The organism is Kribbella sp. NPDC051952 (genome assembly GCF_040680855.1).
Lineage (GTDB): Bacteria > Actinomycetota > Actinomycetes > Propionibacteriales > Kribbellaceae > Kribbella.
In genome coordinates this window covers 1-113,063 of record NZ_JBFAXQ010000018.1, presented here as the reverse complement: position 1 = coordinate 113,063, position 113,063 = coordinate 1, and the positions used below count along the sequence as shown (strand labels likewise).

At 68.1% G+C, this 113,063-nt stretch carries 110 protein-coding genes (1 of these 110 running past the window's edge); 67 read left to right on the top strand and 43 right to left on the bottom strand.

Going from position 1 to position 113,063, the window contains the following annotated elements; genetic code table 11:
• Together AB0L70_RS29240 and AB0L70_RS29235 are read right to left on the bottom strand one after the other, a co-directional pair.
• Positions 1-424, bottom strand: partial view of an SDR family NAD(P)-dependent oxidoreductase gene (locus AB0L70_RS29240; protein ID WP_363689732.1) — the 5' portion only. 362 nt of this gene lie to the left of the window's left edge; the window shows 424 of its 786 coding nt (coding positions 1-424); the start codon lies at positions 422-424; its stop codon lies beyond the left edge, outside the window.
• Position 425: 1 nt separating this feature from the next.
• Positions 426-1,106 (bottom strand): TIGR03089 family protein, encoded by a 681-nt coding sequence (locus tag AB0L70_RS29235; protein ID WP_363689730.1) that lies wholly within the window; start codon positions 1,104-1,106, stop codon positions 426-428.
• A gap of 66 nt (positions 1,107-1,172) precedes the next feature.
• On the opposite strand from AB0L70_RS29235, the gene AB0L70_RS29230 reads away from it, so the two are divergent.
• From AB0L70_RS29230 to AB0L70_RS29205, 6 genes are all read left to right on the top strand, one after another.
• A complete protein-coding gene (locus AB0L70_RS29230; RefSeq protein WP_363689728.1) occupies positions 1,173-1,382 on the top strand; it encodes a twin-arginine translocase TatA/TatE family subunit in 210 nt (69 codons plus the stop codon).
• Between the two features lie 174 nt (positions 1,383-1,556).
• Positions 1,557-2,894 (top strand): hemolysin family protein, encoded by a 1,338-nt coding sequence (locus AB0L70_RS29225; RefSeq protein WP_363689726.1) that lies wholly within the window; start codon positions 1,557-1,559, stop codon positions 2,892-2,894.
• Positions 2,891-3,961, top strand: a complete 1,071-nt coding sequence (locus AB0L70_RS29220) for a hemolysin family protein (RefSeq protein ID WP_363689724.1) — start codon at positions 2,891-2,893, stop codon at positions 3,959-3,961. The genes AB0L70_RS29225 and AB0L70_RS29220 overlap by 4 nt, the downstream gene beginning before the upstream one ends.
• A 65-nt stretch (positions 3,962-4,026) precedes the next feature.
• Positions 4,027-5,094, top strand: a complete 1,068-nt coding sequence (locus tag AB0L70_RS29215; RefSeq protein WP_363689722.1) for an NAD(+)/NADH kinase — start codon at positions 4,027-4,029, stop codon at positions 5,092-5,094.
• Between the two features lie 11 nt (positions 5,095-5,105).
• On the top strand, positions 5,106-6,203 hold the full coding sequence (locus AB0L70_RS29210; protein ID WP_363689720.1) for a mannose-1-phosphate guanylyltransferase: 1,098 nt from the start codon (positions 5,106-5,108) through the stop codon (positions 6,201-6,203).
• Positions 6,204-6,728: 525 nt separating this feature from the next.
• The gene (locus AB0L70_RS29205; protein WP_363689718.1) at positions 6,729-7,271 is read left to right on the top strand and encodes an ATP-binding protein; all 543 of its coding nucleotides are present in this window, start codon (positions 6,729-6,731) and stop codon (positions 7,269-7,271) included.
• A gap of 78 nt (positions 7,272-7,349) precedes the next feature.
• Here the strand turns inward: AB0L70_RS29205 and AB0L70_RS29200 are convergent, their stop codons facing one another.
• The 3 genes from AB0L70_RS29200 to AB0L70_RS29190 all read right to left on the bottom strand — a co-directional run bounded on the left by AB0L70_RS29200 (position 7,350) and on the right by AB0L70_RS29190 (position 10,135).
• Positions 7,350-7,919 (bottom strand): dienelactone hydrolase family protein, encoded by a 570-nt coding sequence (locus AB0L70_RS29200; protein WP_363689716.1) that lies wholly within the window; start codon positions 7,917-7,919, stop codon positions 7,350-7,352.
• Between the two features lie 326 nt (positions 7,920-8,245).
• Positions 8,246-8,833, bottom strand: coding sequence for a GNAT family N-acetyltransferase (locus tag AB0L70_RS29195; RefSeq protein WP_363689714.1), 588 nt, complete (start codon positions 8,831-8,833; stop codon positions 8,246-8,248).
• Positions 8,834-8,911: 78 nt separating this feature from the next.
• Positions 8,912-10,135: a phosphotransferase gene (locus AB0L70_RS29190; RefSeq protein WP_363689712.1), complete on the bottom strand. Its 1,224-nt coding sequence runs from the start codon at positions 10,133-10,135 to the stop codon at positions 8,912-8,914.
• Between the two features lie 162 nt (positions 10,136-10,297).
• On the opposite strand from AB0L70_RS29190, the gene AB0L70_RS29185 reads away from it, so the two are divergent.
• The 4 genes from AB0L70_RS29185 (at position 10,298) to AB0L70_RS29170 (ending at position 13,022) form a co-directional block, all read left to right on the top strand.
• A complete protein-coding gene (locus tag AB0L70_RS29185; protein ID WP_363689710.1) occupies positions 10,298-10,657 on the top strand; it encodes a YciI family protein in 360 nt (119 codons plus the stop codon).
• Between the two features lie 123 nt (positions 10,658-10,780).
• Positions 10,781-11,548 carry an aminoglycoside phosphotransferase family protein gene (locus AB0L70_RS29180; RefSeq protein WP_363689708.1) on the top strand — a complete coding sequence of 256 codons (768 nt, stop codon included), beginning with the start codon at positions 10,781-10,783 and terminating at the stop codon, positions 11,546-11,548.
• Positions 11,549-11,589: 41 nt separating this feature from the next.
• On the top strand, positions 11,590-12,357 hold the full coding sequence (locus AB0L70_RS29175; RefSeq protein WP_363689706.1) for an MBL fold metallo-hydrolase: 768 nt from the start codon (positions 11,590-11,592) through the stop codon (positions 12,355-12,357).
• Positions 12,357-13,022: a Type 1 glutamine amidotransferase-like domain-containing protein gene (locus AB0L70_RS29170; RefSeq protein WP_363689704.1), complete on the top strand. Its 666-nt coding sequence runs from the start codon at positions 12,357-12,359 to the stop codon at positions 13,020-13,022. The genes AB0L70_RS29175 and AB0L70_RS29170 overlap by 1 nt, the downstream gene beginning before the upstream one ends.
• A gap of 6 nt (positions 13,023-13,028) precedes the next feature.
• Here the strand turns inward: AB0L70_RS29170 and AB0L70_RS29165 are convergent, their stop codons facing one another.
• The 3 genes from AB0L70_RS29165 to cofD all read right to left on the bottom strand — a co-directional run bounded on the left by AB0L70_RS29165 (position 13,029) and on the right by cofD (position 15,783).
• Positions 13,029-13,709, bottom strand: a complete 681-nt coding sequence (locus AB0L70_RS29165) for a DUF3105 domain-containing protein (RefSeq protein WP_363689702.1) — start codon at positions 13,707-13,709, stop codon at positions 13,029-13,031.
• 125 nt (positions 13,710-13,834) lie between these two features.
• Positions 13,835-14,809, bottom strand: coding sequence for a coenzyme F420-0:L-glutamate ligase (locus AB0L70_RS29160; RefSeq protein WP_363689700.1), 975 nt, complete (start codon positions 14,807-14,809; stop codon positions 13,835-13,837).
• Positions 14,806-15,783: a 2-phospho-L-lactate transferase gene (gene cofD, locus AB0L70_RS29155; RefSeq protein WP_363689698.1), complete on the bottom strand. Its 978-nt coding sequence runs from the start codon at positions 15,781-15,783 to the stop codon at positions 14,806-14,808. The genes AB0L70_RS29160 and cofD overlap by 4 nt, the downstream gene beginning before the upstream one ends.
• Before the next feature lie 116 nt (positions 15,784-15,899).
• Here cofD and AB0L70_RS29150 point away from each other — a divergent pair, with 116 nt between their 5' ends.
• From AB0L70_RS29150 to AB0L70_RS29135, 4 genes are all read left to right on the top strand, one after another.
• Complete coding sequence (locus AB0L70_RS29150; protein WP_363689696.1) at positions 15,900-17,156, top strand: hypothetical protein; 1,257 nt, start codon at positions 15,900-15,902, stop codon at positions 17,154-17,156.
• 348 nt (positions 17,157-17,504) lie between these two features.
• Positions 17,505-17,768: a WhiB family transcriptional regulator gene (locus tag AB0L70_RS29145; protein WP_130382502.1), complete on the top strand. Its 264-nt coding sequence runs from the start codon at positions 17,505-17,507 to the stop codon at positions 17,766-17,768.
• Between the two features lie 148 nt (positions 17,769-17,916).
• A complete protein-coding gene (locus tag AB0L70_RS29140) occupies positions 17,917-20,832 on the top strand; it encodes a glycosyltransferase family 2 protein (protein ID WP_363689693.1) in 2,916 nt (971 codons plus the stop codon).
• Complete coding sequence (locus AB0L70_RS29135; protein ID WP_363689691.1) at positions 20,829-22,313, top strand: DUF5719 family protein; 1,485 nt, start codon at positions 20,829-20,831, stop codon at positions 22,311-22,313. Before AB0L70_RS29140 ends, AB0L70_RS29135 begins: the two co-directional genes overlap by 4 nt.
• On the opposite strand, the gene AB0L70_RS29130 is transcribed toward AB0L70_RS29135, so the two are convergent.
• A complete protein-coding gene (locus tag AB0L70_RS29130; protein WP_363689689.1) occupies positions 22,314-22,700 on the bottom strand; it encodes a DUF3499 domain-containing protein in 387 nt (128 codons plus the stop codon).
• Positions 22,701-22,731: 31 nt separating this feature from the next.
• On the opposite strand from AB0L70_RS29130, the gene AB0L70_RS29125 reads away from it, so the two are divergent.
• The 8 genes from AB0L70_RS29125 (at position 22,732) to AB0L70_RS29090 (ending at position 30,289) form a co-directional block, all read left to right on the top strand.
• Positions 22,732-23,178 (top strand): metallopeptidase family protein, encoded by a 447-nt coding sequence (locus tag AB0L70_RS29125; protein WP_363689687.1) that lies wholly within the window; start codon positions 22,732-22,734, stop codon positions 23,176-23,178.
• A gap of 416 nt (positions 23,179-23,594) precedes the next feature.
• A complete protein-coding gene (locus AB0L70_RS29120; protein WP_363689685.1) occupies positions 23,595-24,683 on the top strand; it encodes a Gfo/Idh/MocA family oxidoreductase in 1,089 nt (362 codons plus the stop codon).
• Positions 24,676-25,413 carry a ThuA domain-containing protein gene (locus tag AB0L70_RS29115; protein ID WP_363689683.1) on the top strand — a complete coding sequence of 246 codons (738 nt, stop codon included), beginning with the start codon at positions 24,676-24,678 and terminating at the stop codon, positions 25,411-25,413. The genes AB0L70_RS29120 and AB0L70_RS29115 overlap by 8 nt, the downstream gene beginning before the upstream one ends.
• A gap of 55 nt (positions 25,414-25,468) precedes the next feature.
• Positions 25,469-26,857: a phosphomannomutase/phosphoglucomutase gene (locus AB0L70_RS29110; RefSeq protein WP_363689681.1), complete on the top strand. Its 1,389-nt coding sequence runs from the start codon at positions 25,469-25,471 to the stop codon at positions 26,855-26,857.
• Complete coding sequence (locus AB0L70_RS29105; protein WP_363689679.1) at positions 26,858-27,061, top strand: Trm112 family protein; 204 nt, start codon at positions 26,858-26,860, stop codon at positions 27,059-27,061.
• Positions 27,061-28,137, top strand: coding sequence for an SIS domain-containing protein (locus tag AB0L70_RS29100; RefSeq protein WP_363689677.1), 1,077 nt, complete (start codon positions 27,061-27,063; stop codon positions 28,135-28,137). Before AB0L70_RS29105 ends, AB0L70_RS29100 begins: the two co-directional genes overlap by 1 nt.
• The gene (gene manA / locus AB0L70_RS29095; protein ID WP_363689675.1) at positions 28,131-29,297 is read left to right on the top strand and encodes a mannose-6-phosphate isomerase, class I; all 1,167 of its coding nucleotides are present in this window, start codon (positions 28,131-28,133) and stop codon (positions 29,295-29,297) included. Before AB0L70_RS29100 ends, manA begins: the two co-directional genes overlap by 7 nt.
• A 32-nt stretch (positions 29,298-29,329) precedes the next feature.
• Positions 29,330-30,289, top strand: a complete 960-nt coding sequence (locus AB0L70_RS29090; RefSeq protein ID WP_363689673.1) for a cation diffusion facilitator family transporter — start codon at positions 29,330-29,332, stop codon at positions 30,287-30,289.
• Here the strand turns inward: AB0L70_RS29090 and AB0L70_RS29085 are convergent.
• Both AB0L70_RS29085 and AB0L70_RS29080 read right to left on the bottom strand, forming a co-directional pair.
• Entirely contained in the window at positions 30,286-31,230 is a 945-nt protein-coding gene (locus AB0L70_RS29085) for a fatty acid desaturase (RefSeq protein WP_363689671.1), read from the bottom strand. The genes AB0L70_RS29090 and AB0L70_RS29085 overlap by 4 nt on opposite strands.
• A 95-nt stretch (positions 31,231-31,325) precedes the next feature.
• Entirely contained in the window at positions 31,326-31,685 is a 360-nt protein-coding gene (locus AB0L70_RS29080) for a MerR family transcriptional regulator (RefSeq protein ID WP_363689669.1), read from the bottom strand.
• Between the two features lie 121 nt (positions 31,686-31,806).
• Between AB0L70_RS29080 and ahcY the strand changes: the two genes are divergently transcribed.
• Positions 31,807-33,243, top strand: coding sequence for an adenosylhomocysteinase (ahcY, locus tag AB0L70_RS29075; protein ID WP_363689667.1), 1,437 nt, complete (start codon positions 31,807-31,809; stop codon positions 33,241-33,243).
• Positions 33,244-33,295: 52 nt separating this feature from the next.
• Here ahcY and AB0L70_RS29070 read toward each other — a convergent pair whose 3' ends face one another.
• Positions 33,296-34,243, bottom strand: coding sequence for an RDD family protein (locus tag AB0L70_RS29070; RefSeq protein ID WP_363689665.1), 948 nt, complete (start codon positions 34,241-34,243; stop codon positions 33,296-33,298).
• A gap of 91 nt (positions 34,244-34,334) precedes the next feature.
• Between AB0L70_RS29070 and AB0L70_RS29065 the strand changes: the two genes are divergently transcribed.
• Both AB0L70_RS29065 and AB0L70_RS29060 read left to right on the top strand, forming a co-directional pair.
• Positions 34,335-35,330 (top strand): stage II sporulation protein M, encoded by a 996-nt coding sequence (locus AB0L70_RS29065; RefSeq protein WP_363689663.1) that lies wholly within the window; start codon positions 34,335-34,337, stop codon positions 35,328-35,330.
• Positions 35,331-35,384: 54 nt separating this feature from the next.
• A complete protein-coding gene (locus AB0L70_RS29060) occupies positions 35,385-36,134 on the top strand; it encodes a DUF1206 domain-containing protein (RefSeq protein ID WP_363689661.1) in 750 nt (249 codons plus the stop codon).
• A gap of 41 nt (positions 36,135-36,175) precedes the next feature.
• On the opposite strand, the gene AB0L70_RS29055 is transcribed toward AB0L70_RS29060, so the two are convergent.
• The 4 genes from AB0L70_RS29055 to AB0L70_RS29040 are packed head-to-tail and all read right to left on the bottom strand — an operon-like array spanning position 36,176 to position 40,065.
• Positions 36,176-36,916, bottom strand: a complete 741-nt coding sequence (locus AB0L70_RS29055) for a DUF899 family protein (protein WP_363689660.1) — start codon at positions 36,914-36,916, stop codon at positions 36,176-36,178.
• Positions 36,917-36,968: 52 nt separating this feature from the next.
• Positions 36,969-38,558, bottom strand: coding sequence for an ABC transporter permease (locus AB0L70_RS29050; protein ID WP_363689658.1), 1,590 nt, complete (start codon positions 38,556-38,558; stop codon positions 36,969-36,971).
• Positions 38,555-39,457: an ABC transporter ATP-binding protein gene (locus tag AB0L70_RS29045; RefSeq protein ID WP_363689656.1), complete on the bottom strand. Its 903-nt coding sequence runs from the start codon at positions 39,455-39,457 to the stop codon at positions 38,555-38,557. Before AB0L70_RS29045 ends, AB0L70_RS29050 begins: the two co-directional genes overlap by 4 nt.
• A gap of 2 nt (positions 39,458-39,459) precedes the next feature.
• The gene (locus AB0L70_RS29040; RefSeq protein WP_363689654.1) at positions 39,460-40,065 is read right to left on the bottom strand and encodes a helix-turn-helix domain-containing protein; all 606 of its coding nucleotides are present in this window, start codon (positions 40,063-40,065) and stop codon (positions 39,460-39,462) included.
• Positions 40,066-40,673: 608 nt separating this feature from the next.
• On the opposite strand from AB0L70_RS29040, the gene AB0L70_RS29035 reads away from it, so the two are divergent.
• The 8 genes from AB0L70_RS29035 to AB0L70_RS29000 all read left to right on the top strand — a co-directional run bounded on the left by AB0L70_RS29035 (position 40,674) and on the right by AB0L70_RS29000 (position 48,211).
• The gene (locus AB0L70_RS29035) at positions 40,674-41,162 is read left to right on the top strand and encodes a hypothetical protein (protein ID WP_363689652.1); all 489 of its coding nucleotides are present in this window, start codon (positions 40,674-40,676) and stop codon (positions 41,160-41,162) included.
• A 257-nt stretch (positions 41,163-41,419) separates the two neighbouring features.
• The gene (locus tag AB0L70_RS29030) at positions 41,420-43,219 is read left to right on the top strand and encodes an ABC transporter substrate-binding protein (protein ID WP_363689650.1); all 1,800 of its coding nucleotides are present in this window, start codon (positions 41,420-41,422) and stop codon (positions 43,217-43,219) included.
• Positions 43,216-44,238, top strand: a complete 1,023-nt coding sequence (locus AB0L70_RS29025) for an ABC transporter permease (RefSeq protein WP_363689648.1) — start codon at positions 43,216-43,218, stop codon at positions 44,236-44,238. The genes AB0L70_RS29030 and AB0L70_RS29025 overlap by 4 nt, the downstream gene beginning before the upstream one ends.
• Positions 44,235-45,119, top strand: a complete 885-nt coding sequence (locus AB0L70_RS29020; RefSeq protein WP_363689646.1) for an ABC transporter permease — start codon at positions 44,235-44,237, stop codon at positions 45,117-45,119. The genes AB0L70_RS29025 and AB0L70_RS29020 overlap by 4 nt, the downstream gene beginning before the upstream one ends.
• A 23-nt stretch (positions 45,120-45,142) precedes the next feature.
• Positions 45,143-46,072, top strand: a complete 930-nt coding sequence (locus AB0L70_RS29015) for an ABC transporter ATP-binding protein (RefSeq protein ID WP_363689644.1) — start codon at positions 45,143-45,145, stop codon at positions 46,070-46,072.
• The gene (locus AB0L70_RS29010) at positions 46,065-47,009 is read left to right on the top strand and encodes an ABC transporter ATP-binding protein (protein ID WP_363689642.1); all 945 of its coding nucleotides are present in this window, start codon (positions 46,065-46,067) and stop codon (positions 47,007-47,009) included. Before AB0L70_RS29015 ends, AB0L70_RS29010 begins: the two co-directional genes overlap by 8 nt.
• A 75-nt stretch (positions 47,010-47,084) precedes the next feature.
• Positions 47,085-47,420, top strand: coding sequence for a metalloregulator ArsR/SmtB family transcription factor (locus tag AB0L70_RS29005; protein ID WP_363689640.1), 336 nt, complete (start codon positions 47,085-47,087; stop codon positions 47,418-47,420).
• Complete coding sequence (locus AB0L70_RS29000; RefSeq protein ID WP_363689638.1) at positions 47,417-48,211, top strand: VOC family protein; 795 nt, start codon at positions 47,417-47,419, stop codon at positions 48,209-48,211. Before AB0L70_RS29005 ends, AB0L70_RS29000 begins: the two co-directional genes overlap by 4 nt.
• A 28-nt stretch (positions 48,212-48,239) precedes the next feature.
• Here AB0L70_RS29000 and AB0L70_RS28995 read toward each other — a convergent pair whose 3' ends face one another.
• From AB0L70_RS28995 to AB0L70_RS28975, 5 genes are all read right to left on the bottom strand, one after another.
• Positions 48,240-49,469 carry a DUF58 domain-containing protein gene (locus AB0L70_RS28995; protein WP_363689636.1) on the bottom strand — a complete coding sequence of 410 codons (1,230 nt, stop codon included), beginning with the start codon at positions 49,467-49,469 and terminating at the stop codon, positions 48,240-48,242.
• 112 nt (positions 49,470-49,581) lie between these two features.
• Positions 49,582-50,553, bottom strand: coding sequence for a MoxR family ATPase (locus tag AB0L70_RS28990; RefSeq protein ID WP_363689634.1), 972 nt, complete (start codon positions 50,551-50,553; stop codon positions 49,582-49,584).
• Positions 50,550-51,683 carry a DUF4350 domain-containing protein gene (locus tag AB0L70_RS28985; protein WP_363689632.1) on the bottom strand — a complete coding sequence of 378 codons (1,134 nt, stop codon included), beginning with the start codon at positions 51,681-51,683 and terminating at the stop codon, positions 50,550-50,552. Before AB0L70_RS28985 ends, AB0L70_RS28990 begins: the two co-directional genes overlap by 4 nt.
• Positions 51,680-52,306, bottom strand: a complete 627-nt coding sequence (locus tag AB0L70_RS28980; protein WP_363689630.1) for a DUF4129 domain-containing protein — start codon at positions 52,304-52,306, stop codon at positions 51,680-51,682. The genes AB0L70_RS28985 and AB0L70_RS28980 overlap by 4 nt, the downstream gene beginning before the upstream one ends.
• A complete protein-coding gene (locus AB0L70_RS28975) occupies positions 52,303-53,319 on the bottom strand; it encodes a hypothetical protein (protein ID WP_363689628.1) in 1,017 nt (338 codons plus the stop codon). Before AB0L70_RS28975 ends, AB0L70_RS28980 begins: the two co-directional genes overlap by 4 nt.
• 236 nt (positions 53,320-53,555) lie before the next feature.
• Here AB0L70_RS28975 and mtrA point away from each other — a divergent pair, with 236 nt between their 5' ends.
• The 5 genes from mtrA to raiA all read left to right on the top strand — a co-directional run bounded on the left by mtrA (position 53,556) and on the right by raiA (position 59,370).
• Positions 53,556-54,233 carry an MtrAB system response regulator MtrA gene (mtrA, locus tag AB0L70_RS28970; RefSeq protein ID WP_131345780.1) on the top strand — a complete coding sequence of 226 codons (678 nt, stop codon included), beginning with the start codon at positions 53,556-53,558 and terminating at the stop codon, positions 54,231-54,233.
• Between the two features lie 74 nt (positions 54,234-54,307).
• Positions 54,308-56,032 (top strand): MtrAB system histidine kinase MtrB, encoded by a 1,725-nt coding sequence (gene mtrB / locus AB0L70_RS28965; protein WP_363689625.1) that lies wholly within the window; start codon positions 54,308-54,310, stop codon positions 56,030-56,032.
• Complete coding sequence (locus AB0L70_RS28960; RefSeq protein WP_363689623.1) at positions 56,029-57,816, top strand: LpqB family beta-propeller domain-containing protein; 1,788 nt, start codon at positions 56,029-56,031, stop codon at positions 57,814-57,816. The genes mtrB and AB0L70_RS28960 overlap by 4 nt, the downstream gene beginning before the upstream one ends.
• A 113-nt stretch (positions 57,817-57,929) precedes the next feature.
• Positions 57,930-58,511, top strand: a complete 582-nt coding sequence (locus tag AB0L70_RS28955) for a phosphoribosyltransferase family protein (RefSeq protein ID WP_363689621.1) — start codon at positions 57,930-57,932, stop codon at positions 58,509-58,511.
• A gap of 238 nt (positions 58,512-58,749) precedes the next feature.
• The gene (gene raiA, locus AB0L70_RS28950) at positions 58,750-59,370 is read left to right on the top strand and encodes a ribosome-associated translation inhibitor RaiA (protein WP_363689619.1); all 621 of its coding nucleotides are present in this window, start codon (positions 58,750-58,752) and stop codon (positions 59,368-59,370) included.
• Between the two features lie 67 nt (positions 59,371-59,437).
• On the opposite strand, the gene AB0L70_RS28945 is transcribed toward raiA, so the two are convergent.
• A complete protein-coding gene (locus tag AB0L70_RS28945) occupies positions 59,438-60,247 on the bottom strand; it encodes a serine protease (RefSeq protein ID WP_363689617.1) in 810 nt (269 codons plus the stop codon).
• 180 nt (positions 60,248-60,427) lie between these two features.
• On the opposite strand from AB0L70_RS28945, the gene AB0L70_RS28940 reads away from it, so the two are divergent.
• From AB0L70_RS28940 to AB0L70_RS28925, 4 genes are all read left to right on the top strand, one after another.
• Positions 60,428-61,381, top strand: a complete 954-nt coding sequence (locus tag AB0L70_RS28940; protein ID WP_363689615.1) for a BTAD domain-containing putative transcriptional regulator — start codon at positions 60,428-60,430, stop codon at positions 61,379-61,381.
• Between the two features lie 33 nt (positions 61,382-61,414).
• The gene (locus tag AB0L70_RS28935) at positions 61,415-62,626 is read left to right on the top strand and encodes a crosslink repair DNA glycosylase YcaQ family protein (RefSeq protein ID WP_363689613.1); all 1,212 of its coding nucleotides are present in this window, start codon (positions 61,415-61,417) and stop codon (positions 62,624-62,626) included.
• A gap of 187 nt (positions 62,627-62,813) precedes the next feature.
• A complete protein-coding gene (gene secA, locus AB0L70_RS28930; protein ID WP_363689611.1) occupies positions 62,814-65,720 on the top strand; it encodes a preprotein translocase subunit SecA in 2,907 nt (968 codons plus the stop codon).
• A 60-nt stretch (positions 65,721-65,780) separates the two neighbouring features.
• A complete protein-coding gene (locus AB0L70_RS28925) occupies positions 65,781-66,686 on the top strand; it encodes a nitronate monooxygenase (protein WP_363689609.1) in 906 nt (301 codons plus the stop codon).
• Here AB0L70_RS28925 and AB0L70_RS28920 read toward each other — a convergent pair.
• From AB0L70_RS28920 to AB0L70_RS28895, 6 genes are read right to left on the bottom strand one after another with little or no spacing between them, the layout of a single operon-like run.
• The gene (locus AB0L70_RS28920; RefSeq protein ID WP_363689607.1) at positions 66,650-67,945 is read right to left on the bottom strand and encodes an alpha-glucosidase/alpha-galactosidase; all 1,296 of its coding nucleotides are present in this window, start codon (positions 67,943-67,945) and stop codon (positions 66,650-66,652) included. The two genes, AB0L70_RS28925 and AB0L70_RS28920, sit on opposite strands and share 37 nt — an antisense overlap.
• A complete protein-coding gene (locus AB0L70_RS28915) occupies positions 67,942-68,871 on the bottom strand; it encodes a carbohydrate kinase family protein (protein ID WP_363689605.1) in 930 nt (309 codons plus the stop codon). The genes AB0L70_RS28920 and AB0L70_RS28915 overlap by 4 nt, the downstream gene beginning before the upstream one ends.
• A gap of 1 nt (position 68,872) precedes the next feature.
• Positions 68,873-69,691, bottom strand: a complete 819-nt coding sequence (locus AB0L70_RS28910) for a carbohydrate ABC transporter permease (RefSeq protein ID WP_363689603.1) — start codon at positions 69,689-69,691, stop codon at positions 68,873-68,875.
• Positions 69,688-70,617: a sugar ABC transporter permease gene (locus AB0L70_RS28905; RefSeq protein ID WP_363689601.1), complete on the bottom strand. Its 930-nt coding sequence runs from the start codon at positions 70,615-70,617 to the stop codon at positions 69,688-69,690. Before AB0L70_RS28905 ends, AB0L70_RS28910 begins: the two co-directional genes overlap by 4 nt.
• The gene (locus AB0L70_RS28900; RefSeq protein ID WP_363689599.1) at positions 70,617-71,918 is read right to left on the bottom strand and encodes an ABC transporter substrate-binding protein; all 1,302 of its coding nucleotides are present in this window, start codon (positions 71,916-71,918) and stop codon (positions 70,617-70,619) included. Before AB0L70_RS28900 ends, AB0L70_RS28905 begins: the two co-directional genes overlap by 1 nt.
• A 38-nt stretch (positions 71,919-71,956) precedes the next feature.
• Positions 71,957-72,766 (bottom strand): endo alpha-1,4 polygalactosaminidase, encoded by an 810-nt coding sequence (locus tag AB0L70_RS28895; RefSeq protein ID WP_363689598.1) that lies wholly within the window; start codon positions 72,764-72,766, stop codon positions 71,957-71,959.
• Between the two features lie 289 nt (positions 72,767-73,055).
• On the opposite strand from AB0L70_RS28895, the gene AB0L70_RS28890 reads away from it, so the two are divergent.
• The 10 genes from AB0L70_RS28890 to AB0L70_RS28845 all read left to right on the top strand — a co-directional run bounded on the left by AB0L70_RS28890 (position 73,056) and on the right by AB0L70_RS28845 (position 86,157).
• Entirely contained in the window at positions 73,056-73,625 is a 570-nt protein-coding gene (locus AB0L70_RS28890) for an OsmC family protein (protein ID WP_363689596.1), read from the top strand.
• Positions 73,626-73,656: 31 nt separating this feature from the next.
• Positions 73,657-74,859: an NAD(P)-binding domain-containing protein gene (locus AB0L70_RS28885; RefSeq protein WP_363689594.1), complete on the top strand. Its 1,203-nt coding sequence runs from the start codon at positions 73,657-73,659 to the stop codon at positions 74,857-74,859.
• Entirely contained in the window at positions 74,856-75,953 is a 1,098-nt protein-coding gene (locus AB0L70_RS28880; protein WP_363689592.1) for an NAD(P)/FAD-dependent oxidoreductase, read from the top strand. Before AB0L70_RS28885 ends, AB0L70_RS28880 begins: the two co-directional genes overlap by 4 nt.
• A gap of 33 nt (positions 75,954-75,986) precedes the next feature.
• On the top strand, positions 75,987-79,022 hold the full coding sequence (locus tag AB0L70_RS28875; protein ID WP_363689590.1) for an AAA family ATPase: 3,036 nt from the start codon (positions 75,987-75,989) through the stop codon (positions 79,020-79,022).
• Positions 79,023-79,130: 108 nt separating this feature from the next.
• Entirely contained in the window at positions 79,131-80,156 is a 1,026-nt protein-coding gene (locus AB0L70_RS28870) for a LacI family DNA-binding transcriptional regulator (RefSeq protein ID WP_363689588.1), read from the top strand.
• Between the two features lie 15 nt (positions 80,157-80,171).
• Positions 80,172-81,461: an extracellular solute-binding protein gene (locus AB0L70_RS28865; RefSeq protein WP_363689586.1), complete on the top strand. Its 1,290-nt coding sequence runs from the start codon at positions 80,172-80,174 to the stop codon at positions 81,459-81,461.
• Positions 81,458-82,363, top strand: coding sequence for a sugar ABC transporter permease (locus tag AB0L70_RS28860; protein ID WP_363689584.1), 906 nt, complete (start codon positions 81,458-81,460; stop codon positions 82,361-82,363). Before AB0L70_RS28865 ends, AB0L70_RS28860 begins: the two co-directional genes overlap by 4 nt.
• Complete coding sequence (locus AB0L70_RS28855; RefSeq protein ID WP_363689582.1) at positions 82,363-83,178, top strand: carbohydrate ABC transporter permease; 816 nt, start codon at positions 82,363-82,365, stop codon at positions 83,176-83,178. Before AB0L70_RS28860 ends, AB0L70_RS28855 begins: the two co-directional genes overlap by 1 nt.
• Before the next feature lie 28 nt (positions 83,179-83,206).
• Entirely contained in the window at positions 83,207-84,265 is a 1,059-nt protein-coding gene (locus AB0L70_RS28850; RefSeq protein WP_363689580.1) for a glycosidase, read from the top strand.
• The gene (locus AB0L70_RS28845; RefSeq protein ID WP_363689578.1) at positions 84,262-86,157 is read left to right on the top strand and encodes a hypothetical protein; all 1,896 of its coding nucleotides are present in this window, start codon (positions 84,262-84,264) and stop codon (positions 86,155-86,157) included. Before AB0L70_RS28850 ends, AB0L70_RS28845 begins: the two co-directional genes overlap by 4 nt.
• Here the strand turns inward: AB0L70_RS28845 and AB0L70_RS28840 are convergent.
• Positions 86,138-87,172 carry an aminoglycoside phosphotransferase family protein gene (locus AB0L70_RS28840; RefSeq protein WP_363689576.1) on the bottom strand — a complete coding sequence of 345 codons (1,035 nt, stop codon included), beginning with the start codon at positions 87,170-87,172 and terminating at the stop codon, positions 86,138-86,140. The genes AB0L70_RS28845 and AB0L70_RS28840 overlap by 20 nt on opposite strands.
• Positions 87,173-87,201: 29 nt before the next feature.
• Positions 87,202-87,909, bottom strand: a complete 708-nt coding sequence (locus AB0L70_RS28835; RefSeq protein ID WP_363689573.1) for a helix-turn-helix domain-containing protein — start codon at positions 87,907-87,909, stop codon at positions 87,202-87,204.
• A gap of 93 nt (positions 87,910-88,002) precedes the next feature.
• Between AB0L70_RS28835 and AB0L70_RS28830 the strand changes: the two genes are divergently transcribed.
• The gene (locus AB0L70_RS28830; protein WP_363689571.1) at positions 88,003-88,410 is read left to right on the top strand and encodes a cupin domain-containing protein; all 408 of its coding nucleotides are present in this window, start codon (positions 88,003-88,005) and stop codon (positions 88,408-88,410) included.
• 3 nt (positions 88,411-88,413) lie between these two features.
• Here the strand turns inward: AB0L70_RS28830 and AB0L70_RS28825 are convergent, their stop codons facing one another.
• The 3 genes from AB0L70_RS28825 to AB0L70_RS28815 all read right to left on the bottom strand — a co-directional run bounded on the left by AB0L70_RS28825 (position 88,414) and on the right by AB0L70_RS28815 (position 91,433).
• Positions 88,414-89,394, bottom strand: coding sequence for a VanW family protein (locus AB0L70_RS28825; protein WP_363689569.1), 981 nt, complete (start codon positions 89,392-89,394; stop codon positions 88,414-88,416).
• Between the two features lie 181 nt (positions 89,395-89,575).
• Complete coding sequence (locus AB0L70_RS28820) at positions 89,576-90,265, bottom strand: Rv3235 family protein (protein WP_363689567.1); 690 nt, start codon at positions 90,263-90,265, stop codon at positions 89,576-89,578.
• 1 nt (position 90,266) lies between these two features.
• Positions 90,267-91,433 carry a LysM peptidoglycan-binding domain-containing protein gene (locus AB0L70_RS28815; protein ID WP_363689565.1) on the bottom strand — a complete coding sequence of 389 codons (1,167 nt, stop codon included), beginning with the start codon at positions 91,431-91,433 and terminating at the stop codon, positions 90,267-90,269.
• Positions 91,434-91,533: 100 nt separating this feature from the next.
• Here AB0L70_RS28815 and AB0L70_RS28810 point away from each other — a divergent pair, with 100 nt between their 5' ends.
• Positions 91,534-92,082: a hypothetical protein gene (locus AB0L70_RS28810; RefSeq protein ID WP_363689563.1), complete on the top strand. Its 549-nt coding sequence runs from the start codon at positions 91,534-91,536 to the stop codon at positions 92,080-92,082.
• Between the two features lie 12 nt (positions 92,083-92,094).
• Here the strand turns inward: AB0L70_RS28810 and AB0L70_RS28805 are convergent, their stop codons facing one another.
• A complete protein-coding gene (locus AB0L70_RS28805; protein WP_363689561.1) occupies positions 92,095-92,343 on the bottom strand; it encodes a helix-turn-helix domain-containing protein in 249 nt (82 codons plus the stop codon).
• Between the two features lie 181 nt (positions 92,344-92,524).
• Between AB0L70_RS28805 and AB0L70_RS28800 the strand changes: the two genes are divergently transcribed.
• The 5 genes from AB0L70_RS28800 (at position 92,525) to AB0L70_RS28780 (ending at position 97,319) form a co-directional block, all read left to right on the top strand.
• Positions 92,525-93,184, top strand: a complete 660-nt coding sequence (locus AB0L70_RS28800) for an SAF domain-containing protein (protein ID WP_363689559.1) — start codon at positions 92,525-92,527, stop codon at positions 93,182-93,184.
• Positions 93,184-94,449, top strand: a complete 1,266-nt coding sequence (locus AB0L70_RS28795; RefSeq protein WP_363689557.1) for a hypothetical protein — start codon at positions 93,184-93,186, stop codon at positions 94,447-94,449. Before AB0L70_RS28800 ends, AB0L70_RS28795 begins: the two co-directional genes overlap by 1 nt.
• Positions 94,450-94,535: 86 nt before the next feature.
• Positions 94,536-95,324, top strand: a complete 789-nt coding sequence (locus tag AB0L70_RS28790) for a DUF4097 family beta strand repeat-containing protein (RefSeq protein WP_363689555.1) — start codon at positions 94,536-94,538, stop codon at positions 95,322-95,324.
• A gap of 109 nt (positions 95,325-95,433) precedes the next feature.
• Positions 95,434-96,093, top strand: a complete 660-nt coding sequence (locus AB0L70_RS28785; RefSeq protein WP_363689553.1) for an HAD family phosphatase — start codon at positions 95,434-95,436, stop codon at positions 96,091-96,093.
• Positions 96,090-97,319: a glycosyltransferase 87 family protein gene (locus tag AB0L70_RS28780; protein ID WP_363689551.1), complete on the top strand. Its 1,230-nt coding sequence runs from the start codon at positions 96,090-96,092 to the stop codon at positions 97,317-97,319. Before AB0L70_RS28785 ends, AB0L70_RS28780 begins: the two co-directional genes overlap by 4 nt.
• Here AB0L70_RS28780 and AB0L70_RS28775 read toward each other — a convergent pair.
• From AB0L70_RS28775 to AB0L70_RS28765, 3 genes are read right to left on the bottom strand one after another with little or no spacing between them, the layout of a single operon-like run.
• Positions 97,285-98,022 (bottom strand): nucleotidyltransferase domain-containing protein, encoded by a 738-nt coding sequence (locus AB0L70_RS28775; RefSeq protein WP_363689549.1) that lies wholly within the window; start codon positions 98,020-98,022, stop codon positions 97,285-97,287. The genes AB0L70_RS28780 and AB0L70_RS28775 overlap by 35 nt on opposite strands.
• The gene (locus AB0L70_RS28770; RefSeq protein ID WP_363689547.1) at positions 98,022-99,353 is read right to left on the bottom strand and encodes a hypothetical protein; all 1,332 of its coding nucleotides are present in this window, start codon (positions 99,351-99,353) and stop codon (positions 98,022-98,024) included. Before AB0L70_RS28770 ends, AB0L70_RS28775 begins: the two co-directional genes overlap by 1 nt.
• Positions 99,350-99,847: a cupredoxin domain-containing protein gene (locus AB0L70_RS28765; RefSeq protein ID WP_363689545.1), complete on the bottom strand. Its 498-nt coding sequence runs from the start codon at positions 99,845-99,847 to the stop codon at positions 99,350-99,352. The genes AB0L70_RS28770 and AB0L70_RS28765 overlap by 4 nt, the downstream gene beginning before the upstream one ends.
• Positions 99,848-100,020: 173 nt before the next feature.
• Here AB0L70_RS28765 and AB0L70_RS28760 point away from each other — a divergent pair, with 173 nt between their 5' ends.
• The 5 genes from AB0L70_RS28760 (at position 100,021) to pruA (ending at position 105,282) form a co-directional block, all read left to right on the top strand.
• On the top strand, positions 100,021-101,487 hold the full coding sequence (locus AB0L70_RS28760) for a wax ester/triacylglycerol synthase family O-acyltransferase (RefSeq protein WP_363689543.1): 1,467 nt from the start codon (positions 100,021-100,023) through the stop codon (positions 101,485-101,487).
• Positions 101,484-102,008 (top strand): hypothetical protein, encoded by a 525-nt coding sequence (locus AB0L70_RS28755; protein ID WP_363689541.1) that lies wholly within the window; start codon positions 101,484-101,486, stop codon positions 102,006-102,008. The genes AB0L70_RS28760 and AB0L70_RS28755 overlap by 4 nt, the downstream gene beginning before the upstream one ends.
• Positions 102,009-102,020: 12 nt before the next feature.
• Positions 102,021-102,965 (top strand): Ku protein, encoded by a 945-nt coding sequence (locus AB0L70_RS28750; protein ID WP_363689539.1) that lies wholly within the window; start codon positions 102,021-102,023, stop codon positions 102,963-102,965.
• Positions 102,962-103,426, top strand: coding sequence for a VOC family protein (locus AB0L70_RS28745; RefSeq protein ID WP_363689537.1), 465 nt, complete (start codon positions 102,962-102,964; stop codon positions 103,424-103,426). The genes AB0L70_RS28750 and AB0L70_RS28745 overlap by 4 nt, the downstream gene beginning before the upstream one ends.
• A gap of 227 nt (positions 103,427-103,653) precedes the next feature.
• Complete coding sequence (pruA, locus tag AB0L70_RS28740) at positions 103,654-105,282, top strand: L-glutamate gamma-semialdehyde dehydrogenase (RefSeq protein ID WP_363689535.1); 1,629 nt, start codon at positions 103,654-103,656, stop codon at positions 105,280-105,282.
• A gap of 3 nt (positions 105,283-105,285) precedes the next feature.
• Here the strand turns inward: pruA and AB0L70_RS28735 are convergent, their stop codons facing one another.
• Entirely contained in the window at positions 105,286-105,921 is a 636-nt protein-coding gene (locus tag AB0L70_RS28735; RefSeq protein ID WP_363689533.1) for a TetR/AcrR family transcriptional regulator, read from the bottom strand.
• Positions 105,922-106,058: 137 nt separating this feature from the next.
• On the opposite strand from AB0L70_RS28735, the gene AB0L70_RS28730 reads away from it, so the two are divergent.
• On the top strand, positions 106,059-106,946 hold the full coding sequence (locus AB0L70_RS28730; protein ID WP_363689531.1) for an alpha/beta fold hydrolase: 888 nt from the start codon (positions 106,059-106,061) through the stop codon (positions 106,944-106,946).
• A 2-nt stretch (positions 106,947-106,948) separates the two neighbouring features.
• Here the strand turns inward: AB0L70_RS28730 and AB0L70_RS28725 are convergent, their stop codons facing one another.
• Complete coding sequence (locus AB0L70_RS28725) at positions 106,949-107,137, bottom strand: hypothetical protein (protein ID WP_363689529.1); 189 nt, start codon at positions 107,135-107,137, stop codon at positions 106,949-106,951.
• Positions 107,138-107,206: 69 nt separating this feature from the next.
• Entirely contained in the window at positions 107,207-107,695 is a 489-nt protein-coding gene (locus tag AB0L70_RS28720) for a DUF2505 domain-containing protein (RefSeq protein ID WP_363689527.1), read from the bottom strand.
• Positions 107,696-107,793: 98 nt separating this feature from the next.
• On the opposite strand from AB0L70_RS28720, the gene AB0L70_RS28715 reads away from it, so the two are divergent.
• A complete protein-coding gene (locus tag AB0L70_RS28715) occupies positions 107,794-109,590 on the top strand; it encodes a heparinase II/III family protein (RefSeq protein WP_363689525.1) in 1,797 nt (598 codons plus the stop codon).
• Here AB0L70_RS28715 and AB0L70_RS28710 read toward each other — a convergent pair.
• The 3 genes from AB0L70_RS28710 to AB0L70_RS28700 form a co-directional block, all read right to left on the bottom strand.
• Positions 109,577-109,963, bottom strand: coding sequence for a hypothetical protein (locus tag AB0L70_RS28710; RefSeq protein WP_363689523.1), 387 nt, complete (start codon positions 109,961-109,963; stop codon positions 109,577-109,579). The genes AB0L70_RS28715 and AB0L70_RS28710 overlap by 14 nt on opposite strands.
• 18 nt (positions 109,964-109,981) lie before the next feature.
• Entirely contained in the window at positions 109,982-111,415 is a 1,434-nt protein-coding gene (locus AB0L70_RS28705; RefSeq protein WP_363689521.1) for a glycoside hydrolase family 76 protein, read from the bottom strand.
• A 140-nt stretch (positions 111,416-111,555) separates the two neighbouring features.
• On the bottom strand, positions 111,556-112,017 hold the full coding sequence (locus AB0L70_RS28700) for a hypothetical protein (protein ID WP_363689519.1): 462 nt from the start codon (positions 112,015-112,017) through the stop codon (positions 111,556-111,558).
• Between the two features lie 80 nt (positions 112,018-112,097).
• Between AB0L70_RS28700 and AB0L70_RS28695 the strand changes: the two genes are divergently transcribed.
• Positions 112,098-112,913, top strand: coding sequence for a tryptophan 2,3-dioxygenase family protein (locus AB0L70_RS28695; protein WP_363689517.1), 816 nt, complete (start codon positions 112,098-112,100; stop codon positions 112,911-112,913).
• The last annotated feature ends 150 nt before the right edge of the window (positions 112,914-113,063 follow it).

The following is a 113,063-nucleotide window of genomic DNA, read 5'->3' as shown; positions in this document are numbered from 1 at the left end:
CGTTGACCGAGCTGATCGTGACCACGTTGCCGCGGGTCTTGACCAGGTGGGGGAGCGCCGCCTGGATGCACCGGGACGCACCGACCAGCGTGAGGTCGAGCTGCTGGTGCCACTCCTCGGCGCTCGTGTCTTCCGGCACCGTCGAGACGATGCAGCCGCCGGCGTTGTTCACCACCACGTCCAGCCGCCCGAACCGCTCCACGGCGGCCGCGACCGCGGCGTCCACGTCGTCCCGGTTCGTCACGTCGAGCCGGACCCCGAGAGCCTGCGCGCCGATCCCGGCCGCAACCTCGGCGACCTTGTCCTCCTGGAGATCGGTCACCACCACCGATGCACCCTCGTCCGCGAGCCGCCGCGCCACGGCCGCCCCGATTCCCTGCGCTCCCGCCGTGATGAGCGCTACCTGTCCCTCGAATCGCTGCACGCTACCCCTCCACCACTCGATCGACCTTCTCGTCCGCGACCCGGCGCTCCAGCTTCGCGGCGTCGAGATTGCGGCAGAGGACGATCGAACCACCTCCGGAGATCACCCCGACCAGCAGTCCGACACCTTCTCGCGCGACCAGGTCCTGCGTGACCAGGATCCGGTCGGCGACGGGCTCCGCGGTACTGATCAGGTCCTCGTGGGTCAGCTCGTCGTACGCCGGTGACGTCGGCGACGGTGGATCGAACGGGACGAACACATCCGGGTGGTTGTAGACCTCGGCGCCGTAGTCCTGGATCCCCGCCGGCAACGGCTCGCGGAAGCGCCCGCCGAGCGGCAGCAACGCCGACGCGACGGTCTCCCGCTCGCCGTGCACGCTCAGGTCCGGGCCGGTGATCGCGAGCGTGCCTTTGCCACTCGTCAGGGACGCGCCGACAGACCAGGTGGACAGCGCCCAGACCACACCGAGCCAGTGCGGCGGCAGGCCGATCGCGACGGTCTCGCCGGCCTCCAGGTCGTACTCGTCGACGAGCAGGTTGGCGGTCTTGGCGACCCAGTTCGCGGTGGTGACGGCGCTCAGCTCGATCCGCTCACCGGTCACGTCGTCGTAGTAGGTGAGGAACGGGGCGGCGCCGTCGCGGCGGACGGCGGTCGCGAACAACTCGGGCAGGACTCGTGACATATGGCCCAGCCTACGGTTCGCGGGCCGACGTACCGTGGTGGGGGATTCGCGGAAAGAAGGCTTGTCATGGTGCCACTGCTGGAGCTGCCACAGGGCGGCGAATGGATCGTCATCCTGGTCATCGTCGTACTCCTGTTCGGGGCGAAGAAGCTGCCCGAGCTGACCAAGAACGCGGCCCGCGCGATGAACGAGTTCAACAAGGCCCGCAACGAGGACGAGAAGCCCGCGGTCGAGGCCGACAAGCCCGTCGACGAAACCAAGCCGTCCACTCCGTGAAAGCGCCACAGCCAGGCGGGTGATTTCAGGCGACTCCGCCTCACTGCCGCCCATTACCGGGCCTGACAGCGCGCTGGAGAGGGCGGTCCGCAGGTCCCGCCGGCCTGCCGGTCTGGGCTCGACGCCACGGACCCTGTGGTACTCCAGCAGCTGGAGTTCTCATAAGGTCTGTACATGTTGATCCTGGCCGGCCTGGCGCTGATCCTCGTGCTGACCGTTGCCACGGGCTATTTCGTCTCGCAGGAATTCGCGTACGTCGCGGTGGACCGGAGCCGGCTGCGGACCCTCGCGGACGACGGTGACGCGGCCGCGGCCCGCGCGCTGAAGGTCACGTCCCGGCTCTCGTTCGTCCTGTCCGGAGCACAGGTCGGCATCACCATCACGGCCCTACTGGCTGGGTACTTCGCCGAGCCCTATCTCGGCGAGGGACTGGAGCACGTGCTCGGATCGGCCGGCGTTCCAACGGCCGTGAGTACGTCGGTCTCGGTGATCCTGGCGTTGCTGTTGGCAACGATCATCCAGATGGTGCTGGGCGAGCTGGCCCCGAAGAACCTGGCCATCGCGAAGGCCGAGCGGATCGCGCTCGCGCTGTCCCGGTCGACGCTGATGTACCTGACCGTGGCCGGCCCGCTGATCCACGTCTTCGACTCGGCCTCGAACCGGATCCTGCGCCGGGTCGGGATCGAGCCGGTCGAGGAGCTGCCGCAGGGCGCGACCGCGCAGGAGCTGGACCGGATCATCGTCACGTCGTACGAGCAGGGTCTGCTGGACCAGGACACGATGCGGCTGCTCGACCGTGGGCTCGATTTCCGCGGCCGGACCGCGGAGGAGGCGATGGTCCCGCGCGTCGACGTGGTCGTCATGCACCGGGAGGAGCCGCTGACCCGGGTGGTCGAGCTGCAGGACACCGGGCACAGCCGGTTCCCGGTGATCGGCGAGTCGGTCGACGAGGTGATCGGCGTGGTCGCGATCGGCGACGTGGTCGAGCTCGAGCCGGCCGACCGGGCTTCCATCGCGGTCGGATCGCTGGCGTCGCCGCCGGTCGTCGTACCGTCGACGCTGCCGCTGCCCGCCGTACTGGAACGGCTCCGGACCGCCCGTCGCCAGCTGGCGATCGTCGTCGACGAGTACGGCGGATTCGCCGGGATCGTGTCGCTCGAGGACATCGCCGAGGAGCTGGTCGGCCCGATCCGGGACGAGGACGACCTGCCGGAGAGCGAGCTGGTGCAAGGCGGCGAAGGGTCGTGGGTGGTGCCGGCCCGCTGGCGGCTCGACGAGGTCGCGGAGGCCACCGGGGTCGCGCTGCCGGAGGACGACGACTACGAGACGGTTTCCGGTCTGGTGATGGCGCGACTCGGCCGGATCCCGGCGGTCGGCGATGAGCTCGTCGTCGAACTGCCGCACCGGATCGACCACGACGGGCGGCCGATCCCGGCCGAGTTCGTCCGGCTGATCGTCCGGACCATCGAGCGGCGCGTGCCCGGTCTCGTCGTGATGGAGCGGATCGGATGAGTACGACGCTCGCCCTGATCATCTCGGTCGTCCTGCTGGCGCTGAACGGCTTCTTCGTCGCCGCCGAGTTCGCGTTGGTCGCGTCGAAGCGACACCGGCTCGAGGAGGCAGCTGCGTCCGGCAGCCGCTCGGCCCGGGCCGCGATCGCCGGCGTCAGCGAGCTGTCGGTGATGCTCGCCGGTGCGCAGCTCGGCATCACCTTGTGCACCCTCGGCCTCGGTTCGTTGAGCGAGCCGGCGGTCGCGCACCTGCTGCATCCGTTGTTCGAGCTGGCGCATGTTCCTGAAGGCGTCGGTCATGTCATCGCGCTGATCATCGCGGTCGCAGGGATTGGCCTGCTGCACGTGCTGCTCGGGGAGATGGCTCCGAAGTCCTGGGCAATTAGCGATCCCGAACGGTCGGCTCTCGTGCTCGCGCTGCCGTTCCGCGCGTTCACCTGGGTCTTCCGTCCGTTGCTGCTGGTGCTCAACTGGTTCGCCAATCTCTGCGTCCGGCTGGTCGGAGTGACTCCGCAGAACGAGCTGGCCAACGCGCACGGCCCCGACGAACTGCGCCTGCTGATCGAGTCCTCCCGTGAGCACGGCACCTTGGCGGCGCCCGAGCACGATCTGCTCACCGCGATGCTCGCGCTGCAGAACACCACGGTCGCCCAGGTGATGACGCCGATCGCCCAGCTCTCGACGGTTCCCGCAGCCGCGACCGCCCGCGAGGTCGAGCTGACCAGCCGCCGCGAAGGCCGCTCCCGCCTCGCGGTCGTCAGCTCGGGTACGACGATCTGCGGCATCGTCCACGTCCGCGATGCGGCCCGGGCGACCACCGGCGGTGGTACGACGCTGCAGGCGTCGGACCTGATGACCGCGCCACTCGAGCTGGCTGCCGGGACCCCGGTGGCGACGGCGATCCGGACGATGCGCGATCAGCGTTCGCAGTTGGCCGTCGTACGCGATGGGGACCAGCCGGTCGGGGTGGTCGCGTTGGAGGATCTGCTGGAGGAGGTGATCGGGGAGTTCGACGACGAGACCGACCCGATCGTCAGCGCCGCGAAGGCGGAATCACCGGAGCGCTAGTCTCCTCGCCGGTTGTCCTGGGGCGGCTACCGTGTAGCCAGGAACCCGTCTGGAGGTGGTCTGTCGTGGCAGTGCGCCGGCTGGGGCTGGTTGTGCACGAGGGGCGTCCGGTGGCGGTGCAGACCGCCGCGACCGTGCGTGAGTGGGCCGCGAATCATGACATCGGCTGCACCGACATCGACGTGTGGAAGGCGCACGAGGACCGGCGCGGCGGGATGGACGAGTTGCATCACGCCGGCGACCCGGATCTCGTCGTCACGCTCGGCGGTGACGGTACGTTCCTGCGCGGCGCCCGGATCGCCGCGAAGAACGACGCGATGGTGCTCGGCGTCGACCTCGGCAAGGTCGGATTCCTGACCGAGGTCGCTTGCCGCGATGTCGAGGAGGCGCTGGAGGCCGTGCATCACGGCGGTGCCACCATCGAGGAGCGGATGACGCTGACCATGCGGGCCTCGCGTCCGCTGGAGATCCCGAGCGGGATCGAGTCGCTGCTGCGGTACGGGCACGGTCCTGCGTTGCCGCCGCCGGCGGTGCGTCCGGAGTTGGCCCAGGACGACGGGTGGGGTGTGGCGCTGGACGTGACGGCGCTGAATGACGTCGTACTGGAGAAGCTGGCCCGCGATCATCAGGTGGCGCTCGGGGTGTATCTGGCCGGCCGGCTGTTGGCGTCGTACTCGGCCGATGCGGTGATCGTGGCGACGCCTACCGGGTCGACGGCGTACAGCTTCGCGGCGGGTGGGCCGATCTTGTCGCCGAACACCGAGGCGATCGTGTTCACGCCGGTCGCGCCGCATATGACCTTCAACCGGACGGTCGTCACGGCGCCGGACGAGCCGGTCGCGTTGCGGGTGTTGCCGCACTCGGGTCCGGCCGCGGTCAGTATCGACGGGCAGTTGCGCGGGGTGCTCGATCCGGGGGACTGGATCGGGGTGTACGGATCGCCTCGGCGGCTTCGGCTGGTGCGGTTACGTCCGACCGACTTCTACGGGCGGCTGCGGGATCGGTTCCGGCTCACGGATGCGCCCGCCACCGCGCTCGACGGCGAGTCCGACCACTTCTGGCGGACCACGTCCCCAGTACCGCCGGACCTGGCGCATCTCCGGATGCCGCCGGTGTTGGGCGAGGACCGGTAGGGTCTCTCCTCATGCGAAACGTGGTGATCCTGGCCGGAGGTTCGGGGACACGGCTGTGGCCGCTGTCGAGGGACGACCGGCCGAAGCAGGTGCTTCCGCTGGCGGCCGGGGAGTCGTTGCTCCGGGTGGCGTACAACCGCCTGCGCGGACTGGTCGAGCCGGAGAACATCTACGTCTGCACGGTCGGCGCCTACACCGAGGTGGTGCGCAAGGAACTTCCCGAGCTCGGCGCGCACAACATCATCGGTGAACCGGCCCGCCGCGACACCGCGAACGCGGTCGGCCTGGCCTCTGCCGTGGTCGCGCGCAACGACCCGGACGCGGTGGTCGCGTTCGTCGGGTCGGATCACCTGATCAGCCCGGAGGACAAGTTCCAGGAGGCGATCGAGAACGGGTTCGCGGTCGTCGAGCAGCGGGGCCGATCGCTGGTGACGTTCGGCATCGAGCCGACCCATCCGCATACCGGGCTCGGGTACATCGAGCGTGGCTCGGCTCTTGCCGGGACCTCCGCGTTCGTGGTCGACCGGTTCCGGGAGAAGCCGGATCGCGCGACCGCTGAGGAGTACCTGGCGACGGGGCGGTTCTGGTGGAACTCCGGGATGTTCGTCTGGCGCGCCGAGACTGTACTCAGCGTCCTCGACGAGCTCCTGCCGGAGTCGGCGGCTCGGTTGCGTGAGGTCGCGTCCGTGTGGGACACCCCTTCGCGTGACGAGACGCTGGCATCGGTGTACCCGAACCTGCGGAAGATCAGCGTCGACTACGCGGTGATGGAGCCGGCCTCGCAGGGCAAGGTCGATGCTGACGTTGTCGTCGTACCGATGCCTGTGCACTGGCTGGACGTTGGCTCTTGGGCTGCGCTGGCCGGGACGTACGACGCGGACGACCAGGGCAACCGGACCGACGGTACGACGCTGAGCTGCCTGCTCGACTCCCACAACAACATCATCGTCACCGACGACCCTGATCACCTTGTGGCCGCGGTGGGCCTGCAAAGCCACATCATCGTCCACACCCAGGACGTCACCATGGTCTGCCCCCTCTCCGACGGAGAACGAGTAAAAGACCTAGTAGCCCAAGTCCAATCCGACCACGCCGACCGCTACCTCTAACCGGTTGGCACCTAACTGGTTGGCACCGCCCCGCGGCGACAACCCTTCGGCCTCATCCGGCGGCGTGCGCGCAGGGTGGTGAGCGTGGGGTGTGATCCGGCGGCTCACTGTGATCACGCGAGCAGTTGGTGGGCTTCGGCTGAGTCCGCGTGAGACGACCGGCCTGCACGACTCGTCGTACGCAGCTCCGGAGATTCCTCAGCCCCTCTGACCCCAACGCAACAGGAGGGGATGTCCGCTTGGGTTGTGGGTTCTCTGCTGGTGTGGGAGGGGAGAACCCCCAACGCGAAGGGATATCCCTTCGAAGGCACAGCCGATGGATTGCCTGCCGGACCAGGCGTTTGTTGGGCGTTCGGTCGTAGTGCGGCCTCGTGGGATGTGTGGGGCGTTCGGTCGTGCTGGGCCTCGCGTGGTGGGGTTGGGTTATTAGGGGGCGCGGTACGGTGACTGCCGCTGCGTCGGACCGGGCCTGGTCATGGCGTTGGGGAAGGCTTGCGTTGGTGGGATGTTTGGGGGGACTTGGTGATGTCTGGGGTCACGCTGTTCTTGATGGTTGGGCTTCCTGGGGCTGGGAAGACGACGCGGGCTCAAGAGCTGGCTAGGGCTCACGATGCGCTGCGGTTTACTCCGGACGAGTGGCACCTTTCCTTGTTCGGTACCTCGTTGCGGGCTGAGGGCAAGCGTGATCTGCTTGAAGGCTGGATGATCACGGCGGCGCTGCGGACACTGCGGCTGGGAACCAGCGTCGTGCTCGACTTCGGGCTCTGGAGCCGGGACGATCGTTCGGCGCTGCGCTGGCTGGCCGACCAAGTCGGGGTGCCGTGTCAGGTGGTTTATCTGCCCGTTGACCTGGACGTTCAGCTCGCCCGCATCGCGCACCGCGAGGCCAGCATGCCTCAGACCTTTCCGATGCCTGAGGCGGACGTTGTTAGCTGGCGTACCAAGTTCGAAGCACCCGACGACGCCGAGCTTGCCGGCGTAGACAGCTTTGGGCCGCCTGGACAGTGGACGACCTGGCTCGCGTGGGCTCAAGATCGGTGGCCCACGCTCATTGCCGACTACTCCTAGATCACCAACCAGATAGCTCGGGACACAAGCGGTGGGTGGGTTGGTTCGGTGGCTGTGAGATGTGCGTCTCGCCCCCGATCAACGTACTGACCGAAGCATGTCCAGGAGGTCGCTCCAGGCGCCGGTTGTTGCAGCAGGTGAGTGGTCGGGATGGGACTCGTCGGTGAAATAGTGCCCCGCATCGTCGTACTCGCGGATCAGCGCGACCGCACCGGCGGCCTCTGCGCTGCGGCGGAACTCCACGACCTGCTCCGGCGGGACGAAACGGTCGCCCGCCGCATAGTGCAACTGCACGGGGGTGCCGGAGCGCACGCCGGACGGAACCGAGGCGGGGGCGTGCAGACAGGCCACCGCCTTCGCGGCGAGTCGGTCGGGCCAGATCTGACCGATCACGCCGACGCCCATCGAGAACCCGATCAGTACGGCGTTGTCGGATACCTGGGACAACGCGTCGTACGCGCGGTCTGTGATGGTCGACCAGCCGATCTCCTCCATCAACGCGAAGCCCGCCTCGATCTCACCTGGCGCGGTCCGACCGTCGAACAGGTCGGGTAACGAGACCTGATAACCCAACGACCGCAGGCGTTCCGCCGCAGCTACCTCGACCGGCCGCAAACCCCACATCGAATGGAACACCACGATCTCCATCCGCAGAGTCTCCCAACTCCCGCCCAACCACCATCGGGCGGCACCAGCCCGCCTCTCCCGCCCGACCACCTTCGGGCGGCACCAGCCCGCCTCCCCGCCAATCGTCAGCGAGTGCCCTGGAGCACGCGGGGGAGGGCAGTCCTCTCCGTGGAGCGCCAGGAGGTAGTCCGCCCGTGGAGCACCGGGAGAGTGGTCCTCCCGCGGAGTGCCGCGAGGGTAGTCCTCCCGTGGAGCACCGGGAGGGTCGTCCTCTCCTGGAGCGCCAGGAGCGTAGTCGTCCCGTGGAGTGCCGGGAGGGTGGTCCTCTCATGGGGCGTCGGGTTGAGTCAGTTGCGCTCAGCCCGGGCGACCTTGCGGATCATTACGCAGTTGCCTAGGCCTTTGGGGCGGTCGTAGGTGAAGCCCTCGCGTTCGTACATCGTTCGGGTGCCGTTGTATAGGAACGAGGAGTTCTTCTTCCGGATCCCGCCGGTGTCGTGCGGGTAGCCCTCGACCACGCCGCCGCCGGCCTGGGCGATCAGCTCGACGGCTCCGCGGAGCGCGATCGCGGCCAAGCCCTGACCGCGAAAGCTGCGCTCGACGAGGATGCAGGTGACGCGGTAGTCGGGCAGTCGCTCGGCAGTGGCCAGGTATTCCTTGCGGTGCTGGAGGTTGGGCAGTTCGTCGGGTGATCCGTACTCCGCCCAGGCGACGGCCCGGTCGCCGTCGTACACCAGTGCCGCATGCGCGATCCCGTCGGCCACGAGACGTTGCTTGAGCGCCCGGTTCCCCTCGGCGGTCTGCCCCTTCTCCGCGCAGTCGGGATGGAAATGCGTGCACCAGCAGCTGGCGAACATGCCCTTGTTCCGCTCGACAAGAGCGGCGAAGTCGTCAAACGTCTCCGGCGTAAGCGCCCTGATCCTGAAGTCGGACATGCCCGCAACGTACCCCCAATTCCGGACGTTCAACTTCCGGTACCCCAGGCAGAGCGACGGATCGCTGGATGGCGGATGTTATTGCTGGGTTGGGGTTCCCTGGTGGTGGAACATTTGCCAGTGGGCCGTGGCTACTCGGCGCCAGAGGGAGGTTCGGTGGGAGCGGCGGGTGCCGTTGTCGGAGGTGTATTTGAGCATCACCAGGCCGTCGGCCAGGCGGTAGCCGCGCATGTTCTGGACGCGGATCGGCTCGGCGTTCAAGTCGGTGTTGGCTGCGACCAGTTCTGCGGTGCCTTCGAACTCGAGTTCGCCGCCGGATGCGCCGTACTCGTGGAAGTCCGGGGCCAGCAGCCTGCGCAGGCGGGCTGGGTCGGCTCGGCACTCCGGGCTCAGCGACTCCTGCTCTGCGGCGATGGCCTCTGCCACCTGTGGGTCCTGGGACAGGTCCAGTCGACTGGTCACCGCGTCGAGGGTCGGCCAGGGTGGGCCTTCGCGCAGGGTGCGGAGGAGTTCGTCGCCGAACAGCTTTCCGTTGGGGAACTGGTCGCCGATGTCCCAGCGCCAGGCTGCGACCATTGCGAGGACGAGTTGGCGGCAGTCGCCGAGTAGGGCCTGGTCAACGTTCGGGTAGTGCTCGCAGACGGCCTCGGGGACATGGGCGAGATCGAACTCGACCGGGCCGCGGCAGCAGGTCTCGAAGTCGATGAACAGCGGGCCGTTCTTCGTGCTGAGCAGATTGCCTGGATGCGGTTCGCCGTGGAGTAGCTGCTCCGCGGCACCGCGGTCGTGGATTGCCCGCCGTACGCTGCCTAGCGTGTCGCTGAGGAACGCGCGGTCCGCGTCGGTGAGCTCCGGCGAGAGAGCCGGATTGCCGACAATCTTCTCCGCCTCCGTGATGCGGTCCGTGAACCGCGGGCTCGCCATATCAACCTTGCCCATGCCGGCATGCAGCTGCGCCAGCGCCTCGGCGAAGTCGGCTGGTACGACGTCAGGCGTCGCAGGCTCGTAGTACGTCCACAGGGTGACTGCGAAGCCATCGCGCGTGTAGACAACCGGGTCCACCCGGGGCTCCAACGCGGCCACCGGGGATCCGATCTCGGCGAGTCGTTGCGCGAGCTCGACTTCGAACTGTGCGACCTCCTGCCCCACCGGGGCGACCCGGGCGAACACGTCGGCCGGCGTCAGGTGCAGCGCCAGTTTGTTCGAGTTGTGCAGAACGGTTGCGTCGGTGGCCGGAAGGTCGAGCGAGGTGGCGATCGCGGTCGCAGCCGCGATCGCACGCGTGACGTCGTACGGGTCCATGGTTTCGTGAGGCTACCTTCGTGACCTGGTTCTGTCCCTCGTATTTCGGCGCGTGGGAGGGAATCCGGAAAACTTCTGCCGGTAGCCTGTCGGATCCGCCGTACGCCGTTCGTAGCGTAGGTGGAGGCGGACAGTGGGTCCGCTCAGGCCGAAGGAGCAGAGATGCCCGAGTACCTCATCTACTTCAACCAGCAGTGGGTGGGCGACCACACCGAGGAGTGGTTCCGCGGGCGCGGGCCGCTCGCCAGGGCGGTCGTGGACGAGATGAAGGATGCCGGCGTTTATGTCTTCGCCGGGGGCCTCGAGGAGGAGGACGGGCCGGTCTACCACGCCGACCCGACCAGCGGCGAGGTGCTGATCACCGACGGGCCGTACGTCGAGACCAAGGAGTTCCTGGGTGGGTTCGCCCTGGTGGACGTGCCGGACGACGAGACCGCCAAGATGTGGGCAGGCAAGGTCGCGGAGGGATGCGGCTGGCCGCACGAAGTCCGCCGCTTCAAGCCCCAAGGCCCGGCCAAGTAGGCCCACCGCCTGCCTCGACCCATGCCGAGGCACGACCTCATCGTGGAGCGACCTCGCCCACGATGAGGCCACGGGGGCGAATTGCCGGTGCGTTGGGTGGCCGGGCGCGGCTAGGGTCCGGTCGTGGCTCCGAGCGATGACGGCATCGATGCGTTGCGACCGGTCTCGATCGAAGACGGTGTCGTTACTCGGCCCGCTTCGTCCTGGTCGCCGACCGTGCATTCGTTCTTGCGGTACCTGCGCGGGCAAGGATTGACCTGCGTTCCGGAACCGATCGGTGTCGACGGCAACGTCGAGCGGCTGGTGGTCATCGAGGGGGACGCAGGCGGGGACAGTTGGGCGCATCAACACTCCGAGGCCGGGCTGCGTTCTGCGGCCCGGCTATTGCGGACGATTCACGACGCGTCTGTCGGTTGGGAGCCGCCAGTGGACGCGGTCTTCGGCGCGCCCAATGTGAAGTCCGAGGCGGAGATCGTGTGGTGTCACGGCGACGTCGGCCCTTGGAACATGGTGTGGCACGGCGACGAGGCCGTCGGCCTTTTCGACTGGGACTTTCTGCATCGCGGTCCGCGGCTCGATGACGTCGCGTACGCACTTCAATGGTTCACACCCGCGCGCAGCGACGAGATGGCGCTGAAATGGCACCACTTCCCGGCCGTGCCTGACCGGGCGGCGCGAGTACGCGCCTTCTTGCAGACGTACGGCGGATTGCCGGCCTTCGACGTGGCCGAGGCGATCGCCACCCGGACGGAGGCAACCATGGCCCTCGAGCTGTCGCTGGCGCGGGCCGGGGTCGAGCCGCAGCGGACCTGGGTCGCCGAAGGCAGCCAGGAGTGGGCCGCCACCGAAGCCCGATGGGTACGCGAGCACGCCAACCTCCTGAAGCCCTGACGCCTCTCGCGCTGGACGGAGACACCTGGCACAGTGAGCGGATGCTGAAACAGGTGGCGGACGGGGTATGGGTTCGGCAGAGCGAGTGGGTCTGGAGCAACGCCGTTGTGGTGCGCGGGGAGGCCGGGCTGATCCTGGTCGATCCCGGCATCGACGGGTCCGATCTGAACGAGCTTGCTGATGACGTGGACAAGCTTGGCGTTCCGGTGGTTGCCGGGTTCGCCACCCATCCGCACTGGGATCACCTGCTCTGGCATTCCCGGTACGGCGATGTGCCGCGCTACGCCACCTCCGACTGCGTGCAGCTTGCGAGTGAAGCCCGAGAGCGGGCGCAGGCGATGGCCGCGGAGAGTGCTTCGGACATCCCGCTCGAGCTGATCGGGCTCCTCACCCCACTGCCCGCGGACGGGGGACCCGTGCCGGGCGAGCTCGTCGAGCATGACGCGCACGCCATCGGCCACGCCGCCGTACTCCTCGCGGACCGAGGCGTCCTGATCGCCGGCGACATGCTGTCCGACGTACTGATCCCACTCTTCGACCCGCGCCGGCCGGGTCAACTGGGTGCCTACGACGCAGCACTCGACCGCCTCGGCAAGGCCGCCCAAGACGTCAATGTCCTGATCCCCGGCCACGGAGCCGTTGCCGAAGGCCCCGAAATAGCAGCTCGCCTCGCCGCCGACCTCGCCTACCTCGACGCCCTGCGCCAAGGCGAGGAACCAGCCGACCCACGTCTGGCCCAGGACTGGCTGGCCGCCCCCCACCAAGCGAACCAGAAGCAAGCCGGACGATTCAGCCAGGGACAGGTGTGATGAAGCTTCTCCTCACGGACTCAGGCATCAAGAACCCGAGCATCCACGACGCGTTGGTCGACCTGCTGGGCAAGCCGATTGCCGAGTGCAACGCGCTCTGTATTCCCACCGCGATGTACGCCCAGCCGGGCGGCGCCGAACAGGCCTGGAAACTGATCAGTGGGCAACAACCCCTCTGCCCCATGACCGAACTGGGTTGGAAGTCCGTGAGCGTGCTTGAGCTCACCGCGCTGCCCAGCATCGACGAAGAGGTCTGGGTCCCCCTGGTTCAGGAGGCTGACGTCCTGCTGGTGGGAGGCGGCGATCCCATGTATCTGTGCCACTGGATGCGGGAGTCCGGACTGGCAGACCTCTTGCCGTCGCTGCGCGCGGTCTACGTGGGATTGAGCGCCGGGAGCATGGTGATGACCCCCAGCATCGGGGAGCGCTTCGTTCGCTGGGGCCCGCCCGGTGGTGGCGACAAAACGCTGGGCATCGTCGATTTCTCGATGTTTCCGCACCTGGACTACCCGGGTTTCGAGAACAACACCATGGCCAGCGCCGAGAAATGGGCCGCCGGCATGCCGGTGCCGGCGTACGCGACAGACGACCAGACCGCCCTCAAAGTGATCGACGGGAACGTCGAGGTCGTCTCCGAGGGGCACTGGAAGCTGTTCAGCCGCTAACCGCCGTCAGCCGCCCTGAGGCTCTTGGGCGTCCAGGGCCGGGTACTTGTCCATGAACTGGTTGAGGGCGTCGCCGGAGACGGAGCCGCAGAACTGACGGTGGCCGAAGGCCTTGTCGGAGCCGGAGGTGTTGGCGCTCCAGTGGGCGAAGGCGATGTTCTTGCCGGCCGGCCAGGGCTTGCCGTCGGTCTCACGGAAGGGCGCGGCAATGAACTTGCCGTTGGAGCTGTCCGGCAGCTTCGCCTTTGAGATCTTCTCGATCTGGTCCTTCTGGTCCTGCGGGAGCGAGTCCTTGTACCAGAGGATCGTGTAGCCGTGCTCGAGGTTGTGGACCAGGTTCGGCACCGGCGGACGATCGTCCAGCGTGTAGAACTTCTTGTCGAACGGCGCCCAGGTCGCATAGTGCGAGCCCGAGGACGGCGGCGAGACCGAGTAGTCGATCGGCGTACCGTCCGGCTTGTGGTCCAGGGTGCCGGTGGCCGCGTCGTCGGTGATCGTGTCGCAGGAGGCTGCCGACACGGCCACGCCGAACTCGGTCAGGGCCTGGTTCTTGGTCCGGGAGTCCTGGATCAGCCGGATCGCCGGGTAGGCGATGATGGCCAGTCCGACGATGATCGACCCGACGACGATGAGAATGGTCCGGGTCCGGTCCGTGCGAGCCTGGTCCCGCTGCATCTTCTCGATCATTTGGCGGCGCGACTGCTTCTGCGACGACGCTTTACCCACAGTGTTGGTCTTCCCGGATCTGGGCGGCCACCGCGCCGCCGTGCCAACGCAGTGTACGAGGTCACCCTAAGAACTTGCCTAGAAAACTAGCGGGACCGTGAGCCGAACGTGATCGTTGCCTCGCTGCCTGGGCCGGTTCGGACGGTGACGCCGTAGCCCTCGGCGTGCAGCAGTACGGCGAGACGCTCGGCGATCATGCCGACCGCGACAGGCTGGTCGCCGAAGACCGTGATGGCGTTGTCGAGCAGCTCGAGGTGGATGTCCTCCTCCTCATCCAGCAGCCCGTCCCACAGCGCCGGATCGACCTCGCGCGGACCGGTGGGAGCCTGACGCTCCAGTACGGCGGCCCGCGCCGCCTCACGCGTTCCCAGGCTGAACATGTCGAACTCCGCGTCCCGTACCAGCGCCCGCGCACCCGGCCCGTCGTCTCCCACCGGGAGTACGACGTCCTGCAGCCCGCGCACGACCGCGACCGGTACGCCGTCGGCCTTGCCCTTGACGAGTTCGCTCGCACCGGCGATCTCGTCGGCCAGCGCGGGCTCGGTCACCGCGAGGACGTTGCCGTGGCTGTCCGTCGTACCGCGGAGGTCCTCCACCACACGGACTCCGGCCGCGCCGATCGCAAGGTCGGTCTGACCGTTCCGCCATGGGCGGCCCAGGGTGTCCGTGATCACGATGCCGACGTTCACGTCGTACCGCTGCTTCAAGGCGGTCCTCAAGGCCCGCGCCGACGCGTCGGGGTCCACCGGGAGCAGCAGGACCGTGCCGGGGGCGGTGTTGGACGTGTCCGTGCCCGCGGCCGCCATCACGAGGCCGTGGCGGGTCTGGACGATCCGGGTCTCGCCGCGCTGGGCTACGACCCGCACGAGTTCCGCGTCGATAGCCTCCTGCCGGGTGCCGTGGGTGAGGCGGCCCTCGGCCTTGCTGACGATCTTGGACGTGACCGATACGACATCGCCGTCCCGCAGGTCGGTCCCGTCACCGATCAGCGCGGCCAGGTCATCCCCGGCCGCCACCTCCGGCAGTCCGGTCACTGGAAAGACTTCCAGCTGCTTCCTCATCGCCGTACGGCCTCCGCGAGGTTCAGGGCCGCGTCAGCCATCGCGGCGGTCAGGGTCTCGTCCGTCATCCACAACGGAACGGCCTGCACGTGAATTCCGGCTCCGGCGATCGAATCTGCCTGGATCGCGTCCGAGCTGTCGATCAGCCAGCCGTCCAGTACGCCGCCGGACGCGCGGGAACCGTAGTACCGGGCGACGGCCGAGGCGGTCGACGCGACGCCGACCGCGGCCAGGACCTTGTCCGCCATACCGCGGACCGGACTGGTGCCGATGATCGGGGACAGGCCGATGACCGGCGCGGGGGTCTCCCGGACCGCGTCCCGGATGCCCGGTACGCCGAGGATCGTGCCGATCGAGACCACGGGGTTGGACGGCGGCAGGATCAGCGCGTCGCAGGTCGCGATCGCCTCCAGTACGCCGGGGGCCGGCTTCGCCTTCTCCTGGCCGACCGCGACGATCTGATGCGCGGGAACCTCCGCGTGCAGGCGGACCCAGTACTCCTGGAAGTGGATGGCCTTGCGCCGCCCGGGCTTGTCCGGGTCGTCGATGACCACATGGGTCTCGACCCGGTCGTCACTCATCGGCAGCAGCCGGACGGGCAGCTTCCAGCGCTCGCACAGCGCCTCGGTCACCGCGGTCAGGCCGTAGCCGGCGTCGAGCATCTGGGTCCGGACCAGGTGGGTGGCCACGTCGCGGTCGCCGAGCCCGAACCAGGTCGGCTCCACGCCGTACGCCGCGAGCTCCTCCTTGATCACCCAGGTCTCGTCCTCACGGCCCCAGCCGCGTTCGGCCGAGATACCGCCTCCGAGCGTGTACATCACCGTGTCGAGGTCGGGACACACCCGCAGCCCGAACAGGGTGATGTCGTCCGCGGTGTTCCCCACAACCGTGATCTCGGCGTCCGGGCGGGCCTTCAGCAGCCCGCGCAGGAAGGTGGATCCGCCGATGCCACCGGCCAGCACTGTCAATCGCATGGGAAGAGTCTGCACGAGTCGTCAATCAGTCGGACCACCGCACGACTATGCTGCGGTGGGTCCGAACCATCCGCACAGCTCAGTTGTACGGCCCCCCAACATCCCGAGGAGCCCTCGTGGTCACCGACGCAACCAAGAAGCTCAGAGAGCCGGTCGCGTACACCCTGCTCGCATTCGCCGGCCTGCTCGTGCTGGCCTCAGTGATCCGGCTGTTTGTCGGCGGCGCCGGCTTCACAGCCGCCGCCGGAGGCGTGCAAGCTACGCTCACCCCGCCCTCGTTCAGCGCACTCCTGCTGCTGGTCGCCCTGGCGGGAGCGGTCTGGCTGGTGACCGAGGCGGGTGAGCGGACGCCGAACGCCCGGACCGTGGCCATTGCCTCGCTGGTGATCACCGGTCTGGCGCTGCTGCTCGGTCTGGTCACCGCGTTCGCGGGCTTCAACGAGACCAGCACCGCCGGCCTGAAGCTCGTCGGCTTCGTCTACGCACTCGCCGGCCTGGCCCTGTACGGCGCCGCCGGTCTCTACATCCTGAAGAACTTCCAGTCGCTGCCGGCGCCGGTCCGCGCCCCGAAGGGCCAGTTCGCGCCGCAGGGCCAGGGTCAGGGCCAGTACGGCCAGCAGCAGTACGGCCAGACCGCGCCGTACGGGCAGCAGGGTGGCTACGGCCAGCCGCAGGGCCAGCAGGGTCAGCCCCAGGGCCAGTACGGCCAGTACGACCAGGGCCAGGGCCAGTACGGCGGCTACGGCGCCGCGGCCGGTGCCGGTGCAGCCGGTGCCGCCGGTGGTTACGCCGCGGGCCAGGGCGAGCAGCAGTGGCCGCAGGAGCAGAGCTGGAACCAGGGCGAGCAGCAGAACTGGTCCGCCGGCGAGGCCGGTCAGCACGCAGCCGACCCGCAGCACCAGCCGGCCGAGCAGTCGTGGTCCGCGGAGGGTCAGGGCGTCGAGCCGACGCAGGCGTGGAGCTCCGAAGGCCAGCAGCAGTGGGGTGGCGCTGACGCCGCCCAGGGTTCGCACCAGGCCGAGCAGCAGTGGCCGCAGGAGCAGCAGTGGGGCGCCGACGGCGGCCAGCAGCAGTGGAGCGGTCAGGACTACGGTCAGCAGCCGCAGGGCCAGCAGGAGTGGGGCGGCCAGTCGGAGCACGCCGTCCGCGAGGAGGGCTCGCACGAGCAGCCCGAGGCCGCACAGTCGTGGCAGCAGCCGGAGCAGTCCTGGCCGGCCGAGGAGACCCCGGCGGCCGAGCCGAGTGTCCCGGCAGCGGAGCCTGAGGCCGCCGACCAGACCCGGATCGACCCCGCGGCGACCGAGCCGGAGAAGAACGACCAGGACCAGCAGCCGGGCCAGAACCAGCAGGGCTGGTGGTCCCAGCCTTCCTGACCGGAAGTGAAAGTCCTTCCAGGTAAGGCGGTTCGCCCGGCCTGATCGGGCAGCAAGCCCTTGCCGACGGTACGCCGAAAGTTCTCTTCGGCGCCGCCGGTAGGGCCATAGCAGTGACGAGAGGCCTGTGTCCACAGGCCTCTCGTTGTTTTGCAGCCGTGTTGCGGATGATGCCAATAGCAGACCACGGCTTGACTTTCGTGGATTGCAGGAATGTAATTTCAACCGTGTCGTTCGTTGGACACTCGGTATCGGGGACCGTTGCAGAGCGCAGGACGGACGAGGTCAGGCATGTGGACCGCAAACCCACATGTACAGGGGAACGAACAGGGTCGAGGAGGTCGTACCGTGACAGAGCTGATGGCGATTGTCGACGGTGAGGCGATCGAGGAGGAGCCGAACTGGCAGGAACGGGCGCTGTGCGCCCAGACCGATCCAGAGGCTTTCTTCCCGGAGAAAGGCGGGTCAACCCGCGAGGCGAAGAAGGTCTGCCTCGGCTGTGACGTGCGAGGCGAGTGCCTCGAGTACGCACTGCAGAACGATGAGCGCTTCGGTATCTGGGGCGGCTTGTCGGAGCGGGAACGCCGCAAGCTGAAGAAAAAGGCCGTCTGACGGTCAAGGACGGCAGACAACTTCACACGAACTTTCCGCGAGGCCCCGGGGACGAACAGTCACCGGGGCCCGCGGCTTTTAGAGCCTTCGCCGCGCGGCTGTATGGTGACCCAGACCGTCCGTAACCATCGAGGTGTCACAGCTCCGCATGGAACAAGAAGCTCCGGCCGGCTGGGAGTTCTTCGACTCTGTCGACTTCCCGACCGATCACATCGACGACCCGATGGGTCGCCCGCGGGTCCGGCACGTCGTCACCGCGGTGGTGGTCGGACACGAGGGCGCTGCCTGGCTGCCCCGGCTCTCCGAGGCGCTCTGGGCGCTCAACCCACGCCCGGACCGCCTGATCGCGGTCGACACCGGATCCACCGACGAGACCGCTGAACTGCTGGCCGCGATGCCCGGTGTCGAGCCGGTCGTCAGCGTCTCCGCCCGGACCGGTTTCGGGATGGCGGTCGCCCGCGGCCTCGAGGCGGTCGGGTTCGCCCCGATCCCGTCGGCCGTCGGCCCGTACGGCGATGACGGCCATATGCCCGTGATCGAGTGGCTCTGGCTGCTGCACGACGACTGCGCACCCGCACCGAAGGCCCTGGAGAAATTGTTGCTCCAGGCCACGATTTCGCCGGACATCGGCGTCTGGGGCCCGAAGCTCCGGCTCTGGCCCCGGGACCGCGAGCTGCTCGAGGTCGGCGTCAGTACGTCCCTCGGCGGTCGTCGCGACACCGGTATCGAGAACGGTGAGCTCGACCAAGGTCAGCACGACCAGCCGCGGAGCGTGCTCGCGGTCAGCTCGGCCGGCATGCTGGTTCGCCGCGATGTCTGGGAGGCGCTGCACGGGTTCGACCCGCGGCTGCCGATGTTCCGCGACGACATCGACTTCGGCTGGCGGGCGAGCCGCGCCGGCTTCCAGGTAGGCGTCGCGCCGGACTCGGTCATCTACCACGCCCAGGCGGCCGCGACCGGCGAGCGTGCACTGGCCGGCACCCGTCGGCACGCGTACCAACTCGACCGTGCTCACGCGTACTACACGGTTCTCGCGAACGCGCCCGGCAAGCTGCTGCCCCTGCTGATCCTGCGGTTCCTGTTCGGCACGGTCATGCGCTCGGTGTGGTTCCTGCTCGGCAAGACGCCATCCGGCGCGGTCGACGAGTGGACCGCACTGCTCGGCACGCTGCTGGCCGGTGGCTGGACCCAGGCCCGCAAGAACCGCCGCAATCTCGACAAGGTCCCGTACGACGACATCAAGGGCCTGTTCTCCCGGTCGGTGCACGCATTGCGGCACAACCTGGAAGAGACGACCACCACGATCTCCGAGCGGATCCGTGAGGCGTGGGCGGACGAACCGGAAGAGCAGGTCGTCACCAGTGCCCGCCGGGCGAAGTCCACGGCCCGGGTAGCTGCCGACCAACCCCGCTGGCGCCGTCAGCTGATCCGGCGTCCGTTCCTGATCGCTTGGGTGTTCCTGGCGATCGGTGCGTTGATCTCGGCCCGCAGTCTGATCGGTAGCGGCGTACTGCGGTCTCATCTGTTGTTGCCGGCGCACGAGAGCCTTGGTGCGCTCTGGCATGCGGCGGCCGCCGGTCCGCCCGGTGTGACGCCGCCTGCTTGGCTGGCGCAGTTCTGGGCGTTCTCGACGGTGATGTTCGGTCCGTCCGGTGCGGTGAACCTGCTGCTGCTCGGTGCGGTTCCGCTGGCCGGTCTGGCCGCGTGGGCGTTGCTGCGCGCGTTCGTCGTCGACCGCGTCGCGAGGGCTTGGGGTGCGTCGGCGTACGGGCTTGCTGTCTTCACGAACGGCGCCATCACGCAGGGCCGGATCGGGACGTGTGTGGCTGCGATTGTGCTGCCGCTGTTGGGTGCTGCGGTGCACACCGTGGCCCGGCGGCGTCGCGTGGTCATTCAAGGCAGTTGGCGGGCCGCATGGTTCGCGGGAATCTGTCAGGCCGTGCTGTTCGCGTTCACTCCGGCCCTGGGTCTGCTGATCGGCGTGATCCTGGTCCTCGGTGCGGTGCTCGGGTTGGGGTGGCGCAGGCAAGGACGTCAGCTCGTTTTCTCCGTCGTACTGGGCCTTTTGCTGGTGCTGCCGTGGACGATCCAGCTCGTGCTGCACCCGTCGCGGCTGGGGCAGGAGGCTGGTGGCCCACCGACCGCTGCGGTTGGTCCGGGCGACAGCCTGCAGCACCTGCTGACCGGTACGCCGATGGGTGGGCCGACGCCGTGGTGGCTCGCCGTACCGCTGATTGTGGTGGCGCTGGTCAGCCTGCTGCGGGAGACGCGGCAGCGGTACGAGTTGCTCGGATGGTTCGCCGCACTGGCCGGCCTGGCCGGGACACTGGTCGCCAGCCGGCTGGGTGGTGGCAGTGGGCCGCTGATGTTCCTGATGACAGCCGGCTGGGTCGTTGCCGTGACGGTCGCCTGGGATTCGGTCGGCAAGTCCACCGAGATCATCGTGCAAGGCGTGCTCGGGATCGTGCTGGTGACGACGATCGTGACGGCCGGGTTCTGGCTGGTGCGCGGGATGGACGGGCCGCTGTTCCGCGGGCCCGCGCAGGACCTTCCGGCGTACCTGGTCTCTGGTCAGGCGCCACCGGAGAATCAGTCGATCCTGATCGTGCGCCAGGCGCCGCAGGGCGAGATGCGGTTCTCACTCGTGAAGAACGGCGGCCCGCGGATGGGGTCGCTGGAGGCCGCTCCGACGGCCGAGCAGACCAAGCCGATCACCGAGGTGCTGTCGACGCTTGGTGGCGGCGGCACCGGTGAAGAGGGCCGCCAGTTGGCCGGTCTGGCGATCGACTACGTCTACCTGCCCGCTCCGGTGGATCCGACGCTGCAGTCCACGCTCGATTCGCTGCCCGGTCTGACCCGGGCGAGTGCGAACGACAACGAGGCGGCCTGGCTGGTGGACCGGACGAAGGTCCAGGGCAGTTCGCCCCTGCAGGACCAGACCCACAGTCTGTGGCGGATCCTCGGCCTGATCGGCTGGATCATCGCGCTGATCTTCTGCCTGCCGACCGTTCGCCGTACTGTCGCCGTCCCGCACGGCACCCACGCGAGGAGGGACAACCGGTGAGGCGGTTGCTGTCGGATCCACGTATCCGGCTCGGAGCCTGCGTGCTGGCGATGGCTGCTGTCGCCGGCATCGGCGTGGTCACCCACCCCAAGGCAGCGGTGACGCGTCCGGAGGCTGCCGCCGTACCGGAGCCCGCGGTGGTGAACCGTACGGCGTTGTCCTGCCCGGCGCTCGCGCCCGCTCCCGGCGGCACTATGTCGAGCGTGGTCAGCGGAGTGTCCCCGACACTGCCCGACGGCACGCCGACCGCGTCCGGTAGTGACGCGCCGCTCGCGATCACCGCGCTGAAGGCCGACGCCAATCCGGTCGGCTCGCTGCTCGTCCGTGGCCAGATCGGTTCGAGCCCTGTCTCCACCAAGCCGGCGCCGCTGTCGATCCACGGCACCGGACCACTCGCCGCAGGCACGGTCGGTACGAGTACGACGACCGCTACCGCCGGTGTGAACCGCGGAATGGCCAGCGTGCCTTGCCAGCTGCCCGGTTCGGACTTCTGGTTCGTCGGGGCGTCCGGAGCGAGTGACCGCCGCGATGTGCTCACTCTGACCAACCTGGACAGCGTCAACGCCACGGTCGACGTCACCGTGTTCGCGCGCAGCGGTCCGCAGGACCTGCCGGTCGCACGCGGACTCGTCGTACCGGCCCGGGACTCGTACGAGGTGTTCCTCGGGCAGGTCGCGACGAACCTGCGCGATATCGCATTGCATGTCGTCTCCACCGGTGGGCGGGTGGCGCCCTCACTGCGATCCAACCCGATGACGGGCAAGGTCCCGGCCGGAGTGGACTTCCTGAACACGTCGTCGCCGCCGGCGACCAAGGTGTTCGTGCCGGCCGTCGCACCGGGAGCCGGACTGCGGATCCTGTCGGTCGCTAACCCGTCGGACCTGCAGGCGACCGCCAGTCTGACGATCAACGGCCCGAACGGCCCGTTCAAGCCAGCTGGTCTGGAGACTCTGGTGATCCCGGCCGGGTCGGTGAAGACGTACCAGCTCGATCCGGTCCTGCACGCCGATGCGAGTGCGCTCACCATCACGTCGGACCAACCGGTGACAGCGTCGATGCGGACGTCGGACAAGAGTGGGAAGGACTTCGCGTCGATCGGGTCGGCCGAGGCGCTCACGGGACCGGCGTACCTGGTGCTGCCGGCACATCAGCAGCAGGCCATGCTCCAGGTGACGGCTCCCGGTAAGAACGGCAGCGTGAAGTTCGAGCTGCGGGATGCGGCCGGACGGGTGCTGCAGACGCGGGCGCTGGATGTGGTCGGTGGGTCGACCACTGCGATCCCGTTCAAGGCGCAGCCGAGACCGACGTACCTGATGGTCGAACAGACCCGGGGCACGGTCGTGGCCGGCGTGACGCTGATGCCCTCGGCGAAGGCGGACGAGGACGACGTGGCGCAGGTAGCTGCCTGGCCGCTCACGACGTCACTGGTCTTCCGAGCCCAGCTCGGCGCCCAGCCCGATGTCAGTGCAGCGCTGAGGTAGTCAGGCTTCGGAGGTGTTCGCGCCGGGGTCCTGCAGCATGCGCAGGTGGCCTCGGCGGGCTACCTCGACCGGCGCACCCGGTGTGCCACGGCCGGGCTCGCCACGCGGCGGCAACGGCCGGGCGGCCTCGCGGACCGCGTTGGCCAGGGCTTCCAGGTCGTCCGACGACGGTCCGGCCGCAGCCGGGTCCGGAGCGAGCCGGATGACTTCCCAGCCGTTCGGAGCGGTCAGCCGGTCGGCGTGGTCCGCACAGAGGTCGTAGCAGTGCGGTTCCGCGTACGTCGCCAGTGGGCCGAGCACACACGTGGAGTCGGCGTACACGTACGTGAGCGTCGACACAGCCGGCTGATGACAGGCGGCGCGCGAACAGATCCTGGCGATGCTCACGACCAGACATTACGCCCACTAGGCTGAGCGTGTGACCGAGGCTCGCCGTCATCGCAGGCACATAGACCGCCACGGACGCGGCATGCTCGGCCCGATCAGCCGGCCGAGCAAGTTCGCGCCGCGTGGTCTGCCGCTGCAGCGGTCGGCCGCGGCCCAGTTCGACGAGGTGGTCGCGATCGAGGTGACCCGGCTGGAGAAACGGCTCCCGCAGGTCGTCGCCCGGGTCGAGTTCGCGATCGAGGACGTGCCGAACCTGGACCTCGACGCGACCGAGATCCCGCTCACCCACTCCACCGGCGGTACGTCGCACGAGCCGTACCGGATCGTGGTGTTCCGCCGCCCGATCGAACTGCGCGCCGAGCGCTCCGGCACCGGCCTGGCCTGGCTGGTCCGGTCCGCGCTGGTGCTCGAACTGGCCGACGTCCTCGCCCTCTCCCCGGAACAGATCGACCCCGAATTCGACGCCGACGAGGACTGACCCACCACCCCCACCCATCCACCGGCCCCGCCGACCGCAGATCCGCCGACCGGATCTGCGGTCGAGAGACCTCCGCGGGGATATCCGCTCGTGAGCCCGGATGATCAGTGTCGAGCGCAGCGAACACGAGGCGATATCCCTCGCAGTTGTGGGTTCTCCCCTGGTATGAGCCAGGAGAACCCACAAGCGCAAGGGATAACCGCCGGTCTTGTTCTCCCATTGCGCGTCCCAACCCGCTTCGGCTTCCCGCTTCGGCTTCCCGCCTCCGCTTCCGCTGGCCGCTCCCACCGACGCCGAGTTCGACGGCGGCGACGGCTGACTGACGGACACGCGCCCCTCCCGCGGATGTTGGAACCTGTTCCGTAGTGTGGGAAGGGGTTTGTGTCCGTCGTTGTCATCGGGAGAGGATCGTGGCTGTGAACGATCAAAAACTGCGGGTCGGAGTAGTCGGACTGGGCTTCGCCGGACGGACGGCGCTGGAGGCGTTCTCCGAGTTGCCCGATGTCGAAGTGGTCGCCCTCGCGGGGCTGGAGAAGGATCTCCTGACCACCCTGGGGGAGAAGCACGGCGTACCGCATCTCTACGAGAAGTGGGAGGACCTGCTCGAGACCCCGGGCCTGGAGGCGGTCAGCATCGGCACGCCGACGCAGCTGCACGCTCCTATTGCCCTCGCGGCGCTGGCGAAGGGCCTGCACGTGCTGTCCGAGAAGCCGCTGGCCCGGACGGTGGCCGAGGGTACGGCGATGGTCGAGGCCTCGAAGCAGGCCGGCCGGGTGCTGAAGGTGGTCTTCAACCACCGCGAGCGCGGTGACGTCGCGGCGCTGAAGCACCAGATCGACGAGGGTCAGCTCGGCCGGATCTACTACGCGAAGGCGCACTGGATGCGCCGCAACGGCATCCCGGGCATGGGCGGCTGGTTCACCAACCGCGAGCTGTCCGGTGGCGGACCGCTGATCGACCTGGGTGTGCACATCCTCGACATGGCGCTGCACCTGCTCGGCGAGCCGCAAGTGACCACGGTCTCGGCGAACACGTTCGCCGAGCTGGGTCCGCGCGGCAAGGGCAGTGTGGCCAGCGCGGAACGGCCGGTCGTCGACACGCTCGGGTCGAAGTTCGAGGTCGAGGACCTCGCGACGGCGTACCTGCGGCTGGAAGGCGGCGGGGCGCTGCAGTTGGAGACCAGCTGGGCGACCTTCCGGGCGCCGGGCGACAACTTCGGCATCGAGCTGTTCGGCACCGAGGGCGGCGCCAAGATCGAGGTGCAGAACTACACCACCGAGGACACCCTGCGGATCTTCACCGACGTCGCCGGCATCCCGGCCGAGGTGAAGCCGGCGACCGGTGCCGGGCTGGGCCACCGCGCGGTGGTACGGGAGTTCGTCCGGATCGTCCGTAGTGGCGACTGGGAAGGTCAGAACGGATCCGAAGCGCTGCTCCGGACCGAGGTCATCGACGCCTGCTACGCCTCGGCGAAGGCAGGACGAGAGGTTGTGCTTCATGACTGATCCGATTCGCGTCACCGTCTGGGGCGAGAACGTGCACGAGGGCCGCGACGAGTCCGTGCGCAAGCTGTACCCCGACACGATGCACGGCACGATCGCGGCGGCGCTGCGCGACAAGCTCGGCGCGGACGTCGTCGTCCGGACCGCCACGCTGCAGGATCCGGAGCACGGACTGACCGAGGAAGTGCTCGCCGACACCGACGTGCTCACCTGGTGGGGTCACGCGGCGCACGGCGACGTCGACGACGCGATCGTCGACCGGGTGCAGCAGCACGTGCTCTCCGGGATGGGCCTGATCGCGCTGCACTCGGCGCACTTCAGCAAGATCTTCATCCGGCTGATGGGCACCACCTGCTCGCTGGACTGGCGGGCCGAGAACGACCGCGAGCTGATCTGGACGGTCGCCGCCGGTCACCCGATCGCGCAGGGCATCCCGCACCCGCTGGTGATCGAGCGCGAGGAGATGTACGGCGAGCTGTTCGACATCCCGCAGCCCGACGAGCTGGTCTTCGTCAGCTCGTTCACCGGCGGCGAGGTGTTCCGGTCGGGCTGCTGCTACCGCCGCGGCCAGGGCCGGGTGTTCTACTTCCGCCCGGGCGACCAGGAGTTCCCGACGTACCACCAGCCCGAGGTCCAGCAGATCATCGCCAACGCGACCAAGTGGGCTGCGCCGACCAGCGAGCGTCAGTTGCCGACCGTTCACCACCGCAAGGACATTGGTTGGTTCGAGTAAGGAAAGAGCACAGCCTGAAATTCGGATCTCACCGTGGGCCGGATAGGGTCCACGCATGGCTGACGTAGCTGCGATCTTCAAGGCGTACGACGTACGTGGGGTCGTCCCGGAGCAGTTGGACGAGTCGGTGGCCCGGGCGACCGGGGCCGCGTTCGTCGAGGTCCTGGACGTTCTCGGCGGTCCGGGGGCGGTCGTGGTCGGATACGACATGCGACCGTCCAGCCCGGCCCTGGCTGCTGCCTTCGCCGAGGGGGTGACCAGCACCGGCGCGGACGTGATCGAGATCGGGCTGGCCTCCACCGACCAGCTCTACTTCGCGTCCGGCCGGCTGGGCCTGCCCGGCGCGATGTTCACGGCCAGCCACAACCCGGCGAAGTACAACGGCATCAAGCTGTGCCGCGCGGGCGCCGCACCGGTCGGCTCGGACTCCGGTCTGCGTGACATCGCCGACCTGGTCGCCAAGGCCCTGACCGAAGGCCCGACGACCGGCAACACCGCGCCCGGCCACGTCCGGCAGAAGGACCTGCTGACCGCGTACGCCGACCACCTGCACGATCTCGTCGACCTGAGCAAGATCCGGCCCTTGGCGGTCGTGGTCGACGCCGGCAACGGGATGGGCGGCCACACCGTCCCGGCCGTGTTCGCCACCGGCCCGGTCACGATCGTCCCGCTGTACTTCGAGCTGGACGGCAACTTCCCGAACCACGAGGCCAACCCGCTCGACCCGAAGAACCTGGTCGATCTGCAGGCCAAGGTCCGCGAGGCCGGCGCCGATCTGGGCCTGGCCTTCGACGGCGACGCGGATCGCTGCTTCGTGGTAGACGAGAAGGGGGACCCGATCTCCCCGAGCGCGATCACCGGCGCGGTCGCGGTCCGCGAGCTGGCCAAGCACCCGGGCTCGACCATCCTGCACAACCTGATCACGTCCAAGGCGGTGCCGGAGTTGGTCACCGAGCACGGTGGCGTGCCGGTGCGGACCCGGGTCGGGCACTCCAACATCAAGCAGAAGATGGCCGAGACCGACGCGGTGTTCGGCGGCGAGCACTCGGCGCACTACTACTTCCGGGACTTCTGGCGGGCCGACACCGGCATGCTGGCCGCACTGCACGTGCTGGCCGCGCTGGGTGAGCAGGACCGGCCGGCCAGCGAGCTGTTCGCCGAGTACGAGCGCTATGTCGCATCCGGCGAGATCAACAACACGGTTACCGACCAGGCCGCGACGGTCGCGGCGATCGAAGACACGTACGGCGGCCGCGACGGCATTACCGTTGACCATCTGGACGGCCTGACCGTGTCGGCGGGACAGTGGTGGTTCAACGTCCGTGCGTCGAACACGGAACCGCTGCTACGGCTGAACGTCGAGGCCGCGGACCGGCCCACGATGGAACGTGTCCGTGACGAAGTACTGGCCCTGATCACCGGCGCATCGGTGGAGGAGAACTGAATGGCAGTCAATCTGGACCCGGACCTGCTGAGCATCCTGGTCTGCCCGAAGTGCCGGTCGGAGTTCCGCGTGGACGACGAGGCGAACGAGCTGGTCTGCACGAACACCGCCTGCGGCCTGGCCTACCCGGTCCGCGATGAGATCCCGGTGCTGCTGATCGACGAGGCCCGGGATCCGAGAGACACCGAGTCCGCGGACAACTGATGAGCGTTTTCGACGACACGCGGCTGGACGACCCGGACGTACTCCGGGCGGCGGATCACCTGCTCCGCCGGCTGGCGATGGCCGGAGCCCGCGTGCGGGCCGAGCTGGAAGCGGCCGACGACGTGCTGGGGAAGCTGGAGTCCGACGGGTTCCGCCCGCGCGCTGTCGTGGCCGCCGGTCGCGACGCCCGGCTGGTCCGCGCCGTGCTGGAGCCGGTCTGCCCGGTTCCGTTCCTCGCCTGGCCCGGTCCGGGTCTGCCCGGGTGGGCCGGTCCGCTGGACCTGGTGATCATCCTGAGCGGCGCCGCTGAGGATTCCGACTCGGTCTCGGCCGCCGGTGAAGCGGTACGCCGTGGCTGTGGCCTGATGGTGGCCACGCCCGAGGACTCACCCGTGGCGATCGCGTCCGCGGGTCTGCGCCACGCGATCCGGCTGCCTTCACAGTCGGACGACCAGCTGGCGTCGGCTGTCGCCGTACTGCAGGCGTTGCATCAGATGGAGCTCGGTCCGGAGGTCGACTACAAGTCGGTTGCCACGCTGCTGGACGAGGTCGCGATCGAGTGCTCGCCCAACAACGACGCGTCGTCCAACCCGGCCAAGGAGCTCGCACTCGTGCTTGCGGACGCCTTGCCGCTGGTCTGGGGTGGCTCTGTGCTCGCTGCCCGTGCGGCCCGGCGTGTGGTCGAGGCGATCCGGTTGTCGAGTGGGCGGCCTGCTCTGGCTGCTGACGCCGGCCACCTGCTGCCAGTGCTCAAGCAGCCGCCGCGGGACCTGTTCGCGGACCCCTTCGACAAGCCGGAGGAGTTGCGGCCGGCTCTGGTCATCCTGGACGACGGTGTGGACGACCCGGGTGTGGCCGAGCATCGCCGCAAGCTGGAGTCCAAGGCGGAGGCCCACGACGTCCGGGTGCACGTGGTCAAGCAGGCCGACGGCACGGACATCGCCCGGTACGCCGCTCTGACGCAACACGGCCGCTACGCCGCGGCGTACCTGGGTCTCGGCCTCGGTCGCTACGGTGCGGCGTCTGACACCGACCCTGTCGAACTGGGGAATCCCTCGGAGGATCCAGCGTGGTAGTGCGGTTGCAGAACACCATCCGGGACTACGCCTGGGGATCGCGGACACTCCTCCCCGAGCTGCTCGGGGTGGAGTCGGACGGCACGCCGCAGGCGGAGCTGTGGATGGGTGCGCACGAGTCCGCGCCGTCCGTGCTGCCGTCGGGAGATTCGCTGTACGACGTGGTGTCGGCCGGGCCCAGCGACGTGCTGGGGGAGGAGACGGCCGAGCGGTTCGACGGCCGGTTCCCGTTCCTGGCCAAGTTGCTCGCGGCCGGGCAGCCGTTGTCGATCCAGGCGCACCCGTCCCGGGAGCAGGCGATCGACGGGTACGCGCGGGACGAGGAGGCCGGGATCCCGCGGGACGCGGCCGAGCGGAACTACAAGGACGCGTGGCCGAAGCCGGAGATCCTGATCGCGCTGGGGCCGTTCGACGCGCTGGTCGGATTCCGGCCGCTCGAGTCGACGGTGGCGCTGCTGGACGCGCTGAAGCCGGTCGGGCTCGAGGAGCTCACCGAACTCCTGCGGGACGGGAAGCTCCAGGAGGCGTTCACGCAGTTCATGAGCACCGACCGGGACACCATCCGCCCGTTGGTCGCGGCCCTCGGGGAGGCCTGTGCGCAGTACAGCGGCGAGGCTTTCGAGGTCGAGGTCGAGACGATGTCCAAGCTGTGCGCGGACTTCCCGGACGACCCCGGCGTACTCGCGGCCCTGTTGCTGAACCGGGTCCGGCTGGAGCGGTTCCAGGCGGTGTACCTGCCGGCCGGGAACGTGCACGCCTATCTGCACGGGCTCGGGTTCGAGGTGATGGCGAACTCGGACAACGTGTTGCGGGGTGGGCTGACCGCCAAGCACATCGACGTACCGGAGCTGGTCTCGGTGGTGGATTTCGAGCCACTGGCCGATCCGGTGCTGGCCGAGACCGAGCTCGGTGACGGAGTGTCGACGTACGAGACCGGGTGTGAGTACTTCGCCATCCACAAGGTGGAGCTGTCGGGTGCCGAGCGGACGATCGACGGGGCCGGTCCGCGGATCATCTGCTGCGTCGCGGGAACGGTCGATGCTGTCGGCAAAGATTCCGAGGTGACGTTGTCCAGCGGTCAGTCCGCGTTCGCCGCGGGACCCGAGGGACCCTGTATCTTGCGTGGTTCCGGCACGGCGTTCGTCGTGTCCGCGCGCTGATTCCCCCTGATTCGTACGGAGGACCTGGAGACATGGCTGGTGGCGGTAACAAGGCCGTGGTTGCGGCATTGCTGGCGAACACCGGGATCGCGGTCACCAAGTTCGCCGCCTGGGCGCTGACCCAGTCGGCCTCGATGCTGGCCGAGGCGATCCACTCGCTCGCCGACGCCGGTAACCAGGTGCTGCTGCTGGTCGGCGCGAAGCGGGCCAAGCGGGAGGCCGACGAGCTGCACCAGTTCGGGTTCGGCCGGGAGCGCTACGTCTACTCGTTCATCGTGGCGATCGTGCTGTTCAGCGTCGGTGGGCTGTTCGCGCTGTACGAGGGTTACCACAAGGTGCACGAGCCGCACGCGATCGAGCACTGGAAGTGGGTCCCGGTCGCCGTCCTGCTGGTCGCGATCATGATGGAGTCGTTCTCGTTCCGGACCGCGATCGTCGAGGCGAACAAGATCCGCGGGGACATCGGCTGGACCAAGTTCATCCGGCAGGCCCGTTCGCCGGAGCTACCGGTGATCCTGCTGGAGGACTTCGCGGCGCTCACCGGTCTGGTGCTGGCGCTGATCGGTGTCGTCCTGACCCTTGCTACTGGCAACGGTGTGTTCGACGGCCTGGGCTCGATGGCGATCGGCGCGCTGCTGGTCTGTGTGGCGATCTTCCTGGCGATCGAGATGAAGTCGCTGCTGCTGGGTGAGTCCGCGACCCGGGAGTCGCAGCAGAAGATCGTCGCCGCGATCGAGAACACCCCGGGCGTACAGCGGCTGATCCACATCAAGACGCTGCACCTCGGGCCGGAGGAGGTGCTGGTCGCCGCCAAGCTCGGCGTCGAGCCGACCACCGACGCGTCCGTCGTGGCCGAGACCATCGACGCCGCCGAGCGCGCCATCCGCGCGGCCGAGCCGATGTCGGTCCACATCTACCTCGAGCCCGACGTCTACCACGCCGATTACACGCCTGATGAGCGCCCGGCCGTTCCCGAGGCTCCTTCGCACTAGCTCTCGGCTCGGGTGAGCTTCTTCCCGAGACGGGCCTGGTCCGGCCATCTGACGCTGTACGCCCAGCCGAGGCGTTCGAACCACCTGATCAAGCGGGCGTTGATGTCGATCTGACCTCTGAGGACGCCGTGGCGTGCGCACGTCGGGTCGGCGTGGTGGAGGTTGTGCCAGGACTCGCCCTGGCTGAGGATCGCCAGCCACCAGACGTTCCCGGATCGGTCGCGCGCCTCGAACGGCTTCTTGCCGGTGACGTGACAGATCGAGTTGATCGAGAACGTGACGTGGTGCATCAGGGCGACCCGGACCAGGGTGCCCCAGAAGAATCCGGTCGCGGCGCCCTGCCAGGACCGGTCCCAGAGCCCGCCGATGAGTGCCGGTGCGAGCAGCGAGATCGCCGCCAGCGCGCGGAACTGCCGCGAGATCGCGGCCATGTCGGGGTCGTTCATCAGGTCCGGTGCGTAGTGCCTGGGCTCGGCCCGGTCGTCACCCCAGAGCACCCAGCCGGCGTGCGCGAAGATGAAGCCCTTGGTCACCGCCCACGGGGTGGTGCCGTAGCGCCACGGTGAGTGTGGGTCGCCGTCGCGGTCGGAGAACTTGTGGTGCTTGCGATGGTCGGCCACCCAGCGGATGACCGGTCCTTCGAGCGCCAGGCTGCCGGCGATGGCGAGTGCGATCTTCAGCCCCCGCCTGCTCTTGAACGCGCCGTGGGTGAAGCAGCGGTGATAGCCGACGCCGATCCCGGTCGTGGTGATCGCGTAGAACACGACCAGCAGGACGATGTCGTGCCAGCCGATCCAGCCGCCCCAGGCGAAGAAGATCGCCGGCACCAGCGCGAGCGTCGGCAGGACTATGAACACCCAGATGAGTCCGCGCTCGAGGCGGCCACCAACGGGCTGGAACTCGCCCGGAGGCGAAGTTTCGGAAGCTGTCGCTGAAGTCATGGTCGACGTCCCGGTCTACTTCGTAGGAATGCGGCCAAGGGCTGGGGCAGCTGAAGATACTTGAACGGTACCCGTCTTTGCGCGGAGGAATCAGGTCAGCGCGGTTTGGGTGGAAGCACACCCGACCGTCCCAGCCACCGGAGGGCCCTGTCGCGGTCGATCTGGGACTGGGTGGGCGGGGTGGTGAGGCGGCCGGTGCGGTAGCCGAGGTTGCGGAGGTCCGCGGCCACGGACGGCTCGGCCAGGGCTCTGAGGGCGAACGCCAGCGCGGCCGGAGTCACGTCGTACCGGCGTTCGAGATCGAGTGCCAGCTGGACGGCGGCGAGGTCGCGGTCGTCGTACTGGCGTTGTGCGGTCTGCCCGGCACGCGAGCGCGGGAGCAGGCCCAGGGCCTCTCGATAGCGCAGCATGCGCGGGGTGGTACCCAGTCGGCGGGCGGCCTCGGTGATGCGCATGACATCAATCTTGACATTTCAGTGTCAGAATCGCCTCTCAGGCGATCAAACCACTGTGCTCGGCGCTCTAGGCTCTGGCAGGCAGGAAGCAATTCACAGTCTTCAGGGGAGCAGGAGCGGTATGACCTTCGACTACAAGGTGGCGGACCTCGGTCTGGCCGAGTTCGGCCGCAAGGAGATCCGGCTGGCCGAGCACGAGATGCCCGGCCTGATGGCGATGCGGGCGCAGTACGGCGAGAGCAAGCCGCTGGCCGGCGCGCGGATCATGGGCTCGCTGCACATGACGATCCAGACCGCGGTGCTGATCGAGACGCTGACCGCGCTCGGCGCCGAGGTGCGCTGGGTCTCCTGCAACATCTTCTCCACCCAGGACCACGCGGCCGCCGCGGTCGTCGTCGGCCCGGACGGCTCGGCCGACGCTCCCGCCGGTGTCCCCGTGTTCGCCTGGAAGGGCGAGACGCTGGAGGAGTACTGGTGGTGCACCGAGCAGGCGCTGAAGTGGCCGGGTGAAGAAGGCCCGAACATGATCCTGGACGACGGCGGCGACGCCACCATGCTCGTCCACAAGGGCACCGAGTTCGAGAAGGCCGGCGCCGTCCCGGACCCGTCGACCGCGGACTCCGAGGAGTACGCCGTCGTCCTGAAGCTGCTGACCCGCACGCTGCAGGAGGAGCCGCAGCTGTGGACGACGGTCGGCCGCGGCATCAAGGGTGTCACCGAAGAGACCACCACCGGTGTGCACCGGCTGTACGAGATGCACAAGGCCGGCGCGCTGCTGTTCCCGGCGATCAACGTGAACGATTCGGTGACCAAGTCGAAGTTCGACAACAAGTACGGCTGCCGGCACTCGCTGATCGACGGCATCAACCGGGCCACCGACGTACTGATCGGCGGCAAGGTCGCCGTCGTGTGTGGGTACGGCGATGTCGGCAAGGGCTGCTCGGAGTCGCTGCGGGGCCAGGGCGCCCGGGTGATCGTGACCGAGATCGACCCGATCTGCGCACTGCAGGCCGCGATGGACGGCTACCAGGTGACCACGCTGGACGAGGTCGTCGGGATCGGTGACATCTTCGTCACCACCACCGGCAACAAGGACGTCATCACCGCCGACCACATGGCCGCGATGAAGCACCAGGCGATCGTCGGCAACATCGGTCACTTCGACAACGAGATCGACATGGCCGGGCTGTACAAGACCGCCGGCATCGAGCGGGTCAACATCAAGCCGCAGGTCGACGAGTTCCGGTTCCCGGACGGTCACACCATCATCATCTTGTCCGAGGGCCGCCTGCTGAACCTGGGCAACGCGACCGGGCACCCGTCGTTCGTGATGTCGAACTCCTTCACCAACCAGGTGCTCGCCCAGATCGAGCTGTTCGTGAAGACGGCCGATTACCCGACCGAGGTCTACGTGCTCCCCAAGCACCTCGACGAGATGGTCGCCCGCCTGCACCTCGACGCGCTGGGTGTGAAGCTGACCGAGCTCTCCAAGGAGCAGTCGGCCTACCTCGGCGTACCGGTAGAGGGTCCGTACAAGTCGGAGCACTACCGCTACTGATCCCCCCACAACAAGCGCCCCACAGCCCCACCTGTGGGGCGCTTGTCTTTGGCTAGAACCACTGGGTGGAGTCGTTGCTGCCTGGCGCGGCCCAGCCCTGCGGGTTGACGGTGGCTGGGCGTGACGCGGCGACCGGTGCGGGTACGGCGAACGGCCCCGGTGGCGCTACCGGCGCTTGGGGACCGTACGGGCTCGGTGGCGCGAAGGGGCCCGTCGGGATCGCGTAGTGCGTGGTCGCGGGGCGGGCTGTGGCCAGGCGGTTCAGTTCGCGGCGGCGGCGTTCGGCCAGGACGGCAGACAGGTACGCCGGGGCGATCAGCGGGACCGGGGGGACTGGCGCAGTGACCTGGCCGACCCGGGTGGCCAGCGCGTCTCCCAGCGCGATGCGGGCGTCCGGCTGCAGTTCGGTGTAGCGGGCGAGGTAGTCGCGGGAGGCGTTGGCCAGGTCGTCGGACAGGCGCGAGAGCTCCAGCGACTGCGCCCACTGGACCAGATGCCCGGGCACGAACAGCGGTGGCGATGCCATCGGCTGGTGCCGTTCGCGGATGACGACCGTACCGGCGACCATGTCCCCGATCCGCTTGCCCTGCTTGTTCATCAGGCTCGCCACGATCCCCGGACTCGCCGCGAACCACGGCGCGAAGTCGACGAAGAACCACAGCAGCGTCCGCACCAGCGCGTGCCGGAACCGGATCGAGCTGCCGTCGTCGCGCACCACCTTCAGGCCGAGCACCATCTTCCCGAGCGTCCGCCCGCGGGTCAGGGTCTCCATCACCACCCGGTAGCCGAGCATGACGACCAGTACGACGATGAAGATCAGCGCGCCCGCGAGAGCGTCACTCGCCTCCCCGCCGAGCAGGAACCCGGCCAGCAGCGAGATCAGGACGACCAAGACGATCCCCTGCAGCAGTACGTCGATCGCACACGCCAGCGCCCGGGTAGGCATCCGGGCGATCCGCACCTGGAGGACAACCGCCTCGCCCGTGACCAGCTGAGACACTCCGTCACCCCCCTCCTGCATAGACCCTGCATAGACACCGCGTCGGGCTAGTCTGCCAGCGCGAGGAGCCAGCAGAGGAGGAGGTGCGGCTGTGGATGTCGAGGCGTTCGTGTCGGTGCATCAGCCGCAGTGGGACCGGCTGGCGTACCTGACTCGCCGGCAGCGCCGCCTGACCGGTGCGGAGGCGGAAGAACTCGTCACCCTCTACCAGCGTGTCGGCACGCACCTGGCTGCCCTCAGGGCCGCCGGTGCGGACCCAGTCTCAATCGGGCGGCTCTCGGGCCTGATCGCCGACGCGCGTGGTGCAGTGACCGGTGCGCAGGCACCCGTCTGGCGTGACATCTCGAAGTACTTCCTGGTGAGCTTCCCGGCCGCCCTCTACGCGTCCAGACGCTGGTGGGTCACCATCGGCCTGTTGTTCTACCTGGTCGTGGCCTGGTCGGCCTGGCGGATCATCGTCCATCCGGAGGTCGTGGACTCGATCGGTACGCCGGCCCAGATCCAGCAACTGGTCGACCATGACTTCGAGGCCTACTACTCGGAGAACCCGGCCCAGGACTTCGCGCTCCGGGTCTGGATCAACAACGCCACCCTGAGTGCTGCCGCTCTCGCGCTCGGTATTCTGCTGATCCCGTCGGTCTTCATCCTCTGGGACAACGCCCTCAACCTGGGCGTCAGCGCCGGCCTGATGATCAGCAACGACAAGGGCGGCCTGTTCTTCAGCCTGATCACGCCGCACGGGCTGCTCGAGCTGACCTCCGTCTTCGTCGCCTCCGCGGCCGGACTCCGCCTCGGCTGGGCCTGGATCGCCCCCGGCCCGCGGACCAGGATGCAGGCCCTCGCCCAAACCGGCCGTGCCACCGTCGGGATGGCGATCGGCCTGGCCGCCGTCCTCCTGCTCACCGGCGTGATCGAAGCCTTCGTCACGCCGTTCCTGCCCGGCCCGGTCCGGATCGCCATCGGCATCCTGGCCGAGCTCGCCTTCATCACCTACGTCTGGACCCTCGGCCGCCGCGCCTACCGCTCCGGCGAGTACGGCGACATCGACGAAGCCGACCGTGAGGCCACCGCGCCCGTCTCCGCGTAGCGCGTACGGCGGCCTCCTCCTGGGCACAGGGGAGGGATGAAGTCCGCTCAGCAAGTGAGGCACAGCCAGTCGTACGGCGTCGGGATCACCGTCGGGCTGATCGCGTACGGCGTGATCCACCTCCTGATCGCGTGGATCGCACTGCAACTGGCGTGGGGCCAGTCGTCGCAAGAGGCGTCCCAGCAGGGTGCCCTCCAAGAACTGGCCAGTAAGCCACTCGGCGGCGTACTGCTCTGGATCGTCGCGATCGGGCTGTTCGCGCTGGTGATCTGGCGCGGGCTCGAGCTCGCGTACGGCGACCTGGACCTGGAGAAGAAGGTGTCGGCGGCCGGCCGGGGAATCGTGTATCTGGTGCTCGGCATCAGCGCGGTCAAGATCGCGGTAGGGTCCGGCAGCTCGGGCAGCGGAGGACAGAAGTCGCTCACCGCCAAGGTGATGGCGCACGGCCCCGGCCGGGTGCTGATCGTCGTGGTCGGTCTGGTGATCATCGGGATCGGGGTCTACCAGATCTACAAGGCCATCACGAAGAAGTTCACCGAGGACCTGACCGCCGGTGTCCCGGACGGCACGATCCTGGTCGGTCAGATCGGGTACGCCGCCAAGGGCACCGCGCTGATTGTGGTCGGTGTGCTGTTCGGCTGGGCGGCGATCGACTACGACCCGCAGAAAGCCGGCGGTCTGGACACCGCGCTGCACACGGTCAAGGAGCAGCCGTTCGGATCTGTGCTGCTCACCATCCTCGCCGTCGGCTTCGCTGCCTTCGGGGTCTATGCGTTCATCTGGTCCCGGAACGCCCGTCGCTGAGCCCAACGCCCCTCGCTGAGCCCAACGCCCGGCGCTGAGGCCTAGCGCCCGGCGCTGAGGTCGTCCGAGCGGCCGGCCTCGATCCGTGGCCACTGCGCGATCGGCCGGCCGTTGGTGACCAGGATGTGCTCGTTCACGCCGAAGCCCTGCGGCCAGCCGTCGGGCGAGTCCTCGTACTCCTCCTGGCGCCCGTACACGGTCAGGTCGATCAGGTGGTAGCTGTTGTCCATCACCTCGACACCGCGCAGCGTGGTCCAGTAGGTCTCGAACACCCGGTCACCCTCGCGGATGTACGAGACCAGGTACATCTGGCCGATGTTCCGGCCGACGAGCAGTTGCTCGAGTGAACCCACGCCCGAGTACCAGGGCATCGTCCAGCCCATGAAATCGCGGTAGCGCCGGCTCTCGTCGTACGGTCCCTGGCAGAAGACGGCGTACGTGATGTCGCGCGAGTGCAGGTACGACAGTTCGCCGACGGCGCCGTTGCACCAGGTGCAGCCGGGGCATTGTTCGGCGGCGGGGTGTCCCTCGTGCCACATGTAGTAGTAGGCGATCAGTTGCTTGCGGCCCTCGAACGCGTCGAGCAGGGTGACCGGCCCGTCCGGTCCGGTCACCGTGATGCCGGCGTCGACCTCGACCATCGGTAACCGGCGCCGGGCCGCCGAGATCGCATCCTGCTCGCGGCTGTGCGCTTTCTCCCGGACCCGCAGCTCGTCGAGCTCGGCCTGGAAGGTGGCCCGATCCACGGTCGTGGGCAGGGGTGATGCTGATACGTCGGTCATGACTATCTCCTTTCAGCAGAGACGTCGGAACCGGTACCCCTGCCCTCGACACCTATCCGACCGGCATATCCCGTCGGCGCAGTCCGACCAGTCCGGCGAGAGCCAGTACGGCGGCGATCACGAGGAGGGTGATCAGCGGGCCGGCTGACGTCGTACCGCCTGGGAGCTGGGGAAGATGACTGAACGGTGAGATGTCCCGCACCCAGTCGGCCAGGTCCACGCCGGCGCTGACCAGGCCGATCAGTAGGCAGAACGCCGGACCGGCCCATGCGACCGGGGACAGGCGTGGGAACAGTCCGAAGAGCGCCAGGGCGATCGCCGCCAGCACCCAGACCGCCGGGAGCTGTGCCAGCGACGCACCGATCAGTCGGGGCAACTGCCCACCTACATCATCGATCGCGGCTCCGTACGCGAGTCCCTCGGCCACACCGGCCGCGAGCAGGGCCAGCGCCGGACCCAGCAGGCTGAAGGCAAGATGGCTCCCGGCCCACTGCAGCCGGCTGGTCGCAGTGGCGAGCACCGGCTCGACCCGGCCGGCGGACTCCTCGGCCCGCAACCGCAGCGTCGCCTGGACCGCGTACGCCGACGCGATCAACCCGACGATCGTCATCACCCCGGCCAGGTACGAGTCGATCAGACCGGCCGACCCACCGAGCCGCTGGAACGTCTCCTGGATCTTCGGATCGTCCCGCATCAGATCGCCGACGCCCTTCGCGACACCGCCGAACAGCAAGCCCAGCAGGGCGAATCCGAGCATCCAGGCAGCCAGCAGCCCCCGGTGCAACCGCCAGGCCAACGCCAGCGGTGAACCGAGGGACCCTTCCGCCGGCCCCGGTCTAGCCGGCAACAGGCCGGCGCCGACATCTCGTCGTACGGACAGATAGATGGCAACGGCAACGAGTACGACGGTTGCCGCGAGCACCAGAACCGCGAGCCACCACTGGTTGGCGCCGTACGGACGAATCCGTTGTGCCCAAGCGATCGGGGACAGCCACGACAGCCAGGCGAGCGGTCCGTTGGTGTGTTCGCTGGTGTCGCCGGCTGCTCGCAGTACGTACGCCGCGCCGAGCACGCTGATCGCGATCCCTCTCGCCGTCCCCGCGCTGGCAGTCAGCTGGGCGGCCACCGCGCCTACTGCGGCGAAGAGCATTCCGGTGCCGGCGTACTCGATGCCGATGGCAACAGATCCGGCCCAGGGCAGGTCCTGGCTGTGCATGCCGAAGGCAAGCAGTACGGCGAGGACGAGGTTCGCACCGACGACCGTCAGCAGGGCGGCGGCCAACTGGGCATGGCGTCCGACGACACTCGACCCGAGCAACTCGCGCCGCCCGGTCTCCTCCTCGACCCGGGTGTGCCGGATCACCGTGAGCAGGCTGATCAGCCCGATCATCACCGGGACGAATCCGAGTCGCCAGGTGACGAACTCACCCAGGCTGGTGCCGTGCAGTTCGCCGTACAGGGTGATGAAGCCGGCGTTGCTCGCATACTTGACCCGGGACTCCGGCGTCGGGAACAGGTCGCCGTACGACTGCACGTAGCTGACCGAGATCGCCACCAGCAGCACGATCCACAGCGGCAGCACGATCCGGTCCCGGCGAAGGATCAGCCGGATCAGCTTGCCGGTACCAGCGAGTGTCTTCATTTCGCTGCGACCTCCTCGGGCTCGTAGAGCCGCAGGAACAGCTCCTCGAGCGACGGCGGCTGACTGACCAGACTCCGTACGCCGATCTCCGTCAGCCGGCGCAGCACCGGGTTGATCTCGTCCGTGTCCACGTCGAACCGGACCCGCCCGTCGTCCTCGGTGAGGTCGTGGACGCCGGTCAGCGTGGACAGGCCGTCCATCGGGCCGACCAGCTCGGCCTGGATCGACGTACGTGTCAGGTGCCGCAGCTCGGACAGCGTGCCGCTCTCGACCGACCGCCCGGCCCGGATGATCGTGACCCGATCGCAGAGCGCCTCGACCTCGGACAGGATGTGGCTGGAGAGCAGGACGGTCCGTCCCTCGCGGTCGCTCACCTCTTGGATGACCTCGCGGAACACCTCCTCCATCAACGGGTCCAACCCGCTGGTGGGCTCGTCCAGCAGCAGCAGTTCGACATCAGAGGCCAACGCCGAAACCAGTGCGACCTTCTGCCGGTTGCCCTTGGAGTAGGTGCGGGCCTTCTTCCGCGGGTCGAGATCGAACCGCTCGAGCAACTCGGCCTTGCGCTTCTTGTCCACGCCGCCGCGCATCCGGCCGAGGAGGTCGATCGCTTCGCCGCCGGAGAGATTCGGCCACAGCGTCACGTCGCCCGGTACATACGCGAGCCGGCGGTGCAGGTCGGTCGCGTCCGACCACGGGTCACCGTCCAGCAACCGCGCCGTACCAGAGGTTGCGCGGGACAGCCCGAGCAGGACTCGGATCGTCGTCGTCTTGCCCGCGCCGTTCGGCCCGAGGAAGCCATGCACCTCGCCGGTCCGCACCTCGAGATCGAGGCCGTCCAGGGCGCGAGTACGCCCGAATGTCTTGACCAGACCTTCCGTGCTGATCGCAGCCGGCATGATCACTTCTCCTGTTGTCTGCGTAGTTGTTCTGCTTGTTCCGGTGAGATCAGCGGAATGCTGAAGACCTCCATCAGGCCCTTGCCGATCCGGGCGTATCCCTCCGGCGAGGTGATGTCCTCGCCGAGTGCCTTGGAGACCTGGTCGCGGAAGACGAAGACGCTGAGCTTGATCGCGGCCAGCGCGGCGGCGTACGCGCGCCGGTCCGTCGGCTCGATGCCGTAGCTCTTGCTCCACAGCTCGACCGAGTCGACCGCCTCGAGAAAGAGCGCGGTCGCGGTCTCGGAGCCGTCCATCATCGAGCGGACCAGATACAGCTGCAGCGGGAAGACGCGCGGATGCATCGTGGTCGGATCGAGCCCGGCGACCCCGGCCGCGTCGGTGATCTCCTGGCCGATCTCGAGCATCCGGTCCCGCGCGTACTGGTCGCAAAACTCACGCAGCGCCTCCTTCGACCCGAAGTGATGCCGCACAAGCCCCGACGAAACCCCGGCCTCGCCGGCAATATCCCGAATCGAGGCACCCTCGATCCCACGCTCCCCGAACAACCGAATCGCGGCATCCCGAATCCGAGCCCGAGCAGTCAAATCCTCAACCGACCGATCCATCCCAACTCCTCCCACTACACACAAAAGCAAACTACTACACACCCGTGTAGTCAAGCGGCCATGGGCGTGTCTTGAGTGGTGGAAGCTGCCCGCCCCACGCGTGCTGCGCAGGCACTCTCGCTCGTCGCTACGCTCCTCAACGCGCCAGCTACGCCCGCTCCCACCCGCCCCGGCTACCGCCGGTGTTGCCGGCTGTCGCCGGCGAGTTGCGGGCTACCGCCCGCGAGCGAGTGCTTGGCCAGCGCATCCCGGTGATCCGGCCGCGGCGACGGGTGGAGGTGGGCCGACATGTGCTCGCAGCTAATTGTTGAGAAATCATGCAGCAAACACTTGACCGAGCTCTACCTAAAGTGTTTGGCCGCATGCACAAAGGCGCAATAAGTACTGTGCGTAGCTCTCTGGAATGTGTTCCCGAGGTATTACCCGGCGCGGTGAGCGTGAATCCGGTTTACGCAGCTAATTAGCTGGCGGAAACTGACGGCAAGTGCCAGACTCGCAGCTAAGACGGAGCCATCATCGCCGGCTCTGCGACTACTGCACGACCTGCCACCATGCGCTGGCCGCCATTGATCGCGGATCTGGTGGCTCGGGGAGGCAGGGGGCGCGGGATGACCGATGATTCCGCTGTCCGCACGGAGTTGCGGACGCAAATCGAAGCTCGGCGGGCGGGTATCGCGACCTTCCTGCACGCAGCCCGGCCACGCCGTAATCGGCTGGTCAACATCAGTGTTGTCAGCAGTGCGACGGCGGCTGTGCTCGTGGGAGGTCCCGCCTTGGGTGGCGCGCCGTTCACCAACGCCCTGAAAGAGGAGCTTTCCCTCGGCAGTGCCGCAAGTGTTTGGCGGCCGCTCTGCGTCGCCGCGTTGATCGTGTCCTTGATCGCGGCGATTTCAAGCAATCTGAGTAAGTCTCACGACGTGGCGGCCCAAGTCAGTGCTGCGGAGATATGCAATACCGAACTCGAGGGTGTGCTGACGTCTCTCCAATTCGGGAAGATCTCGGTGGAGGAGGCCTCCGTTCAATACCAGCACTGCGTCACCAAGATCCCGTTTGTCGAGGAGCTGGCGGACGCGCACCGCACAGACAGAGGGACCTGACGCGACCTTTCCCGGGGTTCTGGTCAGTGCGCCGAGCTCCGTCGGTTCCACGCGCGGCGCCGAGGCCGTCGCGAAGCGGGCGCGTCTGAGGAGTGAGCGCCTGTGGCACGTGTGGATCGGCCACGCCCACCTTCGATCACCGCGTGGCAGGTTAGAAGGTTACTTAAATGTGTCAATCGGTGGTATTTCGTTGACAGGGGTGGGGTTGCTGGTGTGGTTTCTTCCCCAACACTTCTAGCTGGGGAAGGTGGGGCTCGATGCTCAGGAAGCTGTTGGCGGCGGGGGCGGCCATGTGCCTGCTTGCGCTCGTACCGGGTACGGCGCAGGCCGCGGATCCGGCGCGGAAAGTGATCAAGATCGGGGTGACGCAGTCGGTCGACTCGATGAACCCGTTCCTGGCGGTGCGACTGGTGACCGGGTCGATCCAGCGGATGATCTACGGCTTCCTGACCGTGCCGGACTCCAAGACGTTGCAGCCGAGTCCAGACCTGGCCGAGTCCTGGACGACGTCGGCGGACGGGCTGACCTGGACCTTCAAGATCCGGCAGGCGAAGTGGTCGGACGGGCAGCCGATCACAGCCGATGACGCGGCCTGGACGTTCAACACGATGATGACCAACGATGCCGCCAAGACCGGCAACGGCCCGGCGGTGGAGAACTTCGCCAGCGTCACCGCGAACGGCCAGGAGTTGACCATCAAGCTCAAGGCCCCGCAGGCGTCGATGCTCGACAACCCGGTCCCGATCATGCCGAAGCATGTCTGGGAGAAGGTCAAGGACATCGGCAAGTACGACGCCGAGGTGTACCCGACGGTGGGCAGCGGTCCGTACGTCGCCGTCGAGCACAAGAAGGACCAGTTCGTCCGGCTCGAGGCGAACCCGGACTACTGGCGCGGCCGCCCAAAGATCGACGAGTTGCAGGTGATCTTCTACGACAACCCGGCCGCCTCGATCGTCGGCCTGAAGAAGGGCGACATCGACCTGATCGGCCGGCTCAACCCGCCGGACTTCGAGTCGTTGAAGGGCGACGACAACATCGTCGAGTGGAACACGCAGGGCCGGCGGGCGACGTACCTGCAGATCAACCACGGCGCCACCACGAGCGACAACAAGCCGATCGGTGACGGGCATCCGGCCTTGAAGGATCCGCGCGTACGCACGGCTCTGCACTACGCGATCGACAAGCAGAAGCTGGTCGACGAGGTGCAGAACGGGCTGGCGAAACCGGCGGACGGTTCGATCATTCCGCCGCTGTACAAGGACTTCTTCTGGGAGGCGAGCGGCGACCAGAAGATCTCGTACGACGTTGCCAAGGCCAACAAGATCCTGGACGACGCCGGGTACAAGAAGGGGCCGGACGGCGTACGGACGATGCCGGACGGATCGCGGAAACTGCAGTTCCGGTTCAGCATTCACACCGACACCCCGATCGAGGACAAGCTGGCCGAGTACCTGACCGGCTGGTTCAAGGACATCGGGATCACGCTGACCACCAAGCGGCTCGACTCCAGCAAGTTCACCGAGGAGACCGGTACGACGGCACTGTTCGACATCGCGATCAGCGGCTGGTCGGTGAACCCGGATCCGGAGGAGGTGCTCGCCACGCACCTGTGCAGCCGGCGTCCCACGGCCACCGGCGAGGGTGGCGGAACCGAGTCGTTCTACTGCGACCCGCAGTACGAGGGCCTCTACAAGGAGCAGCAGAAGGAGCTCGACCGGACCAAGCGCGCCGACACCATCAAGAAGATGGAGGAGCGGCTGTACACCGACGCACCGGTGATCGCGCTGTACTACCCGAACGACCTAGAGGGCTACCGCAAGGACCGGATCGCCAGCATCACGCCGATTCCCGAGGACAAGGGCCTGCTGTACGGCGGTTCCGGCTACTGGCCGTTCTACACGCTGGAGGCGGTGTCGAAGGACGGCGCGTCGGCCGACAGCGGCGGCGGGTCGAACACCGGACTGATCGCGGGGATCGCGGGAGCGGTTGTCGTACTCGCGATCGGTGGGTTCTTCCTCTCCCGGCGCCGACAGGGCGCTGCTGACGAGCGCGAATGACGGTCACCCTAGAGGCACCTGAGGAGACCCCTGCCCGCAATGGTCTGCTGCGCTACGCAGCGGCCAAGGTGGGTGGGGCTCTGCTCAGCATCGCGATGGTGATCATCGCGACGTTCTTCCTGTTCCGGATGCTGCCGGGCGACCCGGTCCGGGCCCTCGCGCAGGGGCGCAACATGACGCCCGAGCAGCTCGATCTGGAACGCGCCCGGCTCGGTCTGGACAAGTCGATCCCGGAGCAGTTCCTGCATTTCGTGAAGCAGACCCTGCAGTTCGACCTCGGGGTTTCGTACGAGTACAAGCGGCCGGTGGTCGACCTGATCGGCGAGCGGATCGGGTCGACCCTGCTGCTCACCGGTACGGCGCTGGTGCTGGCCGTCAGCCTGGGAATCTGGCAGGGCGCCCGTGCCGGGTGGAAGCCGGGGAGCCGGTTCGACAAGGTCTCCACCGCGATCTCGCTGGTGTTGTGGTCGGTGCCGACGTTCTGGCTCGGACTGCTTCTGCTGATGGTGTTCGCGGCCGGGGTCGGACCGATTCCGGGCATCTTCCCGACCCGGGGGAGTTCGAGTGTCGACAAGCCGGACGGGTTCGCCGGCGTACTGGATGTCGCGCAGCACATGGTGTTGCCGTGTCTGACGCTGGTCGCGGTCGTGTATGCGCAGTACCTGCTGGTGATGCGGTCGTCGGTGCTGGACGAGGTCGGGCAGGACTACATCACCACGGCCCGGGCGAAAGGCCTGCGGGACGACGAGATCCGGCGGAAGCACGCCGTACCGAACGCGCTGCTGCCGACGGTGACGCTGGTGTTCATGCGGATCGGGTTCGTGGTCGGCGGCGCGGTGACGGTCGAGGCGATCTTCAGTTGGCCGGGGCTCGGGCAGTTGTTCTACGAGGCGATCCGGGTGCCGGACTTCACGCTGATGCAGGGGACGTTCCTGCTGATCACGGTGTCGGTGATCCTGATGAACACGCTGGCGGACGTGGTCTATCACATCCTCGATCCACGGGTGAGGTCCGCATGAGCAGCGTGACGTGGGTACGCCGTCGCCGGGCGGCGTCGCGTTTCTGGGCCGACTTCCGTACCCATCGAGCCGGGATTGCGGGACTCGTGATCCTTGCGTTGGCCGTCGTACTGGCGTTGATCGCGCCGCTGTTCATCGACGCCGGTGTGACCAACGTGGTCAGCGGGACGCGGGCGAAGATGGCGCCGCCGAGTCTCGACGATCCGCTCGGGACCGACGAGTCCGGGCGTTCGATCCTGCTGATGATCTGGTGGGGTTCGCGGACCTCGCTGCTGATCGGATTCCTCGCGGCGCTGCTGAGCATGGTGATCGGGACCGTGCTCGGGATCGCGGCCGGGCACTTCCGGCGGTGGATCGGTGCTGTGGTGTTGCGCGTGACCGACTGGTTCCTGGTGCTGCCGTCGTTGGTCACCGCGTTGGTGCTGGCCGCGATTCTCGGTGGTTCGACGGCGACGATCATCGTGGCGATCGGCGTGACGTCCTGGCCGTCGACGGCACGGTTGATCCGGGCGCAGACGCTGGCTGTCGAGGCACGCCCGTACATCGAAAGGTCGTTGGCGCTCGGCGCTGGGCACTGGCACATCACCACCCGGCATGTGCTGCCGAACGTCGCACCGTTGCTGTTGGCAAGTACGACGCTGGAGGTGGCGAGCGCGATCGTGACCGAGTCGACGCTGGCGTTCCTCGGCGTGAGTGCGAACAAGACCTCGTGGGGGACGATGCTGCGCGGCTCGTACGACTGGGGTGCGGCGACCGCGGGAGCGTGGTGGTACATCCTCGTGCCCGGTCTGTGCATCGTGATCGTGGTGATGGCGTTCACCTTGTGTGGCAGGGCTTTGGAGACCGTACTCAATCCCCGGCTCCGGACCAGGGCGGTGTGATGCTCACTTTGGATGAGTTGTGCGTGACGTATCGCCTGCCATCCGGCGATGTTCCCGCCGTACGCGGTGTTTCGCTGTCGCTTGCGGCCGGTGAGGCAGTTGGGCTGGCGGGGGAATCGGGGTCGGGGAAGTCTTCGGTCGCGCTCGCGTTGCTGCGGTTGCTGCCGCGGTCGGCTGCTGTGTCCGGGCGGGTGTTGCTGGACGGCGAGGACGTGCTGGCGATGACGTGGGGGCGGTTGCGGGCCGTGCGGTGGTCGTCGGCGTCGATCGTGTTTCAGGGTGCGCAGCACGGGCTGAACCCGGTACAGCGGATCGGTGATCAGATCGCGGAGCCGTTGCTCGTGCATCGGCTGGCTTCGGGCGCGCAGGCTGCCTCAAAGGTGCGGGAGTTGCTGGCGCAGGTCGGTCTGCCGGCCTGGCGATCCCGCAGCTATCCGCACGAGCTGAGTGGTGGCCAACGGCAACGAGTGATGATCGCGATGGCGCTTGCTTGCTCGCCGCAACTGATCATCGCGGACGAGCCGACGACCGCACTCGACCTGATGGTGCAGGCGCAGGTACTCACGCTGATCCAGCAACTGATCGCCGAGCACGGCATCTCACTGCTGATGATCTCGCACGATCTGTCGGTGCTGGCTGACGTGTGTGATCGCTTGGCCGTGATGTACGCCGGTCGTCTGGTCGAGCTCGGTCCTTCGTCGGGCTCCTTCGAGCATCCCTACAGTCAGGCGCTGGCTGCTGCGTTCCCGACGGTCGGTGATCCGGCGTCGCGGCTTGCGCCCCGAGGGCTCGCTGGCGATCCGCCGGATCCCCAGCAGTTGCCCGGTGGGTGCTCGTTCCATCCGCGGTGCCCGGTCGCGCTCGAGAGTTGCGCGACCGATGATGTCGAGCTTCGCCCGGCTGGTGCCGATCGGCAGGCGGCGTGTGTGCGAGTGGGGGCGGAGCATGCTTGAAGCGCAAGACCTCGTGGTGGAGTTCCCCGGTCGCGGCGGTCGGCGGGCTCGCGCGGTCGACGGTGTCAACCTGTCCGTCGGCGGCGGTGAGATCGTAGCCCTGGTCGGTGAATCCGGCTGCGGCAAGACCACTCTCGCCCGTACGCTCCTCGGTCTTGAACGTCCGACCAGCGGCCAGGTGTCGTACGACGGAATCCCGCTGAACTACTCGGGTCGCCGGCTCCGGGCCTTCCGTCGGCAGGTTCAGTTGGTGCTGCAAGATCCGATGGGCTCGCTCAATCCGCGGCAGACCGTGTACGAGGCCGTTGCCGAAGGCCCGCGGATTCACGGGCTGCCGGACGAGGAAGCGGTGGTCGCTTCCGCGTTGTCGAGGGCTGGATTGCGTCCGCCTGAACGGTTCTTCCTGCGATACCCACATGAGCTCTCGGGTGGTCAGCGTCAGCGCGTGGTCATCGCCGGCGCGTTGGCATTGGACCCCCGCGTGCTCATTGCGGATGAGCCCGTCGCCTCGCTCGATGCGTCCGTACGCGGCGAGATCCTTGCGCTACTGCTGCGCCTGCGGGACGACCTCGGCCTGTCCGCGTTGGTCGTCACCCACGACCTGGGCCTCGCCTGGAACATCGCCGACCGCGTCGCCGTCATGTACCTCGGCCGCATCGTCGAATCCGGCCCCACCGAGGACGTCCTCACCAACCCGCGGCACCCGTACACCCAGGCACTGCTCTCGGTCCTCCCCGAGTCGCCGCAGCGGATCGTGCTGAGCGGCGAACCGCCGGACCCGACCCGAATCCCCACCGGCTGCCGCTTCCACCCCCGCTGCCAACTAGTAGCCAACGGCAACGGCGCCGAGGCCTGCCACTCCACTCCTCTTCCGATCCTCCCCGCAACCAAAGACGCTCAGGTCGCCTGCTGGATGGCCCCCGGCCGTACCCACTGACCACTCGGACCCACCATCCGCCTGAGATCTCTCCAGCGGTTGACAATAGTTAACAGATAGTAGAACTATTGCGGCATGGTGGAAGATCAGGTGGATCGGTTCTTCGAGGTACTCGCGGATCCCACGCGGCGGCACGTCGTACAACTGCTGGGTGAGGGACCGCAGCGAGCCGGGCAGTTGGCGGCTGCGACTGGTGCGTCGTCGCCCGCGATGAGTCGGCATCTGCGGATCCTGCTGGCGGCCGGGCTGGTCGCCGACGAGCGGGTGCCGGACGACGCCCGGGTCCGGCTCTTCCACCTCAATCCCGAGCCCGTGGTGGCCGTGCAGGCCTGGCTGGACCAGGTCCAGGCGCACTGGCGCGAGCAACTGGGCTCGTTCAAACGCCACATCGAGCAGAAGGAGTCGTCATGACCGAACAGTCCGCTACGGCGTCGGTCGAGGTCGCCGCCGACCCCGCGACCGCATTCGAGGTGTTCACCACGGAGATCGATCTGTGGTGGGTCCGCGGGCCGATCAATTTCTTCGACGCGGCTCGCGCCATCGAGATGCGGATCGAGCCGGGTATCGGCGGTCGCATCCTCGAGGTCTACCAGGACGACGCACTCGAGCTCGGCACGATCACGGCGTGGGAACCGGGCGCGGTCCTCGGGTACCGCAGTTCGGTCGACGACACCGAGACCGAGGTCCGCTTCGACGCCACCGACGGCGGTACGCGCGTCACCGTCGTACAGGCCCTGGTCCAGGGTGGCTCGAAGGCCTTCTACTTCTGGCCGAACGTCATCCATTGGTTCGCGCAGTGGGACGCCCGCCGCGACTCCGCGCCGCGCACACCGCGCGAGCTCGAACGGCTCGCGATCGGCTTGTACTACGAGGATCCCGCCGAGGCGGCCCGGTGGCTCCACACCGTCTTCGGCCTGGACTCCTGGGACAAGATCCCGGCTGACGGCACCCACCCCGACTGGATCGAGCTGCACGTCGGCGGACGAGGCATCCTGCTCTTCAAACTCACCGACGGCCGGATCGGCGGCCTCGATCACAACATCTGGGTGTACGTCGACGACCTGGACGCCCACTTCGCCCACACCCAGTCCAACGGCGCCAAGATCATCACGGAAATCCACCAGCACGGCTACCGCTGCTACGAAGCCGAAGACCTCGAAGGCCACCGCTGGACCTTCGCCCAAGCCCGCCCAACCATGTGATCCCCGCGCTGGCCTGATCGCACTCGTCCTAGAGGCGGCCGGCTTTCTTCAGGGACAAGTAGGTGTCGGCGAGGGCGGGGGCTATTTGGTCCGGGTTTTCGTCTACGACTGTTACGCCGGCTCGGGTTAGGAGGGCGGTCAGGCGGTCTCGGTCGAGGCGGGTTCGGGCGGCTGAGGCGGCGGCGTAGACCTCGGAGAGGTCGGAGCGGGTGGACTCCAGTTCGGTGAGGCGGGGGTCGGCTACGGATGCCAGGACTACGACGTGACGGCGGAGGAGCGGGCCTATGACGGGTAGGAGGGACTCCTCGATGACCGCCGGGTCGAGGCCGGTGAGGAGGACCACCAGCGAGCGTTGACCCAGCCGCTCCAGGACCTGGGAGACGACGATGCGGAAGTCGGTCTGGACCAGCTCGGCCTCGACGTTCGCCAGTGCGTTCACGAATGACGGGAGTACGTCTTCCGGCGCAGGACGTCGTACGTCGGCCCGTACGGCGGAATCGCAAGCCAGCAAGGAGACCCGGTCACCTGCCCGCGTCGCCAGGGCGGCCAGCAACAAAGCTGCGTCCATCGCGTGGTCGAGTCGGGGTGCGTCGCCGACGCGGCCCGCGGACATCCGGCCGGAGTCGATCACGATGGCTACCTGGCGGTCGCGCTCCGGACGCCAGGTGCGCAGTACGACGTTCCCGCGCCGAGCCGTCGCCCGCCAGTCGATGCTGCGTACGTCGTCACCCGGCACATAGTCACGCAGCGAGTCGAACTCCGTCCCCTGCCCGCGCACCAGCAACGCCGTACGCCCGTCAAGCTCTCGCAACCGCGCCAACCGCGACGGCAGGTGCTTCCGGCTCTTGAACGGCGGCAGCGCCCGCACGGTCCACGGCACCTGATGCGAACCCTGGCGCCCGGCGAAGCCCAACGGCCCAACGGATCGCACCGTCACCCGCACCGCCTGCCGATCACCGCGCCGGGTCGGGACCAGATGCGTCACCAACCGCCGCCGCTCCCCAGCAGGCAGGTTCAGCTTGTGTGGTGGGTCCAGGACGCCGGCCGACGGCGGCCACGCGTCCCGCAACAGCCCGCGCACCCGCCGGCCCGGGTTGGCGACCAGCAACTCGACAACGGCCTGCTCACCGAGCCGTACGGCGGTGTCGCCCTCGCGACTCAGCTGGAGCCGTCTGGGCGACCCAGCCAGCAGCAGGTCGACCAAACACACCAGCAGCACGACCGCAACCACCACACCGACGCCACTCCAGCTAGGCATCACCAAAGCAACAAAAACAACCCCAAGCGCCGCAAGCAGCCCAGCCCGACCCGTAACCACCATCAACACCACCTCATGTGGTGAGGTGGGAGCGCACGCACAGGGGTGTCCATCAGCGGGGGACGGGCACTGTCGCCAGGACGCTCTCAAGGACCGCGTCGGCGCTGACGCCTTCGAGTTCCGCCTCAGGGCGTACCTGGACTCGGTGCCGTAGGCAAGGACGCGCCATCGCCTTCACATCGTCCGGGATCACATAGTCACGTCCCGACAACCAAGCCCAAGCCCGCGACACCGCCAGCAACGCAGTAGCCCCACGCGGCGACACCCCCAGCTGCAGCGACGGCGACTGCCGAGTCGCCCGGCAAAGGTCCACCACATAGGCCAACACATCGTCCCGGACCGCAACCCGTCGTACGGCGTTCTGCCCGGCCAGCAGGTCCTCCGGCCCAGCCACCGGACGCAGACCGGCGCCTTCCAGATCCCGCGGGTCGAAGCCCTGCGCATGCCGAGCCAGTACGGCGATCTCCGCGTCGCGCGGCGGCATGTCGAGGGTCACCTTCAGCAGGAACCGGTCCAACTGAGCCTCCGGCAACGGATAGGTGCCCTCGTACTCGATCGGGTTCTGCGTCGCCGCGACCACGAACGGCACCGGCAGCATCCGCGGCTCGCCATCCACAGTGACCTGACGCTCCTCCATTGCCTCCAGCAACGCTGCCTGGGTCTTCGGGGGAGTCCGGTTGATCTCGTCCGCCAGCAGGATGTTCGTGAACACCGGTCCCGGCCGGAACTCGAACTCCGAGGTCTTCGCGTCGTACACCAGCGACCCGGTCACATCACCAGGCATCAGGTCCGGGGTGAACTGCACGCGCTTGGTGTTCAACCGCATGGCCATGGACAACGCCCGGACCATCAGCGTCTTCGCCGTGCCTGGCACGCCCTCCAGCAGGACGTGGCCGCGGCAGAGGAGTGCGAGCACCAGTGCGGTCACGGCGGTGTCCTGACCGACCACTGCCTTGCCGATCTCGGTCCGCAGTGCGACCAGCGCCTGCCTGGCCTGGTCCGCGGTGACCTCGGTAGTCGTCACGGGTGTCGTACCTCCTGCGTCAGTACGTCGAGTTCATGGGACAAATACATCAGAGCGGCGTCATCAACAGGCGGTAAGCCGTAGAGCAGTTCGTACAGCATGGCCGGGTCCCGACCGGTGCGGGCGGCAACAATCGCGACAACGGCCGACGGATCGGCTCGCTGCGGGATGCCGTGCAGCTTGCCAAGGGCAGACTCCCGCAGTGCCGCGGCAGCGCGGTCCCGAGCCCGTGAGCGCCGGTAGAGCCGCGCCCTGCCCTCAGTCGTCTCCGCAGCATGCACGATCACCGGCAGCCGCTCAGCAATCACCGGACCGAGCCGACGCCCCCGCCAAAGCGCCACCACCAGTACGGCGAACGCCAGCGCCCACCCCACATACCGGACCTCCGGCGGGACCAGGTCAGGACCGTCGGACCCGCCAGTTGCGGAGCCACTGGACTCCCACTGCGGCAGGTACCAGGTCAGCTCCTGATCCGTCCCGATCAGATTGAGTGCGAGCGCCGCATTGCCGTCCTCGGCGAGCTCCGCATTCGTGAACGAGCGCGGAGTGCCCACCACGTCGACGATCTGGTCGTCCTGCGAGAGCCGGATGACTGTGTTGGTGATGCCGTCGCCGTAGCACCGCTGCGCAGCATCAGGAGCGGAGTACGTCGACCCGGCGACCGACACCGTGCCCGCCTTGGCAGCGGCCGGCAGATCGCAGCCGGCTTCGCGACTGCGCCACGCAAGCGTCTGACCGGCGTCCTGCACACCCGGTGCGAGCACCTCCAACGCCACTGCTCCGGGGCGGACCAGGATGACGTGACTCCAGCGCGCAGCCGCGATCCGCTGCCAGTCGGAGCGAGTCAGCGACCCCGCCGGGCCGATGATCAGCGCCTTACCGTCGCCCGGCTGTACGGCGTCGTCGAGCACCTCGGTGCTGTGCACATTGACGTTGTGGTTCTTCAGCAACGCGGCCAGCGCACGTGCACCGTCCGAATCGCTGGAGTCCGGACTGAACGGCCCTGACGTCCGCGCGGCTGTGGCGATCATGACGACGATCGCGATCAGTACGACGGCACCGGTGATGAGCAGCGGCATCCGCAGCGCCCGCCAGCTCTCCCCAGCACTCCGGCCAACCGGCGTACTCATAGAGACACCCGCGCGGCCCGCGCCGCCTGGTCAGCTGCCACCACAGCGGCGTACCGCTCCGGTGTGCCCGGACGGTTGCCGTAGACAACCTCAGTGAAGACCAGGGCGGCCGGCTGCAGCGGGTCGCGCAGTGCGGGCGCCGCGCGACCGGCGTCCGCGACCACTTCGTACGCCGTTCGCCCGGCCCGCTCGTCGATGATCGTGCGCTCGGTCAACTCGGCGACACAGGCCCGGAACCGGCTGCGGATCGCAAGGGTGTAGTCCCCGGCCGCAACCTCCCGCTCCGCCTGAGCGCGGTAGGCAGCCGCGGTCAGCGGGCCACTGCCGGCGTCGAACACGGTCTGCTTGGTCGCGTGACTGGTCCGCAGTACGCCGGCCCGCCACAGCACCACGACCGCGATCAGGACCAGCAAACCGATCAGCATGATCAGACCGGCGTGCCCGTTCGGCGAGTTGCCCGACAGCGTGTCCAGCAGATCGGCGATCCAGTCCAGGACCTTGCCGATCGCCTTCTGGATCAGCGAATCACCCGACTGCCGGTACGCCGACTTCGACAGCTCCTTGGCCGCCTCCTGCGCAGCCTGGTCCCGGCCGATGTCCACGGGTGGCTCTGCGAGGATCACGCCGTACCCCCTGGTCGCAGGGCCGGGCGCATCCACAGGTCGAGGCCCTCCCGGCGTACGCGGAGGTCCAGATAGATCAGGGCCTGGACGGCGGACATGAACGCGAGACTGGCGATCAGCGTCAGCACGGTCGCGAGTCCGGCCGCCGCGCCGAGGGCGATCGCGATCACCGTGGCGCCGGTGCCGTCACCACTGTCCGCCCACGAACCGACCGTCAGGATCAGCAGGGAGATGCCGAACTGCAAGGCGTAGCTGACGATGTTCACCACCAGCCCCCCGAACAGCAGGATCCCGAGCACCCGCCAGAACTTGCCTCGCACCAGCTGCCAGGACCGCCGCAGCGATCCCCAGATCCCCACCCTGACAGGGATGTACAGCCCGATGTCCGGTGCGTGCCGGCCTTCCATCAGTACGACGGTCCCGGCCAGCACCAGCCGGATCCCGAAGATCACCACCAGTACGCCGCCGGCCAGCATCATCACGACCGCCACTCCGCCGGCCACGTCGGACGAGATCGCCGCATCCGCGCCGGCTCCGATCCCCAGCACCGCCAGACCCCAGCCACCGATCAGCAGGACGAACGACAGCGACTGCATCAGGCCGACCGCGGCCAGTGCGGGCAGCGCCGGCCGGACCAGCCGCAGAAGCTCTTTAGGGCCGACCCGGTGGGCCAGCTGACTCCGCACCGCGGCCAGCGCGATGATCCCGGCCAGCATGCTCGACACCACACTGAACAGCACCAGCTGCACGCCGTACGTCAGTAACAACGCCGCACCGGCCTGCTGGAACGGATCGTCGGCACCGAAGAACCCGTCCAGACCACCCGGTACGGCGACCTCGGTCAGGGCGGCCTGGACCGCGACGAGGGCGATAGCGGCCAGCACCGGAAGGCCGAGCATGATCGTCTTGTTCTCGGAGATCGTCCGGGCCGCGTTGTCCAGCAGGTCCGCGGGCAGCCAGGGGCGCAACGGCTCGGCGGCCGTCTCCTCGTGCAAACGGATGTCGTCGGCCACTTTCTGCCTCCCCTCCGGGTGGACCGCTGGGCTGTATTCGATCAGGACCCAGGACGTGAGTTGTGGTGAGACCCCGCGATGCACCATGATCACAGCCCAAACTGGGGTCACTCGGCGATCCGGCGTGTGCACTACCCGGGGAATGGGACACTATCCGTAGTGCGTACGGTCAGCATCCGCTGGGCGCACAACGATCGGACGGCGAGGAGCTGGGCGTGGCAGATGGTAACCGGACAATGAGGGGACGCGTCCTCATCGTCGACGACGACACCGCGTTGTCGGAGATGCTCAGCATCGTGCTGCGCAACGAAGGCTACGACACCTATCTGTGCGCGACCGGTGACAAGGCGGTACCGGCGTTCCGTGAGTTCAAGCCGGACCTGCTGCTGCTCGACCTGATGCTCCCCGGCATGGACGGGATCGACGTCTGCCGCGCGATCCGGGCCGAGTCCGGCGTGCCGATCGTGATGCTGACCGCCAAGAGCGACACCGTCGACGTCGTGCTGGGCCTGGAGTCCGGGGCCGACGACTACGTGGTCAAGCCGTTCAAGCCGAAGGAGCTGGTGGCCCGGATCCGGGCCCGGCTGCGCCGGATGGACGAGCCCGGGCCGGAGTCGCTGACCATCGGCGACCTCACCATCGACGTGGCCGGGCACTCGGTCAAGCGGGCCGGCGAGACGATCCAGCTGACGCCGCTGGAGTTCGACCTGCTGGTCTGCCTGGCCTCGAAGCCGTGGCAGGTGTTCACCCGTGAGGTCCTGCTGGAGCAGGTCTGGGGTTACCGGCACGCGGCCGACACCCGGCTGGTGAACGTGCACGTCCAGCGCTTGCGCTCCAAGATCGAGAAGGACCCCGAGCACCCGGAGATCGTGGTGACGGTCCGCGGCGTCGGTTACAAGGCGGGTGCGGACTGATCGAGTACGGACGCGACAGGCAGTCGCAGGCCGCTTCCGAGACCCCTTCGGTCGAAACAGTGATCGGATCGACGGTGGGCTCGGAACAGCAGCCGCCGGCCCCACCGGAGCAGGAGGTGGCCGAGGCCCGCGGGGCGGAGCTCGAGCTGACCGCCGCCGCGGCGGACTGGCCTGCCTATCCGCAGCCACTCTGGCGGACGCATCCGAAGCACTGGCCGGATATCTGGCGCCGGTCCATCCAGGCCCGGATCGTCACGGGCACCCTGCTGATGTCGACCGTCGTACTGCTGCTGGTCGGCTGGGTGATGATGAGCCAGGTCACCGACGGCGTACTCGAGTCACGCCGGACGAGTGCCCAGGCCGAGGCGCTCGCGCAGCTGACCCAGCTGTCCAACTCGATCAACGCCGCCGACCGGAACACGATCAACACCCAGCTGAGCGACCTGGTCCTCGGCTCCAACCGCCCCGGTCTGTACGACGTCGTGCTGGTGCCGACCGACTCGTCCGCGTCCAACGCGATCCGCTACACCGGTCTGGTCAACAGCGACTCGATCCCGCAGGAGCTGGCGTCCTCGGTGATGGGCGACGAGACCAGGCTGTGGGACACCTACACCGAGATCAACTACCGCGACGGTCCCAGCGTCCCCGGCCTGGTCATCGGCTCCCAGCTCCGGATCAAGCTGACCAGCGAGAAGTACGCCGTCTACTTCCTCTTCCCGCTCACCGCGCAGCAGGAGACGCTCGACGTCGTCCAGCGCGCCCTGGTGACCGCGGGACTGCTGCTGATCGTGCTGCTCGGCGCGGTGGCCTGGCTGGTCACCCGGCAGGTGGTCACGCCGGTCCGGATGGCTCGGCGGATCGCCGAGCGGCTCGCGGCCGGCAAGCTCGAGGAGCGGATGCAGGTCCGCGGCACCGACGACCTGGCCCGGCTGGCGGTCTCGTTCAACAAGATGGCGAGCAACCTGCAGCGGCAGATCCGGCGGCTCGAGGAGCTGTCCCGGCTGCAGCGCCGGTTCGTCTCCGACGTCTCGCACGAGCTGCGCACCCCACTGACCACGGTCCGGATGGCGGCCGACCTGCTGCACGAGGGCCGGGACCAGTTCGACCCGATCAGCCGCCGCTCGGTCGAGCTGCTGCAGAACGAGTTGAACCGGTTCGAGGAGCTGCTCGCGGACCTGCTGGAGATCAGCCGGTTCGACGCCGGCGCGGCCGCCCTCGACCTGGAGGACGTCGACCTGCGCGACATCGTGAACCGCGTCCTGGAGAACCACGAGACCTTGCTGCAGCGCAAGGGCTGCGAGGTCCAGCTGGACATGCCGGAGCCGTGCCGGGCCCAGGTCGACGCGCGCCGGATCGAGCGCATCCTGCGCAACCTGATCGGCAACGCGATCGAGCACAGTGAGGGCCTGCCGATCCGGATCAGCACGGCGTACGACGACGACGCGGCCGCGGTCGCGGTCCGCGACCACGGGATCGGGTTCCGGCCGGAGGAGGCGGAGATGGTGTTCAGCCGGTTCTGGCGGGCCGACCCGGCCCGGGCCCGGACCACCGGTGGCACCGGACTCGGCCTGTCGATCGCGCTCGAGGATGCCCGGCTGCACGGCGGCCGGCTGGATGCGTGGGGTTCGCCGGGGGACGGCGCCTACTTCCGGCTCACGCTGCCGCGCCGCACCGACGTGAGCCTGACCGGATCCCCGCTGCCGCCCCGGCCGCCCGACGCGAGCCGGGTCGTCACTGAGAAGTCGCTGGTCGACGTCGGGGCGCCGTACCAGAAGCTGACCGGAGGCGAGGACCGGTGAGACGCAAACTCCTCGGCGCGGCCCTCGCGGTCGTGCTCCTGGTCACCGGTTGCGCGACAGTGCCGACCAAGGGTTCGATCCGCTCCGGGAGTCGCGAAGGACTGGCCGGCGACACCGGCGGCGTCGGTGTCGAGGCGAAGCCGCCGCGGCCGGACGCCAAGGAGCTACCGCTGGTGAGCGGGTTCCTGGAGGCGATGTCGGACTCGCAGGCGCCGGACATCGCCCGGCAGTACATGACCCCGGAGGCCGCGGCGGCGTGGAAGCCGGAGTCGCAGACGGTCGTCTACGACCAGCAGCCGGACGCACTCCAGCTGAAGGACGGGAACGTCCTGCTGACCGCGACGAAGCTCGCGACGATCAACGACCGGGGCGAGTGGATCCCCGCCCTGGCGAACCAGTCGGCGAGTTTCCTCTTCAAGCTGGCCAAGGTGAACGGGCAGTTCCGGGTCGCCGAGGCGCCGCCCGGGGTGTATCTGGGCAGCAACCAGGTGGATCTGAAGCTCGCACCGCGCGACCTCTACTTCTTCACACCCGGCCGGGAGTTGCTCGTTCCTGATCCGGTGTACCTGCCGGTGAACCTGTCCCAGGGCCAGGCCGCCACCCAACTCGTCCAGGAGCTGCTGAAGGGCCCGACCGGCCGGCTCGGGAACGGCGTGATCACGCTGGCCCCACCGGGCACCGAAGTACAGGTGTCCGTCCCGGTGGATCTGGGCGTGGCCACGGTCGCGCTCAACGACGCGGCCGGGACGCTCCGGGAGCCGGACCGGCGCTTGCTGGCGGCCCAGATCGTCTGGACCCTCAACCAGCTCAGTCTCCGGGCCAAGATCACCGTCGGCGGCGCACCGCTGCTGCCGGACGACCCGGACGTGCTGCCGTTCGCCAACTTCGCCACGTACGACCCGACCGTCCCGGGCGGCTCGCTGACCGAGCTGTACGGCCTCAAGAACGGCAAGGTCCAGCGGATCGTCGGTCTGGACGGGGCGTCGGAGATCGCCGCCAAGAATCTGGACTCGAGCCAGCTGTACGAGGCGTACACCGCGAAGTCGTTCGCGGTGAACCTGCACGGCAACCTGGGTGCGATCGTGACCGGCAACAACAAGGGCGAAGACTTCGTCGCGACCGCCAAACTGGATTCGACCAGCAGTGCCGACAAGGTCAGCAGGCTGCCGAAGGTGGACGGCCGGGTCCTGACGCCGAGCTTCGACTACCAGGACAACCTGTGGATCCTGGACAAGGCCGACAGCGCGAGCCCGCGACTGCGGGTCCGTAACCGCGACAACATCGTCAACACGGTCAAGGTCGCCTTCGGCGGAGACAGCCCGCAGGTGCTCAAGATGGCACCGGACGGGGTCCGGGCGCTGCTGGTGATGAAATCGAAGGCGACCGGGGAGAACTACGTCGAGACCGGGACCGTCCAGTCCGAGAACGGCGGCAAGCAACTGGTGCTCGGGCAGTTCTCGCCGCTCCGGCTCCAGCTGAAGAACATCACCGACGCGGCCTGGAACAAGCAGGGCATCCTGGTCATCGGCGTGAGCCCGAAGGCGCCCAGGCTGGCGATCAACCGGCCCTGGCTGGTCAACTCCGACGGTTCCGGGCTGCAGTTGCTGCCCGGGTCGCCGCCCGATTTCGCCGCCCGGCTGATCGTGTCCAACCCCAGCTCCGACACTCTCCCGGTGATCCAGGACGTCGAAGGCCAGCTGCACTGGCTCAGCCGGGACCTGACGTGGGTCCCGATGGACTCCGACGGCAACGGCCCGCCCATCATCCCGACGTACCCGGGCTGACCGCTGTGCCGGTGCGGGACGCGTTGGCCGACCTTGTCCTGGGCGGGCGGTGTGCCGGATGTGAACGGCCCGGGATCACTCTCTGTGGTGGTTGCCGGGAGCTACTGACCACAGTGACTCCGTTCCGTGCCTGGCCGGACCCGCGTCCACCGGGCCTACCTCCGCCGACCGCGAGTGCGCCGTACGCCGATGAGCTGCGGCGGCTGATCATCGCCCACAAGGAGAACGCCCGGTATGCGTTGGCGCGTCCGCTGGGCGGAGTGCTCGCGACAACGGTGCTGAGTGCGTTGGGGGAGGGGCGAGGGGTCTGGCTGTGTCCGGTCCCGTCGGCGCGCCGGACGGTTCGGCAGCGCGGGCACGACCCGCTGCGGCGGATCACGAAGGCGGCCGTCCGGACCCTGCGCAGGCAGGGGATCGACGCCCGGCTGGCCGACGCGCTGCGCTTGGTACGGCGTCCCGACGACCAGGCCGGCCTGTCCGCGGAACGCCGTACCGCCAACCTGGCCGGGGCTTTCGCGGCCCGTTCGCGCTGGGCTGAAAGACTGACGGATCAACCGGTCCTGCTGGTCGACGACGTGATCACCACCGGTTCCACGCTCGCCGAGGCGTGCCGCGCCTTGGAATCGGACCGGATTCCGGTCCTCGGCTGCGCCGTCATCGCCGCGACCCGCCGGTACTCGGCGTCTGGTTCATGAGAACTTCCCTACCGGTTTTCGCCGAAGCCGACTAGCGTTGGCCTATGACACCCGCACGGGCTTGTCGGGCAGGGATGTGGAGCAGGACCGGATCAGCCGGAATCCTGACCACGGAGTCCGACGGGCTTGATCGCGGGTGTTCTCGTTTCGGGCGTCCCAACCGCAACCGGCACAGCGATGAGGAGTTCAACGGGGGCCCGCAGACGTAACAAGAAGTCGCCGATCGATGGAGGTTTCCGTGGACGTCGTTGTCAAGGGTCATCACTGCGAGGTCAGTGACCGCTTCCGGCAGTACGTCGAGGAAAAACTCGAGCGAATCGAGAAGGTCGATCATCGGGTACTGCGGTGCGAGGTGGAAGTCAGCCAGGAGAAGAACCCGCGACAGCACGATCGGGCGATGCGTGTCGAGCTCACCATGTACACCAAGGGTCCGGTGGTCCGCGCCGAAGCATGTGGCGAGACCAAACAGGCAGCGTTCGACGTCTGCCTGGACCGGCTCCGGGCCCAGGTCCGCAAGGCGGCCGACCGGCGCCGGGTACACCGCGGTGAGCGCTCGCCGGAAGGCCTGCGCCACGTCAACGCGAAGCAACCGATAAACAACACAGCAGCGGAGGAAGCAGTCGCCGAGGACGATGTGGCGACGTACAAGGTCGGATCGCTCACGGTCACCGGCGACGGTCCGCTGGTGATGCGCGAGAAGACCCACACCGCCAAGCCGATGTCCCTGGACCAGGCGCTCTACGAGCTCGAACTGGTCGGACACGACTTCTACCTGTTCGTCGACGCCGACGAGAACCAGCCCAGCGTCGTCTACCGCCGCCGCGGCTACGACTACGGCGTCATCCGCCTGACGGTCTAGGCCCGGGAGGAGCACAAACAGAAGGGGCCGGGCTGCGAAGCCCGGCCCCTTCTTCCTGCGCTGAGGGTCAGCCGATCTGGGCCTGCAGTTCGGAGGCGTAGGTGGCTACCTCGGCGTAGACGCCCGGGTTGCCGGCGTCGGCGCAGCCGATGCCCCAGGAGACGACGCCGAACAGGCGGCCGTTCAGGACGAGCGGGCCACCGGAGTCGCCCTGGCACGAGTCCTTGCCGCCGTCTTCGTACCCGGCGCAGATCTCACCGTCGGCGGTGTAGCCCTCGGACGCGTACGCCTCCGAGCAGTACGCGTCGCCCAGCACCGGTACGTCGACCTTCTGGAAGGTGTCCGCCGGGCCGGTGCCCTCGGTCTCGCCCCACCCGTAGACGACCGATGCCGCTCCGGCCGTGTCGGCGGCGGAGTCGGTCTCCAGCGGCAGCGTGGCGACTCCGTCGAACGGCGTGGTCAGCGTCATCACGGCCACGTCGTGACCGGGCTGGTTGCCGTAGTCCGGGTCGACCCAGATGCTGCTGATCTTGGACTCCTGACCGGTCGACGTGTCGCTCAGCACGTCGCGGCCCTGGATCGCTGTGTAGGTGGACGCGGCCTCCTGGGCACAGTGCGCCGCGGTGACGATCTTGTTGGCCGCGACCAGCGTCGACCCGCACCACTCCTCGGTCGGGTCGGGGGAGCCACTGTTCGACAGCTGGATGGCCCAGGGGGTGTCTGCGGTGTGGGCGATGGTGCCGCCGACGATCCGGGGGCTGGGTCCATCGGATGCCGACGCGGCCGACGCGGGGCCGACAGCCACCGCACCGAGGGACGCCGCGGCCAGCACACCGGCCGCTACCGCGGCTCGGACCAACTGCAATCTTCCTGTCATGCCTCACTCCAGGTTGATAGGGGCCACACGGGCGGCGTGGCCTTCTCGCAGCCTCCCCCGAGCACTGTGTGTAGCGCACCTCCCACTTGCGGTAACTCCCGAGTTATGGCCCTGGTCGCACGTACGCTTTCTGGCCTGGTTCGGGGAACGGGCACAACGGGTCCGGTGGGGAGGGGTGGGATGGAGGCCGCTGCCTCGGTGACGGTGCGCTACCGGCTGCTCGGGCCGCTGACTGTGTTCCAGGACGGGGTGATCCTGGACCTCAGGTCAGAGCGGCATCGGCGGGTCCTCGCCGCACTCCTGTTACGTGCCAACACTGCCGTTTCCGTCGCCGACCTCCTGGTAGCCGTCTGGGCCTACAACCCACCTGACGACGGCCCACAGCAGTTGCGGACGGTGGTGAGCGAGCTGCGGGAGTCGATCGACCCGCACCGTACGCCGGGGACCGACGGCGAGTTGACCGTCCAGGCCGACGGTCGCTACGTCCTGCGGGTCGAACGCAACGATCTCGACCTGAACAGGTTCGAGGACGCCGTACAGCTCGCCCGCCAGTTGCGCGCGACAGGTCGCTGGGACGAGGCCGTCCGCGAGATCAGGTCGGCTCTCGATCTGTGGCGCGGCGTGGCGCTGACGGGCCTGGACGGCCCGACCTTCGAGTCGGCACGCGATCAACTCGCCGCGACGCACGCGCAGCTACTCGAGGACCTGTACCAGTCCGAGAGCGCTCTCGGTCGCCGGCACGTCGCTGTCTACGCGCCGGTTGTGCCGTCTCCGCCGGTCGTCCCGGTCCGCCGGCCGACCGATTGGGGACAGGTCTGGCGGAAGCTTGGGGCCGCGGCGATTCCAGTGGTCACCTTCGGTGCGGGCAGCCCGGTCCTGTTCGGAATCCTGGCCGCTCGTCGCCGGAGTATTCGGCTCGGAGTGTCAGCCGCGACCTATCTGGCAGCCGCTGTCACGTTCTGGGCAACTGACATCGGCCCGGACACGCCCTGGGCCAACTTCGTCGCCTTCTTCCAAGTCTTCGCGATGGCCGGAGCGAGCATTCAGGCAGCGCTCGTGGTCGCCAACGCCCCGAAGCCGGCCCAGCAGGCGGCATCAGCCGTCGAGCAGCGCCCACAGGATCGATTGCGCTGAATTCTGTCGGCGGTGCACGGCAGAATTCAGCTCATGACCACGCAGGTGTTGTCGACGGCTCAGGCGCGGCGGGTGGCGCTGGCGGCGCAGGGGTTCATGGACCCGCGGCCGAAGGGGGTCCCGGACGCGCGGGCGCTGACCCGGGTGCTCGGGCGGATCGGCCTGATCCAGATCGACTCGGTCAACGTGCTGAGCCGCACGCAGTACCTGCCGCTCTACTCCCGCCTCGGTCCCTACCCGCGTGAGGTGCTGGACCGCGCGGCCGGGAAGGCGCCGCGCCGCCTGGTCGAGTACTGGGCGCACGAGGCGTCCCTGATCCCGGTCGAGACGCACCCGCTGATGCGCTGGCGGATGGCCCGCGCGGCCACCGAGGCGTGGGGTGGCCCGCGCTCGATCGCCGCCGAGCGGCCGGACCTGATCAAGCAGGTGCTCACCGACGTCCGCGACCACGGCCCGCTGTCCGCCCGCGAGATCGACGACGACGTCGAGCGCGACCGGACCAACTGGGGCTGGAACTGGTCCGACGTGAAGCGGGCGCTCGAGTTCCTCTTCTTCGCCGGTGAGATCACGGTGGCCCGCCGCAACCAGCAGTTCGAGCGGATGTACGACGTACCCGAGCGGGTGCTGCCCTCCGCCGTACTGGCGACCCCGACGCCGTCCGTGGCCGACGCGCACCGGGGGCTGGTGTCGATCGCGGCCCGGGCGCATGGGGTCGGGACCGCACAGTGTTTCCGGGACTACTTCCGGACGGCGCCGGAGCCGACCGCGCAGGCGATCGAGGAGCTGGTCGAGGAGGGTGAGCTCCTGCCGGTCCAGATCGCCGGCTGGAAGCGGCCGGCGTACCTGCACAAGGACGCGCGGCTGCCACGGCGGGTGAACGCACGCGCCCTGGTCAGCCCGTTCGACTCGCTGGTGTTCGAGCGGACCCGGACGGAGATGCTGTTCGACTTCAGGTACCGGATCGAGATCTACGTGCCGGCCGAGAAGCGCATCTACGGGTACTACGTGCTGCCGTTCCTGCTCGGGGACCGGTTGGTCGCCCGGGTGGATCTGAAGGCGGACCGGACCGCCGGCGTGCTGCTGGTCCAGTCGGCGCATGCCGAACCGAAGGCCCCGATCGAGACCGCTGACGAGCTGGCGGCCGAGCTGGTCCAGTTGGCCGGCTGGATGGGGTTGGACCAGGTCAGGGTGGCCGGTGGTGGTGACCTTTCGCCAGCGCTCAGTGACGCCCTGCGAGGTTCCTGACGGGGCAGCGGGAACTTTCCGGACCGCCTGTGCGTGGGGTGGATAGGGTCTGAGGCACGCTGCGGGCGTGGCTTGGCACACCCGGCCCCGTACGATGGGGGAACGCACGCCCTCCCGCGCGGTCGGTCGTGCCCTGTCGGCGTTGGCCGCAAACCAGGCTTCAGCAGCAAGGAGAGAACTCCCCACCATGAAGGTGATCGACAAGGTCCTGCGGATCGGCGAGGGCAAGATCCTGCGTCAGCTCCAGGGCATCGCGAAGATGGTCAACTCCATCGAGGACGACTTCGTCTCCATGTCCGACGAGGAGTTGAAGGGGCAGACCGCCGAGTTCAAGCAGCGGCTCGAGAACGGGGAGTCTCTCGACCAGCTGATGCCCGAGGCCTTCGCGGTGGTCCGCGAGGCGGCCAAGCGGGTCCTGCACCAGCGGCACTACGACGTCCAGATCATGGGCGGCGCGGCGCTGCACCTGGGCAACATCGCCGAGATGAAGACCGGTGAGGGCAAGACGCTGGTCGCGACGCTGGCGGCGTACCTGAACGCGCTGTCCGGCAAGGGCGTGCACGTCGTCACGGTGAACGACTACCTGGCCAAGTTCCAGGCCGAGTGGATGGGCCGGGTGTATCACTTCCTCGGCCTCGACTACGGCGTGATCCTGCCGGAGATGACCCCGGCCGAGCGCCGGATCGCGTACAGCAAGGACATCACCTACGGCACGAACAACGAGTTCGGCTTCGACTACCTGCGCGACAACATGGCGGGCAGCATCGAGGACTGCGTCCAGCGCGAGTACAACTTCGCCGTCGTGGACGAGGTGGACTCGATCCTGATCGACGAGGCCCGGACCCCGCTGATCATCTCCGGCCCGGCCGAGGACTCCCAGCGCTGGTACGTCGAGATGGCCCGGATCGCGAACACGCTGAAGCCGCGGATCGCCGACGACAAGGTGCCCGAGGACCAGCGCCCGGTGGCCGACTACGAGGTGGACGAGAAGAAGCGCACGGTCGCGATCCTGGAGCGCGGGATCGAGAAGGTCGAGGACCGGCTCGGGATCGACAACCTGTACGAGTCCGCGAACACCCCGCTGATCAGCTACCTGAACAACGCGCTGAAGGCGAAGGACCTGTTCCGCAAGGACAAGGACTACGTGGTCGTCGAGAACGAGGTGCTGATCGTCGACGAGCACACCGGCCGGACGCTGCACGGCCGTCGCTACAACGAGGGACTCCACCAGGCGATCGAGGCCAAGGAAGGCGTCGAGATCAAAGAGGAGTACCAGACCCTCGCGACCATCACGCTGCAGAACTACTTCCGCCTGTACAGCAAGCTGGCCGGGATGACCGGTACGGCGATGACCGAGGCGGCCGAGTTCTCCAAGGTCTACAACCTCGGCGTGGTCCCGATCCCGACCAACAAGCCGATGATCCGGGTCGAGGAGCGGGACCTGATCTTCCGCACCGAGGACGCCAAGTTCGACGCCGTGGTCAAGGACATCGTCGAGGTGCACCAGACCGGTCAGCCGATCCTGGTCGGCACCACCAGCGTGGAGAAGTCCGAGCGGCTGTCGGCCCAGCTCCGCAAGGAGAACATCGCGCACGAGGTGCTGAACGCGAAGCAGCACGCGCGGGAGGCCGCGATCGTCGCCGAGGCAGGTCGCAAGGGTGCGGTCACGGTGGCCACCAACATGGCCGGTCGTGGTACCGACATCATCCTGGGTGGCAACCCCGAGCACCTGGCCGACAAGGACCTGCGCGCCCGCGGCATCGACCCGGTCGAGTCCGCCGAGGAGTACGAGGCGGAGTACCCGAAGGTGCTCGAGCAGTTCGAGCAGAAGGTCAAGGACGAGCAGGAAGAGGTCACCGACGCCGGCGGCCTGTACGTGCTCGGCACCGAGCGGCACGAGTCCCGCCGGATCGACAACCAGCTGCGCGGTCGCGCCGGCCGTCAGGGCGACCCGGGCAAGTCCCGGTTCTACCTGTCGCTCGAGGACGACCTGATGCGGCTGTTCAAGCGCGAGATGGTCGACTGGGCGATGTCGCGCAACAACGACGACAGCCAGCCGCTGGAGAACAAGGTCGTCACCAAGGCGATCGCGTCGGCACAGTCCCAGGTCGAGGCGCAGAACTTCGAGACCCGGAAGAACATCCTCAAGTACGACGACGTGATGAACCGTCAGCGCCACGTCGTGTACGACGAGCGCCGCCGGGTGCTCGAGGGTGCGAACCTGCGGGACCAGGTCTCGGACATGCTCGAGGAGACCGTCGCCGGGTACGTGCAGGGTGCGACCGCGGACGGGTTCGCCGAGGACTGGGACCTGGACGCGCTGTTCACCGCGATGAAGACGCTGTACTCGACCGAGCTGACCGAAGAGGGCCTGATCGAGGAGGCCGGCGGCGAGAAGGCCGGCCTGACCCAGGACTTCCTGGTCGAGCGGTTCATCGAGGACGCGCAGGCGGCGTACGACACGCGCGAGGAGCTGCTCGGCGAGGACGCGATGCGTGAGCTGGAGCGTCGCGTCGTGCTGAGCGTGCTGGACCGCAAGTGGCGCGAGCACCTGTACGAGATGGACTACCTGCGCGAGGGCATCGGCCTGCGCGCGATGGCGCAGCGCGACCCGCTGGTCGAGTACCAGCGCGAGGGCTACGACATGTTCGCCGCGATGATGGAGTCGATCAAGGAAGAGTCGGTCGGCTACATCTTCAACCTCGAGGTCGACGTCGAGGGGATGCGCGCGGAGATGGAGATGGCCGCCGAGGTCGCGGCCCTGGACGAGACCGACGCCGAAGGCGGGGAAGACATCCTCACGCCGGGTGCTCCGGTGGCGGAGTTCCCGGGCCGGGTCCAGGACGAGGTGCGGCCGCGGGACACCCCGCGCCTGCGCGCCAAGGGCCTGACCGGCGACAGCCGTCCGCAGCGCCTGTCCTACTCGGCGCCGACGATCGACGGTGACGACGAGGTCTCCGTGCACCAGGACGCCGTCGAAGAGGGCACCCTGCAGTACGCCGGTACGCCGCGCAACGCCGTCTGCCCGTGTGGCTCCGGCAAGAAGTACAAGCGCTGCCACGGCGACCCGGCCTCGGACGTCTACAAGTTCTGAGTCACGGCCGTGTGGCTGACTGAGAGGTTCGGCCTCGGTGTCCCCGTCGTGGGGGCACCGATGGCCAACGTCAGCGGTGGGAAGCTGACCGCGGCGATCTCGGCCGCGGGCGGCCTCGGCATGCTGGGTGCCGGGTCCGCGGTCACGGCCGACTGGATCCGGACCGAGGGCGCGATCGCGGCGGCGGGCGGCAAGCCGTACGGGATCGGGCTGATGGCGTGGTCGGTCGAGCATCGACCTGAGCATCTCGAGGCAGTGCTGGAATTGAAGCCCGCCCTGGTGTCGCTCAGTTTTGGCGACTATGCGCCGTACGTCGAGCCGCTGCGGCAGGCGGGGATCGTGGTCGCGACGCAGGCCGGGACGGTCGCCGACGCGCGTGCGGCGATCACGGCCGGCGTCGACGTGATCGTTGCCCGCGGCGCCGAAGCCGGCGGCCACGGGCGCAACGCGGTCGCCACTCTTCCTTTACTCCAAGCGATCCTCGACCTGACCGATCTCCCGGTGCTTGCGGGTGGCGGGATCTCAGGTCCGCGTGGGCTGGCCGCCGTACTGGCCGCGGGTGCTGCCGGAGGCTGGATCGGGACCGCCTTCCTGACCTGCGACGAAGCGCTGACCAGCGAGCCGGTCCGGCAGCGCGTGATCGAGGCGGACGAGACCGCCACCGTGTACGGCACGGTGTTCGACGCTGCTTCGCGAGCTGGGTGGCCGGACGAGTTCGGTGGCCGGGCACTGCGCAACTCGTACTTCGAGACCTGGCAGGGCCGTGAAGAAGAGCTGAAGACCGACGACGCCGGCCACGCCGAGTACGTCGAAGGGACGCGTGCCGCCGACCCGGCCCGCGCGTCGATCTACGCGGGCCAGGGTGTCGGCGCCCTCTCCGGCCGCCCGACTGCCGCCGAGGTCCTCGACGGCTTCGCGACCTACCGCACCTACTTACAGGCCGCCCTCAACGGCGACGCCAAGTAATTGCTGTGAGCAACCACCAGGTCGTTGCACAGGGCCCAGATCTGCTCGACCGGTAGGGCCGCCGCAGTCGCCGGGTCGACCATCATGGCCTGCCTGATCGCCCGCGGATCCTCCTCGATCGCGGCCTTCACCACCAGCTCGGCGACGTTCAGATAGGACCGGTTCAGCGCCGCGCACTGCGCCGGCAATGCTCCGACCGAGGTCGGCTGGACACCCGAACCGTCAACCAGGCAAGGGACTTCGACTGCTCCACCGGCCTGCAGGTTGCTGATCAGCCCGGTGTTCGGGACATTCCCGTAGATGGTCCGCGGCGTCCCGGTGACGATGCTGTGGATGACCTGCGGCGCGTACTCCATCGTCGGCTCGACCGTCAGCGGCTCCCCGGCCTTGAGGGCTTGCCGCGTCTGTTCGTACGACGCCAGGTTCTCCTCGACGATCCCGAGATACTCACCCACCGGCAACCGCAGTCGCTCGATCTCACCCGGGTGGGACAGGTACCACGGCACGTACTCCGACGAGTGCTCACTCGTTTCGGTCGGGTAGAACCCGAGCCGCCGGTACATGTCGACCCGCACCCGCCGCAGCAGCTCGGGATCTGCGGTGATCGCTGCGTCCAGACGCTCGTACAGGTTCTCTGATCCGCGCTCGAAGCGCAGCACCCAGGACTGGTGGTTCACGCCGGCGGCGAAGTAGGTGACGTCGTCGTACGGTACGCCGACCAGCTCGGACAGGCCCTGCATCGTCCAGTAGACCGAGTGGCAGAGGCCGACGACCTTGCGGACGCCGAGTGCGGCCAGGTACTGCACGTTCATCACCATCGGGTTGGTGTAGTTCAGCAGCCAGGCGTCCGGGCAGACCTCGGCGATGTCCTCGGCCAGACCCTTCAGGACCGGGAAGGTCCGCAGGGCGCGGAAGACGCCGCCGACGCCGAGGGTGTCCCCGATCGTCTGCCGGATCCCGTACCGGGCCGGGAGTTCGAAGTCGATCTTGGTCGCCGCGTTCATCCCCACCTGGACGATATTGATCACGAAGTCCGCACCGTTCAGTGCGGCCCGGCGTTCGAGATGCGAGGTGATTCGCGGCGTCACCTCGTGTTCGCGAGCGATGTACGCCGCAGCCGCGGACGCGGTGTCGAGTCGCTCGGGATCGATGTCGTGCAACGCGATGTGCAACGCTCCCAGGTCAAGACTGAACAGATCAGCGAGCAACCCCTGCGTGAACACCACGCTGCCCGCGCCCACGAACACGATCTTGGTCATGGCGTCATCACGCTCCCCGTTGCCAGTTCCCAGTCCGCCTGGGCTGCGGTGCCGCCTGCGGCGCGGGTGGACAACGAACCGCAGGCAGCTGCGATTGCCAGCGCTCGCTCGGTGCGGAAGCCGTTCAGTGCGGCGGCTACCCAGCCGGCGTCGAAGCTGTCACCCGCTCCGACGGCGTCGACCGTGTCGACCTTCAAGGCCGGGGCGGTCGTCACCTTGGCGCCGGTGTGGGCCAGGGCTCCGTCCGCGCCGTTCTTCAGCACGACCAGCGGTCCGCGTCGGGCCAGGATGCCGGCGGCTGCCTCGGCCTCCGTGTGACCGGTGAGAGCCAGCGCCTCGGCCGCGTTCGGCAGGAAGACGTCGGTCACCCGCAGGATCGGGTCCAGAACCGTCCGGTCCCACCGCCCGCTGGGGTCGTCGTTCGGATCGAGCGACGTCGTTGCCTTCGCGCTCTTGGCCTCCTTGAAGATCCCGGCCAGCCCGGCCGCCAGCAACGGCATCAGGTAGAACGATGCCGCATGCACATGCCTGGTTGACCGCAGCAACGACTTGGGTACGTCGTCCGCGCTCGTGGCGGGCATGCAGCCAGGGGAGGTGAGGATCGCGCGATCGTCACCCGACAGGAGGATCGTGGTCAGCGGCGTCGGGAGTGACTTGTCGACAATCAGACCGTCGACATTCACCCCGCGGTCGGCAAGCGCCGTACGCACGAAGGCACCGGCCGGATCGTCGCCGACGCGGCCGGCGAAGGCGACGTCGAGCCCGAGCCGGGCAGCACCGCACGCCATGATCGCGGCCGAGCCGCCGAGTACGAGAGAACCGTTGGGGACCAGGCGTTCTCGCTGGCCGAAGAGGATCGGTTGGTCGACGGGCCCGATGACAACATCAGGGTTGGCGTCGCCGATCACGAGTAAGTCGAAGGTCATATCAGCCCTTGAGTCCGGTAGAGGCCAGTGAGCGGATGAACGCCTTCTGGGCCAGGAGGAACCCCAGCAGCACGGGCAGCACCGTGATGACGTTGCCCGCCATCACGGCGGCCCACTGGGTGTGGTGCTGGCCCTGGAAGGTGGTCAGCCCGAGCTGGAGGGTGTAGGTCGTGTCGGTGTTGATCGCGATCAGCGGCCAGGTCAGGTCGTTCCAGGTGGCGAGGAAGGTGAGGACGGCGACCGTACTCAGCGCCGGCCGGGCCAGCGGCAGCACGATCGAGATCAGGATCCGCAGCCGCCCGCACCCGTCGATCCACGCCGCCTCCTCGAGCTCGCGGGGGAGCGAGACGAAGAACTGGCGGAACAGGAACACCGACAGCGGCGTCACCAGCGACGGGATGATCAGCGCGCCGAGCGTGTCGATCAGCCCGAGCTCCTTCATCACCAGGAAGGTCGGGATCATCGTCAGCTGGAACGGGATCACCATCGTGGCCAGCATCAGCCCGAGCACGACCTTCGACCCGGCGAACCGGATCCGCGCGAACGCGTACCCGCCGAGTGAACCGAGCACGAGATTGGCCGTGACCGCGACCGCCGACACGATGAACGAGTTCAGGAACCAGCGCGGGAACAGGGCGTTCCCGAGCACGTACCGGTAACCGTCGAACTTGATCGCGTGCGGAATCAGCGCCGGTGGGAACCGGTTGATCTCGGCATTGCTCATCACCGAGCTCACCAGCAACCACAGCAACGGCAGGGCGAACAGCAACGCCAACGGCGCGAGTACGAAATGCCAAGCACTGAAGGGCAATCGCTTCATCGAGCCGCCGCCCTTCGCCGGTAGATCTGCAAGGCCACTCCGACGACGAGCAGGGCGACCGCCAACGCGTACGCCGCAGCCGCGCTGTAGCCGGCCGTGAACGTCTTGAACGCCTTCTCCCAGATGAAGTACACGATCACCGCCGTCGACCCGAGTGGTCCGCCCTTGGTGGTGACGAAGACCAGATCGAACAGCTGCAACGCGTTGATGGTCTGGAACAGCAACAGGAAGACCGTCACCGGCGCGAGTGCGGGCAGCGTGACGTGCCGGAGTACGCCCCAACGGCCGGCTCCATCGATCCGCGCCGCTTCGACGAGTTCACTCGCAACCCCTTGCAGACCAGCGAGATAGACGATCACGCAGAAGCCGGTCCCGCTCCACAGCGAGATCGCGACCAGCAGGTACAGCGCCTGCCCGGGATCGCTGAAGAACCCCTGTGCCGGCAACCCGAGCTTGTGCAGCACCGAGTTCGCGACGCCGAACTCCGGGTCGAGGACGAACGAGAACAGCACGCCCTGCGCCGCCGCAGACACCACGAACGGCACGAAGACCAGCGTCCGGTAGAGACCGATGAACGCGATCTTCCGATCCAACGCGATCGCGATCGCCAGCCCGGCGATCACACTCAACGGCACGTACAGCACGGTGTAGATCAGCGTGTGCTCGACCGCCGCACCGAAGGCCGGGTCCTTCATCAGCGCCTTGTAGTTCGCCAGTCCGACCCACTCCGACGGCGAGACCAGATCATTCACCTGGAACGACAGCAGCAACGACCACAGCACCGGTACGACGCTCAGCCCCAGGATGATCAGCACCGACGGGCTGACGAACGCCCACCCCGTCGCACCCTCACCCCGCGCGCGCCGCTTGGCCGCGGCCCGGCTGCGGGGATCGACGGTGAACGTACCGACCACACTGTTGGCCATCAGCTCGGCACCGCCAGCACCTGGTTGCACTGGTCGACGGCCTGCTTCACCGCGTCCCCGGGACTCTGCTTCCCGAGCAGGACGGCGGCGATCGCCTGACCGACGTGCTGCGAGATCTGCGGGTACGTCGTGATCGTCGGCCGGACCTTCGCCGTGTCGAGCGCCTTGACGAACACGTCCAGCCCGTTCGTCTCGGACGAGTGCTTCTTCCACTGCGGGAGCTCCGCCGTCGCCTTGGTGATCGGCAGGCTGCCGCCCTCCATGTCCCACTGGATGTCCTGCGCCGGATCGGCCATCCACTTCACGAACTCGGTGGCCGCCTTCACCTTCGCCTTGCCGTTGTCGAAGACGGTCCAGGTGTCCGGCCCCGAGATCGTCACCGGCTTGCCGGAGTACGACGGCAGCGGCACGACGCCGTACTCGAGCTTGGCGTCGAGGAGCTCGGGGAGTTGCCAGGGGCCGGTGGCAACCATCCCCATCCGGCCGCCGAGGAAGACCTGATAGAGCTGCTCGCTGCCCGGCTTCGGATCGACGTACAGCGACTTGTCGGTGCGCAGGCGGTCGAGGGTGCCGAGCGCCTTCTCGCCGACCTGGTCGAAGCCGACCTTCTTGCCGTCACCGCTGACCACGTCACCGCCGAGGTCCCAGATCATCGGCCAGATCCGCCAGACCGTGTCCTCGTCGCCGACACCGGGCCAGCCGGTGCCGAAGATGCCCTTGGCGGGATTGGTCAGCTGCTGCGAGGTGGTGACGAACTCGTCCCAGGTCCAGCCGGCCTTGGGCTCGGGCACGCCGGCAGCGGTGAACAGCTTCTTGTTGTAGACCACGCAGAGCGAGTCGACCAACGCCGGTGCGGCCCGGACCTTGCCCTTCACGCTGACCGCGTCCTTCGCGGCCGGCCAGTAGTCGTCGATCTTGAGCGCGTCGGTCAGGTCGGCGACCTTCGGGCTCTTGGTCAGGCTGGCGAGGTCCGACCCGAAGATGTACGCGATATCCGGGAAGGACCCCGCCGCCAGGCCTGCCGTGACCTTCTGCAGCATGCTGTCCGCGGTGACCCCGCCACCGCCGCCGACCACCTTGATCTGCGGATGGCTGTCGTTGAACTTCTTGATCAAGGCATCGATGGCGGCCTTGCCGAGGTCGACCTGGCCGTGCCAGAGGTCGAGCGTGACGACACCGTTCGGGTCGGCGCCCGCGTCGTCGTCGCTCTTCCCGCAGGCGGCGAGGGTGCCGACGGCCGCGGCGGCTGCCGCGGCGCGCAGGACGTCGCGGCGGGACAGGGTACGAACATGCTGAGACATGACGGTCTCCAAGCTGTGTGGCAGGTGAAATTGCTGAGTCAGCAGGTCTTGCGGACGTACCCGGACTGACCGGGTACGGAGACGTCGACGTCGCGCTGGACGATCGTCAACGTGCTGCCGAACTGTGAGCAGGCCGTCCGACGGCCGCTGTTGGTGTACTCGATCACGATCACGTTGTTGCCAAAGGCATCGACGTAGTCACCGCACTCGTCGTACTGGCCGCACTCCTCGGCGACCGCGAAGTCGAGCCCGACGGGCTGCCGGCTACCGGCCAGCTCGACCGTGTTCTTCTGCGCGATGGCCAGGCTCTTCGAATGCGCGTGCGTGGCGAGCAGCGTCAGGTACGCCTTCGCGTTGGCCGCGGTGAGCAGCTTCTTCGAGCGGGTGTAGCTGTCGTAGTTGTCCGGCTCGATCGCCTTGTAGCCCTTGGTCGCGCAGCCGTCGATCCAGCCGTTGACCTTGGCGGCGACGCGGTTCCGCTTGTCCGCGGTCCGGAGGTCGAGGAGCGGTTCGCCCCAGTCCTGGTCGATCACCAGGTTGCCCTTGGCGTCGCGGAGCAGCAGGTCGGATGCCCACTGGCCTTGTTCGCCGGGCTGGACCTGGAACGCGTTGACGTAGCAGATGTTGTAGAGGCCGGCGGCCGGTGCTGCGGTGCGGTCGCGGGTCACCACCTGGACGCCGGCAGGCGGGGTGTAGGCGCCGCCGATCTGGTAGTCGAACTTGGCGTGGGTCGGCGGCAGCGTGACCGCCGCGTCGGCCGGGGTTCGGTTGAACACGGTGACGGCCGCGGTCACGGCCAGGGCGGAGGTCACAGTCGCCACGAGCAGACGGCGAGCGAGTTTGGACACGATTGCTCCATCGGTCCCGGGGACGCTACCCCGCCTCGGGCTTGGGTGGATCGAGCGGCCCTGGCGCCTGAAAACCGGACTTCGGACCCTCGCGGGACCGCTACCGGCTGGGTGCGTCACTGCCGACCTAGTTAAGCCAGCCGCGAGCGCACCGTCAAGCGATCGGCTGCAAACAAGTGCGCGGATTCCGCCTGATAGCGCGGCACTGCGCAGAGGAAGCGCGAGGGAAGGTCCGCGGAAGGTGGCCCTCCTAGCGTCCTCGGCAAACACCATCCACCGAGGAGGGGACATGACCACCACGACCGGCACGCCGAGCCGCAACGGCGTCGACACCGCCACGCTGTTCGCCACCATCGACGCCGTCAAAGGCCAGCCCGAGATCGCCAAGTTCCAGTTCCGGGCTGCCAACACCTGGGTCTCCGGGACCCACAGCCGCTCCACCGCGTCGGGCTTCTTCGGCGCGCTGCAGGAGCTGAGCCACAAGTCCGACACCGTGATCGAGTTCGACCACCCCGAGGTCCTGGTCGGCGCCGATCACGCGCCGACGCCGGTGGAGTACCTGCTCCACGCGATCGCCGCCTGCCTGACCGCCGGTGTCGCCAACATCGCCGCGGCCCGCGGCGTCCAGCTCACCAAGGTGACGTCGACGGTCACCGGCGACATCGACCTGCTCGGCATCCTCGGACTGTCCGACCAGGTCCGCAACGGCTACGAGCAGATCCGGGTGACGTTCAGCATCGAGGGCGACGCCGACGAGGAAACCCTGCGCGGCATCGTCGAGCAGTCCCGCCGCCGCTCGGCCGTGTACGACGTACTCGCCAACCCGACGCCCGTCGCCATCGACGTGGTCACCCACTGACGACGCCGGATCGCGATCCGAGGGGGACGTGATGATCAGCATCGACACCGTCGTGATCGGCGCCGGGCACGCCGGTCTCGCCGTCAGCCGGCTGCTTACCGAGGCGGGTCGCGACCACGTCGTCCTCGATCGGGGCCGGGTCGGCGAACGCTGGCGCAGTGAGCGCTGGGACTCGCTGCGACTGCTTTCGCCGAACTGGATGATGCGCTTGCCCGGTTGGGACTACCAAGGATCCAACCCGGACGGCTTCATGAGCGCGCGCCGCTTCGTCCAGCACCTGGAGCAGTACGCCGAGTCCTTCGACGCACCGGTCGTCCCGGACACCAGAGTCCTGGAGGTGTCCGAGTCTGGCGGCTATCGGGTCAGCACCGATCGCGATACCTGGCGTGCGCGCCAGGTGGTGATCGCGACCGGGCCGGGTGTGCCGCGGGTCCCGGCCGGACTGGGGAAGGTCGTGACGGCCGCCAGCTATCGCAACCCGGCCCAGCTCGCGCCGGGCGGCGTACTGGTCATTGGGGCCTCAGCCTCGGGCTTGCAGATCGCTGACGAGCTCAACCGGTCCGGTCGCGAGGTGCACCTGTCCGTCGGGCGGCACACCAGACTGCCCCGCTCGTACCGCGGTAAGGACATCTTCTGGTGGCTGGAACGCACCGGCCGGCTGTCGCGCACCATCTGCGAGGTGCGCGACGCCGCGGCGGCCCGGCGGGAACCGTCGATGCAACTGGCCGGCCGCGCCGGAGAGCTCGACCTGGGCACCCTTCAGACCGATGGCGTCCGGCTGCTCGGCCGCTACGACGGTACAGACGGAGCCCGGGCGCGCTTCCGCCCGGATCTGGCCGAGACCGCGGCAGCAGCCGACGCACGGATGTACCGCCTGCTCGATGCTGTGGACGTGTACAGCGGCGAGGTCACTGACACCGATCGTCCACCCGCCCTGATCGCGCCGGAGCCGATCGATGCCGTGGACCTGCGCGGTGCCGGCATCACGACGGTGATCGTTGCCACCGGCTACCGGCCCGACTACCCGTGGCTCCGGTTACCCCTCTGTGGTCCGGACGGGCACATCCAGCAGAGTCGCGGGATCACCGCCGCACCAGGTGTGTACGTCGTCGGCCAGCGGTTCCAGCACCGCCGCGACTCGGGTTTCATCGACGGAGCCCGGCACGACGCGGCGAGCGTCGTACGCCATCTGCTGACCGGGCGGGCAGCCTGTGGTGCGGAGCCGGCGGCATGAACGCGTACGACGTGATTGTCGTTGGAGCCCGCGTTGCCGGAGCCTCGACCGCGATGCTGCTCGCCCGGGCCGGGGCCCGCGTGGCGCTGGTCGAGCGGTCCGCGTACGGCACTGACACGGTCTCCACTCACGGACTCATGCGAGCCGGCGTCCTGCAGCTGTCGCGCTGGGGTCTGCTGGACCGGCTCGCCGATACACCACCGATCCGGTGTGCGACCTTCCACTACAGCGATCGCGACCCCGAACCGGTCTCGCTGCGGTCCGCGCTCTACGCCCCGCGACGCCAGCTCCTCGACCGGGTCCTCACCGACGCGGCCGCCGAGGCTGGTGCCGACGTCAGCCACGGAACGGCAGTCACGGAGTTGCTGCGCGACGAGGACGGACGCGTGACCGGCGTACGCCTGCAGGACCGGTCAGAGCTCACCGCCGGGATCACGATCGGTGCCGACGGCATCCGATCCACCGTCGCCTCGGCGACCCGGGCTCCGGTCGTACGGCGAGGTCGATCGCGGAGCGCGGTCCTCTATCGGTACTACGCCGACGTACCGGTCACCGGGTACGAGTGGGCGTACGCACCCGGCTGTGGCGCCGGCCTGATCCCGACGAACGAAGGGTTGACCTGTGTCTTCGTCGCCACCACTCCGGAGCGAATGCGGGCGCTGCGTCGCGACGGGGCCGACCGGGCGTTCGCCGTACTGCTGGGCGAAGCGCCGGATCTCGCCGAGCGGGTGTTCCGGGCCAAGCCCGCGGGCCGGCTGCATGGCTGGGCTGGTGCGGCCGGGTTCGTCCGACGCTCCTGGGGGTCGGGCTGGGCATTGGTCGGAGACGCGGGCTACTACAAGGACCCGATCACTACGCACGGCATCACCGATGCGCTCCGTGATGCGGAGTTGCTGACCCGCGCGATCAATACTGATTCCCTGGCGACCTACGAGGAGACCCGTGATCGCCTGTCGCGTGACCTGTTCGACGCGACCGAGACGGTTGCGTCGTACACCTGGACCCTCGACGAGGCGCGGCTGCTGCTCCGGCAGGTCAGTGCGGCGATGCGGGCCGAGGTCGACCAGGTCCAGTCGCTCGACTTCGTGCAGTAGAACGAGATTCTCCGGGGGCCTACGATCCGAGATGTGCAGGTCAGCGTGCAGCTGCTGGGCGGGTTCACGGTCGTCGTGGACGGCGCGCCGATCACCGCGAACCGGTGGACCCGGCGCCAGTCCGCCGCGCTGGTCAAGCTGCTCGCGCTCGCCCCGGACGGCAGGCTGCATCGCGACCGCGTGGTGGACGCGCTGTGGCCGGAGCTCACGCTGGACGTTGCTTTGCCGCGACTGCACAAGGCGGCTCACTACGCCCGCTCTGTGCTCGGCGACAGGGATGCGGTCGTCCTGAAGGGCGAGGCGATCGCACTCTTCCCTGCTGCGGACGTCGAGGTCGATGCGACCGCCTTCGACGTCGCCGCGGACGAAGCTCTTGGCACTGGCTCGCCTGAACGCTGCGGGGCCGCCCTGAAGCTGTCGGGCGAACTGCTGCCCGACGACCTGTCCGAGCCCTGGCTGGAGGAACCTCGCGAACGACTGCGCCTGCGGGTCATGCGCCTACTGCGCTGTGCCGGTCGTTGGGAAGACCTGCTGGCCATGGATCCCGCGAACGAGGAGGCGCACGTCGAGCTCCTGCGCGCCGCGGTCGTGGCCGGCGATCGCACCAATGGGCTGCGTCGCTACGCCCGGATGGAACGCGTTCTCGCCACCGAACTCGGTCTCGCGCCGGGACCCGAAGCCGTCGTACTGCGGGAACGCCTGCTGGCCGTCGAACCGCCGCCCGTTGCGGTGGCGCCCAGGAGAACGCGTCTGGAGGAGCGCGACGCCGAGCTGGCGCAACTCACTGCCGCCGCCGGGGCGGCCGTCGACGAAGGCCGTGGCGTCGTGGTCTTGGTCTCGGGTGAAGCAGGTGCCGGCAAGTCGGCGCTGGTACGGGCGTTCCTGGACGGCTCGAGCCCTGCGATCAGAGTGGCCGTCGGTGGGTGCGACGATCTGCTCGCGCCGCGCAGCCTCGGGCCGTTCCGCGACATGGCCGACCTCGATGCCGACCTGGCCGCGGCACTGTCCGGCGATCGGGCCGACAGCGTGTTACCTGCCCTCTTGCGGGTCTTCGCCGAGCGCCCGACGGTTGTGGTGGTCGAGGACATCCACTGGGCCGACGACGCGACCCTCGATGCGATCCGCTTCCTGGCCAGGAGATTCCAGGGCATCCCCGCGGTGCTGGTGCTGACGTTCCGCGAGACCGGGATCGACGCCGGCCACCCGCTCCGCCAGTTGCTGGGGAGTCTGGCCGGCCCGTCCGTCCAGCGCGTCGTCCTCCCGCCGCTCAGTGTGGACGCCGTACGACGTCTTGGTGGGGTGAGTCCGCTCGAGGCGTTGGAGATCCATCGGATCACGCAAGGGAACCCGTTCTTCGTCACCGAGGTGCTCGCCAGTGATGGGACCGGCGTTCCGCACACCGTTCGAGACGCGGTCCTGGCTCGCTTCGGCAGACTGCCGGCGCCGGCGCGGGCCCTGGTGGCGCGCCTGTCGGTCGTCCCGACCCGGGCCGAGCGCTGGCTCGCCGAGAGCCTCGCCGATCCCGACGTACTGTTGGACGTCGAGCGATCCGGCATCGTCAGTGGCGCCGATGCGACTGTCGCGTTCCATCATGAGCTGGCCAGGCGGGCGATCGAGTCCGCCTTGACCGCGGGTGAGCGGATCCAGGCGAACAGGGACGTGGTCGACGTACTCCTCGGCCGTCCCGACGCGGAACCCGCGCGGCTGGTGCACCACGCGGAGCGCTGCGGGCGGACCGACGTGATCGTCGAGTACGGTCCGGGCGCCGGGCTCGAGGCGGCCCGGCTCGGTGCTCATCGCCAGGCTTTCGGAGTGCTGGACGTCGTACTGCGACACCGTCAGCTACTCGCTGCCCGCACTGCGGCTGAGTTGTTCACCCGGCGGGCGTACTCGCTGTACGTCGTCAACCGCTTCGATGCTGCCCTGGAGTCCGCGGAGTCAGGGGTCGAGGCCGCCGCGGACGACCCCGTTCTGCGGGCGGAGGCGCTGCTCGTGCTGGCCCGGGTGGCCATGTTCGCGCGCGGACCGATGCGAGGTCGGGAAGCAGCCGAGCAAGCTGTCGACGTACTCGAGCCGCTCGGGGACGACGCCCGTCTCGCGGCCGCCTTGATCGAAGTGGCTCGCGCCAACAGCAATCTGGCGACGGTCGGCATAGTCGCCGAGCCCAGCGCGCGAGCGGAATCCGCCGCCACGCAGGCGTTGGCCATCGCGCAGAACCTCGGCCGGCCGGAGCTCGAGGCCCAGGCCAGCTGCTATCTGGGCGATGCCCGGCTGGCCCGGGGCGACCTGGGCGGTGCCGCGGACCTGACCCGCGCGATCGCGCTGGCCGGCTCGGACAGTCGGATAGAGACACTCGTGCGGTGCTACGTCAACGCGGCCGGTGGTGCGTATCGCAGTGGCCGCTTGGACGAGGCAGAGAGGTACGTCGCCGATGGTCTGCGGGCTGCCGCCGATGGGGAGTTCTTCGCGGGCCAGTACCGCCTGCGGTTGACTCTGGCTGCGGTGCACGGAAGTCGCGGGAACTGGGACCGCGCCATCGACGATCTCCGCGCACTCCTCGACGGGCCGGGCGAACCAGGGGCGATGGCAGCCCTCGCCCGGAGCCTGCTCGCGCGGTTGCTTGCGCGGCGTGGTGACCAGGAGGCAGGCGAGTTGCTGGCCGTCGCACTCGCGGATCGCGCCGTCGCGGACGACAGTTATGTGGCTAGTCGGCTGGCGGTGGCGCGGGCCGAGCTGGGGTGGCTGGACGGCTCGCTGGGTTCGCTGACCGACGAGGTTCGGCAGTCGCTCGAGCTGGCCGAGCAGGCCGGACACCGATCGGTCCACGCCGAGCTGTGCGCGTATCTGGGCCGGGCGGGGATCCAGACTCCGGCTCCGATTGATGCTCCCGGGCCGTGGGCGGCCACGCTGGCCGGTCGATGGGAAGAGGCCGCAACCGCCTGGTCCGGACTCGGTGACCGCTACGAGCACGCGGTCGTGCTGGCCACGGCTCCGGACCGGTACGCACGGGAGCGCGGACTGGTCGTACTGCGTGAGCTGGGCGCCGCCGCCACCCTCCTCGCTGTCTGAGCCATCTGTGATGCGTGACACACGAGCTCTTGACGTACGCGTTTTAAACCGGTTTAACTACCTTTTAAACCGGTTTAAATCCCGGCTGATTCCGACAGCGAGGTGTCCGTGAGCAAAGAGCGGCCGACGATCGCGGACGTTGCGAGCCGTGCCGGAGTGAGCAAGGGATCGGTTTCGTTCGCGCTGAACGGGCGGCCCGGGCTGGCTCAGGCCACGGTGGACAAGATCCTCGCGGCCGCCGACGAGTTGGGCTGGCGGCCGAGCAACCGGGCCCGCTCGCTGTCGGTCTCGAAGGCGTTCGCCCTCGGCCTGGTCATCACCCGGGATCCGGCCGTGCTCTCGTCGGATCCGTTCTTCCCGGCCTTCATCGCCGGGGTCGAGAGTGTGCTCGCCAGCCGTGGGCAGGCGCTCGTCCTGCAGGTCGTCACGGCCGGCGAGGACGAGGAGGCCGGCTACCGGCGGCTCGCCCGGGACGGCCGCGTCGACGGCGTGTTCCTGTCCGACCTCCGGCACGATGACCCTCGGATCGACCTCCTGGTCGAGCTCAACCTGCCTGCCGTCACGCTGAACCGCCCCGACGGCTCGTCGCCGTTCCCCGCCGTCATCCTGGACGACCGACCAGGTACGAGCGCAGTCGTCGAGCACCTGCTCGAGCTCGGCCACACCCGGATCGCGCACGTCGCCGGTCCACCGACCTTCGTGCATGCGACCGCACGATCCACGGCCTTCGTCGACACGCTGGCCGCTGCGGGCGTGGAGCCGATGGCGACCGAGGCCGGCGACTTCACGGCTGCCGGCGGGATCGAAGCGACCCGGCGGCTGCTCGCCCTGCCGAAGCCGCCGACCGCGATCGTCTACGCCAACGACCGGATGGCGATCGCCGGTCTCGGTGCGGCGCAAGCCGCCGGTCTGACCGTGCCGGACGACCTCAGCATCGCCGGCTTCGACGACAGCGAGCTCGCCGAGTATGTCCACCCCGGCCTGACCACTGTCCGCGCCGACCCGTTCCGCTTCGGCGAGACGGCGGCCCTGACCCTCAACCAGCTCGTCGACGGCGCGACCGACGTACCCGATGCCGAGCTCCCACCCGCGCAGCTGGTCGTTCGCGGTTCCACCGCCTCGCCCCCTGCGTAGTCCCTGGAGGAAATCATGAAGTTGCAAGCTGGACTGCTGGCCCTTGTCCTGGCCGGCTCACTCGCCGCCTGTGGCGACAGCGGAGGCGGCTCTGGTGACGCCGACTCCGCCGCCAAGGCGCGCGGTCCGATCACGATCTGGTACTCGAACAACGCCGAGGAAGTGGCCTGGGGCAAGCAGATGGTTGCCGCCTGGAACTCCTCGCACGCGGATCAGAAGGTCACCGCGCAGGAGATCCCGACCGGGAAGAGCTCCGAGGAGGTCATCGGTGCCGCGATCACCGCGGGCAACGCGCCCTGCCTGATCTTCAACACCTCACCTGCTTCGGTCTCGCAGTTCCAGAAGCAGGGCGGGCTGGTGCCGCTGGACTCGTTCAGCGACGGCAAGTCCTACATCGAGGACCGTTCCGGTGACGTCGCGCAGCAGTACAAGTCGACCGACGGCAAGTACTACCAGCTGCCCTGGAAGTCGAACCCGGTGATGATCTTCTACAACAAGAAGGCGTTCGCCAAGGCCGGTATCGACACCACGAACCCGCCGCTGAAGACGTACGACGAGTTCCTCGCCACCTCGCGCAAGCTGGTCGCCGCGAAGGCAGCCAAGGTCGCCATCTACCCGGCGCCGAGCAACGAGTTCTACCAGTCCTGGTTCGACTTCTACCCGCTGTACGCGGCCGAGACCGGCGGCAAGCAGCTGGTTGCCGACGGCAAGGCGACGTTCGCGTCGGACGAGGGCAAGAAGGTCGCCTCGTTCTGGCGGACCATGTATCAGGACAAGCTGGCCTCCCAGGAGAAGTACACCGGCGACGCGTTCGTCGACGGGACGGCCGCCATGGCAGTAGTCGGTCCGTGGGCGATCGCGACGTACAAGGGCAAGGTCGACTGGGGTGTAGTCCCGATCCCGACCTCTGCGGGCAAGCCGGCCAACGAGATCCACACCTTCAGCGATGCGAAGAACGTCGCGATGTACTCGGCCTGCCAGAACCGCGGGACGGCGTGGGACGTGCTGAAGTTCGCGACCAGCCAGGAGCAGGACGGCAAGTTCCTGGCCGGGACCGGTCAGATGCCGCTGCGCAAGGACGTCGCGACGACGTACGCCGACTACTTCACCAAGAACCCGAACTACAAGGTGTTCGCCGACCAGGCCGCGCGGACGGTCGAGGTGCCGAACGTGCCGAACTCGATCACGATCTGGCAGACCTTCCGCGACGCCTACTCGAAGTCGGTCATCTTCGGCCAGCAGGACCCGGGTGAGGCCCTGGACGGCGCCGCGCAGAAGGTCGATCAGCTCGTCAAGCAGTCATGAAACCGGGGGCACGTCGCAACCCGATCACCCGGATCCTCGGTGAGCATCCGATCGGGACCGCGTTCGTCACGCCGTACGTCGTGTTCCTGGCGGCCGTGTTCGCGTACCCGCTCGGGTTCGCGGTGTACATGTCCTTCCACGACTACTTCTTCACGGCGCCGGGTGCGATCGTGGACCGGCCGTTCGTGGGGTTCGACAACTATGTGACGGTGTTGTCGGATCCCGCGGTCCGGCGGGCGTTCGGGAACGTGCTGATCTTCCTGGTCATCAACGTCCCGCTGACGGTGATCTTCTCGCTGGCGCTGGCGACCGCGCTGAACTCGGCTATCCGGTGGCGGACGTTCTTCCGGGTGTCGTACTACGTCCCGTACGTGACCGCGAGCGTCGCCGTGGTCGGGGTCTGGCTGTTCCTGTTCAACTCGAACGGGCTGGTCAACTCCGTCCTCGGCCCGCTCGCACCGGACCCGTCCTGGCTGGTGAACTCGAAGCTGGCCATGCCGACGGTCGCGATCTACGTGACCTGGAAACAGCTCGGGTTCTTCATCCTGCTGTACCTGGCGGCGTTGCAGAACGTGTCGAAGGATCTCTACGAGGCGGCGTCGATGGACGGCGCCAACAAGTGGAAGTCGTTCCTGAACGTGACCGTGCCCGGCGTCCGGCCGGCTACGACCCTCGTCGTCCTGCTGGCGACCGTGACCGGGGCGAACCTGTTCACCGAGCCGTACCTGCTGACCGGGGGCGGTGGACCGGACGGGGCGTCCGCCTCGCCGGTGCTGATCATGTACCAGCGCGGTATCGAGCAGGGCAATCCGGACGTCGGCTCGGCGATCGGCGTGCTGCTGGTGATCGGCGTACTGATCCTGGCCCTGGTCGAACGGCGATTCGTGGGGAGGGAGGACTGATGAAGCTTCGATTCGTCGGGCTGCTCGTCGGAGCGTTCGTGTTCCTGTTCCCCTTCTACTACATGCTGATCGGCAGTCTGCAGGAGGAGCCGGATCCGTCCATCGCGGGCGCGGTCCCGGCCGGCAACTTGACCCTGCACAACTACAGCGAGATCGACAAGGCGATCCACCTCGCCCGGTCGCTGATCAACTCCGGCATCTTCACCGGCGGGGTGATCCTCGGGACGCTGGTGTTCGGCGTGCTGGCCGGCTACGCCCTGGCCCGGTTGCAGTTCCGGGGTCGCGGGTTCGTGTTCAACCTGATGCTGCTGATCCAGGTCGTCCCGTTCCAGTTGCTGACGATCCCGCTGTACGTGATGATCGTCCGCAGCTACGGGCTGGCGGACTCCTACCTCGGGATGATCCTTCCGTTCGCGATCAACTCGACCGCGGTCTTCGTGTTCCGGCAGTACTTCTTGCAGTTGCCGCAGGAGTTGTTCGACGCGGCCCGGATCGACGGCGCGTCGGAGTTGAGCATCCTGTGGCGGGTGGCGGTGCCCTTGGTGAAGCCGGCGTTGCTGACCGGCGTACTGCTGACGTTCATCGGGCCGTGGAACGAGTTCCTCTGGCCGTTCCTGATCACCAAGCAGCAGGACCTGCAGCCGTTGGCGGTGTCGTTGTCGAACTACCTGACGACCGTCTCGGCACGGGCCGCGAACCCGTTCGGTGCCGTCCTCGCGGGGGCGTGCGTACTGGCCGCGCCCGCGGTGACCTTGTTCCTGATCTTCCAGCGCCGCTTCATCTCGACGAACATCTCGTCCGGGGTGAAGGGCTAATTTCTCCTTGTGTGAAAGGCATCTTGTGGTGACTGTTCCTTACACTCTGACTCGTATCGGCGTGCTGATGACGGCCGACCCGGGCAACGACCTCGAGGCGGAAGGGGTGCTGAACCCGGCTACCGGCCACACCCCGGACGGGCAGCTGTACCTGCTGCCCCGACTGGTTGCCTCGGGCAATATCTCGCGGGTCGGCCTGGCGCGCGTCCTCCTGACCGACGGTGTCCCTAGCGGGGTCGAGCGTGAGGGTGTCGTGCTCGCGCCGGACGAAGGCTGGGAGCGGGGCAAGAACAACGCGGGCGTCGAGGACCCGCGGGTGACGTTCGTACCGTCGCTCGGGCTGCATGTGATGACGTACGTCGCGTATGGGCCACTGGGACCCAAGCCCGCATTGGCGGTGTCCACGGATCTGCGCTCGTGGAAGCGGTTGGGGCCGTTGCACTTCGAGTACCAGGCCGACCTGGACACGGATCTGAACCTGTTCCCCAACAAGGACACGGTCTTCTTCCCCGAGCCCGTCCCGGGACCCGACGGCGAACTGTCCTACGCGATGCTGCATCGGCCGATGTGGGACCTCGGCTGGTTCCGCGAAGGCGAAGGTGTCCACCTGCCGGCCGGGGTGACCGATGACCGGCCGGGGATCTGGGTGTCGTTCGTACCGGTGTCTGCTGTCGAGGCCGACGTACGGAATCTCGTGCATCTGCGGAACCACCGGCTGGTGGCGATGTCGGAGTACCCGTTCGAGGAGCTGAAGATCGGGGCCGGTCCAGCGCCGTTGCGGGTTCCCGAAGGCTGGCTTGTCATCCACCACGGCGTCACCGGTGAGCAGCCGGAGGGCTTCGACCCGACCACGCAGAAGGTCTGCTACGCGGCCGGCGCACTGCTGCTCGACCCCGACGATGTCACCCGCGTGATCGCTCGTACGACCGAGCCGATCCTCGTGCCGGAGACCGAGGAGGAGAAGGTCGGGACCGTCGGCAACGTCGTCTTCCCGACCGCCATCGAAGAGGTCGACGGCGTCCGGTACGTCTTCTACGGCATGGCCGACGCCGCCATCGGTGTGGCCAGATTGGACCGATTGACATGAACCCGACCCGCCGAACCGTCCTCGGCGGTGCAGTGGCCCTGGCCGCCGCATCAGCAGTAACACTCCCGGCCTCTGCTTCCGGCCGGTTGTCCAACCTCGCCCACCTCAACTTCCTGCGTACGTCGGTCACGCCGCCGGCGACTGCCGGCCACAGCACCTTCGGATCCGGTCCACTGGGTGTGCTGTGGACCTACGCGGACCGGCAGTCCGATGGTTCGTACAAACGGATTGGCGGCGGCACGTACGACGCAGCCACCAACACCTACGGCCAGGGTGCTTTCAACGCGGACGACATCGCTCGGGCTGCTGTGGTGTACCTGCGGCACTGGCGTCAGTTCGGTGAGCGGGGCTCGATGGTCGCCGCTCGGGATCTCCTGCGTGGGTTGACGTTCCTGCAGTCAGGCAACGGCAATGTGGTGCTCTGGATGCAACCGGACGGCACGCTGAACCCCAGTGCCGATCCGGTCGAGCTCCCGGACCCCTCCGACTCGGGACCGTCGTACTGGCTTGCCCGCACGGTCTGGGCGCTGGGGGAGGGGTACGCCGCCTTCCGCACTGCTGACCGTGCTTTCGCGGAGTTCCTTCGGGCACGGCTCGAGCTTGCCGTGTCGGCCTTGGAGCGGCAGGTGCTGGTGCGCTACGGCCAGTGGAACGTTGTCGACGGTCGTCGGGTGCCGGCGTGGTTGATCGTGAACGGCGCCGACGCCACGTCCGAGGCGGTGCTCGGTTTGTCCGCGTATGTCCGGACTGGCGGGTCTGCGCGGGCTCGGCGGGCGCTGGCTCAGTTTGCTGAGGGCATCGCGGCCATGAGTGCCGGGTCGAGGGCGGTGTGGCCGTTCCGGGCGTTGTTGCCGTGGGGCGAGTCGATCTCGGACTGGCACGCGTGGGGCGCGCAGATGCCGTCCGCGCTGGCCGCAGCCTCGTCAGCGCTGGGCTCTCGCCGCTTGCTGGCGCCGGCGATCGGGGACACGGCCGGCTTCACGCCACTACTGATGACTGCGGGCGGACCCGACAACGGGTGGCTCCCCGCGCCGATCGACCGGACGCAGATTGCGTACGGCGTCGACGCCCGGCTGCAGGGTCTGCTCGCGGTAGGCCGGCCTGGCTTGAAGCAGGTCGCCGCGTTCGTCGCCGCCTGGTACTTCGGCGCGAACAAGGCCGGCGAACCGACGTACGACCAGACCACCGGTCGCACGTACGACGGTGTCTCCGGCGACGGCGTGGTCAACCGCAACTCGGGCGCCGAATCCACGATCCACGGCCAGCTCTCCATGCTCGCTCTCGACGCCCATCCCGAGGTGGCGCGCCTTGCCGGACATCCGACGTACGACGGTCTTCAGGTCGTTGAGGGTGAGTCCGCGGTCGGTGGTGAGGTGGTCACGCCGCCGTCGGCTTGGACCGGCGAATCGCAATGGAGCAACGGCTCGTACCTGTCTCTGACTGCTGCTGCGACCTGGACGCTGCCGCCGTCATCGCAGGGGCGGCTGGTGCTGCCGATCGTGAACCTCGTCAACTCGTCGTCGCCGGCTCGCACTACTTGGAGGTCTGGGTCGCGCACGCTCGGCACCATCACCCATGTGACTGGGCCGCAAGGCATCTCCGCCGCACCTGGCGCTCTGCAACCGGTCACGCTGGCCGCTGCTCTTCCGGCTGGGGCAACCACGTTGACCGCTACTGCTCGTGGCTCGGCTCAGATCGATGCGTTGCTGTTGATCCCGTTGATCAGCACACTGCGGCTGGGTAGCGCGACTCTGCTCACCAGCGTCGACTCACATCCCCGCCGGGTGGGTGTGCGGGGCCGCGCGTACAACTACACGGCCTCGGGTGAGCTGCACTCCCGCACCGGTCAGGCGGAGGTGCAGCCCGGCGGATTCACCGTCGTACTCGGTTAAGGACCTCTGCACAGCGGTCCGCGATGAAGGCGAGGGCCTGGCCGCGTTGATGGAACAGGTGCCGGCTGTCGGCCTGTTGGTGGTACGCCTTGTGGGACGGCTCGGAGGCCCGGCCGAGCAGGCCGGGAAGGAGCCAGGCGTACTTGATGCCGGACGCCATCACAGCCAGGCGGACCTGGTCGGGGTTGCCGTGCCAGCCCGCCTCGTGCAGGCCGTCGAGGTAGTTGGCGATGCACGTCTCGGCGAGTTCGGGCAGGCGCTCGGCCGGCCAGAACAGGTCGAACACGGCGTCGGGGATGTGGTTGCCGAGGTCCTCGCCGAGCGCGCCGTCGCCGGTGAACGCCCAGTCGAACAGTGCGAGCTCGCCGGTTGGTCGCTGGATCACGTTCGAGACCCAGAAGTCGAGGTGGCAGCGGGCGCGGGGCAGCGCGGCGACCAGGTCGAGCAGCTCGTCGCGCTGTGCCAGCAACCGGATCCATGCGGCGCGCAACTGTGGTGGCCAGTTCTCTGCGATCAACGGCTGCTGCCAGGCCGTGTCGTCGTCGAGCAACTGCCACGGGACGTCGCGGGTAGTGGAGTAGTCGCGCAGGAATCCGCGCGACGTCCACTCCCGCTCGCCTGCAGGCCGTGCCTGCCACCGTCCGCAGGCCCGCGCCAAGACGGCGTGCTCGGCCAGGCTGAACTCGGTCCCCGGTGTTCCGCTGATGTCTTCCATCGTGAGTACGGCGCCCTCGGCGTGCTCCTCGACCTCCGCGGCCGGAAGCACGAGACCGGCGTCCGAGAGTTGCCGGCGGAGCTCGTCGTCCTGGTAGACCTCGACCTCACGGCGCCAGTAGTTCCAGTGTCGCGGGTCCGTCGACGCGGCCCACGGACCGGTCGAGTCCACCGGCTTCCGCAATTGCTTACGCACCGCGGTCCGGCCGTCCGCGTACGTGATCCGCTCCACGGTCGCCGTCACCGCGTTCAACGGGTTGTGCCGCAGAGTCGCCGTACTGATCTCGGCATCACCGATCATGAAGAGTAATGCTGGCACGCATCGGTGGCTCAGCCCAGGAGTATCCGAGGCGGGAGACCGGTGAGGGCCTTGACGTCGCGGGTGAAGTGGGCCTGGTCGGCATACCCATGCAGGACGGCGACATCGGCGAGGCCGGCGCCGGTGCGAGCGTGGTCGAGGGCAACGTTCATGCGGAGGACGCGGTCGAGCATCTTCGGGCCGTAGCCGAACGCGTTCAGACAGCGACGGTGCAGTTGTCGCTCACTCAGGCCGACGCTGCCGGCCAGGCCCCAGACGCCGGCTCCACCGCGCAGCACGCCGGCCCGGATGCTGCGCAGTACTTGCGTGATCAGCCGATCCGGCGGCTCTTCGGCCAGGCTCGCGACCGCGTCGTCCAATGCCTGTGCTTGATCCGGCGCAGACCGGATCCGGTCGAGCAACCGTCTGCTTCGCGTGGGTGACCACAGCTCCGCCAGCGGGACCCGCTCGTTCAGCAACTCCTTCGCCGGTACGCCGAGGAAGTCCGGCGCGGTCCCGGGTGCGAACCGGATCCCGGCGTACCTGGTCCCTCGCTCGGCGTTCCCCGTCCAGGCCCGGCTGTCCGGGCCGGCGACGATCAGGTCGTCATCGAGCAACAACAGATCCATGCAGCCGTCCGGCAGGATCCGGTAGTCCCCGCCCTCGGCCGTCCGCGTCCACACCTGCGCGCCGGACACCCGCGCAGGCCGCTCCCGGTACGGCTCGACAACCACAGTCACTCTTCCAGTCTGCCCCTCACCACCGACAGTTCCCCGGCCGACGACCTCCCCGTACCCTCATCGGCACGATGTATCTCACCTGGGGAGCTCGTCATGCCGCGTCGCGATGATCTGTCCGGAGTGCCGCTACTCGGGCGCACCGTTGCCCCAGAAGGCTCGGGACTTGTACTCGCGGAGTGGGAGGCGGCGGGGCGGGTCACGGACGAGGTCGCCTGGCAGGCGCCGATGCACGTCCATCACGAGGACGACGAAGCGTGGTACGTGTTGTCCGGCACGCTGCGGCTCCGCATTGACGGCGAGGATTACGACGTACCGGCGGGGTCCGGGATCGTCGGGCCGCGCGGCGTACCGCATACGTTCGGCAATCCGGGTGAGGAGTCGGCCAAGTACGTCCTGGTGATGTCGGCGAAGACCAACGCGATGCTCGCCGAGCTGCACGGCGGCTTCTCCGGCAATGTCGCCGCCCTCTTCGAGAAGTACGGCTGTTCTTTGCTGGACTAGGTGTCAGTGCTTGGTGACTACGTCGTACATCTCTACGCCGGTCGGGACATATTTGACCAGGGCAACGTTCTCGCGGATCAGTTCGTCGCGGACCGTCGTACCGGTGCGGCGGTCGATGACGGTTCGCCAGATCTCGTTGCGGCGGAAGTAGTTCGCGCCGAGGCGGAGGAACCGCTCGCCACGGGAGAACACCCGGTACGACGTCTCGCCGGGCACGTCGGCGAGGATCTCGCCCTCGAGGTAGCGCTCGCCCACGCCGACCCGGAGCTGGAACGTCTGGTCGGTGTCGTTGCGGAACTGCAGATCCACGTAGTTGTAGACGATGCTGCAGCCCACACCCCACGGCAGCACCCGGCCGTTGTCCGGGAACGGGTCGAAGCTGTGCGTGGATCGCTGCGTCACGGTCATCGGCGAGTGCAGCACCATCCAGTGCAGCAGGTTCGCGAGCTGACAGATCCCGCCGCCGATGCCCGGCCGCGCCTGCCCGTTCGACAACCGCATGCCCTTCGCGTACCCCTTGCGGCGGGTCGCGTTCCCGACGAGCTTGTTGAACGAGAACGTCTCGCCCGGCCGGATCACCAGACCGTCCACCTGCGCACACGCGAGCTTCAGGTTGGTCACCTTGTTGTGCTGCATCCACATCTCGGTCTCACCGAGCTGCCGCAACAACAGCGACTTGTGTCGTTTCACCCGCACCGGCAGGTCGTCCACCTGCCGATTCCGTGCGTACGGCGTCTTGGAACGCATCCACTCGAGGCGCTTGAGCACGCGGTGGTACCGCACGGCCAGTGGATAGAGCAGCGGCATCCGCTCGGTCCACCGACGGCGTCGCAACGCGGGCATGACACGCGCCCGTTCCGCGTCGGTCAGGGCGTCCACATCGACCCGCCAAGGCGCGTCCGGCGTCGCCCCAGTTGACTCCGGACGCGCAGTGTCGGCAGGTCCGCTGGAATCCAGGGTCCTGATGGTGATGGTGTCTGGCATTCGTTCCCCCGAACGATGGAGGCAGGTCTTCCGACCGACCCGGTTACGGTACGTCGCGCCTGCCGCAGCCACGTGACAGCAACAGCACGATCAGATTGCGCTGATAGTGACGCAGCAGCTCAACCCAGAGTTCGAAACCAACGGCCATCACCGGCTTGTGAGCCTGTTGGGCCTGGCTTGGTTAGCCGAGTTCGAGGGCTGTGCAGACCCAGCGGTTGCGGCGGATCTCCATCCGCAGCGCGATCGCGCAGGACCGTTCGCCGTGCCGCACGTGTGCTGCGACCTCGGCGACGTGCACGGCCGGCTTACACACCCGCACCGACCGCACCGCACTCCGCTCCTTGGCCCCGCGGCCGGTTGCCGTCGTACTCAGACCCAAGAGGCGAACCCGCCGATTCAGCTCGGTGAAGACGGCCTCGTCCGTGAACCGCACGAGCTGCGAGATCGGCCGGTCTCCCGCCAGCACCTCCGACACCGCCTGCACCAACTTCGAACCCCAAGCGCGCGGATCCGGCACCCCGGCGGCGATCGGCGTCGAGCGGGGCGCGGCCGCGCTTCCCGGCATGGGCTCGGCCTGCGGCGCGGGGACCGCGGCCTGCCGGGTGATGGCCCGCGGCGTGGGGACCGCGGCCTGTCGGGTGACGGCCTGGGGTGTGGGGACGACACCCAGTCGGGTGATGGCGTGCAACCGCGACGACAGCGCCTCGCCGGTCATGCTTTCCGCGTGCCGAACGCTCGACGGCACCCGGTGCGCGAGCTCGCGATCGCGTTCAGGCTCGGGGTCGCGGGTGTTCCGGCTGGACGTGGAGTCGACGGCCCGCAGGTGTGGGGGTTGGAGGTCGTCCGCGCGGAGGTCGTGGGGCTGGCTCATGTCACTTCTCCTGGTGGGTGGGCGGCACGTGCTGACTGGTCGCGGCTGCCGGGATGTGCAGCACCTGACCGGGAAGAATGAGGTCGGGATCGGGCCCGATCACCTGACGATTGGCGGCGTACCACTCCGGCCACCGAGCCGCGACCGCCGCCGCACTGGCTCCTGGCCCGAGCTCCCGCGCCGCGAGACTCCACAACGAGTCCCCGGCCTTCACCACCACCCGCCCCGCAACCCCGGACCGCAGATCCGTGTACCGAGTAGCAGCCCCAACAGCAGGCCGATCCGGCACAGCCATCCGCCCCCGCGACCTGGGCACGTCGCTCCGCCCCCTGGACGCAGCAGGCCCAACCACCCGACCCCGCGGGGATGCCGTGTCCGTCCGCCCCGTCGACTGCTCCGGGGCAGCTGAAGGAGTCTGCGAGTCAGGCGAGTCGGTCCGCTCGCTGGGGGGCTTCGGCTGAGCCACCCGAGTGCGCGGGTTGGGCTCATCGGTTCGCCTGTTGGACGGCTTTGGCTGAGCTGCCCGAGTCTGCGAGTCGGTTGGGCTGGGTCGGTGTGGCACGGCTGCTCGGGTGTGTGGGGTTGGTGCGTGCAGGCGCCGGGGTGGCTGCTCGGTCAGGCGGACGGTTGATCGGGGCTCGGTGGCTCGCCAGTCCGTCGAGCGGGACGGTGCATCCGCCTGGCGAGTTCGGGCGGGATCCAGCTGACCGGTGAGGTGAGTGGCGCCGATGCGGCCTGTTGAGGCCGGCTCGGTGGCGCGCCAGTTGGTGGTGGTTGTGAGTTGGACCGTGGAGCGGGGCTCGGTCTGTGGGGACGTGTGGCCGTCGCCGGGGGTGGCGTGGGCTACGGCGACGGTGAGGGGAGTGACGGCGGCGACGCCGAGGCTGGAGCGGAGCAGAGTGCGAGCCGCCGTCGACGTGATCCGCCTCGCGATGATCCCCGTGAGCGCACCGAGCACGCCGGGAAGTTGCTCGAGGACCGTGAGAACGACCGCGAGCACCAGCCACCCGTACGCCATCCACGCGACCGTCCCGATCGCCAGGACCGTCATCGACTCGAGGTCGTAGGTGTTCACGCCGCTGATCGACCCGGCGGTCATCCAGCGCAATCCGAGGCCGACGGCGGCCAGCGCGACCACCGCGAGCATCCCTTTCACCCCTCGGATCATCGTATTCACCCTCGATCTATTAGTTTGCTTTAGTTTGCGTTGGCTTGACCACTATAGACCGGACTTACGACCACTTAGCAAGTCCTGTAAATTCGCGGGTATGCGGTGGGATGCGCTGTTCGCGGACCTGGAGTCGCAGTTCGAGGCGCTCCAGGAGGGCGACCTGTACGGCGAAGTCGCGGATCGGGTCCGCGCCGAGGTCGGCAAGATCACCGTGCTCGACCGGCTCCGCGGGGCGGTGGACACCGTCGTACGGGTCGAGCTGATCGACTCCGATCCGGTGCACGGCACGTTGAGCCGGGTCGGGAAGGACTGCCTGCTGATCGAGACCGAGCGCTACGAGGAGTGGCTGATCCCGGTCGACGCGCTGCTCGCCGTACATCGGCTGGGCCCGTGGGCGGAGCCGGCGGTCGGAGCCGTCGAAGGCAAGCTGGGGCTAGCTCATTTGCTGCGGGGGATTGCGCGCGATCGCTCGCCGGTCACGCTGTTCTGCGCCGGGGGAGCGCCGGTTACCGGCACGATCGACCGCGTCGGCGCCGACTTCCTCGAACTGGCCGAGCATCCGCTCGACGCCCCGCGCCGCCGGACCGAGGTCTACAACGTCCGCCTGGTCCCCACCCAAGCCCTCCGAGCCCTACGCCGCCGCTGACCCAACTCGCAGTTACTGGTGGGCTTCTTCTGCCTGGTCGGCTTCTTCGCCGAAGGGGTGGGTGTCGATGAACTCGCGGGTTTCTGTGTAGAGCCGCGAGATGTACTTCTCCAGCTCGGTCGACTCGACCCGCCACTGACCACGCCCGCCGATCTTGACCGCCGGGATGTCGCCGCGACGGACCAGGGCGTAGACCTGGTTCGCGGAGATGTTGAGAACCTCGGCGACGTCGGCGAGCTGGAGGAATCGGGGGCCCGGCATCCGTCCTACTCCTTCACGTAGTGGCTGGTTCCTTCAGTTTGCCACGGTTGGCCCCGGAACGATCCCAGTTGTCCCCAGGCGACCCGGCGAGGTGACAGCCTGTGGATGACCGTTCACGCCGAGATCCGGAACACGGCAGAATGACCGCTTCAAGAGCGTTCGAACGACTGGGGAGTCCGACGTGGTCGACACAGCAGTGCGGAGTGGTTTCGGGGCGCCGTCCGCTCCGGCCCAACGCAACCGGCGGGCGCGGTGGAAGGACGGCCGGCTCGTGCTCGGCGTGCTGCTCGTCGCGATCACCGCACTGGCCGGCGCGAAGCTGCTGTCGGCCGCCGACGACACCACCACGATCTGGGCGGCCAAGCACGACCTGGCCGCCGGCTCGAAGCTGACCAGCGACGACCTCACCACCGTCCGGGTGCGCTTCACCAGCACTGAGGACGCGGACAAGTACGTTGCCGCCGACGCCAATCTCAACGGTCTCGTCGTGGCCCGCGCGGTCGATTCCGGTGAGTTCGTGCCGCGGGACGCCGCCGTCGCCGAGTCCGACACCGACCGCACCGAGCTGCCGCTGTCCGTCCCGAGCGGTCAACTCCCGGCGGACACCGCCGCCGGCGACATGGTCGACATCTGGGTCGTCCCCAAGTCGCAAGGCCAGGCGGCGAAGCCGTTGTGGACGAGCGTCCGCGTGCTTCAGATCGACGCGGTGAAAGGCGTCTCGGGCGGCACGGCCCGCAGGCAGGTCCTCATCGGCCTCTCGTCGACCGACGTGCAGCGGCTGCCGGTCGCACTCACCGCGATGAGCACCGGCGAGCCCACCCTGATCCGGCGGGCCAACTGATGTCAGTCCCTGTCCTCCTGGCCGTGACGGGCGCGCCGTGGGAGGCAGACGTCGTACGCCGGACCGAGCGCGCGCCCGGGATCCGGGTCGTACGGCGCTGTGTCGACATCGCCGACGTGATGGCGGCCGCGGCGAGTGGCCAGGCCCGTGCGGTCGTGCTGGCCGACGACCTGTCCCGGCTCTCGTCCGATGCGGTGTCCGCGCTGCACGCCCGCGGCATCGTCGTACTCGCGCTCGTGGACCCGACCGAGAACGGCGCGCCTTTCGGCGCCGAGGATCGCCTGAGTCGGATGGGGATCGAGCGCATCCTCCCGGCCGACGTCAGCCCGGAGGACCTGGGCCGTGCAGTCGTCGACGCGGTCGAGTCCGGCCCGCCCGTGTCGGTGTCGCACTTCGGCGGTGGCTTCGTACCCGTGACGCCGGAGACCGCCGGCAACCCGCCGCCCACCTACAACCAGGGCAGTGGCCGGCTGATCGCGGTCTGGGGCCCGACCGGCGCGCCCGGACGTACGACGGTCGCCGCCGGACTTGCCTGCGAACTCGCGATCAAAGGTGTCCCTACGCTGCTCGCGGACGCCGATGTGTACGGCGGGACCGTCGCGCAACTGCTGGGGATGCTCGACGAGACCTCCGGGCTGGCGGCCGCGGCCCGGTCCGCGTCAAGTGGTTCGCTCGACATGGTGATGCTCGCGAAGCACGCTCGCCAGGTCGAGCCGCATCTGCTCGTGCTGACCGGCCTGAGCCGTGCAGACCGCTGGACGGAGTTGCGACCGGCCGCGGTCGAGTCGATCTGGTCGACCGCCCGCCTGCTCGCGCCCGTCACCGTGGTCGACGTGGGCTTCTGCATCGAGACGGACGAGGAGATCTCGTTCGACTCGCTCGCGCCCCGCCGCAACGGCGCCACGCTGGCGACGCTCGAGGAGGCCGACGAGATCGTCGTCGTCGGTACGGCGGACCCGGTCGGACTGACCCGCCTGATCCGGGCGATCCACGAGGTGCGCGCCGTCGTACCGTCGGTCAACCTCAGAGTCGTGGTCAACCGGATCCGCTCCGGCTCCCTCGGCAGCTCACCGGCGGACGCGGTCGGCGAGGCGCTCAGCCAGTACGCCGGAATCCAGCCGGCCGCCCTGCTTCCGTACGACCTGAGCGCCGTGGACGCCGCGATGTCCCGCGGCCGCAGCCTGGCGGAGGCGGCCAAGTCCAGCAAGCTCCGCAAGGCCCTCCAGCAGTTGGCCGCCGCCGTGGCCAAGGATTTCGGGGGCTGATTTCAGGGTCGAATCCGGGGGAAGTCCCCACCGACACAAGGGCTGGGGTGTGTCAGGGTTGGGGTACTGACCATCCAGGGAGAAATATGTCCGACGTCCAGGGCCGACCGGCCGGCACGATGAGCACCGAGCGCCGCTACGGCATCGCGATCTCGGTCGCGCTCATCCTCGGTGGCGTGTACTGGGCGCTGACCGGTCTGAGCGACGGCAACAAGACCAGCCAGGACAGCTACCCGGTGCAGGGCGACGCGCTGCGGATCGACAGCAGCTCCGCCCAGGTCGAGGTGCGCGCCGGGGACGGGACGGACGTCCACATCGAGCGGCAGTTCGAGCGGAACGTGTTCGGCTCGGACCCGAAGGAGAGGTACGAGGACGGCAAGCTGGAGCTGAAGTCCAACGGCTGCGGGTTCCTGTCGTTCGGGTGCAAGACGCTGTACATCGTGACTGTGCCGAAGGACGTGCCGCTGACGCTGCGGACGAGCAGCGGTGACGTGAAGGTCTCCGGGCTCACCGGTGGGGTGGATCTCAAGTCGAGCTCGGCCGACCTCGAGGTGCACGACGTCGGCGGGACGTTGAGCATGGTGTCCAGTTCGGGTGATATCGAGGCGCATGGGCTGACGTCGACCACGGTGAAAACCGAGAGCAGCTCGGGTGAGGCGGAGCTCGACTTCGCGGTCGCGCCGCAGTCGGTGGAGGCCAAGGCGAGCTCGGGTGACGTCTCGATCCGCATCCCGACCGGCGACGAGGCGTACAAGGTCGACACCGACACCTCGTCCGGCGACGAGTCCGCCAACGTGAAGATCGACCCCAACGCAACTCGCACGATCAAGGCGAAGACCTCCTCAGGAAACGTGACAGTCGAGTACGTGCACTAAGTGGGGGTTGGAGTGGGGCCGGGAAACGTGACGGTCGGATACGTGCACTGACGGTTATGGGTGGGACCGGCAGGGTGAGAGGTCCGGTCGTCTGAGTAGGCTGGCGGGCATGTCAGAGGTCAAGGCGGTGCCGCGCGGCCTGCTGGTGGATTGGGGCGGCGTACTCACCTCCGGCCTGGAAGCGGCGCTGCGGCGCTGGGCCGAACTCGACGGGTTCGACTTCGATTCCTACCTGCAGGCGTTCCTGTCCTGGCTGCCCCCGGACGCCTCCGCGACCGCCGAGCTCAACCCGGTGCACGCCCTCGAACGCGGCCAGATCGCTGTGCCCGACTTCGAGCGCAAACTCGCGACGATCCTGGTCCGCACCGACGGTACGCCGGTGCCCGCCGAGGGGCTGATCGAGCGGATGTTCGCGCACTTCGAGCACCAGCCGGCCATGAACGCGCTGGTCCGCCGGGCCCGCTCGCACGGGATCCGGACCGCGTTGCTGTCCAACTCCTGGGGCAACAGCTACCCGCGCGACACCTGGGACGGGATGTTCGACGACATCGTGATCTCGGGTGAGGTCGGGCTGCGCAAGCCCGAGCCGGAGATCTTCCTGCTGGCCGCGAGCCGGCTGGACCTGAAGCCGGCGGAGTGCGTCTTCATCGACGACCTCGAACTCAACGTCGACGGCGCCCGTGCGGTGGGCATGACCGGCCTGCTGCACACCTCGTACGACGACACCCGGCGAGCGCTGGAATCCCTGTTCGGAGCCGACCTGACGTGACCGTGACCACCACCCCCTCCTCCCCACCCCGCCCGGCCGGGCGCCGCCGCGTCCTGATCGCGGTCGTCGCCTGCGCGGTGTTCGTTGCCCTCGGCGCCTGGGTGGCCAGCCTGTACGGCGGCATGATCGACCTGCGCGTCTACCGGATGGGTGGCTCGGTCCTCCTGCACGGCGATGCGCTGTACGACGCCAAGCTGGCCGGCTCCGGACTGCCGTTCACCTACCCGCCGTTCGCCGCGATCGCGATGGTGCCACTGGCCGCGGTCCCGTGGGGTGTCGCGCTGGTGGCGTGGACGACGCTCTCGGTGCTCTGCATCACAGCGCTTTGGCGGACCAGTCTGACCAAGACGTTCTGGTCGTTCATCACCCAGCGCAAGCGGACCGCGGTGCTGATCGCGCTGACGGTGTTGTCGCTGTTGCTCGAGCCGGTCTGGCAGACCATCCAGTTCGGCCAGATCAACCTGTTGCTGACGGCAATGATCTTGCTGGATATGGTCCGGCCGAACGACGCCCGGCTGCGGGGGTTCTGGCTCGGGGTCACGATCGGCGTCAAGCTGACCCCGCTGCCGTTCCTGGCGCTGCTCGTGGTGACGAAGCAGTGGCGTGCGCTGCGCAACGCCGTACTCGGGTTGCTGGCCACGATGGCGATCGGGTTCGCGATCGTGCCGCACCAGTCCTGGCGCTATTGGACCGACGTCATCCTGGATGCCAACCGGGTCGGTGGGATCGCGTACACCGGCAACCAGTCGTTCAACGGCTTCCTGCACCGGATCGGCAACGACGCGGGCTGGGTGCAACCGGCGTGGTTCCTGCTGTCGGTCGTGTTCGGCCTGCTCGTGCTCTGGATGGCCCGGCGGTACTGGCTGGCCGACGAGCGCGTCACCGCTATCTCGGTGATGGCTCTGGCCGTCCTGTACGCGTCGCCGATCTCGTGGAGCCACCACTGGGTCTGGATGATCCCGCTCGGCGTGAGCCTGATCCGCGCGATCAACCGCGTCTGGGGCCTCAACCCCGCGGTCGTGACCGGAGTGCTCTTCTACGGCCTGTTCGTACTGCGGTCGATCTGGTGGGTGCCGTTCCGCGACGACCGCGAGCTCAGCTGGACCTTCTGGCAGTCCATCCCCGGCAACTCGCACCTGATCGTCGGGATGATCGCCTTCATCCTGCTGGCGGTCACCAGCCGCAGCCTGCCTAAACCAACGCCCGCAACGGACCCTCAAGCCTGACTGCAAGCTCGGCGTCAACCAGCGAGGCCTCAGCCAGCAGCACGTCGACACTGGCGCGGAACGCTCGTACCAACTCGGCGGGCTCCAGCGACCGCACCAGTGTGGGCTCAACCGCCGCAGTGGTAGCTGCGGGCAACAGGTGCAGACCACGGCCCTGTGAATGCGGCACGCCATGCCGCAAGCACGCCAGCATCAGCACGTGGTCGCGGACACCGCTGACCATGTACTCCGCCTGCCACACCTTGCCCCGGGCGATGCTGGAGCGTGCATGCAGGGCGTAGAGCCAGCCCATGCCGATCAGGTCCACCGGTGAAGGTGCACCGTGGGCTGGTTGCTCGACCGGCTCACCGAAGAGGAGCTGGAAGGTCGGTGCGAGAGCGCCGAACTCGGCGGCGGGTGCGAACGCGATATCGACCTGCAGGGTGGACTCCAGCAGGAAGACTCGGTAGACGGTGCCGCGGGACCACATGTCCGTGTGGTGGACGGCGGCGTGGTCGCGGTACATGCGCGACGTCCAGTCCGCCACAGCGGAGTCCTGATCGGCCGACGGCCTGAGTCCGAGGGCCAGATCGATATCCGACCACTCGTCCTCAGCACCCACTGCGGCAGACCCGGTCAGGGCCGCACCTGTGATGCGTGCGTCTGCCCGGGCCGCCGCGACCAGCGCATCGCGCAGCTGTAAGCGTTCTGCGGGGGTGTACATCACGAAGAGAAGAGCAGGAGCAGACCGGCGCAGGTGTACCCGACCATCACGACCAGCAGGGGGAGTTGGCCGGCGAGGGCCTTGGTGCGGGGGAACAACGCGACCGCACGGTCGTGGGCTGACGTGACGCCGAGCAGGTGTCCGCAGACGACGGCGACGACCTGGATGACCGCGATCGTCGTGCTGTGGTTGGTGATGCCGGTGTTCACCGCGAGCAGCCCGGTGCCGAAGATGTTGGCACCGTTGCTGAGCGGGTCACTCAAGTAGATGAGCGTCCGCTGCCCTTCGAGGATGAACAGGGTCAGATAGTGCGCAACGACGTACCCGAAAGCAATGGGTACGACGGAGTGCGCGAACAGGCCGGGGAGCGCCTTGCGGGAGCTGTCCGACAGGCGGCCGGCCAGTAGCGTCGCGCTGGAGTAGGTGACGAGGACGAACAGGATGAACACGATCAGTGCGCCGGTGCCGAGCCAGGTCATCGAGATGTCCTGGTTCTGCGCCCAGCCGATCCACGCCGACGAGTTCGAGAAGCCGTCGTACGCCGTCGATCCGAGCAAGGCCGCGACCATGCCGACGAGACCGGGTTGCGGTTTCAGGCCGTCCAGGTTCTCCAGCGGGCGGCGGACCACCAGCGATCCGTCGGTACGACGGCCCCACGGTGACAGCCGCGACATCAGCGTCGCGTAGACCTCGAACGGGTCGCCGGTCGAGAACCAGCGGTCGCCGAACAGGATCGCGCCGAACATGGTGATCACGACGTACAGCGCGATCCACGCCTGCAGGACGGGGATGGTGGCGCGGTCCGGCGCGACCAGTTCCAGCCAGGTGAACGCGAAGATGCCCAGCGCGGCCGGCCACAGTCCCGCCCAGGCGGGCAGCTCGAGGACGCCCTTCGACGGCGGTTGCCGCAGCGCCTTGCAGAGCAGCAGGTGGATGGTCCGGAGCGGGTTGAGGGTCCGCCAGACCGGGCCGAAGACGAGCGAGATCGGGACCAGGCCGACCCAGACCAGGATGTAGATGAAGCCGAAGATCGGGTTCGTCAGCCGGTCCACGCCGAACATCAGCGACACCATCGCGTACACGAAGATCGCCAGGCCGACCAGCCGGACGACCCAGCGGAACCAGACCGCGTCGACCGTCCGGGTGATTGCGGCAGGCAACGGCTTGCCGGAGGCGTTACCCCGGTACTTCGGACTCCGCCAGGCCAGCCCGAGTACGACGAACGAGACGGCGACCGCGACCGCGGCACCACCAACCGCCAGTCCGAACGGAATCGGCAGATCCTGCCGCCCACCAATCCCGTGCAGCGGCAGCAGTAAAGGTGTGTTCACGAGACGACGAGTTTGGCGACCAGTTTGTCGCTCTCGTGCGTCTCGATCTCGAACGTGCCCTTCATATTCGCGGTGAACTTGACCGACGCGGGCTTGCCCGGGGTGAGCGGGAGCTCCTTGTCGTAGCCGTGGATGTGGACCTCGTCGGCGGCGTCGCTGACCGCGGTGACCAGGACGGTCTGGCCGGCCTTGGCCTTGATGGTCGCGCCGCTCGGGTTGACCTTGCCGTTGGCAACGGTGACGTTGATGGTCACGTCGGCCTGCTCACCGGACGGGTCCGCGGTGTTCGACGGGGTGCTTGTGTTCGGCTTGCCCGGCGTCGGCGAGATCGTCGGCAGGTCGGTCGGCGAGCTGCTCGGCGTACTCGCGGGCGCGCTCGGCGACGGGGTGCTCGAGCCGCTGTCGGAATCGCCTCCACCACAACCGGCCAGGACCAGCACGCCGAGAGTCGGGAGGAGGGCGGCGGCAACACCGCGGGTAAGCGTCGAACGCATGGATCCAGATGCCTTTCAAGGGGTACGTGAACTTCTCAGGGTGCGGGACACACCCTCTTGCCTGACGAACACGGATAGCTCAGTGTTCCCGTACGGCCAGTGTGTCAGCCCACTGTCGGTGGGGACCGTTAGGGTGACGAGACAAGCTGACCAGTAGAGAGGAAGGTGACCCGATGCCCGATCGGTTGACGTCGCTGGACCTCACCTTCCTGAAGGCCGAGTCGCCGGCCACGCCGATGCATGTCGGCACGGTGGATATTTTCGAGCCGCCGGTGCACGGGGACGACGGGTTCGACTACGAGAGCCTGGTCGCGCTGATCCGGGACCGGATCGCGTTCGTGCCGCGGTATCGGCAGCGGGTGCAGCACGTGCCCGGCCGCTTCGCCGGGCCGGTCTGGGTGGACGACGAAGAGTTCGACATCACCTTCCACGTCCGGCGCTCGGCCCTGCCCCGGCCCGGGACGCACGCCCAGCTGCTCGAGCTGGTCGCCCGGATCATGTCCCGGCGCCTGGACCGGGCCCGCCCGTTGTGGGAGATGTACCTGGTCGAGGGCCTCCAAGGTGACCGGTTTGCGATCATCGCGAAGTCCCACCAGGCTCTTGTCGACGGCAACAGTACGGTCGACATCGGCCAGGTCGTCCTGGACTCGACGGCGCAGCCCAACGACACCCCGACCGACACCTGGGAGCCCAACCACCCGCCCTCGGCGCTGGAGCTGCTCGCCGGTGTGTTCTCGGACGCCACCCGCCACCCGACCGCCGTCCTCGAGCTGGCCCGGGCGGAGATGGCCAGCCTGACCGGCTCGACCTCGGTCCGCGAGGTGCTCGGCGGAGTCGTCGGCTCACTGGCCGCGCAGCGACATGTGCAAGAGAGCTCGCTGCACGTGAAGACGTCCGGACAGCGCCGCTTCACCACTGTGGTGACCGACCTGGAGGACTACCGGACCGTCCGCGCGATGCACGGCGGCACGGTCAACGACGTGATCCTCGCGGTCGTCGCGGGTGCGTTCCGCGCCTGGATGATGACCCGCGGCGAGGGCGTCGGCCCGACCCGGAGTGTGCGTGCGGTGGTCCCGGTCAGCATCCGCGACGACGAGGACGAGGAGCCGACCTCGCTCGGGTCCCGGGTGATCGCCTCCACCGTGAACCTCCCGGTCGGCGAGAACTCTCCGGTCATGCGGATGCACCAGATCTCGTACCAGACCAAGGTGCACAAGGACACCGGCCGCGCGGTCAGTGCCCGGTCGCTGGTCGGCATCGCCGGGTTCGCCCCGACCACGCTGCACGCGCTCGCGGCCCGGGTCGCCACCACGACGGTCCGCCCGATCGACGATGTCGTGATCACCAACGTGCCCGGCCCCCAGTTCCCGCTGTACGCACAGGGCGCCCCGATGCAGGCGTCGTACCCGGTCGTCCCGTTGATGCCCGGACAAGGGTTGTCCGTCGGCGTCACGTCGTACGACGGGAAGGTGTTCTACGGGCTCAACGCGGACCGCACCGCGATGCCCGACCTGGCTGTTTTCGCCCAATGTGTGACGGATGCGCTGGACGAGTTGCTCGACACCACCAAGGGCAGCCGGAACCGGGCCTCCCGGGGCCGGAAGAAACCCCGCGGTACGACGAAGAAGGCGGGCTCATGAGGGTCTACATCCCATCCACGCTGCGGCTGCTGGATGACGCGTGCCACACGGGCGAGTTCGGCCCGGCGCCACTGACCGCGTACGCCGTCACCCCGGCGCTGCGGGAGTGGTACGCCAACGGAGACGACGAGGAGCTGGAGTACGCCGCGATGGCGCAGGCGGCTCGCGCTTCGGTAGGACTGCTGGCCGCCGATCCGGGGACCGCCCGGCGACGGGTGGTGGTGGCGGCTGAGGTCAGCGCCGTACCGCCGGCTGACGGGTCGGTGGAGCTGGGGGATGCCCAGTTGGAGCTGCACGTGGTGATCCCGTGGCGGACGCTGGCCGCCGTGCACGTGGATGCGGCGGGCGCCGCGCCCGTGGTCGGGAAGGCTGCCGACCTTTGGGAGGCGGCTCAGAATGGTGATGACGACGCGGTTTTCGCCCTCGATTCGTGCGAGGCTGAAGACCTGTTGTGGTACGCGACACAAGAGATCCCGGACCTGCTGGCCGCGGAGGGACCCCGCGGCGGGCTGAGGGCTTGAGCTAGGGAGCTGATGGCGATGCAGGCGATCTGGAAGGGGGCCATCTCGTTCGGGATGGTGACGATCCCGATCAAGGTGTTCTCCGCGACCGAGGAGAAGGACATCTCGTTCCGCCAGGTGCATGTCGCCGACGGTGGACGGATCAAGTACAAGCGGGTGTGCTCGATCGACGGTGAAGAGGTGCCGTACTCCGATATCGGCAAGGGCTACGAGATGCCCGACGGCCGGATGGTGGTGCTGGAGCCGGACGACTTCGCGGACCTTCCGCTGTCCAGCAAGAAGGTCATCGACGTGCTCGAGTTCGTGCCCGCGGACCAGGTCGACCCGCTGTACCTCGGCAAGTCCTACTACCTGCAGGCTGACGGCGGGCCGGGTGCCAAGCCGTACGTGCTGCTGCGGGACGCGCTCGACGGCTCCGAGCTGTATGCGCTGGTGAAGGTGGCGCTGCGGTCGCGGGAGAGCCTCGGCCTGCTGCGGACGGTCGACGACATCCTCGTGCTGCAGGTGATGCTGTGGCCGGACGAGGTGCGGGACGCGTCGTTCGCAGCGCCGCCGGAGGACGTGGAGATCCGGTCCCAGGAGAAGGCGATGGCGTCGTCGTACATCGACACGCTGCGGGGCGAGTTCGACCCGGATCAGTACCACGACGAGTACCGGCAGGCGCTGGAGAAGGTCGTCGAGGCGAAGGCGGCGGGCGTTCCGCTGCCGGACACCGAGGAGGAAGAGACCGAGGGCGCCGAGGTCGTCGACCTGGTCGCCGCACTGCGCGCGTCGGTCGAGGCCGCCAAGGCTCGCCGCTCCGGCGGTGGCTCCGGGGACGGCGAGACGGCCAAGAAGGCCCCGGCGAAGAAGGCCGCGGCTGCTAAGAAGGCTCCGGCCAAGAAGGCGGCGGCCGCGAAGAAGGCCCCGGCGAAGAAGACCGCGGCTGCTAAGAAGGCCGCGAAGAAGTCCGCATGAGCGAGCAGCCTCCGACCCAGACCGAGATTCCCCAGGATGCGTCCGAGATCCCGGCCGACCCCACTGCGGTGGTGGTCGAGCCGGGGGCGTACCTGCTGGAGCTCGTGCCGGTTCCGGTGACGGATGTCGATCGGGCCAAGCGGTTCTACTCCGAGCAGGCCGGTTTCCACGTCGATGTCGACGTCTCGCCGGCGGACGGTGTACGCATCGTCCAGCTCACGCCGCCTGGCTCGCACTGCTCGATCACCCTGGCCACCGGCCTGCCGCAGCTCGACATGCCGGCCGGCACGCTCCGCGGGCTGCACCTCGTGGTCAAGGACATCGAGGCGTCCCGGGAGGAGCTGATCGGTCGCGGTGTCGACATCAGCCCGACCGAAGACCTCGGTGGCGTCTTCTACGCCTGGTTCAGCGACCCCGACGGCAACACGTGGGCGCTCCAACACATGCCCTGGCGCCGCTGACCTACCGCCCTGCTCATGAGCGCTGTGGAGGGTGCTCGGGTGAAACGTATGCTACAAATGGTGCGGCGTGGGGTGGCCGCTTCCTGACCGGACCAGTGAGCCTTGTGGTCAGGTTTGTGGTCAGGTTCGTTTCCCGTGGTCAGTCATGGCACCATTCTTGTGTCATCACCCCCGGGCGGGCCGCCCACCCATACCGGCCCCCACCCCAGCAGAGGAGCTTCGCCACCATGGATGCCGTTACCGCCGTTCCGACGCCTGCCAACGAACCCGTCAAGGGGTATGCGCCCGGTTCGAGTGAGCGAGCGAGTCTGGAAGCGAAGCTCAAGGAGTTCAGCGCGGCCGGGGCGATCGACCTGACCTGCACGATCGGTGGCGAGCAGAAGGTCGGTGGCGGCGCCCCGATCCAGGTCGTGCAGCCGCACAAGCACGCGCACGTGCTCGGCACGCTGGGCAACGCGACCGAGGCCGACGGCCGGGCGGCTGTGGACGCGGCGCTCGCCGCAGCCCCGTCCTGGCGCGCGCTGTCGTTCGACGACCGCGCCGCGATCTTTCTCAAGGCGGCCGACCTGCTGGCCGGCCCCTGGCGCGACACCCTGAACGCGGCCACCATGCTCGGCCAGTCGAAGACGGTCCAGCAGGCCGAGATCGACGCGGCCTGTGAGCTGATCGACTTCCTGCGCTTCAACGTGGCGTTCGCGCGGCACCTGGTCAGCGACCAGCCGATCTCGTCCCCGGGCGTGTGGAACCGCGTCGACTACCGCCCGCTCGAGGGCTTCGTCTACGCGATCACCCCGTTCAACTTCACCGCCATCGCCGGCAACCTGCCGACCGCGCCGGCGCTGATGGGCAACACCGTGGTCTGGAAGCCGTCGCCGACGCAGCAGTTCGCGGCGCACTGGACGATGCGGCTGTTCGAGGCCGCGGGCCTGCCGGCCGGCGTGATCAACCTGGTCACCGGCGACGGCCTCGAGGTGAGCAAGGCCGCGCTGACCCACCCGGACCTGGCCGGTATCCACTTCACCGGCTCGACCAAGACGTTCCAGTCGCTGTGGGGCACGGTCGGCACGAACATCGCGTCGTACAAGACCTATCCGCGACTGGTCGGCGAGACCGGAGGCAAGGACTTCATCCTGGCGCACCCGTCGGCCGACCCGGCGGTGCTGAAGACCGCGATGGTGCGCGGCGCGTTCGAGTACCAGGGGCAGAAGTGCTCGGCGGCTTCGCGTTCGTACGTTCCTCGCTCGCTGTGGGACCGGATCCGCGACGACATCGCGGCCGAGACCGACTCGCTCACCATGGGCGACGTGACCGACCTGTCGAACTTCATCGGCGCGGTGATCGACGACCGCGCGTTCGCCAAGCACAAGGCGGCGCTGGACCGGGCCGCGGCGACCGACTCCATCGAGATCGTTGCCGGTGGCACCTATGACGACAGCGAGGGGTACTTCGTCCGGCCGACGCTGCTGGTCTCGAACGACCCGACCGACGAGATCTTCAGCACCGAGTACTTCGGCCCGATCCTCGGCGTGCACGTGTACGACGACGCCGACTACGACGCCGTGATGCGGGGGATGGAGCACTCGGCGCCGTACGGGCTGACCGGTGCGGTGATCGCGCAGGATCGGCACGCGATCGCGGAGGCCGCTGAGTATCTGCGGTTCGCGGCCGGGAACTTCTATGTGAACGACAAGCCGACCGGTGCGGTGGTTGGGCAGCAGCCGTTCGGTGGGGCGCGAGCTTCCGGTACGAACGACAAGGCCGGGTCGATGTGGAACCTGATCCGGTGGGCCTCGCCGCGGTCGATGAAGGAGACCTTCACGCCGCCGACGGACTACCGGTACCCGCACCAGGGTTAGAAGTTAGGTGAGTAGGCCTCGGCGGACGGTGATGTAGAAGGTTGTGATGTCGTCGAGCAGGGTCTCGACCTGGTTCTGGTCGTCGAGGTCGGCGTCCAGCAGCCAGTCCGAGATCAGGTCGAACATCCCGCCGACCAGTCCGATCGCCACGCTGTGCCGGACGGCTCGCTGCTCCTGGGGCGGCGGGCCGTCGTACCGGTCCCAGATCTGGACCAGGAAGCCGGCCGCCCAGCGCCGGTTGGTCCGGCGCTGGCGCTCGACCGACTCCGAGATCCCGGACGCCATCCCGAAGGTGACCTTGGTGATCCGCGGGTCGTCGAGCAGCGAGTGCACGAAGACCGAGAGCAGCATCGGCGCTTCCTGCCGCTCGTTGGTGCCGGCGGCCTGCGACGCGGCGCCGGCCACCTGTTCCTCCAGGCGTTCGGAGGTCCGCTTCAGCAGTGCGAGGTAGCACTCCTCCCGGCTCGAGAACAGCTCGTAGAAGCTCTTCGTGCCGATGTACGCCGTACTGCAGATCTGCTCGATCGACGTGCCGAGGTAGCCGTTGTCGGCGAACAATTTGAGCGCTGCGTCCAGCAAGTGCTCGCGTCGTTCGGCCCGGCGTTGTCCGGCATCGAGGCCGCGGATGGTTCTGCCCATGCGCTGGACACTACCCCGCGTGGCGGCTTAGTAACCTAGCGAACATGTTTCCAATACGAGCTCTTGTCTGTAACCAGGACTCGTGCTCAACTTTCCGTGATCGCAGCGTCACCGAACGATAGCGCCATGGAGCCGACATGCCAATTCCCATCCGCCGAGCCGTCACGAGCCTGCTGGCTGCCGTGCTCCTCACCGCCACTGCCATTACCACTGTCACTGTTTCTGCCACGAGTGCGACCGCGGCAACGCCGCCGTCCTCGGGCTTCGACGACTGGTCCTGCAAACCATCTGCCGCGCACCCGAATCCCCTTGTCCTGCTGCACGGTCTCGGCGGCAACGGTCCCGGCAACTACTCATACCTCGGTCCGTTCCTCGCCGCCAGAGGCTACTGCGCTTTTACTCTCACCTACGGCCAGGCCTCACCGTCGATCCCCGTCGGCGGCACGATCTCGGTCACCCAGTCGTCGGCCCAGATCCAGGCCTTCGTGCAGCAGGTCCGTGCAGCGACCGGCGCCGCCAAGGTCGACATCGTGGGTCACTCCGAGGGCGCGTTCCAGAGCATCTACGGTCCCAAGGTCCGGGGGTACGCCGGTCAAGTGGGCAAGGTGATCGCACTCGCCCCACCGACGCACGGCACGACGTTCGCCGGCCTGGTCAGCGTGGGGGCCTTCCTCGGTCTCGGCTCACTGGTTGACCAGGTGCTGCAGCAGTTCGGCTGCCCGGCCTGTGATGAGCTCATCGTCGGCGGATCCGCCGTACAGCAGCTGAACGCGGGCCCGATCGCTCAGCTCGGGGTGAAGTACACGGTGATCGCGTCCCGCTTCGACGCGCTGGTGACACCGCACGAGACGTCGTTCATCCGCGAGGCCGGCGTAACGAATCAGTTCGTCCAGGACACCTGCCCGCTCGACCCGGTCGGCCATGTCGGGCTCGCCTTCGACCCGAGTGTGGCCCAACTGGTCGCGAACGCGCTCGATCCGGCACACGCCCAGCGGGTCATGTGTGGCTTCGGACCGCCGCTCTGACCTCAGGCGGTCCGGTTGAGCTCCTGCAGCGGTGGGTCGACCAGTAGCGCGGATCCACACCTCACGCAGATCCACTCGTCCGGTTCGTCGACCAGGTGATCCGCGGCTTCGATCCGTTCGAACGGCATCACCGTGGCGCAGAAGACGCAGTACTGCGAATCCTCGCTGACGGATGCGGTGCGCTTTCGCATCACAGGCTCACCTCCGGGGCAACTCTTTTCAGGTTGCCACCGGAGGTCAGCTCATCGGTGCAGCGACACTCACTTGGTCCAGTCCCGGCCGAGGTCGTGTTCCTTCTGCAGGCCTGAGCGGATCGCGTCGACCACGAACGGCTCGATCTTCTTGCCGATCAGCGGGACCGCGACCTTCACGTCCAGGTCGATCGCCTGGACCGTCTGCCCGCCGTTCGACGAGATGCTCGCGTTGCCCTTGAGGCTGACCGGGGTGTTAGCGATCTCGCCGGCGACATCGGCGCGCCGTGACCCGTCCGCCGCGGCCGGGTGCCAGGTCTCGGTCTGTACGACGGTCAGCGTCTGGCCGACGAACTTCCGGGCGATATCGGGTACGTCGTCGGACGGCATCTCGCGGCTGACCCGGACGATCGTGTCACCGCCGGACTCGGTCACCTTCACGTCGTACGACAACGCCTTGGTCTTCTGGCAGGCCTGCTCGCGGAAGGTGGCGTCCGTGACGATCGCGAACACTTCCTCAGGGGTGGCGTCGTACGACGCCGACAACTTCAGCTCCATGCCGCACATCATGGCATTACCGATCGGTCACCCACGGTTCCCGCCCTTGCGGTTGCTACGGTTCCGGGGCAAGCGATTGCCGGACGGAGTGAGGATCGATGGGGCTCGCCGAGCGGTGGATGGCTGTTGATGCGGCCGGACGTGCCGAGGGGATTGCGAGGGCTCGGCAGCGGGTCGGCGTACCGGAGCTGGCGGAACGCGCCACCTGGTCGACCCGGGATCGCTCGGCGGTGCAGGCGATCCTGGCCGAGGCGGAGGCCGATCGCCTCCAGCCCTGGCCGCACACGTTGCTGTCGGACTACGCCCGCTTCTGGCGCGACGGCGTCCGTACCGCGTACGAAGACCCGGCCGGCGAACTGCGGCGTCGTACGTCGACCGCTGTCGTGGCCGCCGTCCTGACCGCGGACCAGGCGTACGTCGATCAGGCCGCCGACGGTCTGCTGTTGCTGTGTGAACAGACCACCTGGTGCTGGGCCGCGCACGAGTCGTTCGCGACCGAGCGACAGGAGGTGCTTGGCGATCCTGACCAGCCATATCTCGACCTTGGCGCGGCGGAGACCGGGCAGATCCTGGCCTGGGCCGACTTGGTTCTCGGTTCGGCACTGGACCAGCGCGTGCCGGGGTTGCGGCGACGCCTTCGCGCGGAGGTTCGGCGGCGCGTCATCCAACCGTTCCGCACCGACCGGCGGTGGCATTGGCTCGGGCTGACCGGCCACCTCAGCAACTGGACCCCGTGGATCCACGGCCACATTCTGGCTGCCGCGCTCTTCCTCGAGGACGACGCCGAGATCCAGCGCGAGGTCGTCGACCTGGTCATCGAGGGACTCGACCGCTACCTCGAATCGCTGCCGGCGGATGGCGGCTGCGACGAGGGCTACTCGTACTGGTGGAACGGTCCGGCCCGCCTGGTCGAAGCCCTCGAGGTGCTTGACCGCATCACCGACGGAGCCTTCGCGCCTTGGAGTTGTACGCCGCTTGCGGAGCTGGCTCGCTATCCGCAACGGATGGCCTTGGGCGATGGCTGGTATGTCAACGTGGCCGACGGCTCCGCCCGTCCGAATCCGAACCAGCCGTGGCACATCCTGCACCGCTGGGGCCGCCGGAACGACGACGCCGGCGTGATGGCTCAGGCCGCCGCGCATCGCGATCAGCCGATCGCGCCGGCTGTCGGCCTCGGGCGTGCGCTCGTCGGGCTCACCGACGACGTGTGGTGGGCCAGTGCCAAGACTTCGTTGCCGCTTCCTCGCTCGACGTACCTCGCTGATCTGCAGCTCCTGGTGGTCCGAGAGACGGCAGGCAGCTCGCGCGGCCTGACGTTGGCGATCAAGGGCGGGCACAACAACGAGAACCACAACCACAACGATGTCGGCTCGTTCATCGCGGCGCTCGATGGTGTTCCGGTGCTGATCGACCTTGGTCAGCCGACGTACACCGCGCTGTCGTTCTCGGATCGCCGCTACGAGCATTGGGTGGTTCGCAGCGACTGGCATAACGTCCCGCTGCTCAATGGGCAAGAGCAATCCGCCGGGGCTGACTATCGCGCAACGGACGTCGTCGCGACGGAGAACTCGCTCGCACTGGGTTTGTCGGGCTCGCCCTGTCGTCGCGTGGCCACCTTGGACGCGGGCGTGATCACCATCGCCGACGAGTGGGAGGGCACGGCTGAGCAGCACTTCGTCCTTGCCGGTACGCCGCTGGATCAGCAGCCGGATCGCCTAGTTGTTCAGACGTTGGCCGATGGCCGCGTTGACCTCACGTGGACGGGTGGTGCGGGTCGCGTGGAGCAGCGCCTGGTGGACGACGATCTGCTGGCGAGTGTCTGGGGACCGGCCGTGCACCGCCTGGTGATCCCAGTCGATGGCACGACGTTCACCCTGACCATCAGTCCGAGTTGATCCACGACCAGACACTTGTCGTCGGCTCTACGCCGGCCGCCTCGAAACCCTCGAATACCTTTGTTTGATTGATCTTCAGGCCTCTGCCGTCACCTAGTACACCCTCGGTGATCAGGTGGTTGAAGGCGCGGACGAGCCGATCTGCCGCCGGTCCCTCGGTCCCTGGTGCATACACGTCCGCGAGTTGATCGAGGGCGTCGTACGGCGCATGCACGCTGTACCCGTACTCCCGGCCGGGATCGTCGCCCCTCGGGCCGTAGTCGTAGAACTCGGTGAAGGTGATGCGGTCCGCATCAATCGTCAACGTGAGCTTGAAGATGCAGTCGCTCGGCATCCGGTGGACGCGCAACAGTTCTTCGCGTCGTACGGTCACGTGGGCACGATATCGCTGTCAGGGGGCGGCGTTGAGGAGGTCGAGGGCGGACTGTTGCCGGGCCGCGTCGAGTTGGTCGACGGGTCCGTACCAGCGCAGTCCGTACTGGTCCATCGGCGTACGGTCTGCGGCGTACGCGCGATCGGCCTGGCGTTGCAGGTAGGACGTGTACGGGTGATCCGAGAGGGCCGCGTTGAGCTTGCCGAGACCGCGTGCGTACGCGCCCTTGAAGGACGGGCCGTCGCCGCCGCAATCGCCTGACTCGCAGGGTTCGCGGAGGATCCCGTCGGCGGTGTGCAAGGACGAGGCCGTGGTCGCCGCGTCGGCGAGTTGGCGGGCGGTGGTCAGGTACGCCGAGTTGTTCGTTGCCTTGGACAACTCAGTCAGAGCGCCGATCAGCACGCCCTGGTTGTAGGTCCAGGTGGTCTGGCCGTTGTTCTGGCAGGTGGACAGGTCGAGCCCGTCGTTGACCAAGTGCGAGCCGTTGATCATCCCGCTCTGCTGGAACCAGGTCCATCCGGCCTGCGCGCGTTGCAGGTACGTCGTGTCACCGGGGATCCGGCTGTGCAGGGCCGCGCTGAGCTGGATGTAGAGCGAGTTGGAGATCGCGTTCTTGTACGTCTTCGCCTCACTCCACCAGACCCCGCCGCCGCAGGTGTTGTCCCAGTACGCCGCCATGTGGTCGGCGTCGGCCCTCGCGGTCTGCAGGTAGCGCGCTTCTCCGGTCAGGTCGTACGCCGCGACCCAGGCGAGTCCCCACCACCCGGTGTCGTCGATGAAGTCGTTGCGGAACTGGCCTTCCTGCGCATTCAGGTTGAGATCGTAGGTACGGGCGATCGCGTACTTGTAGCTGTCCATCCCGGTGATCCGGATGTTGTCGATCACCGCGTTGAGCGCGTTGGCGGAGTTCCACCAGCCGGTGGTGTCGAACAGGCCGGTCGCGAGATCGTAGTACTGCATCTGCGCGGTGGCTGCCGCCGTACGACGATCTCCGGCGTTCCAGGTGGTGCGGGCCCACCGCGTACAGGCGATGTCGGCGCGGTCGCCAGCCTTGCCGCAGGCGCGGAGGGCGCCGACGCCGAGGTTGTTCCAGTCGTCGACGTTGAACATCTGCGTACGCCAACCGCCCTGCCCAGCAGGGATAGCGGTGTTGCCGAGGCGGCTGCCGCCGGCCCAGGTGCGGCCGCCGTCCATGGAGCGGTCGAGCCAGACCTCGTCGCCGGGACTGCCGTTCTCGATCGAGGCCCAGCCCATCGCGTCCGTGTCGTCGAAGTGCAGCCGGATGGTCCGGCCGAACAGCGTCGCCGACACCGGGGAGCGGTCGCCGGGGGAGAGGGCGGGGTCGCGGGCGTCGCAGTACTTGTTGCAGATCGTTGCTTGTGTGGACATGTTCACCGTCGGGGTCTCAGGAGGCGGAACCGGCGGCGGCGCGCCGAGGGGTGGGATCAGCATACTGAGACTGGAAACGATTCCAAGGAACATCTCGAATCTCCCTGGGGCGGTAGGAAGAAAGCGGTGTCACCGAAGGTAAGCGGCCGACGCCGGTCCGTCAAGATGTGCGGGCCTGGTGCGTTGCGAGATGCCTGGGTCCGTCAGGAGAGGAGGAGTGATACTCCGATGCCGAGGGCGACGATCAGGGTGCAGGCGATCGCCGTACGCCGGCCGCGCGCGCAGCGTTGACGGATCGCGACCCGATCCACCTTGGTTGAGCACGGCTCGAAGCTCAGCGAGTCGGCGCGCGCGAGCACACTGCCCAACCTGTCCAGCGCGGACCGCTGCGACGCGTGCCGAGTGGCCTCGCGTACGACACGACCTCGCATGTGCTCGCGACCGTGGCCGACCGGGAGTGTGAGCCCCGGCGGAAGCGCGCGCTGCACCACGGCGTGGGCCGCGGCCACCCGCTGTGCCCGGCTGATCGAAGGCGGGAGGATCAGATAGGCCAGGTGCACCAGCGAGGGATAGTCATCGAGCAGCAACGCTTCGATCAGCGGTTCTTCACGCGTGGGTCCCTGAATCGGTCCCGGGACAACTGGCGATTCAACCGTGGCGGACATGCAACTCCTCGTATCGGCGTACTCAAGGTCCAACGAACCAATCCCTGACCGGTCACGAAGCCGTCGGATACTCTCGCGTCATGAGCACTGGTGACGGGGTTGCGGGGCAGTGGGACGGGGTCGACGTCCACTTCGGTGAGGAGGGTGGGCGGCTCACGTACGGCAGTTACCTCCGACTGACCGAGCTGCTCGACCAGCAGCGGCTGGAGTCGGATCCGCCCGCGCACGACGAACTGCTCTTCATCACGATCCACCAGGTCTACGAGCTGTGGTTCAAGCAGGTCCTACACGAACTGACCGCGTCCCGTGACGCCATGCTCTCCGGCGAACTCTGGCTCGCCCAGCACCTCCTGCGCCGCGCCCATACAATCGAACGGACCTTGATCCAGCAGGTCGACGTACTCGAGACGATGACGCCGCAGGACTTCGGCGAATTCCGGCACCGGCTGTCGCCGGCGAGCGGGTTCCAGTCGGTACAGTTCCGCGAGATCGAGTTCCTCTCCGGCGCCAAGGACCCCTCCTTCGTACGCCGGTTCCGCGGCCTGACCGCCATCGAGAAGGAGCGGCTCGACCGGCGGCTGGCCGAACCCACGCTGTGGGACGCATTCCTCGTCGTACTCCAGAAGGCCGGTTTCGACACCGACAACGCCACCCGCGACGCCCTGCGCAAAGTCGCCGGCGACCGCGGCCACTACGGCGCCATCTGGGAACTGGCCGAAGCCCTCCTCCAGCACGACGAACTGGCCGCCGCCTGGCGAGCCCGCCACGTAGTCATGGTCGAGCGCATGATCGGCACCAAACCAGGCACCGGCGGCTCCTCCGGAGCCGGCTACCTCCGAAGCCGCCTGGACCTCCGCTACTACCCACCGCTCTGGGACCTGCGCTCAACCTTGTAGCGCCGCGCGCTTCCGCTGCATCGACTGTTGCCTACAGCAAATTGAGGCTGCGTTGTCCACAGATTGGCTAGTTGTGGATAACTGGATCCCTTGGATATAAGGGGTTTCGGGTTTTGAAAACTGTCGGTGGCGGTGTCTATCGTTGTGGGT

Coding starts and splice junctions, on each gene's coding strand:
- AB0L70_RS29165 (WP_363689702.1), bottom strand. CDS start 13,709: ATGATCGAGAAGATGCAGCGGGACCAGGCTCGCACGGACCGGACCCGG.
- AB0L70_RS29000 (WP_363689638.1), top strand. CDS start 47,417: ATGACCGAACAGTCCGCTACGGCGTCGGTCGAGGTCGCCGCCGACCCC.
- AB0L70_RS28775 (WP_363689549.1), bottom strand. CDS start 98,022: ATGTACACCCCCGCAGAACGCTTACAGCTGCGCGATGCGCTGGTCGCG.
- AB0L70_RS29055 (WP_363689660.1), bottom strand. CDS start 36,916: ATGACCGACGTATCAGCATCACCCCTGCCCACGACCGTGGATCGGGCC.
- AB0L70_RS29170 (WP_363689704.1), top strand. CDS start 12,357: ATGAAGCTTCTCCTCACGGACTCAGGCATCAAGAACCCGAGCATCCAC.
- AB0L70_RS29195 (WP_363689714.1), bottom strand. CDS start 8,833: ATGTCCGACTTCAGGATCAGGGCGCTTACGCCGGAGACGTTTGACGAC.
- AB0L70_RS28700 (WP_363689519.1), bottom strand. CDS start 112,017: ATGTCCGCCACGGTTGAATCGCCAGTTGTCCCGGGACCGATTCAGGGA.
- AB0L70_RS29020 (WP_363689646.1), top strand. CDS start 44,235: ATGAGCAGCGTGACGTGGGTACGCCGTCGCCGGGCGGCGTCGCGTTTC.
- AB0L70_RS28985 (WP_363689632.1), bottom strand. CDS start 51,683: ATGAGTACGCCGGTTGGCCGGAGTGCTGGGGAGAGCTGGCGGGCGCTG.
- AB0L70_RS28720 (WP_363689527.1), bottom strand. CDS start 107,695: ATGGAGCTGAAGTTGTCGGCGTCGTACGACGCCACCCCTGAGGAAGTG.
- AB0L70_RS28755 (WP_363689541.1), top strand. CDS start 101,484: ATGAGGGTCTACATCCCATCCACGCTGCGGCTGCTGGATGACGCGTGC.
- AB0L70_RS29050 (WP_363689658.1), bottom strand. CDS start 38,558: ATGAAGACACTCGCTGGTACCGGCAAGCTGATCCGGCTGATCCTTCGC.
- pruA (WP_363689535.1), top strand. CDS start 103,654: ATGGATGCCGTTACCGCCGTTCCGACGCCTGCCAACGAACCCGTCAAG.
- AB0L70_RS29205 (WP_363689718.1), top strand. CDS start 6,729: ATGTCTGGGGTCACGCTGTTCTTGATGGTTGGGCTTCCTGGGGCTGGG.
- AB0L70_RS28715 (WP_363689525.1), top strand. CDS start 107,794: ATGGGGCTCGCCGAGCGGTGGATGGCTGTTGATGCGGCCGGACGTGCC.
- AB0L70_RS28745 (WP_363689537.1), top strand. CDS start 102,962: ATGAGCGAGCAGCCTCCGACCCAGACCGAGATTCCCCAGGATGCGTCC.
- AB0L70_RS29225 (WP_363689726.1), top strand. CDS start 1,557: ATGTTGATCCTGGCCGGCCTGGCGCTGATCCTCGTGCTGACCGTTGCC.
- cofD (WP_363689698.1), bottom strand. CDS start 15,783: ATGCGATTGACAGTGCTGGCCGGTGGCATCGGCGGATCCACCTTCCTG.
- AB0L70_RS28860 (WP_363689584.1), top strand. CDS start 81,458: ATGAAACCGGGGGCACGTCGCAACCCGATCACCCGGATCCTCGGTGAG.
- AB0L70_RS29100 (WP_363689677.1), top strand. CDS start 27,061: ATGAGCGTTTTCGACGACACGCGGCTGGACGACCCGGACGTACTCCGG.
- AB0L70_RS29105 (WP_363689679.1), top strand. CDS start 26,858: ATGGCAGTCAATCTGGACCCGGACCTGCTGAGCATCCTGGTCTGCCCG.
- ahcY (WP_363689667.1), top strand. CDS start 31,807: ATGACCTTCGACTACAAGGTGGCGGACCTCGGTCTGGCCGAGTTCGGC.
- AB0L70_RS28925 (WP_363689609.1), top strand. CDS start 65,781: ATGGCCAACGTCAGCGGTGGGAAGCTGACCGCGGCGATCTCGGCCGCG.
- AB0L70_RS28830 (WP_363689571.1), top strand. CDS start 88,003: ATGCCGCGTCGCGATGATCTGTCCGGAGTGCCGCTACTCGGGCGCACC.
- AB0L70_RS28900 (WP_363689599.1), bottom strand. CDS start 71,918: ATGTCTCAGCATGTTCGTACCCTGTCCCGCCGCGACGTCCTGCGCGCC.
- AB0L70_RS29030 (WP_363689650.1), top strand. CDS start 41,420: ATGCTCAGGAAGCTGTTGGCGGCGGGGGCGGCCATGTGCCTGCTTGCG.
- AB0L70_RS29235 (WP_363689730.1), bottom strand. CDS start 1,106: ATGTCACGAGTCCTGCCCGAGTTGTTCGCGACCGCCGTCCGCCGCGAC.
- AB0L70_RS29045 (WP_363689656.1), bottom strand. CDS start 39,457: ATGCCGGCTGCGATCAGCACGGAAGGTCTGGTCAAGACATTCGGGCGT.
- AB0L70_RS28885 (WP_363689594.1), top strand. CDS start 73,657: ATGATCAGCATCGACACCGTCGTGATCGGCGCCGGGCACGCCGGTCTC.
- AB0L70_RS29185 (WP_363689710.1), top strand. CDS start 10,298: ATGCCCGAGTACCTCATCTACTTCAACCAGCAGTGGGTGGGCGACCAC.
- AB0L70_RS28920 (WP_363689607.1), bottom strand. CDS start 67,945: ATGACCAAGATCGTGTTCGTGGGCGCGGGCAGCGTGGTGTTCACGCAG.
- AB0L70_RS28935 (WP_363689613.1), top strand. CDS start 61,415: ATGACCACGCAGGTGTTGTCGACGGCTCAGGCGCGGCGGGTGGCGCTG.
- AB0L70_RS28865 (WP_363689586.1), top strand. CDS start 80,172: ATGAAGTTGCAAGCTGGACTGCTGGCCCTTGTCCTGGCCGGCTCACTC.
- AB0L70_RS28805 (WP_363689561.1), bottom strand. CDS start 92,343: ATGCCGGGCCCCCGATTCCTCCAGCTCGCCGACGTCGCCGAGGTTCTC.
- AB0L70_RS28905 (WP_363689601.1), bottom strand. CDS start 70,617: ATGGCCAACAGTGTGGTCGGTACGTTCACCGTCGATCCCCGCAGCCGG.
- AB0L70_RS28705 (WP_363689521.1), bottom strand. CDS start 111,415: ATGCTGATCCCACCCCTCGGCGCGCCGCCGCCGGTTCCGCCTCCTGAG.
- AB0L70_RS28695 (WP_363689517.1), top strand. CDS start 112,098: ATGAGCACTGGTGACGGGGTTGCGGGGCAGTGGGACGGGGTCGACGTC.
- AB0L70_RS29085 (WP_363689671.1), bottom strand. CDS start 31,230: ATGACTTCAGCGACAGCTTCCGAAACTTCGCCTCCGGGCGAGTTCCAG.
- AB0L70_RS29115 (WP_363689683.1), top strand. CDS start 24,676: ATGACTGATCCGATTCGCGTCACCGTCTGGGGCGAGAACGTGCACGAG.
- AB0L70_RS29025 (WP_363689648.1), top strand. CDS start 43,216: ATGACGGTCACCCTAGAGGCACCTGAGGAGACCCCTGCCCGCAATGGT.
- AB0L70_RS28790 (WP_363689555.1), top strand. CDS start 94,536: ATGTCCGACGTCCAGGGCCGACCGGCCGGCACGATGAGCACCGAGCGC.
- AB0L70_RS28750 (WP_363689539.1), top strand. CDS start 102,021: ATGGCGATGCAGGCGATCTGGAAGGGGGCCATCTCGTTCGGGATGGTG.
- AB0L70_RS28945 (WP_363689617.1), bottom strand. CDS start 60,247: ATGACAGGAAGATTGCAGTTGGTCCGAGCCGCGGTAGCGGCCGGTGTG.
- AB0L70_RS28725 (WP_363689529.1), bottom strand. CDS start 107,137: ATGCGAAAGCGCACCGCATCCGTCAGCGAGGATTCGCAGTACTGCGTC.
- AB0L70_RS28785 (WP_363689553.1), top strand. CDS start 95,434: ATGTCAGAGGTCAAGGCGGTGCCGCGCGGCCTGCTGGTGGATTGGGGC.
- AB0L70_RS29200 (WP_363689716.1), bottom strand. CDS start 7,919: ATGGAGATCGTGGTGTTCCATTCGATGTGGGGTTTGCGGCCGGTCGAG.
- AB0L70_RS29035 (WP_363689652.1), top strand. CDS start 40,674: ATGACCGATGATTCCGCTGTCCGCACGGAGTTGCGGACGCAAATCGAA.
- AB0L70_RS28880 (WP_363689592.1), top strand. CDS start 74,856: ATGAACGCGTACGACGTGATTGTCGTTGGAGCCCGCGTTGCCGGAGCC.
- AB0L70_RS29010 (WP_363689642.1), top strand. CDS start 46,065: ATGCTTGAAGCGCAAGACCTCGTGGTGGAGTTCCCCGGTCGCGGCGGT.
- AB0L70_RS29190 (WP_363689712.1), bottom strand. CDS start 10,135: ATGGACCCGTACGACGTCACGCGTGCGATCGCGGCTGCGACCGCGATC.
- AB0L70_RS28815 (WP_363689565.1), bottom strand. CDS start 91,433: ATGATCCGAGGGGTGAAAGGGATGCTCGCGGTGGTCGCGCTGGCCGCC.
- AB0L70_RS29110 (WP_363689681.1), top strand. CDS start 25,469: ATGGCTGACGTAGCTGCGATCTTCAAGGCGTACGACGTACGTGGGGTC.
- AB0L70_RS28940 (WP_363689615.1), top strand. CDS start 60,428: ATGGAGGCCGCTGCCTCGGTGACGGTGCGCTACCGGCTGCTCGGGCCG.
- AB0L70_RS28855 (WP_363689582.1), top strand. CDS start 82,363: ATGAAGCTTCGATTCGTCGGGCTGCTCGTCGGAGCGTTCGTGTTCCTG.
- AB0L70_RS28795 (WP_363689557.1), top strand. CDS start 93,184: ATGTCAGTCCCTGTCCTCCTGGCCGTGACGGGCGCGCCGTGGGAGGCA.
- AB0L70_RS28760 (WP_363689543.1), top strand. CDS start 100,021: ATGCCCGATCGGTTGACGTCGCTGGACCTCACCTTCCTGAAGGCCGAG.
- AB0L70_RS29230 (WP_363689728.1), top strand. CDS start 1,173: ATGGTGCCACTGCTGGAGCTGCCACAGGGCGGCGAATGGATCGTCATC.
- AB0L70_RS28825 (WP_363689569.1), bottom strand. CDS start 89,394: ATGCCAGACACCATCACCATCAGGACCCTGGATTCCAGCGGACCTGCC.
- AB0L70_RS29175 (WP_363689706.1), top strand. CDS start 11,590: ATGCTGAAACAGGTGGCGGACGGGGTATGGGTTCGGCAGAGCGAGTGG.
- AB0L70_RS28890 (WP_363689596.1), top strand. CDS start 73,056: ATGACCACCACGACCGGCACGCCGAGCCGCAACGGCGTCGACACCGCC.
- AB0L70_RS29220 (WP_363689724.1), top strand. CDS start 2,891: ATGAGTACGACGCTCGCCCTGATCATCTCGGTCGTCCTGCTGGCGCTG.
- AB0L70_RS29210 (WP_363689720.1), top strand. CDS start 5,106: ATGCGAAACGTGGTGATCCTGGCCGGAGGTTCGGGGACACGGCTGTGG.
- AB0L70_RS29090 (WP_363689673.1), top strand. CDS start 29,330: ATGGCTGGTGGCGGTAACAAGGCCGTGGTTGCGGCATTGCTGGCGAAC.
- AB0L70_RS28910 (WP_363689603.1), bottom strand. CDS start 69,691: ATGAAGCGATTGCCCTTCAGTGCTTGGCATTTCGTACTCGCGCCGTTG.
- AB0L70_RS28840 (WP_363689576.1), bottom strand. CDS start 87,172: ATGATCGGTGATGCCGAGATCAGTACGGCGACTCTGCGGCACAACCCG.
- AB0L70_RS28995 (WP_363689636.1), bottom strand. CDS start 49,469: ATGCCTAGCTGGAGTGGCGTCGGTGTGGTGGTTGCGGTCGTGCTGCTG.
- AB0L70_RS29005 (WP_363689640.1), top strand. CDS start 47,085: ATGGTGGAAGATCAGGTGGATCGGTTCTTCGAGGTACTCGCGGATCCC.
- AB0L70_RS28845 (WP_363689578.1), top strand. CDS start 84,262: ATGAACCCGACCCGCCGAACCGTCCTCGGCGGTGCAGTGGCCCTGGCC.
- mtrA (WP_131345780.1), top strand. CDS start 53,556: ATGAGGGGACGCGTCCTCATCGTCGACGACGACACCGCGTTGTCGGAG.
- AB0L70_RS28735 (WP_363689533.1), bottom strand. CDS start 105,921: ATGGGCAGAACCATCCGCGGCCTCGATGCCGGACAACGCCGGGCCGAA.
- AB0L70_RS28765 (WP_363689545.1), bottom strand. CDS start 99,847: ATGCGTTCGACGCTTACCCGCGGTGTTGCCGCCGCCCTCCTCCCGACT.
- secA (WP_363689611.1), top strand. CDS start 62,814: ATGAAGGTGATCGACAAGGTCCTGCGGATCGGCGAGGGCAAGATCCTG.
- AB0L70_RS28820 (WP_363689567.1), bottom strand. CDS start 90,265: ATGAGCCAGCCCCACGACCTCCGCGCGGACGACCTCCAACCCCCACAC.
- AB0L70_RS28730 (WP_363689531.1), top strand. CDS start 106,059: ATGCCAATTCCCATCCGCCGAGCCGTCACGAGCCTGCTGGCTGCCGTG.
- AB0L70_RS29080 (WP_363689669.1), bottom strand. CDS start 31,685: ATGCGCATCACCGAGGCCGCCCGCCGACTGGGTACCACCCCGCGCATG.
- AB0L70_RS29140 (WP_363689693.1), top strand. CDS start 17,917: ATGGAACAAGAAGCTCCGGCCGGCTGGGAGTTCTTCGACTCTGTCGAC.
- AB0L70_RS28810 (WP_363689563.1), top strand. CDS start 91,534: ATGCGGTGGGATGCGCTGTTCGCGGACCTGGAGTCGCAGTTCGAGGCG.
- AB0L70_RS29160 (WP_363689700.1), bottom strand. CDS start 14,809: ATGAGGAAGCAGCTGGAAGTCTTTCCAGTGACCGGACTGCCGGAGGTG.
- AB0L70_RS29040 (WP_363689654.1), bottom strand. CDS start 40,065: ATGGATCGGTCGGTTGAGGATTTGACTGCTCGGGCTCGGATTCGGGAT.
- AB0L70_RS28915 (WP_363689605.1), bottom strand. CDS start 68,871: ATGACCTTCGACTTACTCGTGATCGGCGACGCCAACCCTGATGTTGTC.